Source organism: Yaniella soli (genome assembly GCF_054782375.1).
Genome location: NZ_BAAGSP010000001.1, coordinates 57,312 through 172,654, shown reverse-complemented (window position 1 = coordinate 172,654; position 115,343 = coordinate 57,312). Strand labels below are relative to the sequence as shown.

At 55.2% G+C, this 115,343-nt stretch carries 105 protein-coding genes, 8 tRNA genes and 1 pseudogene (2 of these 114 cut by a window edge); 31 read left to right on the top strand and 83 right to left on the bottom strand.

Going from position 1 to position 115,343, the window contains the following annotated elements:
• The 4 genes from ACYVJT_RS00855 to ACYVJT_RS00840 all read left to right on the top strand — a co-directional run.
• Positions 1–885, top strand: partial view of a DEAD/DEAH box helicase gene (locus ACYVJT_RS00855; RefSeq protein ID WP_343958988.1) — the 3' portion only. 1,758 nt of this gene lie to the left of the window's left edge; the window shows 885 of its 2,643 coding nt (coding positions 1,759–2,643); its start codon lies off the left edge, out of view; it ends in the stop codon at positions 883–885.
• A 47-nt stretch (positions 886–932) separates the two neighbouring features.
• A complete protein-coding gene (locus ACYVJT_RS00850; protein WP_425579892.1) occupies positions 933–1,421 on the top strand; it encodes a GNAT family N-acetyltransferase in 489 nt (162 codons plus the stop codon).
• 18 nt (positions 1,422–1,439) lie between these two features.
• A complete protein-coding gene (locus tag ACYVJT_RS00845) occupies positions 1,440–2,738 on the top strand; it encodes an alpha/beta fold hydrolase (RefSeq protein WP_343958993.1) in 1,299 nt (432 codons plus the stop codon).
• Between the two features lie 142 nt (positions 2,739–2,880).
• Positions 2,881–4,833 carry an HNH endonuclease signature motif containing protein gene (locus ACYVJT_RS00840; RefSeq protein WP_343958996.1) on the top strand — a complete coding sequence of 651 codons (1,953 nt, stop codon included), beginning with the start codon at positions 2,881–2,883 and terminating at the stop codon, positions 4,831–4,833.
• A 2-nt stretch (positions 4,834–4,835) separates the two neighbouring features.
• Here the strand turns inward: ACYVJT_RS00840 and ACYVJT_RS00835 are convergent, their stop codons facing one another.
• The 3 genes from ACYVJT_RS00835 to coaE form a co-directional block, all read right to left on the bottom strand.
• Positions 4,836–6,152 carry a TerC family protein gene (locus tag ACYVJT_RS00835; RefSeq protein WP_343958998.1) on the bottom strand — a complete coding sequence of 439 codons (1,317 nt, stop codon included), beginning with the start codon at positions 6,150–6,152 and terminating at the stop codon, positions 4,836–4,838.
• Between the two features lie 213 nt (positions 6,153–6,365).
• The gene (gene uvrB / locus ACYVJT_RS00830; RefSeq protein WP_343959000.1) at positions 6,366–8,510 is read right to left on the bottom strand and encodes an excinuclease ABC subunit UvrB; all 2,145 of its coding nucleotides are present in this window, start codon (positions 8,508–8,510) and stop codon (positions 6,366–6,368) included.
• A 59-nt stretch (positions 8,511–8,569) separates the two neighbouring features.
• On the bottom strand, positions 8,570–9,172 hold the full coding sequence (gene coaE / locus ACYVJT_RS00825; RefSeq protein WP_343959002.1) for a dephospho-CoA kinase: 603 nt from the start codon (positions 9,170–9,172) through the stop codon (positions 8,570–8,572).
• Between the two features lie 26 nt (positions 9,173–9,198).
• On the opposite strand from coaE, the gene ACYVJT_RS00820 reads away from it, so the two are divergent.
• The 3 genes from ACYVJT_RS00820 to trpF are packed head-to-tail and all read left to right on the top strand — an operon-like array spanning position 9,199 to position 11,532.
• Entirely contained in the window at positions 9,199–9,897 is a 699-nt protein-coding gene (locus ACYVJT_RS00820; RefSeq protein WP_343959004.1) for an IMPACT family protein, read from the top strand.
• Positions 9,894–10,979, top strand: a complete 1,086-nt coding sequence (locus tag ACYVJT_RS00815; RefSeq protein WP_343959006.1) for a class I SAM-dependent methyltransferase — start codon at positions 9,894–9,896, stop codon at positions 10,977–10,979. Before ACYVJT_RS00820 ends, ACYVJT_RS00815 begins: the two co-directional genes overlap by 4 nt.
• A 4-nt stretch (positions 10,980–10,983) precedes the next feature.
• Positions 10,984–11,532 carry a phosphoribosylanthranilate isomerase gene (gene trpF / locus ACYVJT_RS00810; protein ID WP_343959008.1) on the top strand — a complete coding sequence of 183 codons (549 nt, stop codon included), beginning with the start codon at positions 10,984–10,986 and terminating at the stop codon, positions 11,530–11,532.
• A 72-nt stretch (positions 11,533–11,604) separates the two neighbouring features.
• On the opposite strand, the gene rpsA is transcribed toward trpF, so the two are convergent.
• From rpsA to ACYVJT_RS00765, 9 genes are all read right to left on the bottom strand, one after another.
• A complete protein-coding gene (rpsA, locus tag ACYVJT_RS00805; protein WP_343959010.1) occupies positions 11,605–13,074 on the bottom strand; it encodes a 30S ribosomal protein S1 in 1,470 nt (489 codons plus the stop codon).
• A gap of 240 nt (positions 13,075–13,314) precedes the next feature.
• Positions 13,315–16,071 carry a DNA polymerase I gene (gene polA, locus ACYVJT_RS00800; protein WP_425579893.1) on the bottom strand — a complete coding sequence of 919 codons (2,757 nt, stop codon included), beginning with the start codon at positions 16,069–16,071 and terminating at the stop codon, positions 13,315–13,317.
• 50 nt (positions 16,072–16,121) lie between these two features.
• Positions 16,122–16,553: a cation:proton antiporter gene (locus ACYVJT_RS00795; protein ID WP_343959014.1), complete on the bottom strand. Its 432-nt coding sequence runs from the start codon at positions 16,551–16,553 to the stop codon at positions 16,122–16,124.
• Positions 16,553–16,822, bottom strand: coding sequence for an MrpF/PhaF family protein (locus ACYVJT_RS00790; protein WP_343959016.1), 270 nt, complete (start codon positions 16,820–16,822; stop codon positions 16,553–16,555). Before ACYVJT_RS00790 ends, ACYVJT_RS00795 begins: the two co-directional genes overlap by 1 nt.
• Complete coding sequence (locus ACYVJT_RS00785; protein WP_343959018.1) at positions 16,819–17,226, bottom strand: Na+/H+ antiporter subunit E; 408 nt, start codon at positions 17,224–17,226, stop codon at positions 16,819–16,821. Before ACYVJT_RS00785 ends, ACYVJT_RS00790 begins: the two co-directional genes overlap by 4 nt.
• Entirely contained in the window at positions 17,223–18,872 is a 1,650-nt protein-coding gene (locus ACYVJT_RS00780) for a monovalent cation/H+ antiporter subunit D family protein (RefSeq protein WP_343959020.1), read from the bottom strand. Before ACYVJT_RS00780 ends, ACYVJT_RS00785 begins: the two co-directional genes overlap by 4 nt.
• Positions 18,869–19,264 (bottom strand): sodium:proton antiporter, encoded by a 396-nt coding sequence (locus ACYVJT_RS00775; RefSeq protein ID WP_343959022.1) that lies wholly within the window; start codon positions 19,262–19,264, stop codon positions 18,869–18,871. The genes ACYVJT_RS00780 and ACYVJT_RS00775 overlap by 4 nt, the downstream gene beginning before the upstream one ends.
• Positions 19,261–22,119: a DUF4040 family protein gene (locus ACYVJT_RS00770; RefSeq protein ID WP_343959024.1), complete on the bottom strand. Its 2,859-nt coding sequence runs from the start codon at positions 22,117–22,119 to the stop codon at positions 19,261–19,263. Before ACYVJT_RS00770 ends, ACYVJT_RS00775 begins: the two co-directional genes overlap by 4 nt.
• Before the next feature lie 210 nt (positions 22,120–22,329).
• A tRNA-Leu gene (locus ACYVJT_RS00765) sits at positions 22,330–22,411 on the bottom strand.
• A 115-nt stretch (positions 22,412–22,526) separates the two neighbouring features.
• Between ACYVJT_RS00765 and ACYVJT_RS00760 the strand changes: the two genes are divergently transcribed.
• Positions 22,527–23,126, top strand: coding sequence for an ANTAR domain-containing response regulator (locus tag ACYVJT_RS00760; protein ID WP_343959026.1), 600 nt, complete (start codon positions 22,527–22,529; stop codon positions 23,124–23,126).
• A 4-nt stretch (positions 23,127–23,130) separates the two neighbouring features.
• Here ACYVJT_RS00760 and pyk read toward each other — a convergent pair whose 3' ends face one another.
• The 9 genes from pyk to hisI all read right to left on the bottom strand — a co-directional run bounded on the left by pyk (position 23,131) and on the right by hisI (position 31,693).
• A complete protein-coding gene (gene pyk, locus ACYVJT_RS00755; protein ID WP_343959028.1) occupies positions 23,131–24,630 on the bottom strand; it encodes a pyruvate kinase in 1,500 nt (499 codons plus the stop codon).
• A 68-nt stretch (positions 24,631–24,698) separates the two neighbouring features.
• Positions 24,699–25,691, bottom strand: coding sequence for a prolipoprotein diacylglyceryl transferase (gene lgt, locus ACYVJT_RS00750; protein ID WP_343959030.1), 993 nt, complete (start codon positions 25,689–25,691; stop codon positions 24,699–24,701).
• 26 nt (positions 25,692–25,717) lie between these two features.
• Positions 25,718–26,518, bottom strand: coding sequence for a tryptophan synthase subunit alpha (trpA, locus tag ACYVJT_RS00745; RefSeq protein WP_343959032.1), 801 nt, complete (start codon positions 26,516–26,518; stop codon positions 25,718–25,720).
• Between the two features lie 4 nt (positions 26,519–26,522).
• Positions 26,523–27,824: a tryptophan synthase subunit beta gene (gene trpB / locus ACYVJT_RS00740; protein WP_343959035.1), complete on the bottom strand. Its 1,302-nt coding sequence runs from the start codon at positions 27,822–27,824 to the stop codon at positions 26,523–26,525.
• Positions 27,825–27,887: 63 nt separating this feature from the next.
• Positions 27,888–28,712, bottom strand: a complete 825-nt coding sequence (trpC, locus tag ACYVJT_RS00735) for an indole-3-glycerol phosphate synthase TrpC (RefSeq protein ID WP_343959037.1) — start codon at positions 28,710–28,712, stop codon at positions 27,888–27,890.
• A gap of 3 nt (positions 28,713–28,715) precedes the next feature.
• A complete protein-coding gene (locus tag ACYVJT_RS00730) occupies positions 28,716–28,982 on the bottom strand; it encodes an HGxxPAAW family protein (RefSeq protein WP_343959039.1) in 267 nt (88 codons plus the stop codon).
• 123 nt (positions 28,983–29,105) lie between these two features.
• Positions 29,106–29,720 carry a Trp biosynthesis-associated membrane protein gene (locus tag ACYVJT_RS00725; RefSeq protein WP_343959041.1) on the bottom strand — a complete coding sequence of 205 codons (615 nt, stop codon included), beginning with the start codon at positions 29,718–29,720 and terminating at the stop codon, positions 29,106–29,108.
• Positions 29,717–31,288, bottom strand: a complete 1,572-nt coding sequence (locus tag ACYVJT_RS00720; protein ID WP_343959043.1) for a chorismate-binding protein — start codon at positions 31,286–31,288, stop codon at positions 29,717–29,719. The genes ACYVJT_RS00725 and ACYVJT_RS00720 overlap by 4 nt, the downstream gene beginning before the upstream one ends.
• A gap of 24 nt (positions 31,289–31,312) precedes the next feature.
• Positions 31,313–31,693 (bottom strand): phosphoribosyl-AMP cyclohydrolase, encoded by a 381-nt coding sequence (gene hisI, locus ACYVJT_RS00715; RefSeq protein ID WP_343959046.1) that lies wholly within the window; start codon positions 31,691–31,693, stop codon positions 31,313–31,315.
• A gap of 66 nt (positions 31,694–31,759) precedes the next feature.
• Between hisI and ACYVJT_RS00710 the strand changes: the two genes are divergently transcribed.
• On the top strand, positions 31,760–32,437 hold the full coding sequence (locus ACYVJT_RS00710; RefSeq protein ID WP_343959048.1) for a maleylpyruvate isomerase family mycothiol-dependent enzyme: 678 nt from the start codon (positions 31,760–31,762) through the stop codon (positions 32,435–32,437).
• 6 nt (positions 32,438–32,443) lie between these two features.
• Here the strand turns inward: ACYVJT_RS00710 and hisF are convergent, their stop codons facing one another.
• From hisF to ACYVJT_RS00665, 9 genes are all read right to left on the bottom strand, one after another.
• Entirely contained in the window at positions 32,444–33,211 is a 768-nt protein-coding gene (hisF, locus tag ACYVJT_RS00705; protein ID WP_343959050.1) for an imidazole glycerol phosphate synthase subunit HisF, read from the bottom strand.
• 27 nt (positions 33,212–33,238) lie between these two features.
• Positions 33,239–34,090, bottom strand: a complete 852-nt coding sequence (gene hisG / locus ACYVJT_RS00700) for an ATP phosphoribosyltransferase (protein WP_343959052.1) — start codon at positions 34,088–34,090, stop codon at positions 33,239–33,241.
• Between the two features lie 20 nt (positions 34,091–34,110).
• Positions 34,111–34,374 (bottom strand): phosphoribosyl-ATP diphosphatase, encoded by a 264-nt coding sequence (locus ACYVJT_RS00695; RefSeq protein WP_343959316.1) that lies wholly within the window; start codon positions 34,372–34,374, stop codon positions 34,111–34,113.
• Between the two features lie 63 nt (positions 34,375–34,437).
• Positions 34,438–35,163 (bottom strand): nicotinamide riboside transporter PnuC, encoded by a 726-nt coding sequence (pnuC, locus tag ACYVJT_RS00690; RefSeq protein WP_343959054.1) that lies wholly within the window; start codon positions 35,161–35,163, stop codon positions 34,438–34,440.
• A gap of 11 nt (positions 35,164–35,174) precedes the next feature.
• Complete coding sequence (gene rpe / locus ACYVJT_RS00685) at positions 35,175–35,840, bottom strand: ribulose-phosphate 3-epimerase (RefSeq protein WP_343959056.1); 666 nt, start codon at positions 35,838–35,840, stop codon at positions 35,175–35,177.
• 40 nt (positions 35,841–35,880) lie between these two features.
• Positions 35,881–37,395, bottom strand: coding sequence for an RsmB/NOP family class I SAM-dependent RNA methyltransferase (locus ACYVJT_RS00680; protein WP_343959058.1), 1,515 nt, complete (start codon positions 37,393–37,395; stop codon positions 35,881–35,883).
• 11 nt (positions 37,396–37,406) lie between these two features.
• Positions 37,407–38,390, bottom strand: a complete 984-nt coding sequence (gene fmt / locus ACYVJT_RS00675; RefSeq protein WP_343959060.1) for a methionyl-tRNA formyltransferase — start codon at positions 38,388–38,390, stop codon at positions 37,407–37,409.
• Positions 38,387–38,986, bottom strand: coding sequence for a peptide deformylase (gene def / locus ACYVJT_RS00670; RefSeq protein WP_343959062.1), 600 nt, complete (start codon positions 38,984–38,986; stop codon positions 38,387–38,389). Before def ends, fmt begins: the two co-directional genes overlap by 4 nt.
• 54 nt (positions 38,987–39,040) lie before the next feature.
• A complete protein-coding gene (locus ACYVJT_RS00665) occupies positions 39,041–39,898 on the bottom strand; it encodes a PD-(D/E)XK nuclease family protein (RefSeq protein ID WP_343959064.1) in 858 nt (285 codons plus the stop codon).
• A 157-nt stretch (positions 39,899–40,055) separates the two neighbouring features.
• Here ACYVJT_RS00665 and ACYVJT_RS00660 point away from each other — a divergent pair.
• From ACYVJT_RS00660 to ACYVJT_RS00645, 4 genes are all read left to right on the top strand, one after another.
• Positions 40,056–40,129 (top strand) — tRNA-Gly (locus tag ACYVJT_RS00660).
• A 14-nt stretch (positions 40,130–40,143) separates the two neighbouring features.
• Positions 40,144–40,214 (top strand) — tRNA-Cys (locus ACYVJT_RS00655).
• A gap of 78 nt (positions 40,215–40,292) precedes the next feature.
• A tRNA-Val gene (locus ACYVJT_RS00650) sits at positions 40,293–40,366 on the top strand.
• Between the two features lie 22 nt (positions 40,367–40,388).
• A tRNA-Gly gene (locus ACYVJT_RS00645) sits at positions 40,389–40,462 on the top strand.
• Positions 40,463–40,551: 89 nt separating this feature from the next.
• Here the strand turns inward: ACYVJT_RS00645 and zapE are convergent.
• On the bottom strand, positions 40,552–41,613 hold the full coding sequence (zapE, locus tag ACYVJT_RS00640; protein ID WP_343959066.1) for a cell division protein ZapE: 1,062 nt from the start codon (positions 41,611–41,613) through the stop codon (positions 40,552–40,554).
• A 231-nt stretch (positions 41,614–41,844) separates the two neighbouring features.
• On the opposite strand from zapE, the gene ACYVJT_RS00635 reads away from it, so the two are divergent.
• The 3 genes from ACYVJT_RS00635 to ACYVJT_RS00625 all read left to right on the top strand — a co-directional run bounded on the left by ACYVJT_RS00635 (position 41,845) and on the right by ACYVJT_RS00625 (position 43,774).
• The gene (locus ACYVJT_RS00635) at positions 41,845–42,738 is read left to right on the top strand and encodes a sulfurtransferase (RefSeq protein WP_343959068.1); all 894 of its coding nucleotides are present in this window, start codon (positions 41,845–41,847) and stop codon (positions 42,736–42,738) included.
• A 110-nt stretch (positions 42,739–42,848) separates the two neighbouring features.
• Positions 42,849–43,289, top strand: coding sequence for a SufE family protein (locus tag ACYVJT_RS00630; RefSeq protein WP_343959071.1), 441 nt, complete (start codon positions 42,849–42,851; stop codon positions 43,287–43,289).
• A complete protein-coding gene (locus tag ACYVJT_RS00625) occupies positions 43,286–43,774 on the top strand; it encodes an aminoacyl-tRNA deacylase (protein ID WP_343959073.1) in 489 nt (162 codons plus the stop codon). Before ACYVJT_RS00630 ends, ACYVJT_RS00625 begins: the two co-directional genes overlap by 4 nt.
• A 3-nt stretch (positions 43,775–43,777) precedes the next feature.
• On the opposite strand, the gene ACYVJT_RS00620 is transcribed toward ACYVJT_RS00625, so the two are convergent.
• The 7 genes from ACYVJT_RS00620 to ACYVJT_RS00590 form a co-directional block, all read right to left on the bottom strand.
• A complete protein-coding gene (locus tag ACYVJT_RS00620; protein WP_343959075.1) occupies positions 43,778–44,482 on the bottom strand; it encodes a GOLPH3/VPS74 family protein in 705 nt (234 codons plus the stop codon).
• A gap of 64 nt (positions 44,483–44,546) precedes the next feature.
• The gene (locus tag ACYVJT_RS00615) at positions 44,547–45,158 is read right to left on the bottom strand and encodes an HIT family protein (RefSeq protein WP_343959078.1); all 612 of its coding nucleotides are present in this window, start codon (positions 45,156–45,158) and stop codon (positions 44,547–44,549) included.
• Between the two features lie 6 nt (positions 45,159–45,164).
• Positions 45,165–47,177 (bottom strand): threonine--tRNA ligase, encoded by a 2,013-nt coding sequence (gene thrS / locus ACYVJT_RS00610; protein WP_343959080.1) that lies wholly within the window; start codon positions 47,175–47,177, stop codon positions 45,165–45,167.
• A 108-nt stretch (positions 47,178–47,285) separates the two neighbouring features.
• Positions 47,286–47,999 carry an AMIN-like domain-containing (lipo)protein gene (locus ACYVJT_RS00605; protein WP_343959083.1) on the bottom strand — a complete coding sequence of 238 codons (714 nt, stop codon included), beginning with the start codon at positions 47,997–47,999 and terminating at the stop codon, positions 47,286–47,288.
• Positions 48,000–48,094: 95 nt separating this feature from the next.
• Entirely contained in the window at positions 48,095–51,568 is a 3,474-nt protein-coding gene (locus ACYVJT_RS00600; protein ID WP_343959085.1) for a DNA polymerase III subunit alpha, read from the bottom strand.
• A 2-nt stretch (positions 51,569–51,570) separates the two neighbouring features.
• The gene (locus ACYVJT_RS00595) at positions 51,571–51,894 is read right to left on the bottom strand and encodes a DUF6504 family protein (RefSeq protein ID WP_343959087.1); all 324 of its coding nucleotides are present in this window, start codon (positions 51,892–51,894) and stop codon (positions 51,571–51,573) included.
• A gap of 98 nt (positions 51,895–51,992) precedes the next feature.
• Positions 51,993–52,784, bottom strand: coding sequence for an SOS response-associated peptidase (locus ACYVJT_RS00590; protein WP_343959089.1), 792 nt, complete (start codon positions 52,782–52,784; stop codon positions 51,993–51,995).
• 148 nt (positions 52,785–52,932) lie between these two features.
• Between ACYVJT_RS00590 and ACYVJT_RS00585 the strand changes: the two genes are divergently transcribed.
• Positions 52,933–54,027, top strand: a complete 1,095-nt coding sequence (locus tag ACYVJT_RS00585) for an S-(hydroxymethyl)mycothiol dehydrogenase (RefSeq protein ID WP_343959091.1) — start codon at positions 52,933–52,935, stop codon at positions 54,025–54,027.
• Positions 54,028–54,134: 107 nt separating this feature from the next.
• Here the strand turns inward: ACYVJT_RS00585 and ACYVJT_RS00580 are convergent, their stop codons facing one another.
• Complete coding sequence (locus tag ACYVJT_RS00580) at positions 54,135–54,569, bottom strand: hypothetical protein (RefSeq protein ID WP_343959093.1); 435 nt, start codon at positions 54,567–54,569, stop codon at positions 54,135–54,137.
• Between the two features lie 268 nt (positions 54,570–54,837).
• Here ACYVJT_RS00580 and ACYVJT_RS00575 point away from each other — a divergent pair, with 268 nt between their 5' ends.
• On the top strand, positions 54,838–55,470 hold the full coding sequence (locus ACYVJT_RS00575; RefSeq protein WP_343959095.1) for an MBL fold metallo-hydrolase: 633 nt from the start codon (positions 54,838–54,840) through the stop codon (positions 55,468–55,470).
• A 68-nt stretch (positions 55,471–55,538) separates the two neighbouring features.
• On the opposite strand, the gene ACYVJT_RS00570 is transcribed toward ACYVJT_RS00575, so the two are convergent.
• From ACYVJT_RS00570 to ACYVJT_RS00560, 3 genes are all read right to left on the bottom strand, one after another.
• Positions 55,539–56,378, bottom strand: coding sequence for a thioesterase family protein (locus ACYVJT_RS00570; RefSeq protein ID WP_343959097.1), 840 nt, complete (start codon positions 56,376–56,378; stop codon positions 55,539–55,541).
• A gap of 102 nt (positions 56,379–56,480) precedes the next feature.
• A complete protein-coding gene (locus ACYVJT_RS00565; protein ID WP_343959099.1) occupies positions 56,481–57,902 on the bottom strand; it encodes an MBL fold metallo-hydrolase in 1,422 nt (473 codons plus the stop codon).
• Positions 57,903–57,938: 36 nt separating this feature from the next.
• A complete protein-coding gene (locus tag ACYVJT_RS00560; RefSeq protein WP_343959101.1) occupies positions 57,939–58,124 on the bottom strand; it encodes a DUF8730 family Cys-rich protein in 186 nt (61 codons plus the stop codon).
• A gap of 115 nt (positions 58,125–58,239) precedes the next feature.
• Here ACYVJT_RS00560 and ACYVJT_RS00555 point away from each other — a divergent pair, with 115 nt between their 5' ends.
• Entirely contained in the window at positions 58,240–58,518 is a 279-nt protein-coding gene (locus ACYVJT_RS00555; RefSeq protein ID WP_343959103.1) for a metal-sensitive transcriptional regulator, read from the top strand.
• Positions 58,519–58,694: 176 nt separating this feature from the next.
• On the opposite strand, the gene nrdF is transcribed toward ACYVJT_RS00555, so the two are convergent.
• The 4 genes from nrdF to nrdH form a co-directional block, all read right to left on the bottom strand.
• Positions 58,695–59,675: a class 1b ribonucleoside-diphosphate reductase subunit beta gene (gene nrdF / locus ACYVJT_RS00550; protein WP_343959105.1), complete on the bottom strand. Its 981-nt coding sequence runs from the start codon at positions 59,673–59,675 to the stop codon at positions 58,695–58,697.
• 97 nt (positions 59,676–59,772) lie between these two features.
• Positions 59,773–61,917 carry a class 1b ribonucleoside-diphosphate reductase subunit alpha gene (gene nrdE, locus ACYVJT_RS00545; protein WP_343959318.1) on the bottom strand — a complete coding sequence of 715 codons (2,145 nt, stop codon included), beginning with the start codon at positions 61,915–61,917 and terminating at the stop codon, positions 59,773–59,775.
• On the bottom strand, positions 61,917–62,408 hold the full coding sequence (gene nrdI, locus ACYVJT_RS00540) for a class Ib ribonucleoside-diphosphate reductase assembly flavoprotein NrdI (protein WP_343959107.1): 492 nt from the start codon (positions 62,406–62,408) through the stop codon (positions 61,917–61,919). Before nrdI ends, nrdE begins: the two co-directional genes overlap by 1 nt.
• Positions 62,409–62,448: 40 nt before the next feature.
• Positions 62,449–62,700 carry a glutaredoxin-like protein NrdH gene (gene nrdH, locus ACYVJT_RS00535; RefSeq protein ID WP_343959109.1) on the bottom strand — a complete coding sequence of 84 codons (252 nt, stop codon included), beginning with the start codon at positions 62,698–62,700 and terminating at the stop codon, positions 62,449–62,451.
• Between the two features lie 623 nt (positions 62,701–63,323).
• Here nrdH and ACYVJT_RS00530 point away from each other — a divergent pair.
• From ACYVJT_RS00530 to ACYVJT_RS00515, 4 genes are all read left to right on the top strand, one after another.
• Complete coding sequence (locus tag ACYVJT_RS00530) at positions 63,324–64,853, top strand: DUF1846 domain-containing protein (protein WP_343959111.1); 1,530 nt, start codon at positions 63,324–63,326, stop codon at positions 64,851–64,853.
• A gap of 170 nt (positions 64,854–65,023) precedes the next feature.
• Positions 65,024–66,796: an ABC transporter ATP-binding protein gene (locus tag ACYVJT_RS00525; protein ID WP_343959113.1), complete on the top strand. Its 1,773-nt coding sequence runs from the start codon at positions 65,024–65,026 to the stop codon at positions 66,794–66,796.
• A gap of 44 nt (positions 66,797–66,840) precedes the next feature.
• On the top strand, positions 66,841–68,607 hold the full coding sequence (locus ACYVJT_RS00520; RefSeq protein WP_343959115.1) for an ABC transporter ATP-binding protein: 1,767 nt from the start codon (positions 66,841–66,843) through the stop codon (positions 68,605–68,607).
• Positions 68,608–68,636: 29 nt separating this feature from the next.
• The gene (locus ACYVJT_RS00515) at positions 68,637–68,879 is read left to right on the top strand and encodes a hypothetical protein (RefSeq protein WP_343959117.1); all 243 of its coding nucleotides are present in this window, start codon (positions 68,637–68,639) and stop codon (positions 68,877–68,879) included.
• 7 nt (positions 68,880–68,886) lie between these two features.
• Here ACYVJT_RS00515 and ACYVJT_RS00510 read toward each other — a convergent pair whose 3' ends face one another.
• From ACYVJT_RS00510 to ACYVJT_RS00495, 4 genes are all read right to left on the bottom strand, one after another.
• Positions 68,887–70,455, bottom strand: coding sequence for a PH domain-containing protein (locus tag ACYVJT_RS00510; RefSeq protein WP_343959119.1), 1,569 nt, complete (start codon positions 70,453–70,455; stop codon positions 68,887–68,889).
• Complete coding sequence (locus ACYVJT_RS00505; RefSeq protein ID WP_343959121.1) at positions 70,452–70,964, bottom strand: PH domain-containing protein; 513 nt, start codon at positions 70,962–70,964, stop codon at positions 70,452–70,454. Before ACYVJT_RS00505 ends, ACYVJT_RS00510 begins: the two co-directional genes overlap by 4 nt.
• A complete protein-coding gene (locus ACYVJT_RS00500; RefSeq protein WP_343959123.1) occupies positions 70,961–71,587 on the bottom strand; it encodes a TetR/AcrR family transcriptional regulator in 627 nt (208 codons plus the stop codon). Before ACYVJT_RS00500 ends, ACYVJT_RS00505 begins: the two co-directional genes overlap by 4 nt.
• A 68-nt stretch (positions 71,588–71,655) precedes the next feature.
• Positions 71,656–75,198, bottom strand: coding sequence for a proline dehydrogenase family protein (locus ACYVJT_RS00495; protein WP_343959125.1), 3,543 nt, complete (start codon positions 75,196–75,198; stop codon positions 71,656–71,658).
• Between the two features lie 210 nt (positions 75,199–75,408).
• Here ACYVJT_RS00495 and putP point away from each other — a divergent pair, with 210 nt between their 5' ends.
• Positions 75,409–76,917, top strand: a complete 1,509-nt coding sequence (gene putP, locus ACYVJT_RS00490; RefSeq protein WP_343959127.1) for a sodium/proline symporter PutP — start codon at positions 75,409–75,411, stop codon at positions 76,915–76,917.
• A gap of 41 nt (positions 76,918–76,958) precedes the next feature.
• A complete protein-coding gene (locus tag ACYVJT_RS00485; protein WP_343959129.1) occupies positions 76,959–78,332 on the top strand; it encodes an SRPBCC family protein in 1,374 nt (457 codons plus the stop codon).
• Here ACYVJT_RS00485 and ACYVJT_RS00480 read toward each other — a convergent pair.
• The 18 genes and pseudogenes from ACYVJT_RS00480 to ACYVJT_RS00395 form a co-directional block, all read right to left on the bottom strand.
• A complete protein-coding gene (locus ACYVJT_RS00480) occupies positions 78,322–78,861 on the bottom strand; it encodes a dihydrofolate reductase family protein (RefSeq protein ID WP_343959131.1) in 540 nt (179 codons plus the stop codon). The genes ACYVJT_RS00485 and ACYVJT_RS00480 overlap by 11 nt on opposite strands.
• An 87-nt stretch (positions 78,862–78,948) precedes the next feature.
• Positions 78,949–80,025 (bottom strand): NADH:flavin oxidoreductase/NADH oxidase, encoded by a 1,077-nt coding sequence (locus tag ACYVJT_RS00475; protein WP_343959133.1) that lies wholly within the window; start codon positions 80,023–80,025, stop codon positions 78,949–78,951.
• Positions 80,026–80,115: 90 nt separating this feature from the next.
• A complete protein-coding gene (locus ACYVJT_RS00470) occupies positions 80,116–81,264 on the bottom strand; it encodes a calcium:cation antiporter (RefSeq protein WP_343959135.1) in 1,149 nt (382 codons plus the stop codon).
• Between the two features lie 116 nt (positions 81,265–81,380).
• Positions 81,381–81,776: a hypothetical protein gene (locus tag ACYVJT_RS00465; protein ID WP_343959137.1), complete on the bottom strand. Its 396-nt coding sequence runs from the start codon at positions 81,774–81,776 to the stop codon at positions 81,381–81,383.
• Positions 81,777–81,811: 35 nt separating this feature from the next.
• On the bottom strand, positions 81,812–82,387 hold the full coding sequence (locus ACYVJT_RS00460; RefSeq protein ID WP_343959140.1) for a hemerythrin domain-containing protein: 576 nt from the start codon (positions 82,385–82,387) through the stop codon (positions 81,812–81,814).
• 139 nt (positions 82,388–82,526) lie between these two features.
• Positions 82,527–82,667, bottom strand: coding sequence for a hypothetical protein (locus ACYVJT_RS00455; RefSeq protein WP_343959142.1), 141 nt, complete (start codon positions 82,665–82,667; stop codon positions 82,527–82,529).
• Between the two features lie 223 nt (positions 82,668–82,890).
• A tRNA-Ala gene (locus tag ACYVJT_RS00450) sits at positions 82,891–82,963 on the bottom strand.
• A gap of 94 nt (positions 82,964–83,057) precedes the next feature.
• The gene (locus tag ACYVJT_RS00445) at positions 83,058–83,654 is read right to left on the bottom strand and encodes a histidine phosphatase family protein (RefSeq protein WP_343959144.1); all 597 of its coding nucleotides are present in this window, start codon (positions 83,652–83,654) and stop codon (positions 83,058–83,060) included.
• A gap of 36 nt (positions 83,655–83,690) precedes the next feature.
• Positions 83,691–84,056: a ribosome silencing factor gene (rsfS, locus tag ACYVJT_RS00440; protein ID WP_343959147.1), complete on the bottom strand. Its 366-nt coding sequence runs from the start codon at positions 84,054–84,056 to the stop codon at positions 83,691–83,693.
• Between the two features lie 15 nt (positions 84,057–84,071).
• The gene (locus ACYVJT_RS00435) at positions 84,072–85,460 is read right to left on the bottom strand and encodes a hypothetical protein (protein ID WP_343959149.1); all 1,389 of its coding nucleotides are present in this window, start codon (positions 85,458–85,460) and stop codon (positions 84,072–84,074) included.
• A complete protein-coding gene (nadD, locus tag ACYVJT_RS00430) occupies positions 85,453–86,094 on the bottom strand; it encodes a nicotinate-nucleotide adenylyltransferase (protein ID WP_425579894.1) in 642 nt (213 codons plus the stop codon). The genes ACYVJT_RS00435 and nadD overlap by 8 nt, the downstream gene beginning before the upstream one ends.
• 58 nt (positions 86,095–86,152) lie before the next feature.
• Entirely contained in the window at positions 86,153–86,359 is a 207-nt protein-coding gene (locus tag ACYVJT_RS00425; protein WP_343959153.1) for a hypothetical protein, read from the bottom strand.
• Between the two features lie 82 nt (positions 86,360–86,441).
• Positions 86,442–87,710 (bottom strand): glutamate-5-semialdehyde dehydrogenase, encoded by a 1,269-nt coding sequence (locus ACYVJT_RS00420; protein ID WP_343959155.1) that lies wholly within the window; start codon positions 87,708–87,710, stop codon positions 86,442–86,444.
• 9 nt (positions 87,711–87,719) lie between these two features.
• Positions 87,720–88,898, bottom strand: coding sequence for a glutamate 5-kinase (gene proB, locus ACYVJT_RS00415; protein WP_343959157.1), 1,179 nt, complete (start codon positions 88,896–88,898; stop codon positions 87,720–87,722).
• Between the two features lie 11 nt (positions 88,899–88,909).
• Entirely contained in the window at positions 88,910–90,475 is a 1,566-nt protein-coding gene (gene obgE, locus ACYVJT_RS00410; protein ID WP_343959159.1) for a GTPase ObgE, read from the bottom strand.
• A 90-nt stretch (positions 90,476–90,565) separates the two neighbouring features.
• Entirely contained in the window at positions 90,566–90,826 is a 261-nt protein-coding gene (rpmA, locus tag ACYVJT_RS00405; protein ID WP_343959161.1) for a 50S ribosomal protein L27, read from the bottom strand.
• A 35-nt stretch (positions 90,827–90,861) separates the two neighbouring features.
• Positions 90,862–91,170, bottom strand: coding sequence for a 50S ribosomal protein L21 (rplU, locus tag ACYVJT_RS00400; protein ID WP_343959163.1), 309 nt, complete (start codon positions 91,168–91,170; stop codon positions 90,862–90,864).
• Between the two features lie 806 nt (positions 91,171–91,976).
• Positions 91,977–93,830: pseudogene (locus ACYVJT_RS00395) on the bottom strand (Rne/Rng family ribonuclease); the annotation flags it as partial.
• A gap of 361 nt (positions 93,831–94,191) precedes the next feature.
• On the opposite strand from ACYVJT_RS00395, the gene ACYVJT_RS00390 reads away from it, so the two are divergent.
• Positions 94,192–94,809 (top strand): vitamin K epoxide reductase family protein, encoded by a 618-nt coding sequence (locus ACYVJT_RS00390; RefSeq protein WP_343959167.1) that lies wholly within the window; start codon positions 94,192–94,194, stop codon positions 94,807–94,809.
• Between the two features lie 31 nt (positions 94,810–94,840).
• Entirely contained in the window at positions 94,841–95,479 is a 639-nt protein-coding gene (locus tag ACYVJT_RS00385) for an NUDIX hydrolase (protein ID WP_343959169.1), read from the top strand.
• Between the two features lie 14 nt (positions 95,480–95,493).
• On the opposite strand, the gene ACYVJT_RS00380 is transcribed toward ACYVJT_RS00385, so the two are convergent.
• The gene (locus tag ACYVJT_RS00380) at positions 95,494–96,414 is read right to left on the bottom strand and encodes an AraC family transcriptional regulator (protein ID WP_343959171.1); all 921 of its coding nucleotides are present in this window, start codon (positions 96,412–96,414) and stop codon (positions 95,494–95,496) included.
• 157 nt (positions 96,415–96,571) lie between these two features.
• On the opposite strand from ACYVJT_RS00380, the gene ACYVJT_RS00375 reads away from it, so the two are divergent.
• Positions 96,572–97,600, top strand: coding sequence for a carbon-nitrogen hydrolase family protein (locus ACYVJT_RS00375; RefSeq protein ID WP_343959173.1), 1,029 nt, complete (start codon positions 96,572–96,574; stop codon positions 97,598–97,600).
• 63 nt (positions 97,601–97,663) lie between these two features.
• Here ACYVJT_RS00375 and ndk read toward each other — a convergent pair whose 3' ends face one another.
• The 5 genes from ndk to ACYVJT_RS00350 all read right to left on the bottom strand — a co-directional run bounded on the left by ndk (position 97,664) and on the right by ACYVJT_RS00350 (position 104,474).
• Positions 97,664–98,083: a nucleoside-diphosphate kinase gene (gene ndk, locus ACYVJT_RS00370; RefSeq protein ID WP_343959175.1), complete on the bottom strand. Its 420-nt coding sequence runs from the start codon at positions 98,081–98,083 to the stop codon at positions 97,664–97,666.
• A 61-nt stretch (positions 98,084–98,144) separates the two neighbouring features.
• A complete protein-coding gene (locus tag ACYVJT_RS00365; RefSeq protein ID WP_343959177.1) occupies positions 98,145–98,633 on the bottom strand; it encodes a DUF4233 domain-containing protein in 489 nt (162 codons plus the stop codon).
• Positions 98,623–100,101: a bifunctional folylpolyglutamate synthase/dihydrofolate synthase gene (locus tag ACYVJT_RS00360; protein ID WP_343959179.1), complete on the bottom strand. Its 1,479-nt coding sequence runs from the start codon at positions 100,099–100,101 to the stop codon at positions 98,623–98,625. The genes ACYVJT_RS00365 and ACYVJT_RS00360 overlap by 11 nt, the downstream gene beginning before the upstream one ends.
• On the bottom strand, positions 100,101–103,481 hold the full coding sequence (gene ileS / locus ACYVJT_RS00355; protein ID WP_425579889.1) for an isoleucine--tRNA ligase: 3,381 nt from the start codon (positions 103,479–103,481) through the stop codon (positions 100,101–100,103). Before ileS ends, ACYVJT_RS00360 begins: the two co-directional genes overlap by 1 nt.
• Positions 103,482–103,700: 219 nt before the next feature.
• Complete coding sequence (locus ACYVJT_RS00350) at positions 103,701–104,474, bottom strand: SDR family oxidoreductase (RefSeq protein ID WP_343959181.1); 774 nt, start codon at positions 104,472–104,474, stop codon at positions 103,701–103,703.
• A 93-nt stretch (positions 104,475–104,567) separates the two neighbouring features.
• Between ACYVJT_RS00350 and valS the strand changes: the two genes are divergently transcribed.
• A complete protein-coding gene (valS, locus tag ACYVJT_RS00345) occupies positions 104,568–107,225 on the top strand; it encodes a valine--tRNA ligase (protein ID WP_343959183.1) in 2,658 nt (885 codons plus the stop codon).
• Positions 107,226–107,297: 72 nt separating this feature from the next.
• On the opposite strand, the gene ACYVJT_RS00340 is transcribed toward valS, so the two are convergent.
• From ACYVJT_RS00340 to ACYVJT_RS00310, 7 genes are all read right to left on the bottom strand, one after another.
• Positions 107,298–107,906 (bottom strand): mycothiol-dependent nitroreductase Rv2466c family protein, encoded by a 609-nt coding sequence (locus tag ACYVJT_RS00340; protein ID WP_343959185.1) that lies wholly within the window; start codon positions 107,904–107,906, stop codon positions 107,298–107,300.
• A 9-nt stretch (positions 107,907–107,915) separates the two neighbouring features.
• A complete protein-coding gene (clpX, locus tag ACYVJT_RS00335) occupies positions 107,916–109,226 on the bottom strand; it encodes an ATP-dependent Clp protease ATP-binding subunit ClpX (RefSeq protein ID WP_343959188.1) in 1,311 nt (436 codons plus the stop codon).
• A gap of 173 nt (positions 109,227–109,399) precedes the next feature.
• Positions 109,400–110,050 carry an ATP-dependent Clp protease proteolytic subunit gene (locus tag ACYVJT_RS00330; protein WP_343959190.1) on the bottom strand — a complete coding sequence of 217 codons (651 nt, stop codon included), beginning with the start codon at positions 110,048–110,050 and terminating at the stop codon, positions 109,400–109,402.
• A gap of 53 nt (positions 110,051–110,103) precedes the next feature.
• A complete protein-coding gene (locus ACYVJT_RS00325; RefSeq protein WP_343959322.1) occupies positions 110,104–110,697 on the bottom strand; it encodes an ATP-dependent Clp protease proteolytic subunit in 594 nt (197 codons plus the stop codon).
• A 212-nt stretch (positions 110,698–110,909) separates the two neighbouring features.
• Positions 110,910–112,256, bottom strand: a complete 1,347-nt coding sequence (gene tig / locus ACYVJT_RS00320) for a trigger factor (protein WP_343959192.1) — start codon at positions 112,254–112,256, stop codon at positions 110,910–110,912.
• An 85-nt stretch (positions 112,257–112,341) separates the two neighbouring features.
• Positions 112,342–112,415 (bottom strand) — tRNA-Pro (locus ACYVJT_RS00315).
• Positions 112,416–112,760: 345 nt separating this feature from the next.
• Positions 112,761–112,831, bottom strand: a tRNA-Gly gene (locus ACYVJT_RS00310).
• Between the two features lie 289 nt (positions 112,832–113,120).
• On the opposite strand from ACYVJT_RS00310, the gene ACYVJT_RS00305 reads away from it, so the two are divergent.
• Positions 113,121–113,426: a hypothetical protein gene (locus tag ACYVJT_RS00305; protein WP_343959195.1), complete on the top strand. Its 306-nt coding sequence runs from the start codon at positions 113,121–113,123 to the stop codon at positions 113,424–113,426.
• On the opposite strand, the gene ACYVJT_RS00300 is transcribed toward ACYVJT_RS00305, so the two are convergent.
• Both ACYVJT_RS00300 and ACYVJT_RS00295 read right to left on the bottom strand, forming a co-directional pair.
• The gene (locus ACYVJT_RS00300; RefSeq protein WP_343959197.1) at positions 113,423–113,920 is read right to left on the bottom strand and encodes a M23 family metallopeptidase; all 498 of its coding nucleotides are present in this window, start codon (positions 113,918–113,920) and stop codon (positions 113,423–113,425) included. The genes ACYVJT_RS00305 and ACYVJT_RS00300 overlap by 4 nt on opposite strands.
• A 134-nt stretch (positions 113,921–114,054) precedes the next feature.
• Positions 114,055–114,741, bottom strand: coding sequence for a response regulator (locus ACYVJT_RS00295; RefSeq protein WP_343959199.1), 687 nt, complete (start codon positions 114,739–114,741; stop codon positions 114,055–114,057).
• Between the two features lie 95 nt (positions 114,742–114,836).
• Here ACYVJT_RS00295 and ACYVJT_RS00290 point away from each other — a divergent pair, with 95 nt between their 5' ends.
• Positions 114,837–115,343 carry the 5' portion of a sensor histidine kinase gene (locus tag ACYVJT_RS00290; protein ID WP_343959201.1) on the top strand. Its footprint extends 1,395 nt past the window's final position, so the window shows 507 of its 1,902 coding nt (coding positions 1–507); the start codon lies at positions 114,837–114,839; its stop codon lies off the right edge, out of view.

The following is a 115,343-nucleotide window of genomic DNA, read 5'->3' as shown; positions in this document are numbered from 1 at the left end:
CGTATGCGCGCCGATGGTGCGGAGTACAACGAGCGTATGAACGTGCTGGACAACCTCACCTACCCTCAGCCGCTCGGTGAGCTCCTCGCCCAACAGTTCGAGCTCTACCGGCAAGGTGCGCCATGGCTGGCCGAATTTGATATTGAACCAAAATCTGTGGTCCGGGACATGTACGAACGGGCCATGGGCTTTGGTGATTACGTAAACTACTATGGCATCGCCCGTTCCGAAGGGGTGTTGCTGCGCTACCTCACCGACGCCGCAAAAGCGCTGCGCCAAACGATTCCTCAAGAACTGCGGACAGAGGAACTCGAGCTGCTACAGCAGTGGCTGGAAACTATCATCGTCACCACCGACTCGTCACTGTTGGAAGAGTGGGAAAACATGATGACCGATGATGTCGATCAGTTGATCGCCGATCACGAGTCGATCGCACCTCCAGAACCGCCCAAGCTCACGGACACGAAGGGTGTGTTCGAGGTGATGGTCCGTAACGCAATGTTCCATCGAGTCCAGCTCTTCGGTGACGAGCAGGATGCCCGACTCGAATCTCTCGACTACCTCCCCGACGGTGCGATCCCGTTCACCTCGGATAACTGGGGTGACGCTCTGGACGAGTTCTTCAATCAGTATGAAGATCTCGATGACTCACCGGCGGCGCGTGCCCCCGAGTTTTTCCGTGTCAATACCGCCCCGCAACTCGCAGCAGGTGAGATGGCCGACGTGGGTGCCACCGCCGGCGATTTCTGGGTCGTCTCCCAGGTGCTCGTCGATCCCGACGGCAATCACGACTTCGCGCTCAACGCCGTCGTCCACCTTGATGCCTCCAATGAACAAGGCTCCCCCGCCGTGACCACACTGTCCGTGGGTACACCCGTCCTGTAACCGAAAGCAGTCCTTCCATGAAATCACAGTCCACTCCTGACGACGCCCTGGGCCAGGTTCGGTCAGCCGCTCCCGCAGATGTGCCGGCCATCCTGGATCTCATACATCAGCTCGCGGTGTATGAAAAAGAACCCGATGCCGTGCGCAATACCGAATCCATGCTGCACGAGCACCTTTTCGGTGACCATCCACGCGTGTTCTGCCACGTCATTGATGACGTTGTCGACGGTGTGGTGCAGGTGGTCGGTATCGCCATCTGGTTCGAGACGTATTCGACATGGGAAGGCGTCCACGGCATCTGGCTGGAGGACCTCTTCGTGATCCCGCAGATGCGTGGGACCGGGTACGGCAAGAAGCTCCTATTGCATCTCGCCCAGTTGGCCGTGGAGCGGGGCTACAGTCGCTATGAATGGACCGTGTTGGACTGGAACACCCCGTCCATCGAATTTTATGAATCGCTCGGTGCAGTCGCAAAGACAGGGTGGACCAACTACCGGCTCGATGGTGACGCACTACGCCACGCCGCCCAACGATAGTCAATAAAGGAGCTTCCCATGGGGACAACAGCCCATAGGTCCGGTGCGGTGGCGTGGATGCACGATGGAACCGGGATCAAAGATCACTACTTCGTCGTTCCGCTCGATCACGGGGCACCCCGAGGTGAAAAGATTACCGTGTATGCCCGCGAGTACTTTGCCGCTGGCGGTGAAGACAAGCCGTGGTTGTTGTACCTGCAAGGCGGTCCGGGCGGGAAGGGGTCTCGGCCTGCGCGCGTGAGCGGTTGGCTTGGCGAGGCTCTCAAGCAATACCGCGTGTTGATGCTGGATCAGCGCGGCACTGGGCTTTCCACGCCGGTGAACCGGCATACCCTGGTCGAGCGGGGCGCACCTGCCGCCCAAACGCGATATCTGAGACATTTCAGAGCCCCAGACATCGTGGCCGACGCCGAGATGATCCGGCATCTCTTGGGATCGGGCCCCTGGATCACCCTTGGCCAATCGTTCGGTGGGTTCTGCACACTCACCTACTTATCGTTTGCGCCAGAAGGTCTCTCAAAAGCAATGATCACCGGTGGTATCCCACCCCTCGAAGGTCCTGCTGATCAGGTTTATCACGCGACCTATCAGCGCATGCGGGCGCGCAACCGAGAATACTTCGAACGCTACCCACGGGACCTCGAAACCCTGTCGGCCATTTATCGAATCGTCCGTCGCGACGACATCCTCCTGCCCGATGGCTCGCCACTCACGGTCGGCAGAGTTCAATCGCTCGGGATGTATCTTGGCGGCAACACTCGGATTGACGCGCTGCACTATATCTTCGAAGAAGCATTCCTGCCCGGCACCGATATATTGTCCGATGCGTTCCTTGGCGCCGTCTACAACCAAGTCTCCCGGGCTGCGAATCCTTTGTATCTCGTGTTGCACGAGTCGATTTATGCCCAACCTGGGGCACAGCCGACCGCCTGGGCAGCACAACGCGTGTTAGAAGATTATCCGGACTTCAACCCGACGAAGTCAGACACGCCCATGCTGATCGGTGAGATGTGCTTTGACTGGTATACCGAGCTGGACCCAGCCTTGATACCGATGGCCGAAGCAACCGAGATGATCGCCTCCTATGACAATTGGGGCAAACTGTATGACCTCGAACAGTTGGCCAACAACACGGTTCCGGTCGCGGCTCTGGTCTATACCGATGACGTCTTCGTGGAACGCAACCTGTCACTGGCTTCAGCTGCGAAGATCGCAAACTTGCATGTCTGGGAATCCGATGCATGGCACCACGATGGCATCGGCGAGGCCGGCGCTGAAATCTTTGAGCGTTTACACCGGATGCTACGAACCGACTGAACTGTTCTCCACAGACACGCCAGAAGCTGTAGTCATCTGCCGCGTTTTCCACATTTTCATATGCTCCCCAGTACCCCCTGCTTGGTAAATTTATAGGCTGGTAGTCACGCAAGCAGGTCAATCTGTGGGGAGGTGAAATACCGTGGTGACCACTATTCCGAGTACCGACCATCTCATTGCTGACGAGCAACTCGACGCGCTGACAACAGGACAGCTGCAGGCATTGGAACTGCGTCTGGCGCAGAAACAGGCCGAGAGAATCCTCGATCCACGAGCGTATTTCACCTTCGCGCGGCACTCGGTGGCCACAGGCGCTGACTGGGCGACGACATGGGCAGCCCAAGATCCTGCTGGCGAGACAAAAGTGTCCCAGGGCAAACATGCGGGTCCCACACCGGAGGCGCCGAAAGACTTCTATAATACGTTACCGGGCATGGTGGACAACCTAGTGAAGTCCCGGCGGATCCAAGATGCGATGATTGCCAACCTGACGAAACTTGCAGACCGTGCGTATAACCACGATCGAGACACCATGTTAGGAATTCCACACGGTGTGAACCTTTATAAATCGGGCAAGCGTTGGTTGGCTGACCGCTTTCAGCTTGATAGCCGTCAGGCCTCAAAATTCTACAAGCGTGCCGAACTCGTGGCCGCCGAGCCCGAAACCCTCGAACGGACGGCTCAGAGCGCACTGCTACCGAAACTCGCTGCTGAATACACCGTTGGCAATGTCCCATCGGAGAATATGGACCGAGTCACACAGGTTGCCAAACAGTTCTACGATTTCTACCAGTCTGTGGGGCTCTCAAAAGAAAACGCCCACGATGTGTTGCAGACGATGGATGCTGTGTTTACCGACGCCGCTGCAAACATGAAGCCTGCCATGTTAGCTGAAGAATCAACCAAGTGGCTCAATCAGGTAGCTCATATCATCGACCCAGATGGGCCACCACCAGAAGAGCGCTTGCACAAATTGAAGAACTCCCTGAAGACCGCCGTCGTGAATGGCAAGCTCCACATCAATATTGTGACCGATCTCGTCAACACGGAACTGATCGAAGCACTCATCCTTGCTGGCCTCAACTTCCGGGCGAATCAAGATAAATTCCGCCAGGACCCCGAAGAAGCCATCGATCCCTCTGATGAAGACACAATCGCGGAACCGCCACACCCGACATCAGAAACATCCACAGCACAGGATGATGATTCCACCGCAGCCGAAGCACGGTTGGCGTCATTTCACCAGCAAGTGGATGATGCTGTCGATGATCCAGAAACGTATGTAGAGACTCAAGACGGTCACAAGGTTTCGCGTGAACACATGCGGAAGCTCGATCCGCGTGATCGCGCTGAGAAAGCCCACGACGTTTTCATCACCATGCTCAAAGCGCAAGGCAAACGCTCTCCTGGTGCAGACGGTATGGCCGAATATAAACGTGCTCCCGCGATTCTGTGGACCGTACTGGATTACGAGACGTTATTGAACTTGCACCGGGATAAATTGCCGGAACAGTACACCTTGGAGCCCGAGTTCAAACGATCACCTGGTCTCGCAGGTTTCGACACCGGCCCACCGGCCACGATCGAACCGATCCAACAGGTTGCGGAGCGTCACATACCTTCGAACGCACCGCCGGATAGTTGTCACGAGGAGCACCACACCACGCAAGGGCACCCGTATATAGCGCGTGGCTTTCAAAGTGGTGCGATCTCACCCAGCGCGGTGCTCGCTGATCTGTGTGATGCCAAAGTGATACCGGCCGTTTTCAACCAAGCAGGCGTGCCGTTGTTCCTGGGCCGTGGCAAACGTCTGTTCAGCGATGACCAGATTTTGGCAGCCGCGATGTTGGGTGGGTGCCGAGGCCCTGTTTGTCGCGTTCCACCCGTCTGGACACAGGGCCACCACGAGACATACTGGTTTCATGGCGGTGAGACAGACACTACAAACTTGATCTTGTTGTGCAACGCCTGTCACACGCATGTCCATCAAGGTGTGTGGACTCCGACGTGGAATGATGACGGTGTCCTCTACTGGACCCCGGCCCCCTGGCTTGACCCAACACAAACGCCCATCAGGAATACCTGCTGGGACTGAACCTAGTCCCGGGCATTCGATTCTTCTGATGCATCTGCTGATTTACCGTTGGTATCTGGTGCCAGCACGGGGCCTTCGGTGGTCACGATCTTTTGTGAGGTCTGTGCAGGTAGACCACGATTGTTCGCATCTTCGAGGCGCGTTTCGTGTGCAGTACGGATGATCGCTGACCACTGGTCTTTGTGCTTGATGAGCTCATCGAGATAACGGTGTTCGGTCTGCTCCGCTTGCTGTGTCCAGTAGTCCATTTTTTCTGCGGCTGCTTTACGCTCCTCCGCGGCAGCGTTATCTGGCAGCTGCGAGTAGCGGTGCGCAAACTTCTCAGCATTTTGCAATGCACGTAGTGCCTTCCCACGTGGACTAGCCAGCGACCACACGATGGTGACGATGAGGATCCCGATAATGACCACGAGTGACATCCCTGTGGATGGTTCACCAACGGGCACGTCTTGACCGTCATAGATAAAGGGCAGGTTGTTTTGGCTCAACGCGTGCAACATGAGTTTCACCCCGATAAAGCCAAGAATCGCGGCCAGACCGTAACCGAGGTACACCAAACGGTCCAAGAGCCCATCAATCAAGAAGTACAGCTGACGGAGCCCTAACAGGGCAAAAGCGTTCGCCGTGAAGACGATGTATGGTTCTTGCGTCAGACCATAAATTGCCGGGATAGAGTCGATCGCGAAGATAATATCGGTTGCCCCGATGGCCACCATGACCAACAGCATCGGTGTCACAAGTCGTTTACCGTCGACCTTGGTAGTGAGTTTGTCTTCGTCATAGTGCTCTGTAACGGGCAGGACCTTACGGGCGAAACGCACCATAAAGTTGTCGGCTTCAGACCCTGCTTCATCAGCGGAGGAAAATTCTGATTTCAGCTGCTGTCCGGCAAGAATCAACAGGAATATACCGAAGATGTAAAAGGCATCGGTCCAGACTTCAAGGATCGCGGCGCCCGCTAAAATAAAGACTGTGCGGCTTATGAGCGCAAACGCGATACCAAATAGCAGCACTTTTTGCTGGTACTGACGCGGCACGTTAAAGCTCGTCAATATGATCATGAACACGAAAAGGTTATCGACAGATAAGGCCTTTTCGGTGATGAAACCAGCATAGTATTCCACGGCATGATCGGTATCCCCGAACGCAAAGAACACCAGACCAAACGCCAGGGCAATGCCTACATAGATAGCAGACCAGATTGCCGCTTCTTTGAGCGTGGGAATATGGGATTTTCTGACGTGAAAGAAATAATCAAAGAGGATGAGGCCAACGATCACAGCGATCGTGATACCCCAAGTCAACCCGGTGATTTCCATAGAAGGGAGTCCTTCCTAATTATTAGGTAACAAAAAGCCCACAAGTCTCTCCCCCGGCGTTCGACACGGGGTCCGCATCCGGCCGGACAACGGTGTCCGACGTGCTGACGTCTGCGGAACTTTTGGGATACTCCCTTGTTCGGCATTGACTATATCACCTCACCGGCATTGAGCGCGTTCACATGAGGGCAAGAGTCCGAAAGGTGACGAAGGTTATGCGTGCCCTTCACGCTGCATATCGCGTAACTCTTTTTTGAGCTCCGAGACCTCGTCACGCAACCGTGCAGCGAGCTCGAAGTTTAAGTCCACGGCAGCCTGGTGCATTTGATCTGACATTTGCTGGATCAGATCCGTGAGATCTTTGGCTGGCACGGCGGCGAGCTTGGCAACCTTACCGTCTTGTGTTGTCATACTCGCGTGTTGTTGTTCTTCGGTGATGGTAGCGGTGTAACCCCGGTTGCCCATCCCGTAGTCGAAGCCAGTTTTAATGCCAGCCATGCCGGACATCAGATCCGCGGTGTCGGCATCTTCACGTGCCAACTGATCGGTAATATCAGCGATGCGTTTTCGCAGGGGTTGTGGATCGATACCGTGTTTTGTGTTGTGAGCAATCTGAATCTCTCGACGGCGGTTGGTCTCATCAATCGCGTAACGCATGGAATCGGTGATCTTGTCCGCATACATGTGCACTTCACCAGAGACGTTACGTGCCGCACGGCCGATGGTCTGGATCAGGGATCGGTTCGAACGTAAGAATCCTTCTTTATCAGCGTCAAGTATGGAAACAAGCGACACCTCGGGCAGATCAAGGCCTTCACGCAGCAAGTTAATACCTACCAGGACATCGAAGACCCCCTTGCGAAGTTCGGTCATCAGCTCGACGCGTCGCAGTGTGTCGACATCTGAGTGGAGATATTGAACTTTAACGCCGTGTTCCACAAGATACTCGGTCAGGTCTTCAGCCATGCGTTTGGTCAGGGTGGTGACCAGGATGCGTTCGTTCCGGTCGACGCGCAGATTAATCTCGTCCATGAGATCATCAATTTGTCCCTTGGTTTCTTTGACCACGATTTGTGGATCGATCAGGCCAGTTGGACGAATAATTTGCTCGACGACCCCGTCGGCTTGAGACAGTTCATAGGGGCCCGGGGTGGCAGACATATACACGGTCTGTCCGATGCGCTCTAAGAACTCATCCCACGTCAATGGTCGGTTATCCATGGCAGACGGCAACCGGAACCCGTGATCGACCAGAGTACGCTTGCGAGAGGCATCGCCCTCGTACATGCCGCCAACCTGAGGGACGGTCACGTGCGATTCGTCGATGACCAACAGAAAATCCTCGGGGAAGTAATCGAGCAACGTGTGCGGCGCAGAACCCTGCGAACGACCGTCGATGTGACGTGAATAGTTTTCAATGCCATTGCAGTATCCCATTTGCTGCATCATTTCGAGGTCATAGGTGGTGCGCATGCGCAGTCGCTGTGCTTCGAGCAGTTTGTCTTGAGACTCCAACTCTTCGAGCCGGACGCGCAGTTCGTCTTCGATGTCCTTAATCGCTCGTGACATCCGTTCGTCACCGGCGACGTAGTGAGAGGCGGGGAAGATGTACATTTCGTCTTCCTCACGTAAGACATCACCGGTCAGTGGGTGCAATGTTTGGATCGCATCGATCTCGTCGCCGAAGAACTCGATACGCACCGCGAGCTCCTCATACATCGGGATAATCTCGACGGTGTCGCCGCGTACTCGGAACGTGCCACGGTGAAAATCTGCGTCGTTGCGGGCATACTGCATGTTCACGAATTGTCGCAGCAGATCATCGCGATCCATCATGTCACCTCTTTTGAGGGTAACCATTTGGGCGATGTATTCTTCGGGCGTACCCAGACCGAAGATTGATGACACAGTAGCGACCACGATCGTATCGCGACGGGTTAACAGCGCGTTGGTGGCCGAGTGGCGCAACCGTTCGACCTCTTCGTTGACGGACGAGTCCTTTTCGATAAACGTATCGGATTGCGGCACATAGGCTTCGGGCTGGTAGTAGTCGTAGTAGGAGACGAAGTACTCGACAGCATTGTGCGGTAGTAAGTCGCGAAACTCATTCGCCAGCTGGGCGGCAAGTGTCTTGTTTTGCACGAGTACCAGCGTGGGGCGCTGCAAACGTTCAACGAGCCACGCAGCTGTCGCAGATTTACCGGTACCGGTGGCACCCATGAGTACGACATCTTTTTCGCCGCCCTCGACGCGTTGGGCGAGTTCAGCGATAGCTTCTGGCTGGTCGCCGGCCGGTTCATAGGGTGCTTCTACTTTGAACGGCGCGACAACACGGTTAATCTCTTGGGCCATACTCATGCCCAACATGTTACGCCCCTCGTGGAGGCCTGACCAACGGTTCGCCCCGGGGCTAAGGCTTAGTTGGTGGTGAGCTGTGTCCAGACGGCTTCGACCTGGGTGCGAGTGTCCTCGAGGCTTCCGGAGTTGTGAATAATCCAGTCGGCGATCGCGTGGCGTTGCGCATCGGTGGCCTGGGCTGCGATGCGAGCGTTCGCGTCGTCGGGTTCCATCCCCCGCGTTTCTACGAGTCGTTGCAACCGGGTCGCATGATCAGTATCCACGACGATGACGCCGTCGTAGGCATTTGCTTGCCCGGTCTCGACCAATAGCGGGATGTCTTGGATGATGATGGCGTTTTCTGGATCTGCCGCGACGGCTTCTTCGCGCTGCCGTTTGGATTCGGTACGCACCGCAGGATGCACAATATCGTTGAGCCGTTCGCGTGCGGCGACGTCATTGAACACAATATTGGCCAGGGCCTGTCGGTCCAGGACCCCTGAATCATCCAGCAAGTGTTCACCAAATTCGGTGACGACATCGGCCAGAACACGTTGCCCTGGCTCCATGAGCGACCGCGAAATAGCATCTGCATCGATAATCGTGGCACCCTGTTCGGCAAAAAACTGGGCCACAGTGGATTTCCCGGATCCGATACCGCCTGTCAGCGCGAGATGACGCATGAACTCTCCTGGGTAGACTTGTGGGCATGCAACATGCCGATACTGCTCGTAATAGACGTTATACCGTGGTGGCTCACCGAGATCCAGTGACCGTCACCTTAGATATTCGCCGCTCCGAGTTTATCGGCATCATCCGTCGCGTCGACTCCGAAGACGAAGCTCGAGCATGGATTGATGAGGTGCGGCGCACGCACCACGGGGCGACGCATGTGGTGCCCGCGTTTGTACTCGGCGCTGACCGGGACATTCAGCGTTCCTCAGATGATGGTGAACCTGCCGGAACAGCCGGTATGCCTATGTTGCAGGCGCTGACAAATTATCGTGCCATCCACTCGGGGACGGAGTTTGCGGATCTGTCGGATGTCTGTGCGATTGCGGTGCGCTATTTCGGCGGTATCAAATTGGGTGCGGGCGGGTTGGTTCGTGCGTATTCAGATACGGTCGTGACAGCCTTGGAACAGACCCCATTGATTGTGCGCAAGCGCATGGTCATCGTGAGTCTTGATGCTCCACATGCTGAGGTCGGCCGAGTAGAAAATGACCTGCGTTCGGTCGATTACACTGTTTTGGGCACCGACTACGCCGGGCCTCAAGCCACCATCACCGTGGGCCTGGACGATGTCGACGACGCGTTGGAACAGTTTAATGCTCGACTGGCTGCAATGACCGCCGGCGAACTTGCGGGCAATATTGTTGGCACCCGCTGGCAGGATGTGTCTGCATGACCAACCCACCTTTTGTTCCAGATAACGTGGACCGAATGCTGTTTCGGGTGCTTGAAGAAACGTTTGACGCCGAACCATGGCGAAAAACGGCACCGGTCGTGGTGGTGAACGATGCGACAGGTGCACTGAGCGAATGGGTTCAAAGCCAAGGACTGCATGCACGATTTGTGCAAGATTCGGCGGCGCGGGCAACACAGCATGCTCATGTCACCGGTCCGCTGGAGACGTTGCCCAATGCCGAAGTGCTCGCGGGGGCGACGACGGTTATTTACCGTTTGGCTCGGCCGCTTGAAGCACTCGAAGAGTTCTCCTGGCAGGTGGCGCGGTGGGCTGATCCGCAGGTCATGTTGTTGGCAGGGCAATTGCAACGGCACCTTAATTTTTCGATGAACACGACCCTTGAGTCACATTTTGCACGAGTTTCTGCATCGAGGGGATACTATAAGGCGCGTGCGTTGCGAGCCCAGTCACCGAAGGCCGTGCTGGGCACCTGTCCCCCGCGGATGCCACGGGCAAACTCCGTGAGGGTCGCCGATGTGGATCTTGAGTTACGCGCCTATGGGCTAACCTTCGGTGCGGCCAGGTTGGACCCGGGAACCGCGTTGCTCTTAGAAACCATTGAGACCGCACGGGCGGAGCTTTTTCACCCAGAAACTGTTGCGGTGGATCTGGGGTGCGGAAATGGAACCATTGCGGCCGTGCTGGCCAAGAAGTTCAACTGTGACGGGCTGATTGCCACCGATGATTCGGCATCTGCGGTGCGGTCAACAACGGACACCCTGGCCGTCAATGATGTTGACAACGTGCAAGTAATACATCAATCTGGCCTGGAACAGCTGGCGGCGGACTCTGTGGATGTTGTGGTGCTGAACCCGCCGTTTCATGACGGCACCGAGTTGACCAGTGATATCGCGCATTACTTGTTCGGTGAGGCATCTCGGACGCTGAAGCCCGGGGGTGTCTTGCTCACGGTCTTTAATGCATCTCGACGGTACGGCACCCAGTTGGAACAGCAGGTTGGACCAACGGAACAATTAGGCCGAGATACACGTTTTATAGTTACTGAATCACAGAAGGTTTGATCAAATGTCTGAGCTCTTTGTTAAAGTTTGTGGGATTACGACGACGGAACAGCTGGAGTGGGCCATCGACCTGGGGTATGACGCTGTGGGATTGATGCGTGCCGCAAAATCGGTGCGGTTGATGGAGCCTGATCGTGCTCGTGAGCTCGTTGAACATGCTGCAGGTCGTATTGACACGTTTGCGGTGGGCTTGACTCTTGCTGATGTTGAGCCGATCATCGATGTCGTGGATACGGTGCAGCTGTATGAGTATGCGGATGTACCGTCGTTGGCGTTGGCATCGGATACTCCCCCGGAGTCGACAAAGGGGCTGGAGTATTGGTTTTATGATGCATCACACGGCACTGGAACGTTTGCCGAGATTCCGGCTTGGGTGACGTCTGTGGAGGCAGATTTTGTGCTTGCCGGTGGGTTGAATCCTGACAATGTTGCCGAGGTTGTTGCGCGGTTTCGTCCGGCTGGTGTTGATGTTTCGTCGGGGGTGGAGTCCTCTTCTGGTGTCAAGGACTATGATCGAATGAAGGCGTTCATTGAGGCTGCTCGAGGTGCATAGGAAAGACTCAGGCCGTCACTCATGTTCGAGTGACGGCCTGAGTCGTAATATGCCCGGGGTGGGGCTGACAGGTTAGTTTCCGGTCAGCTTCTCACGGAGTGCGGCGAGTGCTTCATCGGAAGCAAGCGTGCCGGCATCTTCAACCGGGGTTTCTTCGTCTGCTGAGGAGTACGAGGCTGGCCCGGCTTCGGTTGGGCTAGCGGTCGTTGCGGCTTCTGCTGCTTCGGCCATGTGGCGGGAAACTTGTTCCTTGTGTGCTTCCCAACGAGCCTGAGCGTCAGCGTACTGCTGCTCCCATGTGGCGCGTGCTTCCTCGTAGCCTTCCATCCATTCGTTGGTTTCAGGATCGAAGCCTTCTGGGTACTTGTAGTTGCCGTCTTCGTCGTAGTCGGCAGCCATACCGTAGAGGGCTGGGTCGAAGTCGGTGCCTTCTGGGTCCACACCTTCGTTGGCCTGCTTGAGTGACAGGGAGATACGACGACGTTCCAGGTCGATATCGATGACCTTGACGTACAGTACCTCGTTGACAGAGACAACCTGCTCGGCAGTGTCGATGTGGCGGTTGGCCAGTTCGGAAATGTGCACCAGACCTTCGATGCCGTCTTCGACGCGAACGAATGCACCGAATGGCACAAGTTTGGTGACCTTGCCAGGTACGATCTGTCCCAGAGCGTGGGTGCGGGCGAAGACCTGCCATGGGTCTTCCTGAGTCGCTTTCAACGAGAGAGAGACGCGTTCGCGGTCCATATCGACGTCGAGTACCTCGACGGTAACTTCCTGACCAACCTCGACGACCTCTGATGGGTGATCGATGTGCTTCCAGGACAGTTCGGATACGTGAACCAGGCCGTCTACGCCGCCCAAGTCCACGAATGCACCGAAGTTGACGATCGAGGAGACCGTACCTGTGCGAACCTGGCTCTTCTGCAGAGCCTGCAGGAAGTTCGAGCGAGTTTCGGACTGGGTCTGCTCCAACCATGCACGGCGGGAGAGCACAACGTTGTTGCGGTTCTTATCCAGTTCGATGATCTTGGCTTCAAGTTCCTGGCCGACGTATGGTGCGAGATCACGCACCCGACGCATTTCGACCAGCGAGGCGGGCAGGAAGCCACGCAGACCGATGTCTAAGATGAGACCACCCTTGACGACTTCGATCACGGTACCGGTGACAACACCGTCTTCTTCCTTGACCTTCTCGATGTCGCCCCATGCGCGCTCGTACTGTGCGCGTTTCTTGGACAGGATGAGGCGGCCTTCTTTATCCTCTTTGGTAAGAACCAGTGCTTCAACTGAATCGCCAACTTCCACAACGTCATCTGGGTCGACGTCGTTTTTGATTGACAATTCGCGTGAAGGAATGACACCTTCGGTCTTATAGCCGATATCGAGAAGTACTTCGTCTCGATCGACTTTGACGACGGTGCCTGCCACCAGGTCGCCATCGTTGAAGTATTTGATGGTCTCATCGACGGCAGCCATGAATTCTTCAGCTGAGCCGATGTCGTTTACAGCGACCTGCGGGGCGTTGCTAGTAGTGGTCATGTAGTAGGGACTCCGATATGGATTAATATGGTTGATAAACTTACTGGGTTTTTGCGGCAGCCAGAAGGGCCACCAAAAAACATTTTCGTGCCACATTAGGCGACTTTAAATATACTACGTTATTCTTCCTGTCAAAATCAACGTAAGACCGGCGCGGTTATTGATGTGTACGCACGCGACACAACCGGTCACTGGCCGTCGTAGCTGATATCAAATTTGTAAGCCTCTTGAAACGCTGAGTTAGTGAGCCGCTTCGTGCCAGGAATAGCCTTTGCCGACCTGAACATCCAGTGGGACCAACAGGTTCGCGGCGGCAGACATCTCTTCAACGAGGATCTGTTCGGCGGTCTCAATCTCAGTGTCGATGACTTCGAGGATCAACTCGTCATGAACTTGCAAAATCATCCTGGACTTCAGGCCGTCTGCTTCGAGTCGTTCCTGAACGCCGAGCATGGCTTTTTTGATCAGATCAGCGGCTGAACCTTGAATTGGCGCGTTGAGGGCAGCACGTTCCGCCATTTCGCGAAGTTGACGGTTGTCGGATTGCAGATCCGGTAGATAGCGACGACGTCCGAGCATCGTTTGTGTGTAGCCATCCTTACGCGCCTGACGCACGACGTTGCGCAGGTACCGCTGTACGGCACCGAAACGATCAAAGTAGCTGGACATCAGTTCGCGGGCTTCATCCACGGAGATGCGCAGCTGTCGTGACAAACCAAACGAGCTCAGCCCATACGCGAGCCCATAGGACATGGCTTTCACCTTGTCACGCATCGAGGTGGTGACCTCGTCTGGTTCTACATCAAAAACTTGTGAGCCCACGAAACGGTGCAGGTCTTCCCCATCTTTATAGGCCTGGATGAGCCCGTCGTCTTCGGACATGTGCGCCATGATGCGCATCTCAATCTGAGAGTAATCGGCGGTCAACAACGTCGTGGGTTCATCGACGCACGGGTTGGTTCCGGCGACGAAGATATCACGGATTTGGCGACCTGCCGGGGTTCGGACAGGAATGTTTTGCAGATTCGGGTTCAGTGACGATAACCGACCGGTCGCAGCAGCAGTTTGCGAGAAGCGGGTGTGCACGCGTTCATCGTCGGCAATGGAATCCAAGAGTCCCTGGACCGTTTGGCGCAACTTCGTCGCATCCCGATATGCCATGAGATTGTGTAGGAACGGGTGATCGGTTTTTTCCAACAGGTCTGCGAGTGAATCTGCATCGGTGGAAAACCCTGTTTTGGTTTTCCGTGTTTTCGGCATATCGAGTGTCTCGAACAGTACAATTTGTAATTGCTTGGGCGAGGCGAGGTTGACCTGGTCTCCCCCAATCGATGCGTAGGCCGATTCTTGGGCCTTGTCTACCTCGCTGGTGAATCCTGCCAGCAAGTTATCGAGGCGTTGGCGATCAATAGCAATTCCGATGAGCTCGATCTTCGCTAAAACCACCGAGAGAGGGATCTCTAAATCGTGCAACAGCTCGACGGAGCCGCGTTCCTCGAGTGTGCTCCCCATGATGTCGTTGAGTTGGTGGATCATCCACGCATTACGAGCGTACTGTGCTAGTTGGGCTGCGTTGTCATCGTTGACTCCCTCGAGTACCAATTGCCCTTGGTTCTGCGAGGTGGGCACGGTGTTAAGACGCGCGTTGAGATACGTTTGCACCAGATCAGCGAGTTCATAACCGCGACGATCCGGTTGTAAAATATAGGCCGACAACAGCACATCATCTGCAACCCCAATGATTGAAGTGTTTACATCCCGTTGAGCTGGCAGTACTGAGTGGCTCGGCGCCGTGGCAAGAGCCTTCAATGCCGTTTTGAGGTCATAGACGACTTTTGTGTAGCGTTCGTCAGCCAGAAATGCCGCGACGGTTAGTCCGAGTTCCGCCGAGGCCTGATCTATGTCGATGACGGCGGTGGCATCTGATGTGGAGAATCCTAGTGCATGGATTTCTCCGTAGTCGCCTGGTGCAGGTATTTTCCGACGGGTGATGGTGGCCGGCGGGTTGATGTGGAAGTACACAGAGATGGGTTCGTTGACTCCGACAAGGAACGCTTGCCAATCGTCGAGGTTGTCGATCAAGGCGGTTTCGGGCATGTCGACGTCGGGCTCAGACTCTTCGGCGCCACCGAGATGCTGATCAAATGTGGTGAAGACGCGGTCGCGAATGGTGTTGAATTCCAATGCATCGAAGAGTTCGGACACTTTATTACGGTCCGGGCTGACCAACACGGCTTCTTCAAGGCTCAGGGGAAGTTCAAGAGTCGTCACGAGTGCATTGAGTTCACGGTTGCGTTTGACAGCGTCTAGGTGCTCGCGCAGTGCGTCGCCCTTTTTCCCACCGATCTCGTCGATATGGTCGAGGACACCTTTGAGACTGCCATATTTTTTCAACCAGCGGGCAGCGAAGCCGGGTCCAACGCCCGGAACACCGGGCAAGTTGTCAGCGCTCTCACCCACGAGGGCAGCCAGTTCCGGATATTGCGCTGGTGTGACTCCGTAACGCTCCACGATGGTGTCTGCGTCGAAGGGCGGGAGCTCTGAAACTCCCCGCATCGGGTAGAGCACTGTAACGTTGTCGTTGATCAGTTGGAAGGTGTCACGATCACCGGAGACGATGCGCGCGTCCCAACCAGCCGCGGCGGCATTGGTGGACATGGTGGCGACGATGTCGTCTGCTTCGTAACCGTCGACTTCGATGGATGGTATTTGCAGGGCATCCATGACCTTTTTGATGAGGTCAATTTGTCCCGAGAATTCTTCTGGAGTTTTGTCTCGTCCCGCCTTATATTCAGAGTACCGTTCCGAGCGGAAGGTCGGTGTATCCAAGTCGAAGGCCACGGCTACGTGGGTGGGTTTTTGTTCCCGAATCATCGCGAGCAGCATGCTCAAGAACCCATAGACGGCATTGGTGTGCTGGCCCGTAGCGGTCTGGAAGTTCTCGGCCGGCAGTGCGAAGAAGGCACGATAGGCCATGGAGTGGCCATCGATGACCATCAGGGTTTTGGAAATATCTGAGGCAGTATCTTTAGAAGCAGTCACGAGCTCTAGTCTAACGAGCGTGGGGCTTCATCGGAGCTTTTATCCACAGTGGCGTCATCCACGTCCTCTTCGTCATCGGATGCGTCAAAATTTTCAGGTTCGCTTTGATCCTCAGCGAGGTGATCGAAGTAGCCGGGCTGCATTGGGGTGCCGGTCAGGTAGGTAGATCTAGCGATGGCCATGGTGCCGACGGACGAAGTCGCCAGCTGAAGGAACAAAATGACGACCAGCCTTACGAGGTTTGGCCACGATGGCGTCAAGAGGAAAGCGCCGATCACGATCAACGAGATACCGAGTCCCGCGGCAGTTCCGACGGAGGAAATCCGCTGGTAGGTATCGGTGAATTTGAACAGCCCGAGAGCGGCCAGGGCGAAGATAACGACGCCGATCAGGATGAAGACGTTCCCGATCACGTCGAGCAACATGGTGATATTCATTAGCGGCGCCCCCTCGTGAGTGCTCGAGCCAATGAGACGGCAGAAAGGAATCCGACTACCGAGGCGACCAAAATAATGTCGAAGAAAAAATCGCCCGCGAGCAGTACGCCGATAATGGCCAACATCCCGGTAAATACGAACATGAGTAGGTCACCCGAGACTGCTCGATCAGCATCAACCGGTGCGGTAATAAGCCGAAAAGCCACCGCAATCATACATATTGCAAGGATGCCAAGCCCGATAACGAGTCCGAAGTTGAGGGCGGTCATGGTGTGGCCCTCCTGGAAACATGTCGGTCGGTTTGATTAAGATCTTTGCTGCTAAAACCTTTTCGTCGCATTGCGGCCAAGATGTGATTTTGCATGTCGATGGAGCCGTCGGCCACGCTCGCTGGATCAGCATCGTAGAGTGAATGGACGTAGATCCAACGGGTTCCGTCATCATCAATCTGAGTGCCGAGGGTCAGTGTGCCGGGAGTGATGGTGATCAGTGCAGACAGCATGGTGACTTCAGCGTCGGTACGGCAGTCGGTGCGCACTCGGGCGATACCGGGATGGGCGTCGAGTCCGGGGCTGGCGAGGTCTTTGAGGACGGCCCAGGAGGATGTGATGAGTTGACCGATGAACCAGATGATCAACCATATCCATCGTGGTAACCATGTGAGGGTTTTCACGGATTCATCACCGCCTGAACATATTCCGTGGTGTCATATAAGCCTTCTGCAGCGATCCCGGAGAGGGACAATAAGAACTGTCCTCCTATACCCAAGACTACGGTGATGATGGCAAGTGTCACTGCTGGAGCAGCGAGTGCGAAGTTAATGCGACGGGCTGGCACCGTTGACTCGTCGGTTTCAATAATTGTCTGTGTCCCGGACAGTGTGCTGACCTGGGCTCGTGTTGCTTCTGTTGCGAGTTCAGGTGTGTAGGACACTTCTTGGGCATACGGATCTCGCGTCTGAGATGTAATGACGGTACCGGATTTTGTGGCCTGGCTGCCGGAACCTTTCTCCCAGAACATCCCCGTCCATATTTTGAGCATGGAGAGCAGCGTGATCAGGGAGACAAACAACATGACCACTACGGCGGCGATTTCTCCGGCTTCAACTGCGCCCACAATGAGCATAAATTTCGCGACGAATCCTGAGAATGGAGGAATACCTGCCAGCGAGAGTGCGGCGATCATAAAGGCTACGCCAATAACCGGTTCGGTACGTGATATACCTCCGAGCGCGCCGATCACGCCACTGCCGTAGCGGACCTCGACCGCACCGGTGGACATGAACAGGGAGGCCTTGACGATCATGTGGTGCAGCAGATAGAAGATGCCAGCAGTCAGGCCGAGTTCGGTAAAGAGTGCGACACCCAGCAGGATATAGCCGATCTGCGAAACCATGTGGAAAGCCAGAATGGTACGCGTGGTTTTCTCACCAACGGCTCCGAATACACCAATCAGCATCGTGAGACTGAATAGCACCACTCCAATCCAGAGGAATCTGGTGTCACCACCGTAAACGACCGCGTAGATCCGATAGATAGCGTAAATAGCCACTTTGGTATGTAGACCGGAGAATAGTGCAGTGATGGCCGGTGAAGTACCCGGGTATGCTCGTGCCAGCCACCCGTGGACCGGTACAACTGACGCTTTGATAGCCAGCGCAAAGATAGTCACGGCGCCAGCAATGGCAACAGCACTATCGTGTTGTGCTTGTTCTGCCAGGATGGCGATGTTGACGGAACCTGCTGTTCCGTAGAGGAAGCCAACACCGACCATGTAGAGCGTCGATGTGAAAAGATTGAGCGTGACGTATAAGCGTGCACCGTGAATCCGGCGTACTGGCAGTTTTCGGTTGGCGCTTAGGACATATAACCCGTAGCTGGGAAGCAGCATGACTTCGAGAAATACGAATAAGTTGAATAAGTCAGCGGTCAGGAGCGCCCCATTGACCCCGGTACTGAGTAGCAGGACGAGTGGTGCGAAATATTGTGAATTTGCGGCCCGGGACGCATGAGCAAACCACATGCTCACAACTGTGAGCAGGAGCGTTACAGACAGCATGAGGGCTGTGAACATGTCTGCTACAAATGGAATGGCGACACCAACGGGCCAGTTGCCAACCTGGTGTGCGATCGCACCACCATCGGTCGACGAAAAGTGGTAAACCAACCCGAAAGCCCCGAGCAGCATGATGAGCATTGTTGAGATGCTGATGACTGCGTGGAGGCGGAGACGATGGCCTGTCATGACTAAAATTCCAGCAACAATCAGTGGTAGGCCAACAAACAACGGCAGGGCCGCTCCTACGATGTCGGGGCTCATGTGTTCTCCTGATTGTTGTGGCTCCGACGTGGTGTGCGCCGAACCCCGTCGGAGACGGATTCCGCTGCTACGTCGAGCTCTTCAATTTTCTTAGCGGTCTTGTCGCTTCGCTCCCCCGTTACAGCTAAGACAAGCATGAATACCGTGATAGAAAACGCGATCACAATCGCGGTCAGAACAAAAGCTTGAGGTAACGGGTCAGCCATAGCGGAGGGATCCGTTGAGGGGTGGAACGGTGCGGTCCGGCGATCTGAACCACCAGCAGAGAACAGGATGAGGTTGCCCGCATGTCCGAGGAGTATGAAGCCTAAAATGACCCGCAACATTTCTCGTTTGGTAAACAGATAGACAGCTCCGGCGGTGAGCAACCCGACGGTAATGGCCAGTGTCATAGTGTGGCCTCCCGGCGTGTCGTTGTGGTGCTAGCTTCGTCGTTGGCAGCCGTAGTGTTTCGTTCGTTGACGGGGCCGATGACCTCGATCACTTCCTCTAATCCGCGTTGTGTCCCGAGCATATTGAGGGCGCCGAGAATCACTCCAAGAACAGCGAAGTAGACCCCGAAGTCGAATATGAGTGAACTGTATATGGTGTAACCGAAGACTTCCCATTGAAGGGGTGCAAAGAAGGACCCTTCAAAGAATCCGATAAACCCGATTGCCGTACCAAGGACGATACCAACGCCGATGAGCAACATATAAGGCACCCGTATGGGTGCGGTTTCGTTATTTGGGGCCGCAAGGTAGAGCAGTGCGAAGGCAGCCCCAGCCACCAGTGCTGAGACGAATCCTCCGCCAGGATCGTTGTGACCACGGAATAACAGCAGGATACTCAAGGCAATTAGCACGGGCAGGGCAATTTTGGAGAACGCGCGAAGATAGACCGAGTTGTCGTGTGGATCGGAGATTGGCGAAGTGGAAAGTACCGGCGTCGTTCGAACCGCGTTCGGACGACGGGAGGATAGCAACGCTGCCATGGCAATACCAGCAACACCGAGTACGGTCAGTTCACCGAGCGTATCCAGTGCGCGGAACTCAACTAATATGACGTTGACCAGGTTGCTGCCACCGGTCACCTCAGTGCCATACTCCGTAAAGTACTGCGAAGGTTCTGACATACCGCGACGTCCGGTCAGGGCGTATGCTCCTGCAAACGCTGCAATACCTGCCCCGATCGCGGCGATGATCGCAGTCTTGGAGATCTGTTCTTTACGGCCGAAGGTCTTGGGCAAACGATGCAGCAACAACACCATCACGACCACGGTCAAGATCTCGACCATCAACTGCGTCAAGGCAACGTCCACGGACCCTAACGCGAAGAACCACAGGGTGACCGAGAAACCGACAGTGCCGACTACCACGATGGCCGCCACACGTGTTCTCGCGCGTATCGTGGTGATTACACCGACCGCGACAACAGCAACCAGCAGCCAATCCGTCCAACGGGTGAGGTTATCTCGTTGAGCGGGGAGATCATCAATCGTCATCCAACCGACCAGGGCCAGGACCACTAACAGCGCGGAGGGGACTACGAGGTGGCGGCCGGGGTTGAGCCCGGAGGTCCACGAGCTGACAACGGCTCCGCCGTCGATCGTGGCCTGACGGAGTTTTTCGACGGCGCCGAGGCCGGAAAAGGACAACGGCCGGGGCACCAGGAATGCTTCAAGGCGAGGTAGACTCCAGACAGCAATCGACCCAATAATGATGACGATCAGTGACAGCATAAGTGCCGGATTAATACCGTGCCACAACGCCAGCTCGACATTGTGCTGCGTGCCAATGGCTGCGGTTGCAGCGGCAGAGACAAGACCCGACAAGACAAACGGAACGACCCCAAGAACCAAAGACAAAGACGCGTTAACCGCCGGATAGCCCCAAAAGCTTATCGGTGCTTCATGGACTGCTTGCAGGTTCGCGCCACTACCACGCGGGGTATTGATCCAGTTTTGTGGCGAGCGATATTTTCCCATCGCGCCGAGCACGAAGCGCCCAGAGTAGGCAAACGTGGCAACGGCGGTCAGCACGGCTATACCGGTCAGTACCCACGGTAGTATGCCCGGAAGCGGTGCCTCCAGAAATGCTGCGAACAGCGACTCCTTCGACACAAAGCCCAGCAACGGCGGGAGCCCTGCCATAGAGGCTGCGCCTAGGATGATCACTGTTGTAGTAGCGGGCATGGCCATCTTGCGCACGGTTAGCATGCGCATATCTCGAGTCCCGGCTTCATGGTCGATCACACCGATCGAAAGGAAGAGCGCGGACTTGAACAGGGCATGTGCGATGGTGTGCAGTATGGCCGCGGTGATGGCAACTGGTGTGCCGATACCGATCAGCGCAACGAGGTAACCAAGCTGGGACATCGTCGAATAGGCCAGGAGTTCTTTGAGGTCATAGCGACGCAGCGCCGCAACGGCACCCATCAACGCGGTAATAAGCCCCGAACCGACCAACAACACGAGCCATAAAGTGTTCCCGGCCAAGACTGGTGAGAAGAGCAATAGTAGATAGATGCCGGCTTTGACCATGGCAGCGGCGTGTAGGTACGCCGAAACTGGTGAGATCGCCACCATAGAGTCTGGCAGCCAAGATTGAAACGGAAATTGCGCCGATTTAGTAAAGGCGGCAAGTACCACCGTGATGACCAGCCAGGTGACGATGGTTGGGTCTTCCCAGATGTCCGATCCAAGCACCTCAGTCACGACCGTTGTTCCAGCCGAGGCGATCATCACGGCCACTGCAGCTAACAGTGCGAGACCACCAAGAACCGTGACGAGCAGAGTCCTAACCGCAGGCTTCCTTGCATGTGAGCCCGAACGAGCAATCAGAAAGAACGATGCCAGCGTGGTAGCTTCCCACGCAACATACAGCACCATGAGGTCATTTGCCAAGACGAGAATTAGCATGGCCAAAGCGAACGACGACATCGACAGGTAAAAACTCGTGATCTTTGTCTTACCCAAGTACTTTGCTGAGTAGAACAGCACTCCGGCGCCGATAATCAATACCAGCAGACCAAAGACCAATGACAACCCGTTGAGACGCAGGTGGAACCCTACGTTGAAGAAATCTGGGATCCAAGGATAGTACTCAACGACTTCCCCACCCGATCCGATGAACGCCTGGATGAGCGTCCACGCTGCTGCCGCTAAGGGGAGCCATAGTAACCATCCGGCGTTTCTCCCAAACCAATGCGAAAGCGGAGCAGCGAGCACCACTGCGAGCAGTGTTAATACAACCGCCGTTAGGAGCACGGTGCTTCACCTCTTCGCAAGTATCTACACCAACTGACTTGGTTGCCTACTTGCGCGACATCGTTCGGCTAAAATGGCAAGAAATTGGTGCGCGGTTCCTTTGGCGCACCACACAATATTTACACAGTACACGCTACAGTTTCAAACTTGTGACAAGTGCAGACATGCGAGTTTTAACGCAAAAAACCGCGACGATATCGCGGTGAGAAGTACCCGAAGTGGGACTCGAACCCACACATCTTTCGATATTGCATTTTGAGTGCAACGCGTCTACCAATTCCGCCATTCGGGCTAGGCACCTGACCTATTTTACACGAGTTTTAAGAATTACCAAACGTAGGGTTTCTTCGTTCTGACGTAGTATAAAAGACTGAATCAACCGACTCCAACGACGACGCGAGGTCACGATGACTGCACCCGAAACCACTCAAGCGATGCGTATTGTGGTGGCAGAGGATGAAACGATTATCCGTTTGGATATCGTAGAAACGCTCACAGCACAAGGTTATGAGGTTGTAGGAGTAGCTGATAATGGTCAGCGTGCTGTTGAGATGGTGCACGAGCTCGCACCAGATGTAGTGCTGATGGATATTTCTATGCCGGTCATGGATGGAATTTCTGCGACACGTCAGATTTCTGAGCAGTCGTTGGCACCGGTTGTAATTCTGACCGCATTTTCACAACGGGATTTAATCGATCAGGCCACTCAAGCCGGCGCCATGAGCTATATCGTGAAGCCTTTTAGTGAAACAGATTTGGTCCCGGCTATCGAGCTGGCGAAGGCTCGTTATGAGCAGCTGGTTGCTCTGGAGGCCGAAGTATCGGATCTTTCAACCAGATTCGAAACTCGGAAAATGGTCGATCAGGCCAAAACTTTGTTGATGCACAAGTTGGAGATTACTGAGCCCGAAGCGTTTCGTTGGATTCAGAAAACGTCGATGGATCGGCGTTTAACTATGAAAGATGTTGCCCAGACTGTTCTTGAACAGTTGGGCAACCCTTCCTAAGTGACTACATCGGTGACCAGCCGGATACTTTGTCCCAGCGGTGCGCCGGTGGGGCTACAGCGGAGTCGGCCAAGGCGGGATCAATTTCAGCCGTGGTGGAGCCCATCCGGTGGACTTTGAGCATATTCGTGGATCCTGGTACTCCCGGCGGTGAGCCGGCAACCATAACCACGAGGTCATCGATCTCAGCCAGTCCTGCTTTGACGAGTTCGTGATCGATTTGCTCCGTCATCTGGTCCGTCGAATCTTTGAACGGCACCAAATTCGGTGTGACACCCCACGACAGACACAACATATTATTTGTCGTGTATGAATGCGTGAACGCGTAAATCGGCTGCGGAGCGCGCAGCCGTGAAAGTCGGCGGGCCGAGTCGCCAGACTGGGTGAACGTCACTAAGAATGGAATATGTAATGTTGCTGCAATATCGACTGCAGCTCGCGTGATCGCTCCCCCACGGGTACCTGGGCGGGTTCCCAAAGGTGGCATCCGTTCCAGTCCGTGCTCTTCAGTGGATTCAATGATGCTCGACATGGTCTGCACTGTGCGTACGGGGTATTTACCTACCGACGTCTCACCAGAGAGCATGACTGCGTCGGCTCCATCAAGGACAGCGTTGGCACAGTCGGAAGCTTCAGCACGTGTTGGGCGTGGGCTTTCGATCATAGATTCGAGCACTTGGGTTGCAACAATGACAGGCTTAGCCCAGCGACGTGCAAGATCGATGGCGTTCTTTTGTACCACCGGCACTTGCTCTAAGGGTAGTTCCACCCCGAGGTCACCGCGGGCGACCATGATGGCGTCAAAGGCGTCAATGATCTCTTGGAGGTTGTCGACGGCCTGTGGTTTCTCGAGTTTGGCGATCACGGGGATGCGGCGACCTTCTTCCTCCATGATCTTGTGCACCGGTTCAATATCAGCGCCACTGCGAACAAACGATAGCGCAACCATGTCGACGCCGAGTTTCAGCGCGAATCGTAGGTCTTCTTCGTCTTTTTCGGTCAGGGCAGGAATATTCACAGCAACACCCGGGAGGTTGATGCCCTTGTTATTCGATACTGTGCCGCCGATGACGACGTTGGTCACGACATCCGTGTCTGTGACCTCAATGGCCTGCAGCGCGATTTTGCCGTCGTCGATGAGTAGCTGGTCGCCTACTTCTACGTCGCCGGGCAGTCCCTTGAATGTGGTCGAGCAGATATCTTGGGTACCTTCAATGTCACGTGTCGTGATGGTGAAGGTGTCGCCGTCTTCTAGGAGATGGGGGCCGTCGGCGAATCGGCCAAGACGAATTTTGGGGCCCTGGAGGTCTGCAAACACGGCCACGGATTCATCTAGATCCGAAGCAGCCTGACGGATCGTTTTGAATGTGTTGGTGTGGACGGCATGGTCACCGTGACTGAAGTTGAGCCGAGCGACGTTGACGCCGGCTTTGAGGAGCTCACTAGTAGTTTTATATCCCTGAGTAGCAGGGCCAAAGGTTGCGACAATCTTCGCGTGTCTCATGCTCACCAGTCTATGGTTCCTCGTTTTGAATGTTAATGATTCGACGTTGACGTCCGGGATGACTTAGCTCATGGTGACGGTTTGTTCGTCTGGTCGTCATCGTTTGAGTTCTCGTTGTGCCCGGCAGTCTCCTCGTCATCATCCGCTGCCGCGGCCGTACCAGTGGCTGCGTGTCCTTCCCGATAGATCTTATCGGCTTCTGCTTTCTCTTCCGCCGTCTTGGGGCGCGTGATAATCGAATAGATCAACAGTGCGACGGCAATCAGGAACATGAGCACCGAGGTCCACGTGTTCGTGCGGGCCTCGATCCCAAGTATGTTCCAGATTTGTGCGTCATCCATACGGATGGACTCGATGGGGATACGTCCCAGGGTATACCAGACGATATAGGACCACAGCATCATGCCGTTACGCAGTTTGAAGCGTCGGTCGATGAGTAGTAGGACGGCAACGCCCAGGAGGTTCCAGACCGATTCGTAGAGGAATGTTGGGTGGAACAGCGTGTCTGCGGGCAGGTCTGCGGGGAAGTTGTAGTGGTCTGCTTCGACTTCGAGACCCCACGGCAGCGTGGTGGGTTCGCCGAAGAGTTCCTGGTTGAAGTAGTTCCCCCAACGCCCTACGGCTTGGGCTAAGAGAATACCGGGGGCGATCGCGTCGGCCATTGCTGGCATGCGGAGTCCATAGCGCCGGCACGCGAACCAGACGCCTAGCGCTCCACCGCCGATGGCGCCCCAAATGGCGATGCCACCTTCCCAGATGGCAAAGATTTTGGAGAGGTCACCGGTCCCGTCGTAGTTCGGGCCGAAGTACTGGTCTGGCACGGTGACCACGTGATACAGGCGCGCGCCGATGATGCCGAAGACGACGGCCCAGAGTCCGACGTCATACATCTGTTCTGATTTGCCACCCCGGGCTGCCCAGCGTTTCCCACCCAACCAGAAGGCCAGGACACCACCGAGAATGATGCACAACGCGTAGATGTGTATCTTGATGGGCCCGATCTCAAAACCATCTGTTGGTGGCGGTGGGATCGACGCGATCAGGGTGGCTGCATCGTACATAAGGTGATTGTCCTCGTGTTCTGGCGTTAGTTCTTGGGTGCCCCGGTAACGAGGTGACGGGTCAGCTCGCCTACTGCCTGTGGGCCGCCGTCACGGAGGGCTGCTACGAGTGCGGTACCTACGATAGCACCGTCGGCATATGTTCCGATTTCCGCAACGTGTTCGGGTTCTGAGATACCTAAACCGACGCAGACACGTGGTGCGCCAGCGTCGTGCGCACGTTGGACGACCCGTGCTGCGGCGTTGGAGACTTCACCTCGAGCGCCTGTGACGCCCATGACGGACACGGCGTAGACAAACCCGCGGGAGGAATCGACGGTCAATTTCACGCGCTCTTCCGAGGAGGACGGTGCGGTCAAAAAGATTCGGTCGAGACCGTATTTATCAGAGGCTTCGAACCATTCACTGGCTTCTTCTGGAACCAGGTCCGGGGTGACGAGCCCTGCTCCCCCGGATTCGGCGAAGCGGCGTGAGAATTCGTCGACGCCCATGCGGTCAACCAGATTCCAGTAGGTCATGATGACAACCGCCGCGTCAGTCCGGGCGGTGACTTCATTGACGATGTGGAATACGTCGGCGACGCGAAAACCGTTCTGTAAGGCTTGGCTGGTGGCTTGTTGGATTACTTCGCCGTCCATGACGGGATCTGAGTACGGCAAGCCGATCTCGATGATGTCGGCTCCGTTATTGCCAAGTTCAACGGCGGCTTCGATGGAGTCTTCGATGCTCGGATAACCGGCCGGTAGGTACCCGATAAATGCGGTGCGACCCTCGGATCGTGCCTGTTCGATCTTGTCGGAAGTGAGGGAACGAATCTGTTCAGTCATGCGGTTATTCTCCTAGCTCGGTGAGATCTTCGGGGACCATACCGAACCAGGTGGCGGCGGTACTGACGTCTTTATCGCCACGACCAGACAGCGATACGATGATGACTTTCTGGTTCTCAGCGGGGGTCTGCGCATCCACGACGCCTTCGGCTACCCACTCTGCTGCCAGCTGCTGTGCGCCTGCAACAGCGTGTGCTGATTCAATGGCTGGCATAATACCTTCGGTGCGTGTGAGCTGTTCGAACGCCTTCATGGCGTCGGCATCACTGACGGGACGGTAGCTCGCCCGTGCAGTGTCATGCAGAAACGCATGCTGTGGCCCGACACCTGGATAGTCCAGTCCGGCAGAAACTGAATGTGAATCAATGGTTTGGCCATCTTCGTCCTGCATCAGGTAGGTGCGTGCGCCGTGCAGTACCCCGACCCTACCCAGCGCAATGGGTGCGGCGTGTTTCCCGGTATCGAGTCCGGCTCCCCCGGCTTCCATACCGTAGAGACCAACTTCGGCATCGTCGAGAAAGCCGTGGAAGATACCGATGGCGTTGGAACCGCCGCCAACACAGGCAACAACGGCATCTGGGAGCTTACCGGCCTGGTCGATGGATTGTTGACGGGCTTCTTCACCGATGACCTGATGAAAGTAGCGCACCATTTCTGGGAATGGTGCCGGTCCAGTCACCGTCCCTAACAGGTAGTGCGTGGTATCGACGGAGGCCACCCAGTCGCGTAGAGCTTCATTGATGGCATCTTTGAGGGTACGTGCCCCGATGTTGACCGCTTTGACTTCGGCACCGAGCAGTTCCATACGGGCTACGTTGAGCGCTTGACGTTCGGTGTCTGCTTCTCCCATGTAGACGGTGCATTCCATACCGAACAGTGCTGCGGCCGTGGCGGTGGCCACGCCGTGTTGGCCTGCTCCGGTTTCTGCGATAAGTCGGGTTTTGCCCATGCGCTTTGCCAGCAGTGCTTGACCGATCACGTTATTAATTTTGTGGGACCCGGTGTGGTTGAGATCTTCCCGTTTGAGGAAGATGCGAACACCCGGGTAGTCCTTGGCAAAACGTGTGGCTTCGGTGAGCAGTGATGGCCTGTTGATGTAATTGGTATACAGGTCATTGAGTTCGTCGACGAACTCCGGGTCTTCGATTGCCTCACGGAAGGTTTCTTCGACTTCGCCTAAAGCAGCCATGAGCGATTCTGGCATCCATTGGCCACCATATGGACCGAAGTAAGGGCCGGGCAGTTGTTGGAAGTCACCCTCGTGTTCGTATGAACCGGGCGCTGGTCTATCCATTGGGGTGCTCATATGTGTCTTTCCAAATACGACAACCGCCCCGGCTTCTGTTCCGGGGCAGCATGATGTCTGGTGTTATGGGCGGCTAGCTTGACGAAAGTCGGTGATCGCTTGGGACGGTTCACCGTGACGAACGAGTGCTTCACCAACGAGTACTGCATCTGCACCTTGTGCAGCGTACATGGCAACATCTTGTGCTTCTTTGACACCCGATTCGGCAACCCGGATGACGGCATCCGGTAGTTGATCCGCGAGCGTTCCGTAGTGCGAAGTATCGACTTCTAGCGTTTTCAGGTTGCGCACATTGATACCAACGATCGGTGCTTCAACGGCGGCTGCTCGTTCGATTTCCTCGACAGTATGGGTTTCGACGAGCGCGTTCATGCCCAGTTCGTGAGTCAAAGCCAGATAGTCCCGTAATTGGGCATCATCAAGGGCTGCAACAATGAGCAGTACGATATCGGCGTCGTGAGCACGTGCTTCGTAAATCTGGTATTCGTCTACCGTGAAGTCTTTGCGCAGCAGTGGGACATCAACTCGTGCTCGGACGGCATCAAAATCAGCTAACGACCCATTGAAGCGGCGCTGTTCGGTCAACACCGAAATCGCAGCCGCACCTCCGGCGGCGTACTGTGCAGCCAATTCTGCCGGAGATTCTATATTGGAAAGCGGCCCGACTGAAGGTGACGCCCGCTTCACTTCAGCAATGATGCCGACGCCAGCTGGATTATCTCGTCCGCCTACCAGGGCAGCATGTGCGTCTCGGGCTGGTGACACTTCAGCGGCCAGCTGTTGCATTCGAGACGGTGACGTCGTCGCTTTGCGGGCACCCATGTCTTCGATGACGCCCTCAATAATGCTGTCGAGGACCGTACCGGTTGAGGAATGTGCTGGAATCATGACTTAGTAGTCTCCGTTAGAGCCTTTACCTGCCAGGCGCATGAAGAAACCCACCGGTAGGCCTACCACTGCGATGGCGACACCGACCCACATGACGATCCAGAGTGCGGCCAACGAACCGATGGCAGCGACCATGAGACCAACCAAGACGAATAACACGAGGGCCCAGGCAGCTGGCGAGTTGCCGTGGCTCGGCGATTCGTTATGCGTTGGGTCGTTGAGAATTCGACCGTATTCGTCGACTTCCATTTCGTAAGTGGTGTTAGCCATGAGCGTGTTGCCTTTCTATCAGCCAGAACGTTTCCGGCAGCTTCAAGTTGCTAGCAATGATATGTTCTCTATTCTGCCATTTATTCTGGGCGATCAGTCTAGAACACGAACTACTACGCGATTCTACGTCGGGTCTTCGCCACGAGATAATTCGTCCCAGGTGTCGATCTCATCGAGTGGTCCATCTTTTTGGGCGGGTTTTTGAGCCCCGACATCGTACTTTTTGGTTTTCCCAATGGGCCATCGTGAACCAACGGTCACTGCCAGCACTCCCCCAAGGAACACGACGGCTGACCCAATGACGGTGAGCCATGGGAATACAGAGACCTCAATGTTTGCTGCAACGTCGGCCATGCCTGTGGTGCCGGTGGTTTCCGCAATCTTCTGCGAGGCGGCAGTGAGAGGGTTGATCAGCACATTGATACTTGCCCAGCCCATAGCAAACGATCCAAGCACCGCGACAACACCGACGATCCAGCGACCTACTTTTCGGGTGATGGACAGTGCCGCAGCAGCAGCTATGGTGACCAACGACATGGCGGTAATGACCGGGGAGGCTTCTTGGCCCGAGAGCTGGATATTGGCAATATGGGCGGCCTCAAAACCGGTCGCAGTAACCCAGGTTTGGGTTGAACCAATGAGCGCGAGTGTACCGCCGAGCAACATGATCAATACGGTCATACTGCGAGTTAAGCCCTTGGGCGGCTTGGGCGCTTCGGTGGGTTGCGGAGTGGTCATCGAGTGTTGTTTTCAGCCTTGATATTTTGGAGTTCTTGAGCAGCGAGTACGGCACGGATCGCTGCGGTGGCTTTGGTAAGTGTTTCTTCGGCCTCAGACTCGGGGACGGATTCTGCCACGATGCCAGCGCCTGCTTGTAGATAGGCTACCTGGTCTTTGAATACGGCGGTGCGAATCGTGATCGCCATGTCCATGTTGCCAGCGAGATCAAAGTACCCAACGGTGCCGCCAAAAGGTCCCCGTGCGTGTGGCTCCCACTCGTCTAAGAGTTCGAGGGCCCGGTTTTTCGGTGATCCTGAGAGTGTGCCGGCCGGGAAGTTTGCTCGCAGCACGTCGAGGGCACTCTGGTCGGCGGCGATATCCCCTTCGACGGTTGAGACAAGGTGCAGAATATGTGAAAACTGTTGGACGATCATGAAGTCAGACACTTCGACGCTGCCGGGCGCACAGACGCTGGAGATCTCTGACTTCGCCAGCTCTACGAGTTGCATATGCTCTTCGCGTTCTTTCGGGTCAGCTAAGAGCTCTTCACCGATTGAACGAACTGAGCGTGACGGATCTTTAGGTTTCGAACCACCAATCGGGTGGGTCAAAACCCGATTGTCTTTGACCGATACCAACGTTTCAGGTGAGGCACCGACCAGGTGGTAGACCCCTTCACGGTCCGGGTATTCGAACGTGTAGAGGAACATGTAGGGACTGGGATTGATGGCTCGCAGCACGCGGTAGGTGTCAAAAGCGGTCGCCGTAGTCGGCGTTGTGAAGCGTCGCGATATCACCAATTGCGAGACTTCACCATCGCGAATCGATTGCTGAGTTTTGCGCACGGCCGCCAGAAAGTCCTGCTCGTGCCACGAATGATCGATCTGGGGTGAGAAGTCTTGATTCAGCCAGCCTGCAGGTGCATATGACACCGGATCGGCTACTGGTTCAGCAAGCCGCCGGGTCATGTCGTCGAGCCGAGCCACAGCACGATCATAAGCACCATCGACACCCGTGGATTGACCATCAAAGTTAATGGCATTGGCGACCAGGGTGACGGTGCCATCCCAGGCATCATAAATCGCAAGATCGGTCACCAGGTTCATAGCCATAGATGGCAGGTTCAGGTCATCCTGAGGACCGTCGCCAAGTTCAACCCATGCGCGGACAGTATCCCAGCCAAGAAAGCCGACAAATCCTGAAACTAAGTGCGGCAGGGTGTCGGAGATATCAGCCCGTGCATCGGTGACGAGAAACGCTAGAGATGCTTCGAGGACCTCTAACGGGTTGCCGGTAGCTGGGACTCCCTCGGGGACATTTCCTTGCCACACGGCTTGGCCATTGTGTTCGGTGAGGGTAGCTGCAGTACCGGCTCCGATGAACGAGTAGCGCGACCAAGTGCCGTCCTGCCCGGCCGATTCCAAGAGGAAGGTGCCGGGTGCATCATTTGCTAGACGCCGATAGATCCCCACCGGAGTGAGACCATCGGGCAGCAGCGTGGTGGTCACGGGGATGACCTTGTGGTCGGCTGTTGCTAGTTCATGAAATGTTTCCCGAGTGGGAAATACTGGACCAATATCACGCATTATGTTCTTTCATCGGGGCAAATATTATTCGGCGCTGGTGACGTTCAACTGCCGGTCGGTAAAGCAGGAGACTGTACCAGTGTGACATGCCGGACCGTGTTGATTGACTTTCACTAGAAGGGTGTCGCTATCGCAATCTAACGCCACGGATACCACGTGTTGAGTATGTCCGGAAGTATCACCTTTACGCCAGAACTCGGAGCGTGAGCGGGACCAGTACCAAGCTCGACCTGAAGTTAACGTCAGGTGGAGTGCGTGATCGTTCATCCACCCCAGCATTAAGACCTGGTGGGATTCGGCGTCTTGCACGATAGCGGGGATCAACCCATCAGGATTCCGCTTCAACTGTGCCGCGATCGTCGGATCGAGATCGGAGTCGGGTAGTGAAACTTCAGAATTGTTCATGATGGATCTAGTCTAGGACGGCTTGTCTCCTGTTGCCACTGATCAACACGTGATAATTTCACATATGTGACAAAAATTTCTGCGGGATCCAACAGTTATGACGGCGACGACTTCGTTGCTGCCTCCCGTGCTGCCCTCGTAGCTGCACTGTACGCTGCGGGGCCAAATGAGCCCACCCTAGTCGAACAGTGGCAAACTCAGCATCTGGCAGCATCGGTGTATCTTCGCGAAAATCCGCATCAGGTCACGACGCGGGCATCCGGTCCGACTGCCACTGCAACGAAAACGGCCATCGCGCAGCTTGGTGAGGAATCGACGTCTCGCAAAGCATTTTATAATTTAGTTCGCAAAATTGGTGACGGTCCTGAGGGTCCGCCTGCAGAAGCTCGCGGCTCGGTGTTTTCCCGGCTACGTCGCGCGGTGTTTGACCGTCGTGAAGAGGTTGAGTCGCTTTTGCTCGAGTTCTTTGTACATACCGAAGACGTCCGTCGCGCCCAAGCTCGTTGGGCACCACGCAAGCTCACTGACGCCTATGCTGATGCACTATTTGAGCAATTGCGTGAACAGGCTAGAAAGCATTATGCCCAGGCAAAAACCGGGTACGTGCTGGTGCGCACCAATGGAGAACGAATTGTTGCAAAACGTGGCACGACGCTTACGTATGTGACCGGACCGGCCGGCGAGCTGGTACTCCATGCTCTTGGCCGACCCGATCACGCACTCGTGTTAATTGATCGTCCGTAGGCTCGCTTAGCGGCGGACCGGGAAGCCTGCCGCTTCAATGGCCTGTTTGACCTGGTCGATCATATCGTCGGGACCATAGTGGAAGAGCGATGCGGCCAGGACCGCCGTGGCACCAGCCTCGATTGCCGGCGGGAAGTGTGCTGGTTCGCCTGCGCCGCCCGAAGCGATGAGTGGTACGGACACTGCTGCACGAATGGCGCGAATCATGTCGAGATCGAAACCATCGCGGGTGCCGTCTGCATCAATCGAGTTGATCAGAATCTCGCCAACACCGCGTTCTTCGGCCTCTTTAACCCAGGCAATGGCATCTAAACCGGTGCCTTCCATGCCACCTTTAACCATGACTTCATAGCCAGATGACATGTCCGGGTTGGCTTTGGCATCCAGCGACAGCACAAGTACTTGCGCGCCCCAGGTGGTCGAGATTTCATTGAGCAGATCTGGATTTGAGACCGCAGCGGAGCTGACCGAGACTTTATCGGCACCGTTGCGCAGCAGTTGATCGACATGCTCTACGCTGCGGATGCCACCGCCGACGGTCAACGGAATAAAGACCTCTTTGGCTGTGGTGTTGACCAATTCGTAGGTGGTCTCTCGGTTTTCGGTCGTTGCAGTGACATCCAGGAAAGTGATCTCATCGGCGCCTGCGGCATTGTAACGATGTGCGAGCTCTGATGGGTCTCCAGCATCCTGGAGATTCTCGAAATTGACGCCTTTGACGACGCGGCCGTTGTTGACATCCAGGCATGGGATGACGCGAATTGCAGTACTCATTGTATTCCTCGCGGTTGATGTTATGGGTTAAATGCGTATGGCGTGAATTGCCGAAGCCAGAATGGCCTTGGCGCCCATTTCGTAAAGCTCGTCCATGATGCGGTTCATATCTTTTTTCTTCGCCATCGATCGAACTGCGACCCAGTTTTCGTCGGCCAAAGAGGAGATCGTTGGTGATTCGATTCCCGGTGTGACTTTTAAGGCAGCTTCCATGTGCTCTTTTGGCACGTCGTAGTCGACCATCACGTATTCACGGGCGACCAGTACACCTTGCAGACGCTGAATAAGCTTATCGAGAGCCGCCGGATGTTTGCCCTTCTGACCGATCAAAACTGCTTCGGAGCGTAGGATCGGATCGCCCAGGATTTCCATCCCCGCAGCTTTGAGCGTGGACCCTGTCTCCACGACATCAGCGATAGCATCTGCCACGCCAAGGGTCACAGAGGATTCCACGGCACCGTCCAGGTGGACAATACGGTCTGGTTGAATCTCGGAAGATTGCAGGTAGTCAGCAAGGAGACCATCGTAGGAGGTCGCGATACGTTTTCCGGCTAACTCCTCAACGGCACGAAACGCACCGGTTGGGGTAGCGAAACGAAACGTAGAGCGAGCAAAGCCAAGGCCCATAAGCTCCTCGGCAGCGTCACCGACCTGGGCATCAAGAAATAGGTCTCGTCCGGTCAGCCCGGCATCCAGGGTGCCTTTTGCCACGTAGATAGCGATATCTCGCGGCCTCAGGTAGAAGAACTCCACACCATTGTCCGGGTCTACGAGCACCAGTTCTTTAGAGTCACGACGTTGCCGATAGCCAGCTTCGACGAGCGTTTCACGAGCTGCATCGGACAACGAGCCCTTGTTGGGCACAGCAATGCGCAACATATTGCGTTCGATTCTCCTAGTTAGAGGTATTTGTAGACGTCTTCCAAGGAGATGCCTTTCGCCAGCATCATGACTTGGAGATGATAGAGCAACTGAGAGATTTCCTCAGCGGCCTCATCATTGGTTTCGTAACGTGCAGCCATCCAGACCTCGGCGGCCTCTTCGACAACTTTCTTGCCGATCGCATGCACCCCAGCATCGAGTTGCTTTACCGTCCCGGAGCCTTCCGGACGGGTGCGCGCTTTTTCATTCAGTTCAGCAAAAAGTTCTTCGAAGGTTTTCACAGTACTATCGTAATTGCTCATCATGGGGTTCTTAGACATCGCGGTACTTCATGACGCAGCTGTTTAGGAATCTGTCGACGTCGTTGGTGCTTGGCGCAGCCTTGGGTCTGGCATAAGCGTTTCGACCGCGGGTTTTTCTCGTGCCCGTGCTCGCGCCCACACGAAGAATCCGATCAGCGTAAACACACCGTAAAACAAGTACATGAAGGCTGAGGCGTAGTATCCGGCAGAAAACAGCAGCGGCACTCCAACAATGTCGACGATGACCCAGATGAGCCAGAATTCAACCCAGCCTTTGGCCATGCCGTAGGTCGCCAACAGGGAACCAATAAACGTCCATGCATCGGCCCAGACGGGTTCGAAGGAACCGAGCACTCTGAATAGCGGTGTCAGTGCGATGGTGCCACCAATGAGTATGACCATCAACCAGATGCGTACTGGCCAGGAGGCCCACTCGGGGACTATCGCGCTATCTTCTCCAGACGAAGTCCGGGCAGTTTTGGATTGCCGCCACTGCACCCAACCGTAGACCGAGACCACGATAAACATGATTTGTCGTCCGGCCTGTCCGAGCAAATTTGCGGAATCTGCATCACCAAACAGACTGCTCAAAAACACTGTGAGCAGTGTGGCGTTACCAATGATGCCAACAGGCCAGGCCCACACTTTTCGCCGCATGCCACCGAGAGCGGACGCGAGCCCAAAAACGTTGCCAAAAACTTCGCGCATCAATAGCCCACCGCCACCAACCGGGATGGTCCAGTTGAATAGATCAATGAGCCACTGCATTGTAAGTCCCCTTAGCGTTGGGCGGTGCGCGCTAACTCGCGTAATTCGTCGATAGCTTTTGCCGGATCGGCTGCAGAATACACGGCAGAGCCTGCAACGAACACATCGGCCCCTGCTTCTGCGGCCCGTTCAATAGTATCGGCAGATACTCCCCCGTCAACTTGGAGCGCAATAGGCACGCCAGAATCTTCAATAGCTTTGCGGGCGCGTTGAATTTTGGGCAGCACAACGTCCAAGAACGACTGCCCTCCAAAACCTGGTTCAACGGTCATTAACAACACCATGTCGAGTTCAGTGAGCATATCCATATACGGTTCAATCGGCGTGGCCGGCTTCAGCGCCATAGAGGCTTCAGCGCCACGGGCCCGGAGCTCTCGTGCGAGACGGATTGGTGCGCCAGAGGCTTCCACATGGAAGGTGACCGATTCGGCACCGAGATCTGCATAGTCCGGTGCCCAACGATCTGCGTCTTCGATCATGAGATGGATATCGAGTGGTTTGTCGGTTGCTGCCCGAATGGCTTTCACTACCGGAGCGCCCATTGTGAGGTTCGGCACGAAATGATTGTCCATAACATCGACGTGGATCGCGTCGGACGTGTCAATGCGGGCAATTTCTTCGGCCAGCCGGGAGAAATCAGCTGACAGAATGGACGGATTGATGGCAATACCGGTCACGAGCGGGCTCCTTGAAAAAACAGTACAGATTTCTTGGTGGTTAGCGGGTCAGCAGGGCAAAAAACATGGCATCAGTGCGATGTTGATCGGGCCATAACTGCACCATATTGGAATCATCCTCACCCGAGGTGATAGTGTCACGCCGCAACATTGACTCTGCATCATGATGTTTGGCAACGCTCTGGATGGCCGTGGCGGAATCGAGTAGCTGCACTTCGGGGTGACGCTTCATAACATCGCTGACCTGCAGTGTGGTTTCGGCAATTTGTGGCGAACATGTGACATATGCGAGGAGGCCGCCGGGTTTTAGCATCGCGACTGCGGCGTCCAACAGTTGCGATTGAAGTTGTGTGAGGGTTGCCAGGTCCTGCGGAGTGCGCCGCCAACGTGATTCTGGACGACGGCGCAGCGCACCGAGCCCAGTACATGGGGCATCCAGCAATATACGGTCGAATCGTTGCGCATTTGCTGGATCGTCGCCGAGTGCTTGACCTTCGGCCACTGACGTCGTCCACACATTCTCATCTACAACGCGCAGGGCTTGTTGTACGAGCTTGGTGCGGTGTTCTGAGACATCGTTGGCTTGCAGTGTGGCACCCTGGATTTGAGCTAGTGAGGCAAGCACGGCTGCCTTACCGCCCGGACCGGCAGACATATCCAACCACACTTCGCCCTGTCTCACATCGCGAGCACCGGCCAGCGCCCGAGCGGTCAGCTGCGAACCGATGTCTTGAACACGCACGCTCCCGTCGGCAACTCCTGGGATGCGTCCAGCGTCACCACCAGAAAATACAGCGGCATCGGGCGCAAGTGTTGAGGACTCGGCCCCGTATTCAAGTACAGGTTCCAGATCACCTATGCCAGGCAGTGCGATGAGGTTTAGCTCCGGTGCAATGTTATTGGCCTCCAAAACTCGGTGAAAGTCGTCGGGATTGCGACCGTGTGTCACCAGTGATTGCTTGATGGCACGCAAGATCCAGGTCGGGTGGGCATATCGGATCGACAGGTCGGTGTCTGATGTACCCGGTGCCAGTTGCTCGAGCCATTCGTCCATAGTGTGCTGGGTGACTTTGCGTAACACAGCATTGACCAGGCCCGAGGGGCCTGCCCCAACTTGGGCACGCACGAGTGCAACGGTCGTGTCGAGTGCCGCATGGTCCGGAACGCGCATATTGAGCAGCTGGTGGACGCCGAGCCGCAGAGCATCAAGGACTGGCTTGTCGAGTTTTTTGATGGGACGGTCAACACATTTGCCCAGTATTGCGTCGTAGGTTCCGAGCGAACGCAGGGTGCCATACGTTAATTCGGTGGCAAATGCAGCATCTTGGCGGTCGAGTTTATTGCGACGAATTCTTGTGGGCAGTATGAGGTTGGCGTAGGCATCTTCGGTAGTGACAGCCTGCAAAATTTGAAATGCGGTCAACCGTGCCGGATCGGCACTGCGCTTACGCTGTGATGGCGCATTAGCGGAGTATTGCCGCTGACCTGACGACTGACCGCGGTTGCGCTGACGGCCTTTCGTATTCCGGCGGTCTCGTGAAGTATCGTCTGCCAAACTATTCGTCCTTAATGCGTTTCAAACTCAGTTGGATGCGTGTTGGAGGTATGGATCCAGATGGATTCATCTACCCCGCGTGCCCAGTCGGTGGCCCGCATCATTTTTTTGCCCGCTGGTTGAACTTGCGTCAGCTCAATGGCACCATCTTGGCATACCAGCAGCACTCGTTTGGGTTCCAGAATGAACTGGCCGGGTTCCTTATCGTGCACTGGTGCATCCGTCACACCAACGGCGCTTCCAACTTTAAACCGCTGCGCTGTGATAGCTTCGCCTTCCAACATGCCCCATGCTCCGGGGTCCGGGGACGCCCCATTGATCAGGCCACGAACGGCTTCGGCGGGTTGGGCAGGATCAATATGTACTTGGTTGCTGGAGATTTTCGGTGCCCAACTCACGTCGCCTTGTTGTGGCGTTGCCACCGCGGTCCCAGACGAAATGTCTGTCAGCGTCGTCGAGAGTAGCTCCGCCCCGGTCACTGCAAGGTCAGCGAGTACCTCGCCGGCAGTTTCTGCTGGTTGTAGTGGCCGTTCCACGGTAGAGAAGACCGGACCGGTATCGAGCCCGGCTTCCAGCTGGAATACCGCAGCCCCTGTTTGTGGTTGCTGGTCAATAATTGCCCATTGGACAGGTGCAGCACCCCGATAGGCCGGGAGCAACGAAAAGTGCAGGTTCACCCAGCCTTGAGGCAACAGGTCGAGTACGTGTTGTGGCAAGAGCCCACCATAAGCCACAACCGCACCGAGATCGGGTTGAAGATACTGAATTGCAGCAATCGCTTCGGCACCATCTTCGGTGTTGAAAGCATCCGTTTTGATGATCGGTAGTTTCAGTTCTGCTGCGCGTATAGCAACGGGTGATGGGGTGAGGACGCGTTTGCGTCCTACTTTCGCGTCGGTTCGGGTCAGCACGCCGACAACATCATGGCCGGCATCCATCAGAGCGTTCAGTGATGCGACGGCGGGTTGTGGCGTTCCAGCAAAAAGAATTCTCATGAACGTCCCCGGGTCGCGGGAGAACCGAAGGCAGCGCCTGTGCCAAATGTGGAGCTGATCTCGGCGGAACGTTCTGCGTTGACCCGTGTGGTGGCTTCAGTGAAGTCTTTGGAAGCCATTGCTCGGCGGGCCTGCCGGAATTCGTCGCCGATGAGACGGTCAACGAACAGGTAGCCATCCAAATGGTCGGCCTCATGCTGGAGCATACGCGCAAAGAGCCCTTCACCCTCGTAGTCGACGGTGTTGCCGTCAACATCGACGCCGGAGACCTTCGCGTACTGGGCCCGTGGAGGAGTGTAGTACAGCTCGGGTACCGACAGGCAGCCTTCTCTGGGCTCATCGGTGATCTCACCCCAGGTTTCCAGAACAGGGTTGAGTACATGACCTCGACGATCGTCAAGGTGAAACACGAAGATCGCTTGTCCGATGCCAACCTGTGGACCGGCAAGACCAACACCTGAGACAGCATCCATGGTTTCATGCATGGAATCAATGAGACGTTTCAGTCCCGCTGTGCCAAACCGACTGGCTGGCACCGGGGATGTCTGACTACGCAGTACTGGATCAGGAACGGTCCGTATAGATAAAACACTCACGGGATAAGACTACCCAAACCATGGAGGCTTAGAACCATCGTGTGAACGAGTCCTTCACGATTGTTGCGGTACCCCGACCGGCGGGCCGATTGGTTGCAGCGGGTTTGGCGCCGCATCGACGGCCTGCTGATATTCCCATACTTGGCGCAGTGCCCAGAACTTTTGCCAATGCTGCGGCAGTGTTTGGGGGTTGGCCTGATAGGCGGCGACTTCCGTTTCTCCGATGGCTACACCAAGCAGCATGGCGTCTTGACCGTATGCCCATGGTTCCCATGCCCCCGTCTGAGCATCAACCAGTGATTCTTCGGCTTTGAAACCTGCAGCCAACTGCATGACCACATTAGGACTGAGACTTTTCACACGACCAGCACGGTCTGTCCCGCGAGTCTTATAGTCGATCAGACACACGCGCCCGCCGATTTCGGCGACTAAGTCCAGCGTGCCGGCGTAACCGACCGTGGAATTCCACACGGTAATTTCTGCAGCGAGCGGTTTGACCTCAAAGTTGTGCCACCATTCGTCAAACCTATCCGCGAAACCACTCTCATTGTGCTGGGCCAGTACATCGCGGGTCTCCGCCATCGTATGTGGCATACCCAGGGCGCGCAGGGCCACCTGTTCAGCATAGTTGTGCACCCGGTCTCCGCGTGCCGCAGCACCATCACGAAAACGGTCCGCGGCGTCATTCGATTGGCGCGCCAACGTCTTCAATTTCGCATGTGATCCGACGGCCTCGGCCAATCGCGCATCAGAAATGAGATGTGAGGTGGCCATATGACTTGCCCAGCCGGTCAGGTCCATGTGTTGTTGCCCAATCACCGTGGTGATGGACGGGACTTCGGGAAGCCCTGTCGTGGATCTGGAATACATTCTTCCGGCATTGGTTTGGTGGGCAAGTTGAGGTTGTGTCATGTCCTCCATTATGAGTCATTGCGTGGACACGCTAAGCGTTTCTGTCGTCGATGAAACACACTGGTGAGTCTGATTTGCGCTTTTGAATTTTGATTGGGTATAGTTTCAATCTGTTGGACGCACGGTGAACACTAGATACGTTGATCACAAGCGTTCTGCGGATGTAGCTCAGCTGGCTAGAGCACCACCTTGCCAAGGTGGGGGTCGCGGGTTCGAATCCCGTCATCCGCTCGCAACACCCTCAGGGTGGGGTGGCCGAGTGGTGAGGCAGCGGCCTGCAAAGCCGCGTACGCGGGTTCGATTCCCGTCCCCACCTCGATCGGATTTCCGACATTGCAGCAAGGCTGCTAGTGTAGGAATCTGCAAGACTTGCGTTTCATATGATGAGACTCAAGCGCGATTGGCGCAGTTGGTTAGCGCGCTTCCCCGACACGGAAGAGGTCACTGGTTCGAATCCAGTATCGCGCACAGAATTACTCGAGTAATTCACGCGGATGTAGCTCAGCTGGCTAGAGCACCACCTTGCCAAGGTGGGGGTCGCGGGTTCGAATCCCGTCATCCGCTCTGATGTTGCTATGAGGCCTCGATTCTTGAGAATCGGGGCCTCAGTTGCGTTTCAGGTACCCAGGCCGAAGGCATGGGTACCTTTTAGGTTAGGGAGCTTTTTCGCCCAGCTGACCTTCACGGGCAAGCGCGGTCATACGTGAGACCGTGCGAAAGTACTTTTTCATATACCCGCCGGCCATCATGTCTTCGGTAAAGAGCTGTTCAAAAGGCACACCCGAGGCGACCACCGGAACGTCTTTGTCGTAGAGCCGGTCAGCCAGCACGACGAAACGCAATGCCATCGCTTGTTCGGTAATAGTCGTGACGTTACTCAGAACTAATACGTCAACATCTTTTACTAGTTCACGGTAACGCGAAGGATGCACCCGCGACAGGTTGTTTGTCAGCGCAGTCCAATCATCGAATGCAAAGATTTGCTCTTCTGGGAAATGCTGCTGTGCGGTGTCTAGTTCCGCGCCGGCTGTAACCGGCTCCGGTGCTGCTTCGAGTCCGCGGTGCCGATAGTCTTCACCATCCACCCGTATCGTTTCGAACTGATCAGACAGCACTTGAATTTCGCGTTTAAAGTCCTGCGCAGCGAAACGCCCCTCCCCCAATGCTCCGGGGAGGGTATTTGACGTGGCAGCGAGTTTCACGCCGGCATCGGAGAGTTCGCGCATCAGCCGCGACATCAACACCGTATCGCCAGGATCGTCGAGTTCGAATTCGTCAATGCACACCAACGAGTACTCTTTGAGAACCTCCACAGTGGTGGTAAAGCTGAGAGCTCCCACCAAGTTCGTGTACTCGACGAAGGTTCCGAAGGCTTTTTTCTCGCCGGGAGCTGCATGCCATAGCGACGCGAGTAAGTGCGTTTTGCCGACGCCGAATCCGCCATCCAAATAAACGCCGTTTGGCGCGCCGGGCGAATTCTTCTTCGCTTTGCGAGCGAACCAGGACAAAATGCCACCGGATGTACTACGTCGATCCATCGATGCAGCAAATTCACGAAGACGCTCTACTGCCTCGGCCTGAGACGGATGGGCAGGATCAGGAATATATGTGTCGAACGAGACCTCGCCAAAGCGGTACGACGGGTGAAATCCCGCCAAGAGTTCTTCGGGGGAAACCTTCGGGTCCCTCTCCGAAAGAGCTACGATTTCAGTCACGTGATATCCAATCCATATTGCTTCGCGGCGTGATGAGGACCGTCCCTTGAGGTGGCCAACCACTACATCCTAGAACGCACGCCTACATCGGGTTCACTATTACTTTTTAATATGCGCTAAGAAGTAGTAGTGTGACGCACCCCCGTGGCAATTAACACACATCCTTGTATCCTTAATACTCGAATATGCCACTTCTTGAACGGCAAACCTCTACTGAAAGGGAACCCCCTTATGAGTGCACAAGTCCCCGTAGAACCTTCAGACTATGCCCACCCGGAAAAGCTCGTTTCCACCGCGTGGGTTGCGGAGCATAAAGACAACCCAAACGTCGTTGTGCTCGAATCCAATGAAGATACGTTGCTGTATTCGACTGGCCACATCCCCGGTGCCCTAAAGATTGATTGGCACACAGAACTCAACGATCCGGTCACCCGTGATTTCATCGGCCCCGAGGCCTTCGCAAAAATGGCTGCTTCCAAGGGGATCAGTCGCGACTCCACCGTCATCTTCTACGGCGACAAGTCAAACTGGTGGGCAGCCTACGCCCTCTGGGTTTTCACACTGTACGGTCACGAAGATATTCGTCTCATGAACGGCGGTCGCGATAAGTGGATTGCTGAAGGACGCGAAGTCACACGCGACACACCAACAGTCACTGAAACCGATTACCCGGTCGTCTCCCGTGATGACGAAACCGAACGCGCCAATAAAGCCCAGGTACTCGACAGTGTTGGTACGCTGCCGCTCATTGATGTGCGTTCCACCGCCGAGTACACCGGCGAAACGACCCATATGGCTGGTTACCCACAGGAAGGCACCCTGCGTGGCGGCCATATCCCCACAGCGGAATCAGTTCCATGGGCAACAGCAGCCAATGAAGATGGCACATTCAGGTCCCGTGATGAGCTGACCAAGCTCTATGCCGACGACGCTGGCTTAGGCAAATCTGACCAGGTCATCGCTTACTGCCGTATCGGTGAACGTTCCGCCCATACCTGGTTCGTGCTGCGTCACCTGCTCGGGTATGAATCGGTCCGCAACTATGACGGTTCATGGACCGAATGGGGCAATAGCGTTGGTGTCCCAATCGTTGTTGGTGAAGAACCCGGACAGGCACCAAACTAAGCTTTACTTCACCGCCAAGCCGGTGCCGGGGTATAGCCCGGCACCGGCTTGGCGTCTTAACCACGCAACGCGTTAGAATAAGTGTCGGATCAACCAGAGAAAGGAGCCCATTGGCTGTTCACACCCCTGATGTTCTGCAAGAGATCATCGATGATTTCCATGACTTAGCTGAGGAACAACGCCTCGAACTCCTCCTGGAATTCTCCGATAATCTCCCGGAACCACCGCAGCGCTACGCCGGCCATGAAGCCGAGATGGAACAGGTCGTCGAGTGCCAGACCCCGTTATTTTTGGCGTTAGAGTACTCTGACGACGATGATCCTGAAGTAACAGTGATCATTTCAGCACCACCAGAAGCGCCGACGACCCGCGGCTTCGCGGGAGTGCTCATCGAAGGGCTCTCCGGTAAGCACGCTTCAACGATCTTGTCGGTCCCAGACGACATCCCCAATAAGCTTGGACTGACCAACGCCTTGACGCCGCTGCGTCTGCGCGGTATGACGGCGCTCCTGGGACGCATCAAACGCAACATCTCAGAACATCTCTCATGAGTACAACCCCATCTGGCGCTACACCAGCACTGCGTACTGTCCTCGAGGCAGGGCTCTGGCATCGAGTCTATGAATATGATCACGATGACGCAGTCAAGGGCTTCGGTGCTGAGGCCGCTGACAAACTCGGGTTCGACCCCCGCAGTATTTTTAAAACCCTGGTAGTCACGACACCAACCGGTCAATGTGTGAGTGCCGTGTTGGCCGTGGCAGATATGCTGCACCCAAAAAGAGTGGCAAAAGCGCTCAAGGTAAAAAGCGTGCACATGGCTGACCCAGGTCGGGCTCAGCAGAAGACCGGCTACGTACTCGGTGGCATTTCACCACTTGGGCAAAGGACAGGCATCCCCATGCTGGTAGACACTACGGTTGAACAGTTGGATACGATCATTGTCTCCGGCGGACAGCGAGGCCTGTCGCTCGAGCTGCGTGTCACTGATTTCCTAGAGCTGACAGCCGCCCGAGTCGCACATATCCGCCGATAGAGCTCATCGACCGAGCCCGGTTGCTTGCCCACGTGTTGCAGTGAGTGCTTCCGCGATCGAATTTTCTACCGCTTGCAACGCTTCAGCAATCGCTGGTTGTGATTCCCTCGCTTGCTCGTGAAATTCATTGAGCCGTGCTCTCATCGTCCTGTTTTGCTCGCCAGGAAAGACCGCGGCAAGTACGTTCGTTGAGTACAGCAACTGCACGACGGGCCACGCTGTCGCATCCAGAGCTGTGTCGCGCCCCATGAGCGTGCCACGAAGCCGGACGTAGATATCCATGCGCGCATACGACTCTTGAGGAATATAGCGTGTTCGCGGTATCAGGCCTAAGAAACGTTTTTTGCTGACGATGACTTCGCCACGCTGTTCCAAGTTTCTCATGAGGGCATCCATCAGTGCCGGACGCGAGAACCTGTTGATCCACTGCTCGGCATCTTGAGGTTCTGGAGCATCGGCAATGATGCGCAGTACCGCGTCAAGCGGTTCCTCCAGATCAACCTCGGCGGACTCATGAACCGTCACCAAGTCTTGGGTCACGTTGATACTTCCACGGCGCGCCAAATCGGTTAACACGGCCCCTGCCACCCCGACTCGAATGGTGTGCGATTGGGCGAGGAGTCTGCCAGCATCATCGAGACAGGTCAGCAGATAGTATTCCGGGAGATTTAACGACCGGCCTGGAACTTCCTGGGGAGTTGACATCATGATCCTATTGTCTCTGCTTTTGTACCCGGTATAGCGAATTAGCCAGTGCTCCGGTGTGTCTGACCTAACAACCAGGTGTGTTATCTTGTTGTTTGGTCAGAAAACGTTCGGTTCCTGTCGCCCATCCATCAGCGATCATGGTGCGCATTTCACCAATGGTTGCGGTGACGTTTTTTGTTTCAGCGATGATGGGGAGAAAATTGCCGTCTCCACCCCAGCGCGGCACAATGTGCTGATGAAGATGGGCTGCGATGCCCGCTCCCCCAGCTTTGCCCTGATTCATTCCCAAGTTGAATCCAGCGGCTCGTGAGACGTCGCGGAGTACTTCCATCCCTATTTGCGTAAGTTGAGCAAACTCTGCTGTTTCGTCGATCGTCAGATCTGGATAGTCGGGCAAGTGCCGGTACGGGCACACCAACATATGACCGGGATTATATGGGTAAAGATTCATCACCACGTAACACGTCGTACCCCGTGCCACGATCAGTGAGGTTTCGTCGTCTCGTTGCGGGGCAGCACAGAACGGACAGGAGGCCTCATCGGTCACTTGACTTTGTCCTTTGGCCACATAAGCCATCCGATGAGGCGTCCATAGTCGGTCAAAAGCATCGGGCACACCAGGTAATGCAAAATTATCGGTGACTGCTGCATCGTGATTTGCACTGTGGTCTGCCATGATGTCTTACACCTGCTGACGTTGTTCTATTGCGGTGACAATCCGCTCGATAGCCTCATCGACTGGAATGCCGTTGTCCTGAGATCCATCCCGGTAACGGAAGGATACCGCATTGGCCTCAGCATCCTCTCCCCCTGCAATGAGCACAAACGGCACTTTTTGCTTGGATGCAGTACGAATCTTCTTGGGGAACCGATCGCTAGAGTCATCCACCTGGGCGCGAATGCCGTGTGCTTTCAGCTTGTCAACGACGTCGTACATGTAGTCGTTGAATGCATCAGCTACGGGAATCGCGACGACCTGTTCTGGGGCTAACCATGCTGGGAAGGCACCGGCATAGTGTTCCGTAAGCACCGCCATAAACCGTTCGATGGATCCAAAGAGCGCGCGGTGAATCATGACCGGACGCTGACGGTTGCCATCGGCGGCCTGATACTGCAGATCAAAACGTTCTGGCAGGTTAAAGTCCAACTGCATGGTGGACATCTGCCAGGTACGACCGAGTGCATCGCGTGCCTGAACTGAAATTTTCGGGCCGTAGAATGCCGCACCGCCCTCGTCATCAACGAGCTCGAGGCCTGAAGCCGCGGCGACATCCGCTAATACTTGGGTGGCGTTGTCCCAAACCTCGTCACTGCCCACATACTTTTCTGGGTTCTTAGTGGACAGCTCCAGATAGAAATCATCTAGCCCGTAGTCTTTGAGTAGATCGAGCACGAAGTTGAGCGTGGTGGTCAGCTCATCTTTCATCTGGTCTTCTGTACAATAAATGTGGGCGTCGTCCTGGGTCATACCGCGCACACGAGTCAGCCCGTGGACCACACCGGACTTCTCGTAGCGATAGACCGAACCGAACTCGAACAGTCGCAAAGGCAGTTCGCGATAGGAGCGACCACGCGATGCAAAGATGAGGTTGTGCATCGGGCAGTTCATGGGTTTCAGGTAGTAATCCACACCGGCTCGGGTTACCTCACCGGTGGTCTCATCAACGACCTCATCGACGTGCATCGGAGGAAACATGCCGTCTGCATACCATTCCAGGTGACCTGAGGTTTCATACAGGTTTTGTTTGGTGATGTGTGGAGTGTAGACGAACTCGTACCCGGCTTGTTCGTGGCGTTTGCGCGAGTAATCTTCCATCTCTTTGCGGATGATCCCGCCCTTGGGGTGGAATACCGGCAGACCGGAGCCCAGTTCATCAGGGAACGAGAACAGATCGAGCTCGGCACCAAGTTTGCGGTGATCGCGACGCTCAGCTTCGGCGATGCGCTCTTGGTAGGCCACCAGGTCGTCCTTGGAGGCCCAGGCGGTACCGTAAATGCGTTGCAGCTGTGGGTTGGATTCCGATCCGAGCCAGTAGGCGCCTGCGGCACGGGTCAGCGCAAAGCCGTTCGCGATAAGTTTGGTTGATGGGATGTGTGGACCACGGCACAGGTCTTTCCAGACCACCGCGCCTTTGCGGTCCAGATTGTCATAGATAGTGATTTCGCCGGCACCAATTTCTACGGCGGCGCCATCCGCGTCAGCTTCGTCGTCGTGTTGACGGTCCATGAGATGCAATTTATAAGGCTCATCGGCCAGTTCTTCTCGGGCGACTGCTTCTGCTACGGCGCGGCGGTCGAAGGTCTGGTTGGCTTTGACGATACGCATCATCCGCTTCTGGATCTGTTTGAGATCATCCGGGGTGAATGGTTCATCAACGTCAAAGTCGTAGTAGAAACCTTCTTGGACGTAGGGGCCAATACCAAGCTTGGCTTCGGGATACATCTCTTGGACGGCTTGGGCAAGCACGTGTGCGGTTGAGTGACGCAGCACTTCGAGTCCTGCTTGGTCCGTGATGTCGACGCGCTCGATGGTTGAGCCTTCGGGGATGACACGAAAGAGGTCTTGTAGATTGCCATCTACCCTCATCACTACCGTAGTTTTTTCGTCACCGAACAGGTCATTTCCTGTTGTACCTTCAGCTACCTGGATGGCTTCTTGGTCTACGGTAATGGATATTTCTTTAGGTTCGGCCACGTGCCAATTCCTCCTTGGGTTAAGCTTTGTATCCGATGGCATACTGGACCACCGATAAGCCACCCGCCATTGTATCTGCTTGGCTCACGGTTTGCAGGTTGACGGTGGCTACTGTTGACCATCGAGTTGGATATCAATGACGACGCGAACCGGGTCATCAAGCATTGTCACAGCATAGGGACGTTGTTCATCGAGCCCGATGATGTAGTTACTGGTGGCTTCCCAAGGCGCAAAACTCACAACCGTACCGGCTGCTTCGGTATCCAGGTCTGTGATGTGTGTGCCGTGTTCGAGCATTTCTGCGTCGTCGGGACTGACCAGCTCGTCTTCCTCTAACAGTTCCGGTGGTGTGGTCCCTGATACAACCACTTCGAGGTAAGCTGCGTCGTCGGTCTCAACGGGTAGGCCCCGGCCAGGTTCCACCGGCTCGTCGGTATATTGCGCCATGTAACTTGGGGCGCCACTGCCACTATGTTGAATGACGATGCGTTCAAAATCGCCCTGGACCGCGGAGCGGACTTCGGTGGGATAAATACCGTGAGTATCCCCATAACTTGGCCATTCGTCGGATTCATAGGGCTCGGTAGAAAATTCACCAACCGGGTCGGTGGAGACTTCTGCGGTTTCCTCGTCAGCAGTTTCGGTTTCGTCCTGAATATCTCCACCTGGACTGAGGGTGACTTCTTCGCCTGCGGTTGGAGCTGGTGGAGGCTCTTGGTCTGCTGTCTCGTCTTGGGCCCCGCATCCGGCGAGGAAAAGTCCTGCGGTGATGATGGTAGCCAGTGTGAGTCGTGTCTGGCGAGTTTTCGAGGGGGTGCGCATACGGTATCCATATTCAGTGGACGTTTTATGTCGTGCATTGCATTATGGAGTTAACGGTACCGCACAGGGGTTCGCTTGTCTTGACGTTGGGACCTCTACCGCGGGGTACCTTTACGTAATTGACTTTGGTGCAGCACGGTCGGTGCGACGGGAAGCTCAGCCATGCCAGCAAACCATTGCGACCAGTGGGTGCGTTGCGTATCCCAATAGTCTGGATCCGGTAGTGAGCTTGGCTCGTGCATATCCCAAGCATGGGTTGCCTGCACCGTGATGCCACGGGCGCCGGTGCGTCGGGTGGTGCCTTCGATCAGCAGTAATCGGGACGAGAACAGGCTATCTCCGGTGGCATGTTGTGCTTGGGCGAAAAAGGAAGTGTCGATAACGCCGGTGCTGTCGTCTACGGAAATGAAGACCACACGTTCTCCGGAACGCATAGGTGGGGTCTGGGTGGCAACGCGTACCCCCGCTATAAGTACCCGGGTGTGGTTGCGCAAGGTCAAGAGCTTGTCTGCCGTGGTGACACCGAGCGCATCTAAATACGGTTGGTGGGACTGCATCAGGTGTCCGGTAGCATCGATGGCCGTGAGATCTAGTTCGGTGCGAATGTTTTGTTCGGCGGTTGGTTGTGGGAAAAGCGCCGGAAGTGTTTCCAGTTCGGTGTCCCCCAGTGGCAGAGCTTGTTGACCGTCAACCTGTGTCCTGCCGGTGCGTAGGGTACGACCGGTACGGTCACGTTTGGTGGTGGAGTGCAGCAGCTCGAGGTGGTGGACGACATCTGTCCGGCTGAGACCGGTGGGCGGCAGCATACTGTCGAGTGCTCCGAGTTGGGCCAGGTTCTCAAAACTCTTTTTGCTCAACCGTGCCCGATCCCGGATATCTGCCAGACTGTCAAAAGGTTGGCCACGTATGATGCGTTGCATTTCTTTCTGAGTCAGCCCCAGCACGGTGTTGAGGGATAATCTGATGCCCCAGCCAAGTTGTTGCTTCTGTGTTGTGCCGGAGAGTCGTTCCAATCGCATTTCGGTCGTGGAGGTGTTGATGTCTACCGGCAGGATTTCAATCCCCATGCGACGAGCTTCGGCAACCATGAGACGTTGTGGGTACATGCCCGGATCATGTTCTAAGACTGCAGCCATAAATGCAGCGGGATGGTGGGTTTTTAGCCAGGCGGATTCAAAAGTGGGGATGGCAAATGCTGCACCGTGTGCTTTACAGAAGCCAAAGGAGCCAAACGCTGCCATGGTCTCCCAGACTTCGTCAATGACGGTAATGTCCCAATTGCGTTCCATGGCTTTGGCCCGAAAGATTGTTTCGACTTCTTCTTGAGCGGGTGACCCGAGACGTCGACGAAATTCATCTGCGGCAGCTAGCCCGCAACCGGTCATCTTATCGATGGTGCGCAACAGCTGTTCATGGAAAACGGTGACGCCGTGGGTTTCCTGAAGGAAGGGTTTTAGATCCGAGTGAGGGTAATGGGCCGGTGCCATGTGGTCGCGGACTTCTAAAAATGGGCGGACCATGTCGGATTTCATCGGGCCGGGCCGAAATAGTGAAATATCGATGATCAGGTCAGTAATGGATTCGGGTGCCAGTTTGCCAATGAGTTCCCGCTGGCCCGGTGATTCGATCTGGAAACAGCCTAGTGTGTGGGTCGTTTTGATCATCTCATAGGTTTGCGGATCGTCATGTGGCACATGCTCGAGATTAATGGTTTCACCGGTGGTCCGTTGTACCTCCTCAAGGGCATAGGCGATCGTGGATTGCATACGCACACCGAGAACATCCAGTTTTAGCATACCCATCGGGTCCATATCGTGTTTATCGAATTGGCTCATGGCCAGCCCCATACCGGAGGCTTCTACGGGGGTTCGGTCCAGCAGGGTCTGGTCTCCCAGAATGACACCGCAGGGGTGCATCGAAATGTGGCGTGGTAGCCGATCGAGTCGTTCAGTGAGATCCACTAAGAGGTCAAGTTGTTGGTCTCCGGATTTTCGGCTGTTTTGTACCTGCGCGGCGAAATTTTGCAGCTCCGGCATGTGGTCCATAGCTTGACGAAAATCGGCTGCTGAGAACCGCCATAATTTTTTGGCTAGCTGATCGACTTGTTGGCGTTCCAAACCGAGCGCGCGACCGGCATCGCGGACAGCTCCGCGTACCCGGTATCCGTTTTGCATACTCATCAGGGTGGTACGTTCAGCACCAAAACGGTCAAAAATCGCATGGTAGATCTCATGCCGACGAGCGGATTCCACGTCAATATCTATATCGGGCAGGGTGGAGCGGTCCTGCGATAAGAACCGCTCAAAGATGAGCTCGTGTTCGATTGGGTCAACATGTGAGATCCGGAGCGCATAGTTGACCAGTGAGGAGGCCCCCGATCCCCTGGCGGAGACTCGAACCTTACGGTCTTCGATCATCTGGACTACTTCTGAAACCGTCAAAAAGTAGCTAGAGAACCCAAGGTTCTCAATGATATTGAGCTCATGATCTAACCGGTTTAAAACCTCGTCGTACTGCGCCCCGTCGGGGTCCAGGTGAGCAAAACGTTGAGCCAATCCGCTGCGTGCTCGTTGAGATAAGACGGTATTGGGGTCGCCGTCGATGCCGATGACGTCGAACTCTGGGACGCGAGGTTGACCCCAACCAACGTCCTGGGCTGGATCCAGAGCGCAGGTTTCGGCCAATCGTTGGGTATGGTCTAAGAGTTTGTGAGCCGTAGACGTTCCGACTCCTGCTTCGCGCACAATTTCATGGGCCAGCGCATACATGGCACGACTGGGTTTTAACCAGCCCTGACCATTGGGCTGAATATCTGTCAGTGTATCAAGACTGCTGAGCGCACGGGCAGCATCAACCACATCTGCGGTTGCCGCTCCATCGGCGGTGGCATACCGGACTGCATTGGTCAGCACTGCAGGCAATTGGATTTCCGTGCTGGCTCGCAACATACGTACTGCCTGCGAGGTGGAGAGGCGTTCTGTTGGCAGCGACATATGTGACACGATTTCAACGTGCGCACTGCCTTTGGGTAAGGCTTTTTTCCAGAGTCGTAACCGTGTGCGGCCCAGCGTATATTTCCGCTGAACCATAAATGATCCCACGTCAGATTCTGGGCCCACCAGGACATGCAGGTTTTGACCCTGTGCGGCTTGAGCGAGCTGAGAAATAAGAATATAGGGTTTCTGGTCGGGACCTATCTGCCGGTGTGCTAACGAAATTAACCGCACTAATGCCTGATAGCCTGCACCCAGGTTTTCTGCTTGGCCGTACCCGACCGATGCCGCACTGGCAGCAAATATGGTGACCCTACCCGCGGATAAAGGTTGGCCATCGATGGTGGTTTGAGCGTCCCAAGCAACCGCGAGGTTGACCCCAACTACCGGAGCAATATTATGCGCCATGCATGCTTGAAGGTGCTTGGCCATACCGTAGAGCCCATCCCGATCGGTATACCCCAGTATTTGGGCACCATCGGCTGCCGCAACCGCAACCAGCTCTTCTGGCCAAGAAACACCGTAGTGAGCTGAGTATGCGGTTGTGACATGGAGATGGGCAAAAGGGCGTGCCATGGTTAGGCGGTTTCTTCCAACCGCATTGCATCATGCACCTGGACAAGCCGCCAACGGCCAGACTCGATGTGATGCGAAATATCGAGCGTCAGTATTGGAGCGTTTTGTGCTCTCGTGAGGCTAACTTGGACCCGCCAGACCTGATAATCGACCAGGCCGGGACCGTGCCCGAGTTCGGCACGATGTTCTTCAGCCCACCAGCGTCGACGAACATACCAGCGCTGGGGTTCAGCTTTGACCGTATAGGAACGTCCGCCGTAGAGCATGCGCAGTGGAATGCCTGCGGTAGTGCAGGTGACATGGATGGATTGTGTCAGTGTGCCCATTGAAAACTCCTTTGCTACGCCGAAAGAACTTTGCGTTTCTTTCGCCTTCAAAGCTTAGGAATCCGGATGGACATGATAAGCCCAACCAGTGCGCGTTATTATACCAGGGTGCCCTGTCCGCCGTTGGGGTCAAGGGGGTCGATGAGCTGCGAACCATTATTGTGCACGGAACCGACCATCGGATCTACCGGGTACATTTCCCACTCAGCAGCGACGTCATAGGCGCCAGCAACTACGGCATCAACCAGATGTGCCGCCTCATCTTTGGTGACTTCCCCTGCCGATAACCATTCCCGCATCATTGCGGTACTCATGGGCAACGGCAACCGATCATGCAAACCGGCAAGCTCATCCAAAATTTTTGGTTCCGAACCGGTCTCTGGCGAGGCCCCGGTCAGTATGGTGGTGGACAGTACCCACGGTGCGTCATTGTCGGCTGACGGATCTTTCCACCACTCATAGAGTCCGGCGAAGAAGATGGGGGAACCATCTTTTGGGGAGACGTAGTAGGGCTGTTTGCGTTCACCTTTGGTTTGTGGAGCTAACCATTCGTAGTACCCGTCCACGGGAATCGCGGCACGCCGAGACTTTACCGCGGCACGAAACGATGGTTTTTCTATCACGGTTTCCGCGCGTGCGTTAAATGTGCGCTGTCCAAAGGAAAGATCTTTGGCCCAGGCCGGGACGAGCCCCCACCGGGCCATGTACAGGTTACGTTGCCACTCGGTGCTGGCGTCTCGTGGGTTTTGAAAATGCTCGACAACCACGGGAATGTCTTTCGTCGGAGCAACATTGTAGTCGGGATGCAAGTCTTCAAAGTGCGCATTGTCCACTCCGGCGGCCGCCATGAGGTCGCCGATTGCCCGTGCCATTACAAATCGTCCACACATATCTCCAGTATGCCAGCACAGCGCCGCGTCGAGCGAGGGAACTTCAGCATGCAACCAACCATGGTCAACGAGGCTGAAAATATGGTCAGATAGTCTGTAACAGCCCACAGCTCCTGTGGGCTGACCTATGTATTTTGAAGGAGAAACTATGGCACATAAGGTTCAAGCCGCTGTTGTGCGGTCAAAAGACGCTCCAGTCACCATTGAGACGATCATCGTACCGAATCCTGGCCCCGGCGAAGTTGTTGTAGATGTTTCTACCTGCGGTGTCTGCCATACCGATTATTCATATGTTGAAGGTGGCGTCGGAGATAACTACCCGTATCTACTCGGCCATGAATCAACCGCTGTAGTTTCCGAAATCGGTGAAGGTGTGACCAATGTTGCCGTGGGTGACAAAGTCATTTTGAATTGGCGCGCTGTGTGTGGCGAATGCCGTGCGTGCAAGAAAGGCCAGCTGCAGTACTGTTTTGACACTCATAATGCCAAACAAAAAATGACGCTCGAGGACGGCACCGAACTAGAGGCAGCTCTAGGCATAGGGTCTTTTGCAGAAAAGACTCTGGTGGCAGCCGGACAGTGCACGAAAATTGACGCCGATCTTGAAGCACACCAGGATGCTGCGGTTGGGCTACTAGGTTGTGGCATTGTCGCCGGTATTGGTGCTGCTATTAACACCGGTGAACTCAAGCGTGGTGAATCCATGGCCGTCATCGGTTGCGGTGGTGTCGGAATGGCCGCCGTGCAGGGCGCCAAACTGGCCGGGGCAACGACGATTATCGCCGTTGACATCGACGATGCCAAGCTGGAACAGGCCAAAACCCTGGGGGCAACCCACACGATTAACTCGAAAAACCAAGACGCAGTCGACACTATTCGTGACTACACCGATGGTTTCGGTGCCGATCTCGTCGTAGAAGCTGTGGGCCATCCCGAAACCTATAAACAGGCTTTCTACGCCCGCGACCTTGCGGGACGTGTCGTGTTGGTCGGTGTACCGCATCCCGATATGAAACTGGAACTGCCATTCCAGGATGTCTTTAGCCGTGGCGGTTCTCTGAAGTCTGCTTGGTACGGTGACACGTTGCCATCCCGCGACTTCCCAATGTTGGTGGACCAGTACCTGATGGGTCGACTCGACCTCGATGCATTCGTCAGTGAACGCATCAGCTTGGACAACATTAACGAGGCCTTCGACAAAATGAACGCCGGCAAAGTTCTGCGTTCGGTCATCGAGCTGTAATTCGTCTCGATAATTCTATATCCACTGGGGCGTACTCCAACGAAGTGCACCCCAGTGGATTCCTTTAATGGGCCCAACTATGAGCCCAGATGCATGTCGAAGCTTGGTTAGCTAGGAAGGATGAGGTGTGGGCGGGGACCTTCCAAGCGTGCGACCGCAATCTTCACATCGTTGAGCTCTGTTTGAATGCCCCGCATCTGGGTGCCCATTTTCTGAAGCTGTTCACCCATGTTTTCGAATCGGTCATCGACCTTATTAAACCGAGTGTTTATACTGGCATCAACTTGGACAAACCGTTCATCAACCTTGTTAAATCGATCATCAACTTGGACAAACCGCGCATCCACTCTGTCGAACCGCGCATTCACATTCGCTTCAGTCTGGACAAACCACTCATCAACCTGGACAAATCGGTCATCCATCTGAGCGAACCGAGCATCCATCCGCCGAAGCATCCAGGCAAACCCAGCAAAAAGCCCACCGCCGATAGTGACCAATAAACTCGCGGCGGCAATGATGATCGCAAAAACTTCAACCGACATGTACATACCCTCCATTGTGCCCCATGGGTCATTGCGTATACCAGCGAATTTATGACACAAAGGCTCCATCACGGAAGGTCGTCACCGTTATATGTGGATAAATCCGCTTATGCCCAATGAAGGCTCAGAGGCTCTTCCGGATAAAAACGGCGATGAGCTAGGGTTGTTGTGGATGCTGTCATGATTGAACGCATGACGCTGAATGATACGAACATAGTCTTGGACAAGATGAACGCTGGCAAATGCATGCGTTCAGGTGGAGATGTAAATGGCTCAGATTGAAAACATTGTAACCTCGGGAACTTTCTCCCTCGATGGCGAAACCCACGACGTGGATAACAATGTCTACCTTGTTGGTGACGCTCAAAATGTCATCGTCATTGACCCGGCCCACGATGTGGAAAAAGTTCGTGAAGCAATTGGTGGCCGCAACGTGTCGGCTATATTGCTGACACACGGCCACGATGACCACATTTCCGAGGTCATCAAATTACGTGAAATGGTCGATGCACCGGTACTCATCCATAAGGAAGATCAGATGCTGTGGGACGCGACCCATCCAAATGAGCAGCCAGATGGCAACATCAATGATGGTGACACCTTCACCATCGGCAATGTTGAGTTGACCGCGATCCACACTCCAGGGCACTCCCCGGGGTGTGTGGTATTTCACGCACCGGAACTTGAGGGTGGGGTACTGTTCTCCGGCGACACGCTGTTCAATGGTGGCCCAGGGGCAACAGGTCGTTCCTATTCAAACTTTGATGTCATCATTGAGTCGATTCAGAACAAGCTCTTCACTCTGCCCGAACACACCAGAGTGCTCACGGGTCACGGTGATTCCACTGTCATCGGTGACGAAAAACCACACCTGGATGAATGGATCGAACGCGGCCACTAAAATGCCATAACCACATTGGGCTTCGCCACCTTCAAGATGGCGAAGCCCAATGTGGTTTAAGGAGCGTCTCAGTCGGCCAACCGTACGGTTTGCGACTGCTCGCAACGGCCGACGACCCCATCAGCGTCATACAGAATAGCTGAGGTAATGCCACCACCGGTTTCACCAATATTCGCTGAGATTGCAAAACCAAGCCACGCCCCAACAGGTTCGCGCAGGAAATGAATGGTCAGATCCACATTGGCGAAAAATACGTCGCCTCTGGAGGGTTCAGCAATTGGAGACAACCCATTGGCCGTGTCTGCGAGCCCCACAAGTTTTACGAACGGCGAGGGTGTTTCTCCCTCGATCATGTCAATATCAGTGGTAATCCATACTCGACCATGCCCCGGTGCATGATCGGAGAATGTGCGCGCTTGAATGGATCGGATGAATCCACCGGGCCAACGTCCGGTCATCTCGTCCCACGGTTCTGCATCTTCTACAGGCGGGAGTTCTGGATCATGGATATTGGCGATCCGAGTTGTATCTGACGCGATGACCTTCCAAGTTCGACCAACAAGTACCGCCCGCCCCTGAGCGTAGACAGTCGATTGGATGAGCTCGATTGTACGGCCAGGGCGCACAGTCTCGGTCACAACCTTGACTTCACCGGCGTGCAGTTTGCCGAGAATATCGAAACTGATGCGCGTGGTGATAAAATCTTCTCGCGGTTGGTATGCTTCCAATTCTGCGGCAACCAGCCCGGAGACCGGGGCCATGTGTAATTCGTCTTCTTGCCAGGCGCCTTGGGCGTGGATCGTCGATACGAAAAACGAGGTGCGCACATCTTCGGTCATTTCGATGGGTTTGGTCCGACGAAAATACGCAGTGTCTTCTGTTTGTGTTGCTTCCTGTGATGAGGTCATGAGCCTATCTTGCCAGATACTTACTCGAGTTGTGAGTTGTGGCACGGCTGTGTTTCACAGCATAAAACTGCAACGATCGATCATACCCCCGATGCTCACGGGTTAGGGGGCACTTGGATACGCCGGAGCGTTTCCGTCAGCCATCGCCCACGTGCCGAAGTCGCCGTCCAGTTCAGCGACGTTGAAACCCTGCCGACGCAGTGCCGAAGCTCCGACGGCTGCACGTCGTCCCGAAGCACAGTAGGCTACGATCGGTTGGTCCGCGGGCAGTTGATCGCTATGCCAGACGAGCCGACTCGCGGCAAGCTGGTGGGCACCCGGAATGTACCCTTCGTTGAGTTCGCTGATATTACGTACATCAAGCAAAAAGTAGTCCGACGAGGCATCCAGATCCTCGACGGTGATTGTCGCTACCCCGTCACCTAAGAGCCCGTCGAGAGTAGTCGTAAAACCTGTCATGGCATCGACGCCAACTCGAATGAAGTGGTCCCGGTATTTGCTCGCTTGTTCAGCATCAGAGGCTAAGACGATCAATTCACGGTGTTCTTGCTGCGGATTATAGGCCCATGCCATGTGGGTCGCGGCTTTACCTGCGTCTGGGATGGACAGCGCACCGGGCACTGAAGCCTCGTAGCGATCTTTATGTGGCCGGGTATCCACCAGGATCTTCTCGTCCTGTTCCAGCAACGGTGCTAATGTCTCTGGCGCGTACTCCACAAGATCAGGCAGCGGTCCCAAGATCGCGGGGCCGTCACGGTTTTCGATCTTCATACGACCAAAGTATGCATGCGCTTCAGGTTGGCCAGACAGCAGTTCAGCAATGAAGCCGTCCATGTCGTTGTCGCGCACGTACTTAGCCCACCAGGAGAAGTTTCGCTCATATCCAACAGTGGTTGTTGGTACGGCGCCAAGTGCACGACCACAGGCGGAACCCGCACCGTGGGCCGGAAGCACCTGAACGTAGTCCGGCAACGTCAAGAAATGTTCCTGGAGTGACGTAAAGAGCTGTTGTGCTCCCACAAAACGGGTATCTTCTCCCCCGGCAGCTGCATCGAGCAGATCTGGACGGCCAAGATCGCCAACGAAGACAAAGTCCCCACTGAGCATAAAGCCGGTTTCGGTGCTTTGGGCGCCATCAGTGACAAGAAAGACCATGTGTTCCGGGGTGTGCCCGGGCGTGTGGACTGCTTCAAGCGTGATATTTCCCAAGGAAATTTTATGGCCGTGTTTCATGCCGACAGCTTGCTGAAAACCGTCGCCGTAGCGCCAATCGGTTCCGCCTTCATCAGATACATACACATCGGCTTTGGTCGCGTTCGCTAATTCGAGGGTCCCGGATAGGTAATCCGCGTGGATGTGGGTTTCAGCGACGGCAACAATCTCCATCCCGTGCTGTGCGGCAAGATCAAGATACACCTGTATATCTCGACGCGGATCGACCACGATGGCGGTGTTTTCAGCCTGGCAGCCGATGAAATAACTGCCCTGAGCTAGGTCGGTGTCATAAACGTGTTCAAGTAGCATAGATTGTTCTGCTCCTACTTCTTTTCTTACCCAGTGTTAGCGCGAGAAGAGCCGTGCAAGAAAGCCCGGTTTTGCGGCACGCGCGGCTGCGATTTCTTGTTCGGTGTGCTGCCCGTTGCACCATTGGCCTGCCGGGACGGAGGCTTTGACCGTACTGACATGCTGGCCACAGCCCGCCCACGTCGTCATTTCACAGACATCACATTTCACTGGTCGACACATCGTTCTTCCCTCACTGGTATTACCTTGCATTACATATTATACCCCTTGGGGTATGCAAGAACTATACCCATGGGGGTATACTGAAGTCAATCGTATTTAAGAGATGGAGAACTTTATGGTGCAAATAACTGGGTTAGAGAGCGATCCTGAAGCCAAAAAGAAAATTATAAATCGGCTGCGTCGTGCTCACGGACAGTTGGCCGCGGTGATCGGTGCAGTCGAAGACGATGCTCATTGCGCAGAGATTGTTCAGCAGCTGTCTGCAGTATCGAAGGCCGTGGACCGCGCCGGATTCCTGGTCATTTCGTCAGCGCTACAGGAATGCATGGCAGAAGATGAGATTGATGACGACAATGTCGCACAATTGGAGAAGCTATTCTTATCCTTCGCCTAAGTTCCACCAACATATGCTTAGAAAGTTGCACGCATGTCGGCCCAACCGTGCAATGGTCTTCTTGCCTGTGCTCATCTGTTGTATGAGAAAGAAGGACGCAAAAGCCCCGGAACTGCAGAAATTCGCAATTCCGGGGCTTCCCTCAGTCCCGACGGGTGTTGAGTTACTTCAGCAACTTAGAAATCCCAATCGCTGTCTTCGGTTTCTTCTTTTGCACCGATGACGTATGAGGATCCCGAGCCGGAGAAGAAGTCGTGGTTCTCATCGGAGTTCGGGCTCAAGGCCGACAGGATAGCTGGGTTCACATCAGTGAGCGAATCCGGGAACATGGCTTCATAGCCCATGTTCATCAGCGCCTTATTCGCGTTATAGTGCAGGAACTTTTTGACATCTTCAGACAGTCCGAGTGGATCGTAGATGTCGTGGGTGTAGGCCACTTCGTTATCGTAGAGATCTTGGAGCATGTCGTAGGCGAACTCTTTGAGTTCTGCCGCACGTTCCGGGGTCTCGTTTTCCATGTTCCGCTGGTATTTGTAACCGATGTAATAGCCGTGAATTGCTTCGTCACGAATAATCAAGCGGATCAGGTCAGCGGTGTTGGTCAAGCGTGCCTGCGAAGACAGGTACATTGGCCAATAGAAACCGGAGTAAAACAGGAATGATTCCAGCATGACCGAAGCGATCTTGCGCTTCTGTGGGTCATCGCCCTCGTAGTGTTTGATGATCTCGTGCGCTTTGTACTGCAGTGTGGGCTCTTCGCGGGTCCAACGGAAGATACTATCGATCGCTTCGGTCGAAGCAAGTGTCGAGAAGATCGACGAGTAGGACTTGGCGTGGACGGCTTCCATGAACACGATGTTGGAGTACACTGCCTCTTCGTGCTGGGTCAACGAGTCCGGGATCAATGAGAGTGCACCCATGGTGCCCTGAATGGTGTCCAGTAGGGTGAGTCCGGCAAAGACCTTCATCGAGACTTCGCGTTCGTCATCGGTCAGGTTGCCCCAGGACTGGATGTCGTTCGACAGCGGCACCTTCTCTGGTAACCAGAAATTCGAGGTGAGACGATTCCAGACTTCAAGGTCCTTGTCATCTTCGATGTGGTTCCAGTTAATGGCGCTATAGGTGGGGATGCGCTGCGCTACTTCTTCAGGAGTCATGCAACTTCTTTCTACGGTTAAAACTTCGGCGCTGGTGGTCACATGAGAAAGTGTGCCGTCTGATTGGTATTCATACGGCACACCTCATGTTATTGCATTACAGCATGCAGGAGACGCAGCCTTCGATTTCGGTTCCTTCAAGTGCTAGCTGACGAACACGGACGTAGTAGAGGGTCTTGATGCCCTGGGTCCACGCGTAAATCTGGGCCTTGTTGACGTCACGAGTCGTGGCGGTGTCTTTGAAAAACAGCGTCAGGGACAGCCCCTGATCTACGTGCTGCGTAGCCGCGGCATAGGTGTCGACGATCTTCTTGTACCCAATTTCGTAGGCGTCTTCGAAGTATTCGAGGTTTTCGTTGTTCAAGTAGGGCGCTGGGTAGTAGACACGACCCAGGCGGCCTTCTTTACGAATCTCGACTTTGGAAGCAACCGGGTGGATCGACGAGGTCGAGTTGTTGATGTAGGAGATCGAACCGGTTGGCGGCACTGCCTGCAGGTTTTGGTTGTAGATACCGTGCTCCATGACAGAGGCTTTGAGTTCTTTCCAATCCTGCTGCGTTGGAATGTGGACATCAGCGTCGATGAAGAGCTTGGCTACCTTATCGGTGGCTGGCTTCCATGTTTGATCGGTGTACTTGTCGAAGAATTCACCGGATGCATATTTGGAGTCTTCAAATCCACCAAAGACTTGGTTACGTTCGATGGCGATCTTATTCGATGCCTTCAGCGCATGATAGACCACGGTGTAGAAGTACATGTTGGTAAAGTCGAGACCTTCTTCAGAACCGTAGTGGACCTGTTCACGTGCCAGGTAGCCGTGCAGGTTCATCTGGCCCAGGCCGATTGCGTGTGACTGGGAGTTGCCTTTTGCAATCGATGGAACAGAGGAAATATCTGATAGGTCAGAGACGGCGGTCAAAGCGCGTACTGCTGTTTCAATGGAGCCACCGAAGTCCGCGGAGTCCATAGTCTTAGCAATGTTCATCGAGCCCAGGTTGCACGAGATGTCTTTACCGGTGTGGTTATATGACAGGTCTGCATTGAACGTGGACGGTTCTGAAACCTGCAGGATCTCCGAGCAGAGGTTCGACATCGAAATGCGGCCTTTGATCGGGTTGGCTGCATTGACGTGATCTTCGAAGACCATGTACGGGTAACCGGATTCGAACTGGAGTTCGGCAACGGTCTGGAAGAAGTCACGCGGCTGCATCTTGGTCTTTTTGATCCGTGGATCATCGACCATCTCGTAGTACTTCTCAGTAACCGAGATTTCGCTGAACGGTACGCCGTAGACAGCCTCAACATCGTAGGGGCTGAACAGGTACATTGGCTCGTTTTTCTTGGCCAGTTCAAAGGTGATATCTGGAACGACGACACCGAGCGACAGCGTCTTAATACGGATCTTTTCGTCGGCGTTTTCGCGTTTGGTGTCCAAGAATGTAGAGATGTCTGGGTGGTGTGCGTTCAGGTAGACGGCACCGGCACCTTGACGTGCACCAAGCTGGTTGGCATACGAGAAGGAGTCTTCTAGCAGCTTCATAACAGGTACAACGCCGGAAGACTGGTTTTCAATCTTCTTAATTGGCGCGCCCTGTTCACGCAAGTTGGTGAGGTTCAGTGCGACACCACCACCGCGCTTGGAGAGCTGCAGTGAAGAGTTGATACCACGTGCAATGGATTCCATGTTGTCTTCCACACGTAGCAGGAAGCAGGAGACCAATTCCCCACGCTGGCTTTTGCCCGCATTAAGGAACGTTGGTGTAGCTGGCTGGAAGCGACCCAGGATGATTTCATCAACGAGCCGTGTTGCCATGTCCTGGTCACCACGGGCCAGGTAGAGAGCGTTCATGACCACACGGTCTTCGTAGCGTTCTAGGTAGCGTTCACCGTCGAAAGTTTTGAGCGCATAGGAAGTGTAGAACTTGAAGGCGCCTAAGAATGATGGGAAACGGAATTTGTGCGCATAGGCCTGATCGTAGAGATCGAAAACGAACTGGTCTGGGTATTGTTCGAACGTTGCTGGTTCGTAGTAGTCGTTATCAATGAGGTAGTCGATCTGTTCTTTCTTGCTGTGAAAGAACACAGTGTTCTTGTTGACGTGTTGCAAGAAGTATTGCCGTGCGGCAGCATGGTCAGCTTCGAACTGGATCTCGCCATCAGGACCGTAGAGATTCAAAATGGCGTTCAGTTCGTGGTATCCGAGGTTTTGCCATGCCTCAGGAAGCTTCTTAGCTGACTGAATCAGTTCTTCTTCAGTGAGTGTTGTTGCCAAAATGCATCCAATCCTTCACGAACTTTGGTCACATCGGTTGGTGTGCCCATCAGTTCGAATCTATACATAACCGGTACGTTGGTCTTTGCCGAGATAATGTCACCGGCAAGACAGTAGGCGTCATAAAAATTTGTATTGCCAGAAGCGACGACGCCTTGAATCAGCTCTCTGTTGTTTTGTACGTTCAGGAATTTAATAACCTGCTTAGGAACAACCCCTGGGCCCTTGCCCGCGCCATATGTCGGCAGCATTAAAACGAATGGCTCCAACGCATACAGTGTGGGCTCACGGGTGACTAATGGCAGTCGAGCCATGTATCCGTCTTCAAAACCCAACTTCTCTGCAAAACGGTGAGTATAACCAGATACCGAGGAAAAATAGATCAATTTCGCACTGGTCTGGAGCATATCCTGCGACTCCGGCGATTTTACATATGATCTATCCCGAACCTGGGTAGTCATTTTACCCCTGCCCTCTCAATACCTCTGTCGAAAATGCGTCCTATGCAACGGTCGACGCTGCAGAACCGGCTTCCTCCAAGTCCGAAATTTTATCCGGACGGAAACCTGACCAGTGGTCAGAGTCAGTCATGACAACCGGCGCCTGCATGTAACCAAGCGCGCGAACGCGCTCAAGAGCATCCATGTCCTGTGACATATCAATCACGTTGTACTCGATGCCTTTTTTATCCAGGGCACGCACGGTCGCGTTGCACTGAACACATGCTGGTTTGCTGTAAACGGTCACGGTCATGATCTATCTCCCTTTTGATCGGTACAGTAGTGCCGGTCTTTGCCGCACACTTCATAAACCAAGTTCATACGGCGTTGTTTTAAGTAAATTCTTGGTGAACACCTCATCGGCCTCAACCACAAAGCCAATACTACATCTAGGGATAGCCGGCGCCAAGCATAACTAGATGTAGTGCTTACAATCATGTGATTCACCCACAGGGTTCTCCACAAGATATCCCCTAGCAGTCCACAGGAGACAAAATTGATGCTTCGGCGTGCTGGTGCGGGTTTAATACAACAACTCGAAAGTTCTCCACATTCCCGTCGCATCAAGAAAAGCGGGCAATCCACAGAAAAATATTTTTCAACCCGGCGTGTTGCGCTCGGAAAACACCACTGATTGTGGCGTAAGTCAACAACTCCCACTACACGTTGTGGTGACCACCCCGTCCTCCACCTCATGATGCGCACACATGGCCTGCTCAGAGGAGCGTTTTGGACCGAGGGCATGATCAGCCTAACGGTGCTTCGTAGCCTGCATGCGGAACCAGGACTGCGCCTGATGCTCTCCGTGGCGTTGTTGAGAGGGCTAGGCTGCCAAGAACTAGGATCCATCAAGAGTCCGTGGAACAATGGTGTCTTGTGGAAGCTGAGTATTTGACCCAAGAAGCATCGTTTCGTCCCCATATTGGTTTTGACTCGCAAAAGTACATTCAGTTGCAGTCCCAATTTATTTCTCAGCGTCGCCAAGAGATTGGCAACAAGCTCTATTTGGAGATGGGCGGCAAACTCTTCGACGATCTTCACGCTTCTCGGGTCCTGCCCGGGTTCACCCCGAATAATAAGATCTCCATGCTGCAACAGCTCAAAGACGAGCTCGAGATCATGATGGTACTGAACGCCAAAGACTTGGAACACGAAAAGATCCGTGCCGACCTCGGCATCACATATCAAGATGAGGCGCTACGTCTCATTGATATTTTCCGTGACGAAGGATTCATGGTCGAACATCTCGTCATCACACAACTCTCCGCAGACTATTCCAACGCTCTAGCTTTCAGTGAGCGGATGCGGCGAGCTGGGTTGAAAGTGACGCACCACTATCCCACTAACGGGTATCCGACCGATACCGAAAAAATCATCTCTGCAGAGGGTTTTGGTCAAAACCAGTATGCCGAGACGACTCGCTCCCTTGTCGTGGTGACCGGTCCGGGGCCTGGTTCTGGCAAACTGTCGACGGCGTTATCGCAGATCTACCATGACTTTCAGCACGACATCCGGTCCGGCTACGCAAAATTTGAGACTTTCCCTATCTGGAATCTGCCGCTCCAGCATCCGGTCAATCAGGCCTATGAGGCCGCCACGGCAGATCTCGATGATAACAACATCATTGATCCGTATCATTTGGCGGCCTATCAGCGCCAAGCGGTCAGTTATAACCGCGATGTGGAAGCCTTCCCGTTACTCAAAGCAATGCTGGAAAAACTGTATGGGGAGTCCCCCTATAAGTCACCCACCGATATGGGTGTCAATATGGTGGGCCACTGCATTAGCGACGATGCGGTATGTGCCGAAGCAGCCAAACAAGAAATCATCCGCCGTTGGTATAAGGCCCGTGTCGAAGAACGTCGCATGGACACCACGGATCACACCGTGTCCTCACGTCTCGAAGTGATCATGACGCGTGTGGGGATCTCCAAGGATGACCGCGCAGTGGTGGCTCCTGCAGCCGAGGTTGCTGAACGCACGAACCAACCCGCCAGTGCAGTGCAATTGCCCGATGGCACCATCATTACCGGCAAGACGTCTCAACTGCTTGGATGTTCAGCCGCCATGCTCCTCAACGCGCTGAAACACATGGCTGGTCTCGACGACGACGTCCATCTGTTACGTCCACAAGCAATCGAGCCGATTCAGACGCTGAAAATCGATCACCTGGGTTCGATCAACCCGAGGCTGCACACAGATGAAGTGCTCATTGCTCTGTCTGTGTCTGCCGCTGAATCGGAAGATGCGCGCAAGGCCATCGCGAAGCTACAGCATCTTCGTGGTTGCGATGTGCACACCACGACCATTCTGGGCTCCGTCGACGAATCGATATTCCGCCAGCTGGGCATGCTCATCACAGCGGAACCGGAATACTGGCGGAAATCGCTGTATCACCGCTACTAAACACGCACTGCCTGGTGCCTACCACCTCATCGTTCATACCAGTAGCTGAAAAGCACGCTTCGCGGCGTAAAACCAGGGTGATAGCTTCAGACTGCTCAGCGCGAGCAGTACGATGACCGGGTAAAAGCTGTTCTACATTCAATCGGTCAGGCCGGTAGGAGGCATCGACCATGCAACAAGCCATGGCGCGCTTATGGCGAATCATCGAGCCCATTCGTCCACGGTTGTATCTAGGACTCGTCGTCACGATTGCGGCGTCAGTCGTGGGTTTGATGATCCCCCAGGTATTAGAAGTCCTGGTCAATAATCTCAATGCATCGCCGACCGCGGCAACAGTGTGGATCGCCGGCGGTGTAGTTATAGCGCTCGGACTGATCGAAGCCGTATTACTATTTCTTCGCCGGGTCTTCGCTATCGGGCCCTCGACGAACACCGAACGCCAAATGCGAGTGCGGTTTTACCAGCGGATTATCGATATGCCGGTGGCGTTCCACAACGACTGGGGTTCAGGACAATTATTGTCACGCGCCCAGCAAGACGTCACCCAGATCCGCCGTTGGATAGCTTTTGGCATGATCATGATGGTCTCCTCCGCGGCGACCGTGGTGGTCGGCATCGTCATGATGTCCAGCTCCTCCTGGACATTGGCGTTGGTGTTTATGACCGTCATCATTCCGATTGTGGTGTTGACCTACCGGTTCCAACAGGACTTCTCCGTACTGACGCGGCGCTCGCAGGATCTCAACGGCGAAATCTCCACTCGGGTCGAACAATCGGTACAGGGCATCCGTGTGCTGAAGGCCTTTGGTCGCAGCGAACACGCGCTGGAAAATTTCGAACTTGAAGCCGGCGCCCTGAGAGATAACGAAATTCGCAAAGCCAGGACGACCGCGCGCTTTGATATGTTCATGTTTGCTCTGCCCGAAATCATGTTGGGCATTTGTCTGTTGCTCGGGTTATTCCAGGTCAATGCGGGCAGTATGAACGTCGGTGAGTTAGCCAGTTATTTCGCCACCGCTACCCTGGTGGTCGGCCCTACTCGCATGTTGGGCATGCTTTTTGGTCAGGCAGTAAATACCACCACTGCCCTCGAGCGGTACTTCGAAGTCATGGATTCCGAAAACACCATCGTTTCGCCCGAACAGCCCGTACCTGCCGAAATCGAACGTGCCACGGGCGAACTCATCATGGAGGATGTACGGTTCCGCTTTCACGATGCCCCCGGCGACCAGCCGGACTTATTTCAAGGTGTGAACTTGCACATCCGTCCCGGGGAGACAATGGCACTGGTTGGTGTCACGGGCAATGGGAAATCCACGCTGCTGCAGCTCATCCCCCGTCTGTTTGATATCACCGGCGGCCGGATCACCATCGACGGTGTATCGGTGCACGATATGGACCTGGACGATCTTCGGAAGCTGACCGCATTCGCATTCGAGGACACCACGCTGTTTTCGTCCTCGGTGCGCGACAATGTGCTGCTTGGAGTCGACACAGCACTCCCGAGGAGCGAGCAAGACAACATCGCGTGGGAAGCGCTTGAGACGGCTGATGCCGGTTTTGTCGCGGATCTTCCAGACGGAATCAACACGCGTATCGGTGAAGAGGGTTTCTCCCTCTCGGGCGGGCAGCGTCAACGGCTCGCCTTGGCTCGGGCGATCGCTGCGAGGCCGTCACTGTTATTACTGGATGACCCGCTCTCGGCTTTAGACACGAAGACTGAAGAACGCGTGACCGCGCAACTGCACGAAGTCCTCAATAACACCACGACGTTCATTATCGCCCACCGCTCCTCCACGGTCGCACTTGCCGACCGGGTTGCGCTGTTGGATGATGGAAAAATCACCGCGGTAGGCACACACCAGGAATTGCTGCGCACCTCGCAGCGGTACCGGTATATTATGGCCAGCAAGCCCGCGCGAAGTGCTGAGGTGCAGGCATGAGCGCACCGGGGAGAACACGTGGTAGCTCCACTCGCTACCAACAAATGACCAAGGCCGAACGGCGGGCCTCACTGCGGTTACTCGGCACCTTGTTGAAGCCGTACACCTGGCAGTTAGTGGGACTGTCGACCATAGTGGTCTTGGCCCAGCTCGCATCGGTAGCAGGCCCTGCCATTATTGCCTGGGGTATTGATAACGGTATACCTGCCCTATTGGAGGGGCGTGCGACGCCGGCAATTGCAGCTTCGGTGGCACATATTGTGGCAGCGCTGGTGGCTGGCGGGCTGATGTATGTGTTTACCCGATGGAACATGACTATCGGTCAGAACATGCTATTTGGCCTTCGCAAACGCCTGTTTTTACACAGTCAACGCCTCGACATGAAATTCCATGAAACCTACGCTTCGGGGCGTACGGTCGCTCGGCAAACTTCCGATATGGACGCCCTGGCACAACTGCTGAACTCGGGACTCGACATTATGGTCGGCTCGGTGCTGCAGATGGTCTTCACTCTGACCCTCATTGTGACGATGGATGTGCCCTCCGGTGTTGTCATGGCGGGACTCTTGGTGCCTGCGACCATGCTCACGGTGTGGTTTCAGAAACGCTCGTCGGTGATCTATCGGCAGATTCAGACCAATTCTGCCCGGCTGATCTCACACTTTGTCGAAACCGTATCCGGTATTCGCGCGGTAAAATCCTATCGTCGACAGCAAGCCAACGGTGAACAGTATGAGCAGCTGGCCGAAGACCACCGTCAATCCGCGCTGCGTTCTATCCACCTGTTCGGTATTTATCAGCCCACCCTGCGCTGGCTTTCCTCCATCACAGTGGCCGCAGTACTCATGGTCGGTGGCTTCCGTGTTCTGGGTGAGGAGCTGCAAGTTGGTGTGTTGATCGCACTGGTGTTGTATGCTCGTCGGTTTTTCCAACCGATTGATGAAATTGCGAACTTCTACAACACGTTCCAATCTGCCGTTGCTGCACTCGAGAAAATCTCGGGGCTGATGGCAGAGAAATCATCGGTGACCGACCCCGAAGACCCGGTCGAGTTAGAAAATGTGCAAGGCGAGATCGTATTCGATCGTGCTGCATTCCGCTACGACGAAGACCTGCCGCTGGCATTGCGGCCAACCTCAATGCACGTGGCTGCGGGACAAACCGTTGCTATCGTCGGTTCCACCGGCGCAGGGAAGTCGACGATCGCCAAACTCATGGCACGTTTCTATGACGTAACCGATGGTTCCATCACCCTAGATGGAGTGGATCTGCAAGACATGAGCTTAGATACGCTGACCAACAATATTGTGATGGTCACGCAGGAGTCCTATCTGTTTTCCGGCTCGGTGGCCAACAACATTGCGATTGGCAACCCAGCAGCGACCCGCGAACAAATCGAGGCTGCTGCGGCCATCATTGGCGCGGATACGTTCATCAATGAATTGCCCGACGGATTTGATACGGATGTGCGGGCCCGCGGAGGACGGATGTCCGCAGGTCAACGCCAGCTCGTCTCCTTTGCTCGCGCCTTTCTTGCGGATCCTAACGTGTTGATTTTGGACGAAGCAACCTCGTCCTTAGATGCTCCGACGGAAGCCATGGTTCAAGAGGGCCTTGAAGAACTGTTGGGCAACCGAACGGCTTTTATTATTGCCCACCGGTTATCGACGGTGATGATTGCCGATAGAGTATTTGTAGTCGACGACGGCCAGATCGTAGAAGATGGCACGCCGGATGAACTCATCGCCGCCGGTGGCCAGTTTTCACAACTGCATCAGGCATGGCAAGATTCACTCAGCGACACCCAATAGTCCACACACCAACGCAGGAGCTCAACCATATGCCAGGCAAAGTCAAAGCGGCCGTGCTCGGGGCCGTCGTCGGTGTGGTCATTGTGGTGCTCATCGAGCTGATGGCGGTTGTGCTCAACGACGAGGTCTTTTTTGGCACTGATCGCTCATGGATCACCCTTGCCGTGGCCGTCGTGGCGCTGATGTGGGTACAAATGCGTGCCTATGACCAGAAAAAGGGTATCTGGGCGGATAAAGATGCACCCTCGGAACAAGCTGGCCGCAACACCTAAAAATTGCTTAAGTGTTGGACCGAGCCTCATCTTCGAGGAATTCGTCGAGGAATCCAGGTGCAGCTTGGGTCGCAAATTCCAAGCTGTCTTGCCTCGCGAGATCCGGAGCATCGTATCCTCCGTATCCAGCAGCAGTCATAGCGGAGACTGTTTGCAACCCGAGACGACGTTGGAACAAGGATTCGCAAATGACGATCGTCGACGTCGCTTCTGTCTTTAAGGCCACGGTCGAACGATTCAACAGTCCGGAACGGACCACCAGGTACTTGCCGGTAATCGTATGGCCCAATGCGCGGTAAGCGACGAAAGCACCTGCTAGCGCGAACAACCAGAATCCTAGGATGGCCCACAGCATCTCAAGTGCTATGACCTCTTGGATGATCAGCACGACAAGAATTGCCCCGACGATCAGCGTGATAACGGTGGCCCACCACAGTCGTCGTCGTAGAGCTGCCGATGGATGTTTGGTCAGCGGTGCATCAAAGGGGCTCGCCTCAGGCGCCATGATGTCAGCAGTCACCTCCCGTGCCAAGGCGAGTGGCACTCTGGGCAGGATGGCTGCGGGTTGTGTCATCGACCAAAGGCTCAGCCCGGTGGTGATGACCAAAGTGTCTGTGACGCCCATCCATCGCCAGAAGAGCGGTTGAGAAATATGGAAACCGCGGATTCGTGTTTCATCCCTATTGACCTCACGTGTGGTGAAGAGCCCCTGAGATGTCCGAAGTTCAGTACTTTCGGGGCCTCGAACGCGTGACAGTTCGAACTTCCAAAAATCGGTGAAGAAGTCCACGGTCATGCCCAGCATGCCGACCAGGCCCACGGCAATCACTACGATGACCGTGGTACCAATCCAACCGATGCTCGCCCAATCGAAGGAAGCCATGAGCAAACCGGCGACATCAATATTCAGCGTGGACAGTATCCACCACCCACCACCCACGAGGCCCAAGGCCACGAGATAGGCCCAGATATTGAAGATGTTGTATACAACCCAGCCTGGGCGGAAACGGGCAAAGACCTGCAGCGGTACTTCTCGGTCTGTGGCTGCCTGTGCTTCGGGCGTTTCCTCGTCTTCGAGTAGTACATCACTGTTGGGACTGTGCCCTTGCTCTGTGGAGAGTAGGCGTTGGCGCAGCGCTCCAGCATCGGCAGCAATTAAGGCATCGAGTTCCAGAGCTGCTTCATCGGCGGTTGCTTGCTGGCCGGCACCAATCGTCACCACCCGCAGTCCGGCAATGCGGTGCCGGAGTTTGGCTTCGGTGTCGATACTGCGAATCCGATCACGCTGTATCGAGCGATGGCGGCGGAATAGCACACCGGTTTTGAGCTCAACGTAGGTAGGCGTAACGCGATACCGCGTCACCAACCAGCGAATCGCATCGCCAACCGCACCAATCAGCCCCACTGCGGCCAACCCGACCAGCGGCCAGAGTTGCCCGGCTCCCAGCGAGACACCCATCACCCAAATGGCGATCACCAGGGGCAACTGTGTGATGACGATTTGTGCCAGGTCAACCCAAATAATTCGACCGCTGAGACGTTGCCAGTCTGCTGCGGAGCTATGCTGTGTGCTCATGTGGCATCACCGGGGATTGCCTCGGTCAACTGCGTCAGCTCATCAGCGACGCGATCTGCGGTCGCTTTATCTAAACGGCCAATATCGATGGCACCATATGATGACGCAGTGGTCACTCGCAGTGTCGACAGGCCCAGAAGTTGCTCTACCGGTCCTTGCAACGCGTCAACGGTCTGAATGCGGGATAACGGGCTGGCGCGCCATTCTTTTACGAGCCACCCACTCCGGGCATACACCGCAGTGCCGGTGGTTTCCCATCGGTGCACACGATAACGCCACAGCGGTTCGACCATGACGCCGAGCACCAAAACTATGGCCGCTGCCACCACGATGAGGATTATCCACCAGCTGTCACTGCCCCAGAGCACATAGGCCACGATGGCACCGACCATCAGCGGCACGGTTATGAGTGCAGATTGAATGGCCCACCAGCCGATCGCCCGACGCTCAACTCGGTGCTTTGGTGGACGGAGAGCAACGTGTAGACGTTCACTCACGATATCGTTCATGATGACTCCGCTCGAATCGCGTGGACGATGAAATCTAGTAACACGGGCGTTTGTTCGGCTAAATCACACGTGGGGTCAGTCGCCCATGACATCAACAAACCGTCCACCGTGCGCAAAATAATCTGGGCAACACTCCGGGCGTCGAAGGCCCGGAGCTCACCATCTTGTTGACCCCCCAACAGAATGTCCGTCAGCCCTTGGATTTCTTCTGCAAACTCATCTCCAAAAGCGTGCGACCCGTCTGTGCCGCGATGGTTGGCGACAATATCACTCATCGCCAGAAACCCCGTGCGGTGTGCAGCGAAGAATTCCAGCTCAGCGCCGATCCACGCGAGCAGCTGTCCAAGCGCTGTATCCTGGGTCAGAATTCGACCTTCCATAAACTCCCAGCCCTGCTCGAAGAACTGTGTCACCACCAATCGCAGGATCTCGTCCTTGGTGGCGAAGTGGTAGGTAATCACGCCCTTGCTGATCTGTGCGCGGTCGGCAATCCGAGCCAAGGATGTCTGAGCATAGCCGAGCTCAGCGACGGTTGCCGCGGCTGCGTCCACGATTTGTCCCCGTCGAGCTTCTTCAATAAACGACAGTTTTTTCTGCGCGACTGGTTCACGATCATTCTGCATGGTTTAAAAATAGACCAGTTGGACGAATTTTTGCAAACATCCGGTGACACTCGGGGGCCCGGGCTCTTCTACCAGGAGCGTATCGTGCCCAACGCGCGTTGCGGCAGATCGTTGAGCGTGCCAAATCGGTGTGCTGTCATCGTCACTGCCTGTTCGCGAATAAAGGGCAACATTTCTAATCGCCCGGCAGATGTGACCGGTCGGGTATACACTGCAGTCTCCGGACTGTGCGCGGTGGCGCGCATGGTCATGCCCGTTTCGGCAGAGCCAATAAGCCGGATACGCTCGGGACCCACCGCAGGGTCAACGTCAACCAGTGAGGCGACGCGCTGCAACCATGTCTCGGTGTCTTCAAAAAAGACCTCCACATTGGTATCGGCAAAGACCGCTGTCAGCTCAGGTGGAGCCCCTTCGGGTACTGAAACCGTGTTGCGCGGCAGACTTCCGGTGCCTTCGCCGGTTGCTATGGCGGCCTGGACACGGATGCCAGCAAAAGCCACACGTAACAGGTGAGCAATCGCCGGTGACGTGGTGTCGGCCAGACGCAGTGTCACGGCCACGGGACGGTAGCGCAACGCATTGACTTCGACCTGCAGATCCGAAATGTCGTGCTGGCCCTTATACACGTGCACCACTTGGGCATCGTGGGCAACTGCGGTGGCTAGCCACCGAGCATCTGTCTCCTCGAGACATTGCCCCGCGGATGCAAGGAGCCGCCTTGCCATCTCATCGTGGGTTTGGGGCAGCGTTAGCGGCTCATCGTGCCAGTCTGTCAGGCCGATGAGATAGTTAGGCCCACCCGCTTTGGACCCCGGGCCCATGGCAGAACGTTTCCAACCACCGAACGGCTGACGACGCACAATCGCACCGGTAATTCCACGGTTGATATAGAGATTGCCGGCGGTAATGTGTTCAGACCAGGTCGCAATTTCTGCTGGATCCAACGAGTGAATGCCCGAAGTCAGACCGTACGGTACGGCATTGACATAGTCGATAGCTTCTTTCAGGGTATCTGCGGCCATCACACCAAGGATCGGCCCGAAATACTCGGTCATATGATATTCAGATCCTGGTTGCACCCCAGACCGAACACCGGGCGAATAGAGACGACCCGAATTGTCTAACTGTTGTGGGGTGAGATTCCAACGTTGCCCTGCTTCGAGTTTCGTCAGACCGCGCGCCAACTTTTCACCCGGTTCGTCGACTACCGGGCCCATTTGTGCCTGCGGGTTTGTCGGATAATCCACGACCAATGAATTGACCGCGTCGATCAGCTGACGATGGAAGCGTCGACTCACCGCGGTGCGACCGACCATGATGACCAGCGACGCGGCCGAACATTTTTGACCGGCGTGGCCGAACGCCGAATCCACCACATCCGCGACGGCGAGGTCCAAATCGCCCGATGGGGTGACGATGATGGCATTCTTTCCGGAGGTCTCCCCCAGCAGTGGCATGTCTGCACGAAGTCTTCTAAACAATCGTGCGGTCTCATAGCCGCCGGTCAAGATCACGCGTTGTACGCGAGGATCCGAGACCAGTTTGGTACCGATTGTGGATTCCTCAGCGATGACGAACCTGACGATGTCATGCGGGAGACCAAACTCATCAAGCGCTTCCCAGATTGCTTGGACGATGACAGCACCGGTGCGTTGCGCTTGCGGTGCGGGCTTGAAGATGACCGGTGAGCCCGCAGCTAAAGCGGAGGTGACCGAACCGGTTGGGATGGCCGTGGGAAAATTCCATGGAGGGGTTGCTACCGTCAGCTCCACAGGACGTGCCGTTGCCCCCGGGATATTGTCCAACTCGAGGCACTGTTGACCGTAATACCGAGCAAAATCGATGCCTTCGGAGACTTCTGGGTCAGCTTGATCGATGGTCTTGCCCGTTTCGGACCCCATCACTTCGATTAGCTGAGAACGGGCGGCTGCCAGACGGTCGCCGATACGAATCAGCACTTGGGACCTGGTGGTCACAGAAAGATCCTGCCAGACTTTTCCCGCATCGATGGCAGCGCTGATCGCAGTTTCCAGCTGTGCCACTGTCTCAACGTGATGGTCTGCCACCACGGCATCACCCAGCGAGGATTTGGCCATGCGCTCGATGATATTGAGCCCCCACGCGCGGTTGGCTGGCAGATGTGGATCTGTGTCTGGCGCATTGGCAAAAGCCGGTGACGAAGCTTCGGTGAAGTCTTCGGTCTTTCGGTTCTGAGTGCGCCGCCGCTGCGGTACAAGATCGCTTTCGTATTCTAGTTGTGCCAGCGAGGAGAGGAAGCGTTCTGCCTCACGGTCGAAGAACGACTCGTCTTCGAGTTGAAAGACCGCTGACATGAAGTTCTCATCAGAGGCACCTTCTTCCAGGCGTCGCACCAAATACGAGATCGCCACATCAAATTCATCCGGGTGTACCACCGGCGTGTAGAGCAAGAGTCGACCAACGTCGGCACGAACGGCTTCGGCTTGGGACGTGGCCATCCCCAGCAGCATTTCAAAATCGACTGGCCCGTGGGTGGCGATGCCACGATGCTGCATTACAAGATAGGCCAAGGCGATATCGAAAAGGTTCTGTCCGGCAACACCGATGCGTACATTGGTCAGGTGCTCTGGTGTCAGCGCATAGTTGAGGATGCGTTTGTAATTGGTGTCGGTGTCTTGTTTGTTGGGCCACACGGTTTGTTCCCAGTGCCGCATGGCTGCCTGAACCCGTTCCATGGGCAGGTTAGCGCCTTTGACCACGCGCACTTTGATGGGGGCTCCACCCGCAGCGACCCGCTGCGCTCCAAATTCCTGCAGGTCAACCATGGCCTGATAGGCGTCCGGCAGATATGCCTGCAAGACGATACCGGACGCATACTGAGCAAATTCTGGCTCGGACATGAGCATGCGATACACGTCCAGCGTGAGCTCGAGGTCCTTATACTCTTCCATGTCGAGGTTGATAAAGGTCACCGGATCCGCTTGCATTGCTGCCCGATAGAGCGGACGGAGTTGTTCGACGATGTCATCAACCGCCGCGTCGTGTGCCCAAGCGTTGTGTGGTGCCACGGTGGCCGAAACTTTCACTGAGACGTAGTCCACGTCCTGGCGTTCGATGAGCGCCAGAGTAGCCGCAATCCGATTATCGGCTTCGTGTTGGCCGAGGATGGCTTCACAAAGCAGGTTGATGTTGAGCTGGATACCGTTGCTGCGAAGCCTGTGGATTGCTTTGCCCAGGCGCTGATCGCGCGCATCAATCACCAAGTGGCTGACCATTGATCGCAGTGCAGCCCGTGCGGCCGGCACCACAACACCCGGCGCGAGTTTCCCCAACTTGCCGCCGGCGCGCACTGCGGTTTGAAGATACCAGGGCAGAAACTCCGGGACATCATCAGCGATATCTGCCAGGGCTTCGGCTGCAGCCCCAGCATCTTCCGGCCGTACAACACGATCCACAAACCTAACCGTGAAATCTAATCCGGCAGGATCTTTCAACACGCCAGCCAACTGTTGGGCGGAAGCATCCGGTTCGATACGTGCGGCCGCCGCCAACCATGTTCGAACTTGCTCGATGGCAGCATCTCCAAGTTGCCATGGAGCAATATCAGCCGGACGATGATCTGCAGTAGCCATAATGCTTCCGATCCCAAGTTGCATCTCTTGTGACACGTATCATACGGCTTCGGCCGGAGAAGACAGAAGATGACGGCCAACACATTTTGCACAAATCAAGCCTACGACCAGCGAATATACAGGCAACAACCAGCATCATGATTACTCGACGCCTATCAGCGGTGATTGAGATTTGGAAATTGCGCTGTCAGTGACGAATAATTGTTTGCTATGAATGAAGAACATGCCTATCAACTGGCCGCCATCGTCGCCTATTTACTTCTGATGGTTGGCATTGGATTGTACGCGTACCGCCGGACAAAAACAGGTCGAGATTTTCTGCTAGCAGGACGTGACCTGTCGCCGCGGGTAGCTGCTCTTTCTGCAGGAGCCTCCGATATGTCGGGTTGGCTCATGATGGGTCTGCCCGGTGCGCTGTACGCCACCGGTTTACTTGAAGCCTGGATTGCAATTGGTCTCACGATAGGCACCTGGTTCAACTGGAAAATTGTGGCACCGCGTCTGCGGGTCTATTCGGAGATCACGTCCGATGCGATCACTATGCCGGCGTTCTTTGAACAACGTTTCCGGGATCGCACCCGTTTGCTGCGCTCCGTGTCAGCCGTCATTATTTTACTGTTCTTCATTTTCTATGTTGCCTCGATGATGGTCGCATCCGGGGCGTTCTTTGAATCCGCGTTCGGTTGGCCCTACATGACCGGCCTCCTCGTGGTCGCCGCTGTCACGCTGCTCTATACTGCCTTCGGTGGTTTCCTCGGTGTATCACTCACCGACGTTGCCCAGGGCTTGCTTATGTTGGCTGCTCTGGTTGCCGTACCGATTATCGCTACGGTCCAACTTGGGGGTCCTGGTGAAGTGGTCAGTCTTATCAGCGAATCTGATCTCCAAGAGGGCCTGAGCCACCTGTCCTTCACCGGCGGTGAATTCAGCATGACCTCCGCGCTCGTGATTATTTCCGGTCTCGCATGGGGCCTGGGCTATTTCGGCCAGCCACACATCCTGGCACGTCACTTCGCGATCCGTGACCCCCGAGAAATCAAGACGGCTCGTCGCATCGGCACCGGCTGGGTTGCCATCTCTATGACCGGCGCCGTGCTGACCGGTCTGATCGGGGTGGCCTGGTTCCAACGCGAAGGCCAACCACTCGAAAACTCCGAAACCGTGTTCCTTGCCCTGTCACAAATTCTGTTTCACCCGTTCATAGCCGGTTTGGTACTGGCTGCGGTCTTGGCAGCGATCATGTCGACAATGTCGTCCCAACTCATCGTGTCGTCCTCCGCTTTGGTTGAAGACGTCTACGGTCTGTTCAAACGGAACCCGAATGAACGCACTCAGCTCTGGTTGGGGCGCGGGTCCGTCGTCCTGGTCACCATCATCGCCGTCCTCATCGCCCGCGACCCGGAAGCAACCGTTTTAGATCTCGTTGGTTTCGCCTGGGCTGGCTTTGGCGCCGCATTCGGTCCGATGGTTCTACTGGCCCTCTACTGGCGACGCATTACTGCCATGGGCGCGCTTGCTGGGATGGTTGCCGGTGCCGCGGTGACCTATATTTGGGGCAGCGTTCCTGCGATCAAAGAAGCCCTCAACCTCTACGAAATCGTCCCCGGGGTTCTTGCTAACCTCGTGGTTGCCGTAGCGGTCTCATTGCTGACCAAGAAGCCTCAGCCAGAAATTGATGAGGAATTCACGCGTATGAAAGCAACAGTAGCCGGAAAATAGTTTCAGACAGATCTGACGTTGCAGCGGCGTACGATGGAACCATGGGTTTTTCTCGTCGACAAACGATATACGTGGCACTACAGCCTGACCAGGTATGGGATATCCTGACTGATCCTGGAGCGTGGCTGCAATTCGATGACCAGCTCCAGCAGTTCTCCCCGGTCCACATGACCGGGAATCGACTGCAGGTCGCAGACAGGGTCAAGGTCGTACCGAAAGCACTGGTTCGTGGTTTCGTGCACGCCGCAACCGCTCCGCCGGCAACCATCACGACCGTTGCTGCACGGCGAGAAATCGCTTGGCGCCAGACTCAGCCCGGGGGCTTTACCCAACAACGCTGGCAACTTCGTGCCACCGTTGATGGCGGTACCGAGCTGACCCGTCACACCGAAGTGGTTGGCCCTCTTGCCGCTCCCCTGGGCGCCGCCCTGGCTGCTCCCTTGGCGGGTGATGTGGGTGCCGTCGGTGCGCGCATGGTTCACATGGCTTCAACCGGACCGGACGTCGCCCAACCGCTCACGATTATCGCCGGCGGCTCGGGCTACCTCGGTCAACGATTAGCCACCCGCATGATCGCCGCTGGACAACGTGCAACCGTACTGACGCGCCAACCCACATCAGGGGCCACCTATCCTCAAGCTCGCTGGGGCCAAGACGATCTTGGACCACTACATGAACTCCTGATGGATCCCGCCGGCGTCAACATCGTCAACCTGGCTGGTAAACGTCTCGGGCCTCGCTTCACGCCAGAAGAACTGCGCCTCCAAAGAGCATCACGCATTGTGCCCACCGAGACTTTACGCGCCGCAGTAACTGCCGCTCAGGAAGAAGGCGCAGTGGTTCACCGGTGGATTCAAGGTAGTGCAGTGCCCCTGTGGGGCTCGGAATCCACGACGGAGTTCACCGAGGCTACCTCGCCGATGGCGGACACGGATGGCCCAGATGGTATGGGCCGTCTGGTAACTGAATGGGAGGCCGCTGCTCCAGATAATGCCGTGTTCGTACGTACTGGTATCGTGCTCGGTCAACACACAGAAATCACCAAAGGATTGACAGCCATGGCGCGGTCCACAACCCGGCCTAGCGTTGATGGCTTCCTACCCTGGATTCACGAGGATGACTGGGTCGGTTTGGTCCAACATCTGTTAGCTATGCACAATGCGCCGACAAAAGTGGTGGCAGTGGCTCCACAACAGACGCGACTGTCCGAAGTCATTCACGCGCTCGTCCCCGGACAAGGACCGCGCAGCATCCCGGTGCCCGCCGCCCTGCTGCGTACCGGTATGAACAGCATTGGTATGGAACCTGGACTCCTGATGGGGAGCACCCGGGCTCGCTCAATTGTGATTGATACGATGGGATACGAATTCTTATTCCCCACGATCTCTTCTGCCGGCGAAGCGGTCAGTGTCTGAGAAGATCGTAGCTCAGGTAAACCACACCGCCGCGAAAGCTGCGCATCTGCCGCAGTTCAAGGTTCAAGCGCTGCTTCGGCCAGAAAGCTAAACCGAAGCCTACAGTGACAGGACACACTAAGACCATGATCTGGTCGATAAGATCGTGACGAAATGCTTCGGCGGCAAGCGTGGACCCATCGACCGTAAGATCATGTTCCCGAGTATCTTTTAATGCTGTCACTTCCGCGGGATCGAATTCGCGGACGAGTTCAGTGCGAGCTGTGTGCGTCGATTCCAATTGTCGAGAATAGACGATCTTGTCGGTAGCGCACCACGTTTCAGCAAACCGAGCGGATTCAGGTGACTGTGCTGCCACCTCAGGATCAGTTTCCCAAACAGCCATCATCTCGTACATGCGTCGACCATAAAGAAATGTGCCAACGTTGGACATCTCGTCATTAGTGACGGTCAGAGCATCTTCGGTTGGTTGTGCCCAATCAAAATTGCCGTTGGCATCGGCCACATACCCGTCGAGCGAGATGATCATAGAATACAGTAATTTTCCCATTAACATCCCCGATTCGTAGAACGGTAGATTCAATCTATCAAATTCAGACGATACCGATCAGCCCGATTAGCGATAGGCGCGATGATACTGGGCCGGGGTTGGGGGATTCTTATGCCGTAGCGTTTGCGCGGCATGAATTGGGAAGTCGGGATTGCGTAATGATTCTCGTCCGAGTAATACGGCATCGGCTTGTTCGGTTACCAGAATGTGTTCGGCTTGGAATGGTTCAGTGATGAGTCCGACTGCAGCCGTGGGAACGCCGGTGCGACGGCGAATCGTTTCTGCAAAACGAACCTGATAACCCGGGCCGGTTGGGATCTCAGCAGGCATATTCGAACCGCTGGACACATCGATCATATCCACACCATGATCTCGCAACCACTCCACAACCTGCACCGTATCGTCGATCGTTAGGCCGCCTTCCACCCAGTCGACAGCTGAAAGACGGACCAACAGTGGCACGCCCTGGTCGATTTCGGCCCGTATGGCGTCGACTACGTCCAGAAGGAGACGAGCACGATTCGCTAAGGAGCCACCATAGGCATCGCTTCGTTCATTGCTCAGCGGTGACAGGAATTCGTGGAGTAAGTAGCCATGGGCTCCGTGGATCTCGAGGACATCGAAACCCGCTTCGATGGCGCGTCGCGCAGATGCCACAAATGCCGCAACGATGTGATCAATACCAGTTTGATCCAGCGCCTGTGGCGTCGCGAGTCCGGGAAATTCCACGGCGGAAGGTGCCACGGTGTCCCACCCGCCATCGGCCAGCGGCACACTGCCAGAGTGTTCATAGTCAAAAGGACGATACGTGCTGGCTTTTCGTCCCGCGTGGGCAAGCTGTATACCAGCGACAGCACCCTGGGAGTGCATGAACCGCACAATGGGTGCCAGGGCATCGCGCTGTTCATCATTCCACAGGCCCAAGTCCTGCGCTGAGATGCGGCCCTGAGGGGTCACCGCGGTGGCCTCCACGATGATCGCACCTGCTCCCCCACGGGCGAGCCCGCCCAGGTGCACCATATGCCAATCTGTTGCCACGCCATCATTGTTCTCAGCGCTATATTGACACATCGGAGGAACCCACGCTCTATTCCGTGCGGTGACACCACGAAGAGTAATGGGTTCAAAGAGCAAGCGAGACAAGCTGGGGATCCTCACGTTATCTAAAGTCAGGTCGGGGAAACATTTTCTATACCAGTCCGGATGTTATCAGGTCTCATAAGCATTCATTCATTAGGCGAAGATCACGAGCAGGTAGAGCATGAAGATCATAAGATGCGCTGCACCATGCAGCGGGGTGACGAATTTTCCGAGCATCGAAGCCATTGAGGTGAGCAGTGTGACGGCTAATAACATGAGGTTTCCAGGAGTTTCTGCCAGCACGACGGGCTGATCAGTGAGCAGGCCAATCGTCAAAACAGTGGGAATAGTGAGTCCTACCGTTGAGACCAACGCCCCGTGACACAGGTTGCTCATGCGCTGTATTTCACCCGAGGCTGCCGCGCGGATTACAGTGATCGTTTCGGGCAAGAACACAATTGCCGCAATGAGTAGGCCAGACAGTGACGTCGGTGCCCCGAGCCTGCCAAGACCCTCATCTAATAACGCCGCCATGTCGTGTGACAGCAACACGATCGGGATGACTGTCAGTACCAGCACGATGGCTCGGGCCAGTATTTCGCTTCGATGTTCTGCCAGCACGTGGGTGATGCTGGTGAGCGACTGCTGAGTGTCTGGAGTCACGGTCCGGGTTGAAGGGTGGCCACTGGTTACTTCTTGAAAGTCTCCGCGCTGTGCGCCCATTTGACGGTAAAGAAAGAACCCGTACATCACGAGGGTGCATGCCGCGACCAATAGGGCCTGTGTTGAACTGTATACCCGTTCATCACCAATGACATGAGGTAGGCCGAACGCGACGCATAACATGACCACTAAGACGGCTAGGTATGAGGAAGCACCCGTTCGATTCAGTTGTAGACGCACGTGCCTGGTACCGCCAATGATGAGTGCAACTCCAACGACGAGATTCAGAATGATCATCGCAACGGCCATGACCGAATCTCGAGCGATCGTCTGGTGGTCTCCTGGCCCCAGCATCACTGCCGAAATGAGGACCACTTCGATGACGACAATCGAAAGGGTCAACACCAATGTGCCGTAGGGATCACCCAACCGGTGAGCTAATCGTTCTGCTTGGGTCACGACACCAAACGCACACACTACGATGACAGCGATGATTGCAGCCAAGATGCCGAACAGCATCGGTGCGGCCAACGGGTCCGGCAAGATGGCGCTGGTGCTCTGCAGCGCGATCCATCCGACCCAGCCAAGCAGCAGGTGTCCCGCCACTCTGGGCGTCAGAACATTTCGGATCAATGGCATGGGAGTTGGCCTCTTCTGTGGGCCGTCCCAGCTCTGATTGATCACGTCCAGGTCGTCCTGAACGCTCTGTGGCTATCTATCGTAACGCCTGAACACATGGCGTCAGGCGCTCGATGCTAGGCATCAATGATATAACTTCGGATCTCTTTGATCTTCGCATTTTTGCCGTGCCCAGCAAATACGATGACGTGGTTAAAATGCGATTGCGACCCATCCGGATGCCTGATTGTCCCATCTGCTCCACAGTCCGTTCCGTGTGTGATGATCGTATGGAGCTTTAATTCATTGACCGGTTCTTCTGCACCCAGCCACTGGCGAACGTCTGCTGCCGTAGACAACGTGCGAGATCCGACGAGTTGCCACTGGATATCGTCTTGAAGTGTGGCGATGACCGCGTCGGCGGCTCGGCTGTAGAGCGCGATGAGAAAGTCTCGGATGACAATTTTTCGTGGCGCATTGCCGCAATTCTCCGGGATATCGACAACGGACAATTGTTCAGCATCGGCAGTCATACGCAGTTTATCCTTGTTGAAGTACGCGCGGTGGCTTACTCGCTGTTTCGACCAGTGAGTTTGTCTCTCAAACGGTCGACCATCCCGAGACCTGGCCCAACAGTTTTATGGAACAGTTCTGACTGCGGAATATTCGGATGTGGGCGTGTGGGCGCTACACGCTTAGCTTGCTCAACTTTTTCGCCTATCGCTCGACGTTGTTCAGCCGGGATGTGTTCTCGAAGTTTCGGGAATTGTTCATCTTCTTCATCACTAATGTGGTGCCGCAGCTGAGATTCTAGTTCATGCACGAGTTCCATGAACGATTGATCCTCTGCATTGACGTCTTCGAGACGTTTCATGACATCGACTAGCTCGGCATGCTCTTCTTTATCGTGCTCGACTTCTTCACTGCCATTTGGTACATGTGTTTCCATTGCCGGATAAACAAACATTTCTTCAGCAACGGAATGACGCATCACTTCAGCGATCACAGCATCTGCAGTCTCACGACGTGTTTGTGTATTCGTTGCCTGCTTGATGACATCTAATAAGTCGAGCATGGCCTGATGGTCGGCGGTGAGAATGTCGATGACATCATGTTCTGTTGAAGCGGAAGTATCGGAAGGCATGGCAAACCTTTCGTCGAGAACTTGCCACCTCCGGCCTCGAGTGACACCGAAGGTAACTCACTGCTTTCATAACGCTACTGTGTGTTCTCTGACACGTCCAGGGGCCCGCTAAATGAAAAGAGTGAACGGGGCGTATCGCTTAGTAGACCGCGACGGTTTCCTGCTGTTGCTCAAGGTGCACCGGACCAGCATGTGGGCCCGTCTGTTCTAAGCCGCAGGCTGTCATTGCCCAGAGTGAAATGCCTGCCGCTGCTGCGAGTTTCATGAGTCGTTTCTGCATGGTTGTCCTTCTCATATATGATGCTGACGCCAAGCATACAACTGATCAATCGCTTCGGCGAGACCTAGTGCGCCGCCCCTTCAGCGAGTAAGAGCTTCAAGAGTACGCTAGTGATGCGCTAGGAACCGTGTTACTTGTATAAGGCTGTGGACTCAAGCAACTAGCCGATGGAAGAGATTTTCCAAATCCTGGAGAAATACTATCCAGATCCCTGCAAATACTGTGGAGCTAAGGGGATTCGAACCCCTGACCTCTTCCGTGCCACGGAAGCGCGCTACCAACTGCGCCATAGCCCCTTATTAAATTTGGTTATCCGTTCGGACAACATCCACCAGTATACATAGCTTTTCGTTGAAAACAAATTTGAGATGTCGCGAATACGCAGTGATGTTAAACACTGGTTTGCGTCAGGGTAAAAGTCCGGAATTCGCCTGTATTTGATTGCAATACGTGTGCCCGACAATTCTCCAAACGAGGTACGCTCGCGTACTCGTCGTCCTTGTGTCCGGTGAGCAGGTGCGCTGCAGCTCGCAGCGTGTTTCCATGTGAAATCACGAGTAAAACATTGGCCTTGTCCAGTGCTTGCAGCACGGCGCTGGCGGTCCGAGTACCGGACTGACGCGGGGTCTCTCCCCCAACCGGACCGGAATCGAGTTCGGGGAGACGAAAGGCTGCGTGTTCTTCTGGCCACCGCTCTGCAATTTCGGTAAACAACAGACCTTCCCACTGCCCACCGTTGGTTTCTTTGACACCATCAACGGTGCCTAAATCCAGCTGCCGGGCGCCGAGCATGATGCGTCCGGTTTCGTTGGCGCGAGCCAATGGTGACACAATGGCTGCATCGAATTCAGTGTGACGCCAGCGTAGTGCAGCTTTCTTCGCCTGACGCCGGCCAGCGTCATTGAGCAATATATCTGTTTGGCCTTGATACCGGCCTTGGGCATTCCAAGCCGTTTCGCCATGACGCAGAAGGACGATCGTTTTCATCGTGTGCGGGTCACCTATCCGATTGAAACACTGCCATTAGTCAGCTTGCGACAAGTCAATTTGCGGTGCATCCGCCCACAGTCGTTCCAGCGCGTAGTTCTCACGTTCTTCTTCGTGTTGCACGTGAATGACGAAATGCCCGTAATCTAACAGGATCCAGCGTGCTTCGGTTTGGCCTTCGCGACGGGTGGGTTTCAACTCCAGTTGTTCGCGCAATTCGTCTTCAATCTCGTCGACGATCGATTTGACCTGACGCTCGGTCTCGGCCGAGGCAAAGAAAAAGGCATCGGTGATGCCGAGACGCTCGGCAACATCTACCGCCGAGATATTTTCGGCCTGACGATTTGAAGCTGCTTTTGCAGCGATGTTCAAGGCGTCGAGTGTGGGTTCAGGTACGGCCACGAAACTCCTCTATGTTCAACGAGTAAACAGAATAATAGCTACTATCAACGCAATGATGCCGATAGCAAAGACAATGGCGGATATGGTCAGTATTCGGCGTTCTGGTGCCTCAGACTCTTTCGGATCAAGAGTATCAAGACCGTGAGCAGAGCTTGCATCGAGTGGTTGATCTGGGCCCGTTGTCGGGAGGTTATCAGTCTCAGTTGCGGGTTCAAAATGCGTTGAAAAGTCTGGTTTCGACTCCGGCTCAAAGACGGTTTCGACTGCCTCGTCTTCCTCAGCGACTTCAAAAGGACCGGTAATCATGGGGCGACTGCCGGCACGTTTGGCTCGACGTAACAGTTCCGAATCGGTCGCGTCATGAGTCGCCGTGTCTTCATCAGGATCATCGGATTCGTCGTCCGATACATCCGAATGCTCTGGGACTCCTTGAGTCACATCAGCGTCAGCAACTGCGTCGCGTGGCGCATCGTCGAGTTCTGGTTCATCATCGGATGATTCGACAACTGAGACCGCTGCGGTTTCCAGTTCTTGCAGTTCCTGCGACTTTTCTGCGAGCTCTTTCTGGCGACGAAGGAGCAGTGGGTCGATCACGTTCGGGTTTTCCTGACCCAACCGAACAATTTCTTGGGTCAGTTCTTCGGTCTCCGCACGCAATGCTTCCCAACGAATCTCTATGGTGTCGAGACCACTCATATCCGTGATCTCAACTGCCGAGGCACCATACTGTTCCGATGTGGAGACGACGATGTCGTCCTCTTCGGACCCCACGGGTGTTTCCGTCACAGCAGGAATCGGAGGCGGTGGCGCTTGGGGTGACGTTGCCCGGCGGACCACTTTGGGCTCTGCGGTCTCTTCCAAGCTAGCTTGTTGTTGTTCTAACGCAGCTATTTCCGCGCGTCGTTGGGCATCTGCACGTGCTGCTTGTTGTCGGGCTTCGCGGCGAGACAGTGGCTTTGCATCGTCCTCGTCTTCGCTGCGTTTTGTGATGATTGGCAACATACCGGTAGATGTGACTTGGGAATCAGCTCGACGGCGGCGCGGTACCGGGACATCAGCAGATGGTTCTTCCACCTCAGCTGGCGCATCTATTGGAGAGGCAGCAGCGCGACGCCCCTGGGCGTTGGAGACGTCCGTGTCGTCATTTGCAGCAGGTTCATTTGGCTCGGCCAGTGTTGCGTCAACGGGGCTCTTATCGTTTGTTGCACCCGTGACTCGACTCGCCGGTACCGGTGTCACTTTGGCGACGGTTTCCGTGGCTTCGCGTTCGGCGTCTGCTGCGCGCTGTTCGCGCTGTTTAACTTCTTCAGCCCAGCGCTGGGCTTCTTCATCACGCAGTTTCGAGCGTTCTTCGCGTTCGCGTTGGAGCCGCAGGTCTCGGCGGGAAGGATAAGAGTTACTCATCGTCTTCCTCCGGTCTATTGTTCAGGGAGGCCGGAACATAGGGCGCAATATTATGGCGGGTTTTGTCACCGTTGTCGTCAACGTATAACCCATATTTCCCAATATATTGCACCACGCCGTCTGGCACGAGGTACCACACGGGTTTTCCGGCGGCTACGCGGTCACGACAGTCGGTCGACGAGATGGCCATCGCTGGAATTTGCATCAGCGAGACTTCATCCGCCAGCCCGAAGTCGGTGAGCTCGTGGCCTGGTCGGGAGACACCTACGAAGTGTGCTTTGCCCCAGAGTTGTTCCACATTTTTCCAGGTCATGATTTGTTCCATCGCATCTGCACCGGTGATGAAAAAAAGATCTGCATCGGGGCGCAGTTTCTGGATATCGTCCAGCGTATCGGCCGTATACGTTGGGCCTGGGCGGTCGATATCGACCCGGGAGACAGAAAAGCGTGGATTCGACGCCGTGGCGACCACGGTCATCAAATACCGGTGTTCTGCCGGTGAGACATCCTTGTCAGATTTCTGCCATGGTTGACCCGTAGGAACAAAGACTACTTCGTCGAGATCAAACTCTGCAGCGACTTCACTGGCAGCGACGAGGTGGCCGTGGTGAATGGGATCGAACGTTCCACCCATAATACCTAGGCGAGCTCGACGGGCCGGTGGGGTGTTGGGAGTTTGATTCACAGGCGTGTTAGCTATTAAAGGAGGTTGAGCCCTGGTTTGGCTTTGCAACGTCGCTCGGTGCAGGCGCCTCTGGACGCAATGCAACCGAACGTAGTGACATGATGGCTAACAGCAGGAACATCAACGCAGCAAAGAGCACCAGTCCATAGACGATTGGTGGCACCGGCAGTTGGTTGACGACAGCTTCTTCTGCTGCTGCTTGGAACATTTCCATTAGTTGTACTCCTGAATGAACGTGTGTTGCTAGTAGATGAGCTTACCGAATTTTTGACCGTCGAGGGTGACAGTGTCTGCGGCTAGTGTCGAATTTGACCGTCGCCACGCAGGATCCACTTTGTCGAGGTGAGCTCTTCAAGCCCCATGGGCCCACGTGCATGCAATTTTTGAGTTGAGATGCCGATTTCTGCCCCCAGCCCAAATTGACCGCCGTCGGTAAAGCGCGATGACGCGTTGATCATCACAACAGCTGCATCGACTTCTGCGATGTATCGCTCTGCGTTCGACAAGTTCTCTGTAAGGATGACTTCGGTGTGACCCGTAGAGTACATCTCGACGTGCTCGATGGCTTCGGCAATGTCGTCCACAATTTTGACGGACATTTCCATGTCTAAATATTCTGTAGCCCAGTCTTCTTCAGTTGCCGCGACTGCGTCCGTCACCCATGTGGCAGCTGTTGGATCCACGTGGAGCAAGACACCGGATGACTGCAATGTGTTCAGCACGTTCACGCCGGTTTCCTTGGCGTCTTTGTGGATCAACACGGTTTCTGCTGCATTGCACACCGAAGGGCGGTGCGTCTTGGAATTGAAAACGACGTCCACGGCTTTCTGTGGATCGGCCGAGGCATCAACGAACACGTGGCCAACACCAGCTCCGGTTTCAATCACGGGTACGGCGGCTTGCTCGACAACTGTACGGATCAGCCCGGGGCCGCCGCGTGGTATGAGGACGTCGACTCCCCCACGGTAGGTCATCAGCGCATTGGCACCGTCACGTCCAAGTTCATCAATGCCTTGGATGAGGTCTGCTGGCAGACCGTTGGCTTCTAGGGCGTCGCGGAGGACTGAGATGGTCACACCGTTGGTAGTTTCTGCGGCGGAGCCACCGCGCAATATGACCGCGTTGCCGGACTTGATGCCGATGCCAGCAATGTCGACGGTGACGTTCGGGCGGGCCTCATATATGGCACCCACTACGCCCAGTGGGACGCGAATCTGTTGCATGCGAATGCCGTTGGGCAGGTTGTTTCCGCGCAGCACATTGCCGATGGGGTCCGGGAGGCTGGCAAGCTCACCCAGCGCTGAAACAAGCCCGTCGATACGCTCGTCGGTCAGTTGTAGACGGTCCAAGAGGGCATCAGCGGTGTTGTTTTCCTGTCCACGCTGTAGGTCTTTGGCATTGGCCTCGAGAATAGCTGCCCGATTGGCATCGATGGCTTCTGCCATGACCGCCAGTGCGGCATCTTTCTCGGCACGAGATGCCCTGCCCAGAGTCTTCTGCGCGGTGCGTGCAGCCTTGGTGATCGTTGCGATCTGCTGTGTCACGGAATCAAGTTGAACAGTCATGGCGTCATTCTAGTCGTAATGGTCTCGGGAAAGTGATGTCTGCTTCACAATGACCGCATCGTCGGTGTGGATCACAACGCGATCATATTCTGGTCCGAGTTCGTTTCGCAGTTGGCGAGTGGACTTCCCCACCATTGTCGGTAGCTCGTTGGCGGAATAGTTGGTCAGCCCGCGTGCCACAACGATTCCTTCGGAGTTCACAACTTCTACCACGTCACCGGATTCGAATGTCCCTGCGACACCGATTAGTCCGGCGGGTAACAGTGAGCGGTGACGCACCGTAATGGCTTCCACAGCACCATCGTCGATCATGATGCGACCCCGCGAGACGGCCATGTGTTCCAACCACGCATTGCGGGCAGACTTGCGCTCACCCCGCGAGTCGAACCATGTGCCGACGTCTTCTCCATCAATCGCAGCCTGGGCGTTGTCTGCCGAGGTCAGAAACGTAGGGATGCCAGCATCAGTGGCGATCGACGCCGCCTGGAGTTTGGTGACCATTCCCCCGGTACCCACGGCGGACCCAGAGTCCCCGACTGAAACATGGTCCAGGTTGGCTTCTGCCGAGACGTTGGCAATGCGGCGCGCGCCTGATCGTGTTGGTGGGCCGTCATAAAGCGCATCAACGTCTGAGAGCAAGAGCAACGCGTCGGCTTTGACAACGGAGGCGGCCAGTGCGGCCAGCCGATCATTATCGCCGAACCGAATTTCATGGGTCGCCACCGCATCGTTTTCGTTGACGACAGGGATGACGCCGAGGTTGAGCAGCCGGTTCAGGGATCGAAAGGCATTGTTGTACTGCGTACGACGCATCAGGTCCTCTGCGGTGAGCAGGACCTGGGCGACACTAATGGAGTGTTTCCAGAAGGATTCTGAGTACTGTGCCATCAGACGGCTTTGGCCCACGGCTGCAGCCGCCTGTTGGGTGGCCAGATCTTTGGGACGTTTCGCGAGACCCAAGGGTTTGAATCCGGCTGCAATCGCGCCCGAGGAGACTAACACCACCTGCGCACCGCTGTGGTACAGCTGCCCCACGACGCGTGTCAGTGCATCGATCGCGGGGATTGAGACCCCGCCTTGTCCATCGGTGAGCGACGAGGAGCCGACTTTGACCACGATGCGACGAGCATCACGAAGGGTACTGCGATCCGTGACTGGATTGGGCGTAGACAGGTTGGGCGTGGACACTGCAGTTCTTTCTAGTCGTGCTCGGATTCGTCATTGGTCCACATCCCGGAAGACCGTTCGCGTTCCATTTGAGCTTGCGTTGTAGCACGAGCTGCTTTCCGCTCGGCATATTCTTGGCGTTTTTCTTCGCGGGTTGGACGGTGGCGCTCTGCTACCCGCGTATCGCCGCCGCGTGGCCCAGATAAGTGTTCTGCACCGGTGGTCATGGTTGGTTCCCAATCGAATACCACACCGGATTCGTCATCTCCTACGACGACGGCGTCACCGGGAAGTGCGCCTGCATTGAAGAGCGCTTTTTCGATTCCGAGTCGTTCTAACCGGTCGGCCAGGTATCCAACGGCTTCGTCATTGTCGAAATTGGTTTGGGCAACCCAGCGTTCTGGTTTGTCGCCACGGATCCGAAACATGGGTTTCATGCTGCGTTCTTCTTTATTGATGGTGAATTCGCGTGGGCGTGCCCTGCGTCGACGGTGCTGCGGCACAATGGTAATGGTCTCAGGTGTGTGTTCGTCACGCTCTGCGGCTTCGGCTTGTTCAAGGCGAGCTTGGGCGACGAGATCTGCCATCGCGTACTTCAATTGGTCCAGCCCTTTACGGCTCACCGCCGAAATTTCGAAGACACGCAGCCCACGGGATTCCAGTTCGGCACGAGTCATATCGGCCATCGCTTGACCGTCCGGGAGATCCGTTTTGTTGATCACCACGAGTTGCGGGCGCTCGTCTAGGGGAATGAGTTGTTCGCCGCCATCAGTGAGGATGGGTTCTACAGCGTAGGCCGCGAGCTCTTTTTCTAACACGTCGAAATCGGTGATCGGGTCACGGTCAGATTCCAGTGTTCCGGCGTCGAGAACGTGGACGAGTGCGTGGGTGCGTTCGACGTGGCGCAGAAATTCTAGCCCCAAGCCTTTGCCTTCGGATGCGCCAGGAATGAGCCCTGGAACGTCGGCCACGGTGAAACGTGTTCCCCCGGCATCCACGACGCCGAGATTTGGTACCAGTGTGGTGAACGGGTAGTCAGCAATTTTCGGTCGTGCCGCGGAAATGGCGGCAATCAGCGATGATTTGCCGGCTGACGGGAAACCGACCAGGGCAATGTCGGCGACGGTTTTGAGCTCCAGCACAACGCTGCGTTCTTCACCGGGGATCCCCAGCAAGGCAAAACCGGGGGCTTTACGTTTCGGGGACGCTAGCGAGGCGTTGCCCGCTCCGCCGGTGCCGCCGTGAGCGAGGGTGATTTCCTCATACGGGGTCACCAGGTCGTGGAGGATGTTGCCGTCGGGGTCTTTGATGACGGTGCCAACGGGAACAGGTAGGTACAGTATTTCACCATTTTTGCCGTGTCGTAGATCGCCCTTGCCGGGTTCGCCGTTGGTGGCTTTTCGGTGCGGCTGGTGATGGTAGTCCAGCAGGGTGGTGACTTGTGGGTCAGCTACGATCACGACATCGCCACCGTGGCCACCGTTGCCGCCGTCCGGTCCACCGAGTGGTTTGAATTTTTCGCGCAGCACGGAGGTCTCCCCGTGCCCACCGTTGCCCGCGGTGGCATGCACGGTTACATGATCTATGAATTGTGACATGAGGGTCCTCCAGGGTTTTATTGTGAAAACTCAAAGCGGGGACGGACCAGGGGTGGTCCGCCCCCGCTGGAGCGTGAGAAAAAACGAAAGCTACTGGGCTGCAGCTGGGACGATGTCCACAACTTTACGGCCGCGACGGCTGCCGAATTCGACTGCACCGGCTTCTAGCGCGAAGAGGGTGTGGTCCTTGCCGAGACCAACGTTGCGGCCCGGGTGGTATTTGGTTCCACGCTGGCGAATCAAGATTTCACCGGCGGAAACAGACTGACCGCCGAAACGCTTTACCCCAAGGAACTTGGGGTTGGAGTCACGACCGTTACGTGTGGAGCTAGCACCTTTTTTTGTTGCCATGAGTTAAATCCTTTGCGGGTTCTTCCGGGTCAAGCTTACTTGATGTCGGTGATCTTCACGCGGGTCTGGTCCTGACGGTGACCCTGGCGTTTCTTGTAACCGGTCTTGTTCTTGTATTTCTGGATGACAATTTTCTTGCCGCGCATGTGCTCGAGCACTTCGGCAGCAACCTTGACCTTATCCAGATCTTTTTTATCTGAGGTAACCTTGTCGCCATCAACCAGCATCAGGGCAGGTAGTTCAATAGAGCTACCTACTTCATCGGGTTGGCGATCTAGGACTACCAAGTCTCCTTCAGAGACTTTTTCCTGGCGTCCGCCAGCGCGTACAATCGCGTATGCCATTTGGACTCACTTCTCTCGACGTTAATCAAAAATCTTATCAGCTGTTTAAACACCTGAGGGTCTTGGCTCACGAGACAAGTCGCCGATTTTGGACACCAACTGCCAGGTTTCACAGCACCAAACAGGTAGTCTATCGCTTTTCGTCTCGTGATCCAAATTCTGTATCAGCGTGGCGTGCCCGGTGAGGAGATCTCATCGGCTGCGACACCGACCCCCAAAATGGCCGACGTTTTCACAGGTTTATCCTGCTGTTTCGTCTGATCGGTGACACTGGCAGCAAAGCTCTTGCCCTGCTGTTCGGGTTGGTCAGAGGCCTGCTGAATTTGTGTTGCCCCGGTTGGCGAAGACGCTGCACGACGACGCCGTTTGGGTGCTGGTTCTTTGGTGTGCTGCTGGGCAGCATCCGAAGTTTGAGATTGCCCCGCAGGCTGTGGTGATTCAACCTTAGGCTGCTGTGCAGGTTTCGAGTCGTGTTGCTGGTTCGAAGTCTGCTGTTCGCTGTTGGACTGTGACGCTTCACCACGGCGATTATTGCGACGGCGATCTCCGCGGCGTCGACGAGAGGATCCAGAGTGCTGATGCTCATCATCCTGGTCGTCCTGCTGATCTTGGTCTTTTCCGTTGTTGGCTGCAGCAATCGATGCCATTGCGTTGCGTGTCTGCTCGGCTTTGCCGTCGTCGTGACCATTGTATTGCTGGTCTTGTTCTGCGGGCTGGGACTGGTGCTGGTCTTTATTGCGACGGCCGCGACGTGTGCCGGCATCTCCGCCACGACGACGTTGACCGGATGAATCATGCGGTTTGCCACGCTCAACTGGCTCGTCGTGGACGATTATGCCACGACCAGCACAGTGTTCACAGTCGTGCGAGAACACTTCCACCAGACCCGTGCCCATACGTTTGCGGGTCATTTGGACCAACCCAAGAGAGGTGACCTCGGCGACTTGGTGTCGTGACCGGTCACGGCCCAGGCACTCTACGAGACGACGCACGACAAGATCACGATTGGATTCCAGCACCATGTCAATAAAGTCGACCACGATGATGCCACCGATATCGCGCAACCGCAGCTGACGGACAATCTCCTCCGCAGCTTCCAAGTTATTTTTGGTGACCGTTTCTTCCAGGTTGCCGCCTGAACCGGTAAATTTACCCGTGTTGACATCTACCACGGTCATGGCTTCTGTACGGTCAAAGACTAACGAACCACCAGAGGGTAGATTCACTTTCCGATCCAGTGCCTTATGCAGTTGTTCATCAATCCGGAAATGGCCAAACAGATCCATGCCGTTGAATGCTTTGGGATCCCATTTTTCTAATCGATCGACGAGATCGGGTGCCACATAGGTGACATAGGCTTGGATTTTGTCCCAAACCTCATCGCCTTCAACCAACATTTTGGTGAAGTCTTCATTAAATACATCACGAACCACTTTGATCGTCAGGTCAGGTTCGGAGTGCAACAGCTCGGGGGCCAAGACTTTATTCGAGTTGGACTGCTCTTCGATTTCTTCCCACTGCACGCGCAGCCGGTTGATGTCGTTGAGGAGTTCATCTTCGGCGATGCCTTCCGCGGCGGTCCGCACGATGACACCGGTCTTATTTGGCAAGTGTTCTTTGAGAATAGACTTCAAACGGTTGCGTTCAGTATCCGGCAGTTTCCGCGAGATACCGGTCATGCTACCGCCTGGCACATAGACCAAGTAACGTCCGGGCAAGGACACTTGTGCTGTCAGACGTGCACCTTTGTGACCCACCGGATCTTTGGTGACCTGCACCAGTACCGGGTCGCCGGATTTCAGCGCGTTCTCAATTTTCTTGGGTTTGCCATCCAGTTGTGCTGTGTCCCAGTTGACTTCACCGGCATAGAGGACAGCGTTGCGGCCGCGACCAATATCGACGAAGGCCGCTTCCATGGATGGCAGAACATTCTGAACTTTACCCAGGTACACGTTGCCGATTAATGAATCTTGTTGTGTATTCGACACAAAGTGTTCGGCAAAAATACCGTCTTCGAGTACAGCGATCTGGATGCGATCATCGTGTTGCCGCACCATCATTTTGCGCTCAACAGATTCCCTGCGAGCCAAAAACTCGGCTTCTGATACGACATCGTTGCGTTGGCGACCTCGGCGCGAACTGCGACGGCGCTGGCGCTTGGCTTCGAGTCGTGTCGAACCGCGCAGTGAGGTGACCTCGTCAGGTCCAGAAGTTGAAGCCTGGCGCGGGGCACGAACACGGGTCACGGTATCTTCTGGATCCCCGTCACCACCGCCGTCCATTTCTAAGTCAACATTGCCCCGGCGACGTCTGCGACGACGATGCGACACCGTATGTTCCTCATCGATCTCATCATCGCTGTGTTCGTCCTCGCGCGCACCGCGAGGTGAGCGCTTCGGCTGTTGACGCTGATCTTTATTGGCGTTAGCGTCGTCGCGATCGGTGTCATCGCGCTGTTGGTTTTTGTTCCGCTGCTTCTTGTTTTGATTATTTTTCTTCCGCCCGCGGTCCTCACGCGGCTCTTCTTTCGGAGCTTCGCGGCGGCGTACCGGCACCTGCGAGAAGTCTGGGGCTTGAAACAGTAGGCCCGTCGGATCATCTGGCATCGTGGTGCCTGCTGAATGCTGCGCATTATCCGTTTGTGCTTGCGTGTTATCGGCAGCTGTCATGCTGCGCCTCCCGGGCCTAAGCGTGATCCGCACTCATCACGGTTAGACCGAATCCGGTTGTGCGTACGCCGCATTGGCTTATACGCACTACGAAAAAGCCTAATATGAACCGGTCTGTGCCGGAGCCAGCAGAAGCGTCCAAGACAATTCAAAAACTTCAGGTGCTCGCAGTCGGGGGATTCAACATCCTTTTCACTATGATGGAATCTACCGTCGCAACCGCAAGCCATAAAGCTTCCGCAGGACCAAACGGGTGTGCGTGCCCGTAGAGGTCTCCACTATTGTGACATACTTTGCGCAAAAACTCGCCATTAGACTCTAATTCTCAGCTTCCGGCCTTATACTCGGCCCTGTGAATACCGCCATAAAAGATACGAGTGACGTTGAGTCGCGCCCCTGGTACGCCCACAGTTTTGGAACAGCAATTCTATTGCTGATCACCGGAGTGGTCGGCATGATTGCCACCTTGGTGTTGACCTATGAGCGTGTCCAACTTTGGATGGATCCCGCGTATGTCACCTCGTGTGATGTCAATGTATGGGTCTCATGTGGCACAGTCATGCAGTCCTGGCAGGCCTCCCTCTTTGGGTTCTCCAACCAATTTATTGGACTCATTGGATTCGCGATCGTCATCACGATCGGGATGGCGATTATGGGTGGTGCCCGTTTTTCAAACTGGTGGTGGCATGCCACATCCATCGGACTCACGCTGGCGATGATCTTCTGCTTATGGCTCTGGACCCAGGCTGTTTACAGTATCAACACGCTGTGTCTGTATTGCATGATCGTATGGGCCGTCACGATCCCGGCCGCGATTCTGATTTTTGCCCGCAATGTCTGCCACGACTTGATCAAAGTCACACCACGAACGAAGATGATAATAACGACGGCCGCCTGGCCGACGATCATCTTGTTATACGTGGTGATCGGCGCATCGATCTTGCTCCGCTTTGGCGAAGCAATGTTTTAGGACACCTTTGGACGCCAACACATTCAATGCCATGCCTCGACCAGAATTGACCCACCCATATGTCGAGGCCAGACATGCCGCATCGGTCATTATGCTGCGTCAAGCAGCAAACACCTTAGAAGTCTATGTACAGCATCGGGCAACCACGATGGACTTTGCTGCAGGTGCCGTAGTGTTTCCCGGAGGTCGCACCGATGCCGAAGATGCCGACTTTGATTTTGGTACAGCGGCTCGTCCGGTACTGAACACACATGTACATGGCTGGCAGAAGACCTCGCTAGCATCGCAGCACGCGAACCAAGCGTTTACCAATTCATCGATGATGTTACGCACGGGACTGCGTGAAGTGGAAGAAGAAACCGGCGCGAGGCTCCAACCAGATCTCATGCATCCGTGGGCGAACCTCACCACACCGGTGGGGTATCCGAAACGCTTCGATACGTTCTTCTATATAGCTACACCAGATGAGGATGTGCTGCCAGAAAATATCACCACTGAGGCCACACATGCCGAGTGGTGCAGTATCCAATCCATCCTCGACGATGCCGCAGCAGAACGGATCGCCCTCATGCGGCCCACCAAGTTTCTGCTGACAAACATTTTAGAACGTGGTTCGATTAAGGCGCTTTTCGTTGGCGACCAGGTGGTTGAACCGATCCATGGTCTTTAGGCAAACAGGACTTTTTATCCTTCCCAGTGGATAGGTGCACACCCGAACATCGTTCGGAAGCTCCTGCTAAAAGTTGCTGGACTCTCAAAACCCACCCGACGGGCAATTGACGCGACGCTGAGATTTGTGGTGCCTCGTTGCGCAAGCATCCGCGCAGCATGACCTAAGCGTACTTCCCGCAGATAACGTCCAGGCGTATCTTCAACGGCACGAAACGTGAGATGGAGTTTCCGAACAGAGATGTGATGAGCTGCTGCTAGGCGCTCAACTGATAATTTCGGGTTGCGAAAGTGCTCATGAATGTAGCTTTTCAGGATCTCCAACGTTGACGGGTCTGAGTCCCATGAAAACTCCCGTTGATACAGCGCAGTGCGCAAAACACTCCTGAGCAACGATGTGCTGGTGTGGACAAATGTAGAGCCGACTGTTGAGCTGGCTTGAGTGTGCTCTCGGGAAATGCCGTATAGGAGCCCTCCAAGTGCCGACACGCCTGGCACGGAAGGTTCAAATGCACGCGCACATAGCTGACTAACAAGATTTTCCGTAAGCTCAAGTGCATCTCGAGGGATCTTTAAGACAAGCAGCTCCTGATCCCGGGAGCGATGATCAAGCGTGTACGGGCGATTCGCTTCGTACAAGACGGCGCTGCCAGGTGCCACTACAGCGGTGCGGTGATGCTGATGAACATAACTCGTGGACCGAACTTGGACTGACAGCAACAGATCATTATGCTCACTGCGGCGTGCAAGCGACTCAGTCCGTTCCACATGGACTTGATTGGAACGAATATGCGACAGCGATACCTCGTTCGATAGCTTTGTGTTGTGTAACGAAGCGTGAAAACCAGGTCCTCCCTGAGTACATCGCAGCGGTACGAAGGCTTGACTCGACACGATCTCCCAGTCATGAATATCACTGACTGACAGTTCCGTCATCGCGTTTCCTTTCAGTGCGTGCCCCTCGGTCCGATAACCGAGCAATTGCAGAAATTGTTAGCTAGCGTGCAGAAAACGCTAACGACAGGAGGTGACTCTGATCATAGCATTGGAGATACTTACTTAGACGAAATATCCGTAGCACTGAGGAGTGACAATGAACGAGACAGTACGAGTCGCAGCAGTCCAAGCCGAGCCCGTTTGGTTGGATCTTGATGCCACAACCGATAAGACTATCGACCTAATGCGTGAAGCCTCCGAGAGTGGCGCGCAGTTAATTGCTTTTCCGGAAACGTGGATTCCAGGGTATCCAGTCTTTCTGTGGTCACATTCCGTATTCGAACAAATGGATTTTGTGGCGCGTTACCGTGCCAATTCGATGAGCATTGACAGCGACCAAATCCGAAAGATCCGTGAGGCAGCTAGCCAATACTCAATCAGCGTTGTATTAGGCTTCAGTGAGAAAGACGGTGGCTCACTCTACATGGCTCAAATTATCATCGACGAGACCGGCGAGATTGTACTGCATCGGCGTAAGCTTAAGCCGACCCATGTTGAACGGACCCTATTTGGAGAGTCAGATGGCAGTGGTATCAAAGTTGTCGACACGGCTCTTGGGAGAATAGGGGCTTTAAACTGTTTCGAACATCTGCAGCCCCTCACGAAGTATGCGATGTACACACAAAACCAGCAGATCCATGTGGCAGGTTGGCCATGTCTAGGCGTGATGGGAGATGTGCCCGCGCTCAGTCCGGAAACGATCATGGCATGTTCACAAACCTATGCGCTCGAAGGCGGCACGTTTGTAATTACGGCGACACAGATCATGTCTGATGAAGGAGCTATGGCATTCCCCACGGTTGGGGGAAAGCCTAGCCCGGTCTACACGGGTGGCGGTGGATACGCCCGTGCATATGGACCTGATTCGACGTTGCTAACTGAACCTTTAGACCCTGCAACAGAAGGCCTCGTCTTCGCGGACCTGGATTTCGGGGCCATAGAAGCCGCCAAACTCACTCTTGATCCCGCTGGACACTACTCGCGGCCGGATGTTACTGCCCTGTTATTTGATAACCGGCCACAGGCTCCAGTAGTACAAACGCAAAAACTGCCTCAAGCATCCTGGCATGAAGAGAATCTGTCTTCTAGTGCACTCGATACTGAACCGACACCGATAGATATGTAACCCCATAAAGGCAGCGCAGGCACCGATTTTGTACCGGTGCCTGCACTATAAAAGCTGTTGTTCTTAGCCGAACCAAATGTCCATCTCACGTTGAGCTGACAACGTGGAATCGGAGGCGTGAATGAGATTTTTTTGCACGCCTTCGCCCCAGTCGCGGCCAAGGTCACCGCGGATGGTCCCTGGTTCGGCCAGCGTTGGATCTGATATGCCGGCTAGTACTCGGATTCCTTCAATCACACGTTCGCCTTCGACAATTGCGGCGACAATCGGACCTGAGGCCATGAAGTTCACGAGCGGTTCAAAGAATTCTTTGCCCTCGTGTTCTTCGTAGTGCACGGCGAGCATCTGAGGGGTCGCATTGAGCATGTTCAGTTCGACGATCTGGTAACCCTTACGCTCAATACGCGACAGTATTTCGCCGGTAAGGCCACGTTCCACACCATCGGGCTTTACGAGTACAAGTGTGCGTTCGGGCTGGCTCATAACTACCTCATTCATCAGATGCTTCGGCGAACGCGGTGTGCGTTGCCGTACATGATCATACCTAATCGGTGTCTGTTTCCACACCATGTTCACGCTCCCAGGCTGCTTGCTCTGCGGCGCGTTTCTGATTGTCTATATCGATCTGTTTTCCTTTGACCACGGCATACCACCAGGCCAGTGCAAATGCGATGCCAACAAAGAATCCGAATGGTTCCAAAAACCCGGAAGCGATGAGCAGCACTTGGATGATCCACCCGATGGCGATACCCAGTGGTTTGGTCACCATCCGTGCGGTGGCGCCGGCGATCACGGCGAGCACGAGGCTACCGACCAGCATCCACACACCACCGTTGTCTTGGTGGAGCCCGAACAGCATCAGACCGAAAAACGCAATGACAAAGGCTTCACCCAATAAGACGGTGGCGGTAAAGAGCACGAAGATGGAGCGTTGCTTCTTCTGCTGGCCGGGCTGCCACTCGCGTTGGCTTTTCGTTTCACGATCAGGACGCCATGATTCTTTGCCTGGCGTCGTGTGTTCCTCAGGACTCATCGTCCTCCTCCTTATCATCGTCAAAGAAGGTGCTGAAGTCGTCGTGTTCGGCGACTTCTACTGAAGCGTCGGGACTTTCAGTCTCGGCCCCGAGCAGTTCGCGGACCTGGCCCACCAGCGTAATGGAACCGGTGACCAGTACCCCCGCTCCCCCGGTGCCTGCGGTCAGTGACCGGCCGGCTTCTTGCACGCGGGCGTCAATGTCACGCACACCGCGAACCGCCCAGGCCATAGCATCAACTACTGATTGGGTCGTGAACAGCTGGTCTTCGTCCCAGCCCGCGTCTAAGGCAATTTCGGTCAGTTGTTCGGGTTCGATAGCACGCGGTGAGTTCGACTTGGTGATCGCCAAGTGTTCAATCTCGTCACCGAAGTGGTCGAAAAGTGCGGTCAGGATCCCCAGCGCGTCCTTGTCGTCAAGAACACCAACCACAAGACCCAGTGCCGAGAAATTGAAGGTCTCACGCAACGTGGTAGCGGTGGCTTCAATCCCCTGCGGATTATGTGCGGCGTCAATGACCAGCGACGGGTTGGTGCGCAATAATTCAAGACGGCCTGGGCTGGTGACCTGCGCAAGACCGTCTTGGAGCACATCCTGGTCCAATGGCTGCTCTCCGGCGCCAAGAAATGCTTCCAGTCCAGCGATGGCCACGGCCAGATTTTGCACCTGGTGGGCACCGTGTAATGGCAGGAACAGGCCGTTATATTCAGCGGCGATGCCCTGTATCGACACCTGTTGTCCGCCCACCGCCACCGAACGGTGGGTGACCCCAAATTCAACGTTCTCAAATCGGAAGTTGACCTGCTTTTCCCGGGCTGCGTCCAAGAGCACCTGTGCTGCTTCTGGCTCTTGGGCTGCCGAGATAAGGTAACCGTCCTCTTTGATGATGCCGGCTTTTTCCACGGCAATGACACCCGGGGTGTCCCCAAGTAAATCGGCGTGATCAACCGCAATCGGTGTGACCACCGAGACTTGAGCGTCGGCGACATTGGTGGCATCGGTAATTCCACCCAGACCGACTTCCAGGACCATTACGTCCACGGGTGCATCGGCGAAAATCGCAAAGCCTAGTGCGGTGACCGTTTCGAAGTAGGTGAGTTTTTGTTCTCCGGCTTCCTCGAGTTGGGCATCAATGATGTCGATTAGCGGTGCGATCTCATTGTAGATACGAACAAACGTCTCGTCTTCAACGGGTTGGCCGTCCAGCGTGATGCGTTCTGTGACGTGCGACAAATGCGGCGAGGTGTAGCGCCCGGTTCGCAGACCGTGGGCAATGAGCACCTGTTCGATGATGCGAGCCGTCGTGGTTTTGCCGTTGGTTCCGGTCAAGTGAATGACCGGTGCGCTGTCCTGGGGGTCGCCCAGTAATGCCATGACATCGCGCATGGGTTGCATTCGGGGCTCCATTTTATTTTCGGGAGCCCGCGATAACAGGTGTTCATAGACCTGTTCGGCGGTTTCAAACATTAGGCGTCGACTTTCTGCACGGTGACTTCTACTGCTTTCGTGGCGTCTTCGGCCGCTGATTCGCGTGGGTCGGGCGTATCGGTCGCCTCAAACGTCACCTGGAGGGACAGCGTTTCATTGCTGATCAGCGCCTCGTGTGCGCTGATGGCTTCGATGACGGGTGTCGGACCGGTGATGACCGTGTGTATACGGTCCGAGACGTTCAGGGCTGCATCACGCCGGGCCGATTGTACGGCTCGGATGACGTCGCGGGCTGCACCTTCGGCGGCCAACGCATCGTCGACCGCGGTGTTGAGAATCACGAAGCCCGATGGAATGACGGCTACGGCTGTCTCCGGGTTGTCTGGATCATCTTCGACGACGGTGGACAGCGTGTATTCGGCTGCTTCTAGGTCGATACCGCCGGCGGTGACCGTGCCGTCATCGGCAATCGACCAGTCATCGGTCTTGGACGCCTTAATGACGGTCTGGACGCTCTTGCCCAGTCGTGGACCGGCGGCACGAGCGTTGACGGTCAACTGCTGGGAAATGCCGAAGTCCTCGGCAGAAGTTTTCGCCACATCGACCAGTTTGATGTGCTTGAGGTTCAGCTCATCGGAGAGGATGTCGGTAAATGCGTCGGTGAAGCGCTCGATGTGTGGCACCACCACGGTGAGTTCGGCCAGTGGCAGACGCACTCGACGGTTGGCGCCTTTGCGAAGCGACGATGCCGAGGAGGCGATGGTACGGACCAGTTCCATCGTTTCTTGCAGCTGTACTGCTGCATCACCCGATGGGAACAGGTCAGCGTCCGGGTAATCGGTCAGGTGCACCGAACGACCACCGGTCAGACCGCGCCAGATTTCTTCGGCCACCATGGGCATCAGCGGTGCTGCGGCGCGAATGAAGGATTCAAGCACGGTGTACAGCGTGTCCAGTGCTTGGGTGTCCTCGGCAAAGAAGCGCTGACGTGACCTGCGGATATACCAGTTGGTCATGGTGTCCATGTAGCTACGAATGGTGACGGTTGCACCCGAGACGTTGTAGTCGTCAAGGGCCGCTTTGACCTCGCGCAGCATCGTGCCGGAGGCGGCCAAAATGTACTGGTCCAGTGGATCCGTGGATTCATAGCGCAGTTGCGCTTCGTAGCCACCTGGGCGGTTGCCGCCATCGGTGGCCGAGTTGGCGTACAGGCTAAAGAAGTGCCACACGTTCCAGGCCGGCAAGATGGCCTGACGGGCTGCTTCACGAATGCCTTCCTCGTTCACGATGAGGTTGCCGCCACGCAGGATGGGTGAGGCCATGAGGAACCAACGCATCGCATCCGAGCCGTCGCGGTCAAGCACCTCGTTGACATCCGGGTAGTTCTGCAGAGACTTAGACATCTTGTTACCATCCGAGCCCAGCACAATGCCGTGGGAGATGACGTTGTTGAATGCGGGACGGTCAAATAAGGCGGTACCCAGCACGTGCATAGTGTAGAACCAGCCGCGGGTTTGGCCAATGTATTCCACGATGAAGTCAGCCGGGTTGTGGGTGTCGAACCACTCCTTGTTTTTCATCGGGTAGTGGACCTGGGCATAGGGCATCGAACCGGAGTCGAACCACACATCCAGCACGTCCTCAACACGGCGCATCATGGATTTGCCGCTCGGGTCATCTGGGTTGGGCCGGACGAGTTCGTCGATCCATGGACGGTGCAGATCAATCTCACCCTCGGCGTTGCGTGGCAGCGTGCCGAAGGCTTCTTGGATTTCGTCCAGCGAACCGTAGACCTCGAGCCGCGGGTAGTTGGGGTCATCTGATTCCCACACCGGGATGGGTGAGCCCCAGTAGCGGTTGCGCGAGATCGACCAGTCGCGAGCGTTTTCGAGCCATTTGCCGAACTGTCCGTGTTTGACGTTGCCCGGGATCCAGTTGATGTCCTCGTTGTGGGCCAGCATGTCGTCTTTGAAGTCGGTGACCTTGACGTACCAGGAGGTGATCGCCCGGTAAATCAACGGTGTGTGGCAGCGCCAGCAGTGTGGGTAGGAGTGGTCATAGGACTGTTCCCCCAAAAGTGAGCCTTGGGCGCGCAGTGCACGGATGATCGTGCGGTTGGCTTCGAACACCTGGACGCCGGCGATGTCTTTGAGTGCGCCGCCGCTGACCGATTCGTCTGCGAACAGTGGTAAGAATTTCGCGCCCTCATCGACCGATAGGATTACCGGGATGCCGTGGGCTTCGTTGACTCGCTGGTCTTCTTCACCATAGGCAGGAGCCTGGTGCACCAGCCCGGTGCCGTCCTCGGTTGAGACATAGTCGTCGGTGAGGATGCGGAAGGCATTTTCGGTGCCGTAAGTTTCGGCATCGGCAAAGTAGGTGAACAGTGGTTCATACACTAATCCAGCAAGTTGTGCTCCGCTGTAGGTTGCCGAGATGGCTTCGACTGCGGCGTCAGCGTCGTCGTAGCCGAGCACTTTGGCATGTGCACCGACCCGGTCGGTTGCCAACAGCACCTTTTGTGCGCTGAATGTGTCGACTTCAGCTGCTACGACCGGAACGATGGCGTATTCGATGTCCGGGCCGGCGGCGACCGAGGCGTTGGTTGGCAGCGTCCACGGGGTGGTCGTCCAGGCCAGAACCCCGACGCCGGTCAGCGCATCGGCAATGTCTTGGGTCGCTCCACCGGCGGGGACCAAGTCAGGATTGTCGGGCAGTCCGGTGATTTTGAACTGGATGGTAACCGACGGGTCTTGACGCATCTTATAGACGTCGTCATCCATACGCAGTTCGTGGTTGGACAGCGGTGTTTCGTCATTCCAGCAATACGGCAGCACACGGAAACCGCGATAGGTCAGGTCACGTTCATGCAGGGTCTTGAAGGCCCAGATGACCGATTCCATAAACGATGGGTTCAGGGTCTTGTAGTCGTTTTCGAAATCAACCCAGCGCCCCATGCGGTTGATGTATTCTTCCCATTCCTGGGTGTACTCCAGCACTGAGGCACGGCAGGCGTCGTTGAACTTGTCGATGCCCATCTCTTCGATTTCGGCCTTATCGGTCATGCCGAGTTGTTTCATGGCTTCGAGTTCGGCTGGCAGCCCGTGGGTGTCCCAACCGAAGCGACGTTCCACACGGCGTCCCTGTTGGGTTTGGTAGCGGGCCACGAGGTCTTTGACGTAGCTGGTCAGCAGGTGGCCGTAGTGGGGTAGCCCGTTGGCAAAGGGCGGGCCATCGTAGAAGACGAATTCGTTATTTTCGCCGTCAATTTCTGCCGGACGGTTGTCTATCGACGCTTTGAACGTGCCGTCCTCGTCCCAGTATTTGAGGATCGATTCTTCGATGGCGGGCAGATTTGGCGTTGATGGTGTGGAACCAGATTTGACCCACTGTGGGTGGGAACTTGCCAGAGGGTACACAGTGACCTTCCTTGCATCGACAGCATTGTGCGGTGTGCAAGGACGCCAGTTGGCGCGGTACCACCCTGCTTATCTTGGCATCCAAGATCGCTTATTGCAGCTGTATCGGGCTGACCCGTTCGGTTCTACTAGGCAGTGGGCCTGCTGTTCTTCCGAAGCACTCCCCGATGATGGTCGGATCACTGCGCAATCGCCACCATCCTACAACACTTTCAACGGCTACTCGGTGTCGCGAATCAGCTTGTGTTGAGCGGCTTGTTTGACCGGACGCATCACAATTTGATCCAGGTTAATGTGGTGGGGCAAGTTCACCGCGTAGGCACATACTTCGGCGACGTCTTCGGCCGTGAGAGGTTTGCTCACGCCCGCATAGACATTTTCGGCTTTAGACGCGTCGCCACGCATTCTGTTCAGCGCAAACTCTTCAGTTTTCACGAGACCGGGGAGTACTTCGACCACACGGATATTGTGCTCGGCTTCTTCCAACCGCAGCGCCCCGGTGAGCGCGTGCTGACCGAACTTCGCAGCGTTGTATCCCCCGCCCCCTTCGTAGGCCACGGTCCCCGCGGTCGAGGTTAGGTTCAAGATGGTTCCGGCACCGTGGTCTCGCAGCATCGGGAGAAACGTCTGGATGATGCGCAACGACCCCATGACGTTCGTTTCGATCATCCACTGCCAATCGGAGATCTGCGCGTCAGCGACGGATTCAGCACCCATCGCACCGCCGGCAATATTGAGGATGGTATCGATGCCGCCCTTCTCCTGCACCGTGGCAAAGAGTTCACTGATCGATGCGTCGTCGGTGACATCTGTGACGACCGGAATAAGCGACCCCGGGCCTTCGGCGCAGTCGCTGCTCAAGGACTCGAGGTTTTCCTTGCGTCGTCCGGCGGCAAACACCGTCCATCCAGCAGAAACCAGTTGCATTGCGGTCGCGCGGCCAATTCCTGAAGTTGCACCTGTGACAAGGGCTGAAGGCTGTGAATCTGTCATGCACACCACCCTAGAACAGCAGTAGGCAAATATCGATTCTTGAGGGCTTGTCAGCTGCCAGATAACGCACAGGAATATGAAACAATGGTGGCCATGGCTGAAAATACACTGGGCACCGACTCGCCCACAACGGTAAATGTTCCAGATCGTGTTGGTTTGGAAGGACTTGAAGAAAAATTTAGCACTCGGTGGGAAGAAGACCGGGTGTACGCATTTGATCCTGAGACCACTCGTGACGAGGTCTTTTCGATTGATACGCCTCCACCCACGGCGTCAGGTTCACTCCATGTTGGACACGTCTTTTCTTATACCCAAACAGATGTCATCGCGCGGTTTATGCGCATGTGCGGTAAGAACGTGTTCTATCCAATGGGCTGGGACGATAACGGTCTGCCAACCGAACGACGGGTACAGAACTTTTTCGGTGTTCGCACCGATACCAGTGTGCCGTATGATCCGACGTATCAGCCACCTGCACAACCGGCGAAGAACCGCCGCGATTGGGATGTGGTCTCACGGCAGAACTTCATCGAACTGTGCCTTGCTCAGTCCCGCGATGACGAAGAGGTCTACGAACAGTTATTTACCCAGCTGGGGCTCTCCGTTGACTGGGATCTGAGCTACCGCACCATTGATGCACACTCCCGTGAGATCTCACAGCGTGCCTTTCTACAAAATCTTGCTGATGGTAAGGCATATAATGCCGAAGCTCCGACCATGTGGGACGTCAGTTTCCAAACGGCCGTTGCCCAAGCCGAACTCGAAGATAAAGAAGTCCCGGGCGCGTATTACCGGTATGCGTTTTATGCTGATGACGGTTCCGAAATCTTTATTGAAACCACCCGTCCAGAGCTGTTGCCAGCCTGTTCGGCCCTGGTAGCTCACCCCGACGATGAGCGCTATCAGCACCTGTTTGGCAAAACCGTGACCTCGCCGCTGTTTGATGTGGCCGTCGAAGTGTACCCCCACCCACTGGCACAGCAGGATAAAGGTGCCGGTATCGCCATGGTCTGTACGTTCGGCGACCAGAACGATATCACCTGGTGGCGTGAGCTGCAGCTGCCCACCAGGACTCTGATCGGTCGCGATGGTCGTTTTGCGCGTGAGACTCCAGAATGGATCACCTCCGATCGTGGTGTACAGAACTATGCCGAAGTTGCTGGCAAGACCGTCTTCTCCGCGCAGAACGCCGTCGTTGAGATGCTCAAGGACGCTGCATTACTCGATGGCGAGCCAGAGAAAATCACCCACGCAGTCAATTTCTTTGAGAAAGGCGACAAGCCACTTGAAATCGTGACGTCGCGCCAGTGGTATTTGCGCAACGGTGGTCGGGACACCGACCTGCGGAACGCTTTGATCGAACGTGGCAATGAACTGGAATGGCACCCAAGTTTCATGCAGTCGCGTTACACGAACTGGGTAGAGAACCTCACCGGTGACTGGCTGGTGTCACGTCAGCGAGTCTTCGGTGTGGCAATCCCCCTGTGGTATCGCCTGGATGCTGACGGCAACACGGATTACGACAGCCCCATTGTGCCGGCTGACGCCCAACTGCCAGTCGACCCGGTCGAGGATGTGCCCGAAGGGTATACGGCAGCTCAACGAGACGTTCCCGGTGGTTTCACAGGAGATCCGGATGTCTTAGATACCTGGGCGACTTCGTCACTGTCACCGCAGATTATTGGCCGGTGGTCCAAAGATGACGACTACTTCGCAAACGTCTTCCCTTTCGATCTGCGCCCCCAGGGCCACGATATTATTCGGACCTGGCTCTTCTCCACGGTGGTTCGGGCAGATCAGCTGCAGAACTCCATTCCGTGGAAGCACACCGCACTTTCCGGGTGGGTGCTGGATCCCCATCGTCAAAAAATGTCCAAGTCCAAAGGCAATGTCGTGGTGCCATCGGATATTTTAGAACAGTTCGGCACGGATGCTGTCCGGTACTGGGCAGCTTCAGCCCGCTTGGGTGCCGACACGGCATACGAGGTCAACCAGATGAAGATTGGTCGTCGTTTGGCGATCAAACTGTTGAATGCTTCGAAGTTCGCGCTGAATCTTGGAGCAACAGAAGACAAGATCCTGCACAACGCCGACGACGCCGCCGTGGTTACTCACCCGTTGGATCAGTCGCTATTGGCCCAGTTGCATGAAGCAATTACCCAAGCCACCAAGGCGTTTGAAAAATACGATTATGCTCGTACGTTGAACCTCGTCGAGACATTCTTCTGGCACTTTACCGATGACTATATCGAGCTCATTAAGGACCGTGCATACGGTTCTCGTGGTGAAGCCGAGCAGGCATCCGTGGTGGCAACGCTTGCCACCGCATTGGATGCACTGTTGCGTTTGATGGCGCCATTCCAGCCGTTTGCCACCGATGAGGTGTGGTCTTGGTGGCGCAAGGGCTCGGTGCACGCAGCGGCTTGGCCCGGTCTTGAACCAGAATTGGCGGGTATTGCCGCCGCGTCGCAGGCCGGTGACGTTGATGTGCTGACCACGGTGACTCGTGCGATCTCGCGTATTCGCAAAGCCAAGTCCGATGCCAAGGTCAAACAGCGTACCCAGGTGCTCACTGCCACGATTACTGCCGTTGAAGATCGGGTCACTGAGCTTGAGGCCGGTCTTGATGATTTGCGAGCGGCCGGTAATGTGCGTGAGCTTACGCTTGAACAGGGCGAGGCTGTCACGACTGACGATGGCGAGACCATTGATCTCCAGCTGACTGCTATTACACTGGCTGACGCCGAGTAGTAGCTGCTTTGGATAGTAAATTTCCCTCGGTGGTCCAAGTGACCACCGAGGGAAATTTACTATGTGGCTAGATTAGCTGAAGTCTAAGTCGCTGTTGCGAGCACGTTTGAGTTCGTAGAAGTATGGGAACGTGACCAGGGCATCGAAACCGTCCCAGATTGCTCCGGCTTCTTCGCCTCGTGCGATGCGGGTCATGACCGGACCAAAGAATGCGGAGTCTCCAATGGCGATGATTGGAGTGCCAACATCGTTACCGACCAAGCTCAACGCGGCCTTAGTGGACTCGCGTAAACCGTCGTCGTAGGTGTCTTGTTTCGACGCTTCGAAGATCTCTGATGCATCTTCAACACCGATTTCTTCGAGTGCTTCGGTCAGGGCTTCATCGTAGCGGTCCAGACCGTAGCCTTGGTTATGGATGCGCGTACCGGCCGCAGTGTAGAACTCTGAAACTTTTTCGGCACCGTGACGTTCACGAACTGCCAGTGCAGTGCGAGCACCCTGCCACTTTTTGTGTGTTTCAGGATCGTCTGGGTCGTCTTTACCTTCGTTGAGGACACCGAGTGAAATGACGTTGAAGTCAACTTTCACGTCACGGACTTGTTCAACTTCTTTCATCCAGCGTGATGTGATCCAAGCGAATGGGCATGCCGGATCAAACCAAAATTTTACAGTCTTCGTCACTGTCTCTCCTTAAGCAGATTTGTTGCGACGTTTACGATCTACTTCACGTGAGACCATGACAGGTTCTCCCGTGCCATCAACGGTTGCTCCAGTGATCGTCACCTGCGCAACGTCGTCACGTGAGGGCAAATCGAACATGATCGGTTGCAGTACGTCTTCAATGATAGAACGTAAGCCACGGGCACCAGTCCCCCGGGCTTCTGCTTTCGCAACAATGGCTTGTAGCGCTTCATCTTCGAAGTGCAATTGCACGCCATCCAGAGCAAACATTTTTTCGTACTGTTTGCTCAGCGCATTCCGTGGTTCGGTAAGCACCTTGATCAGTGACGCTTCGTCGAGGTGATCTACTGCTGTGATGACCGGTAGGCGTCCGACGAATTCTGGAATAAGACCGAACTTGACCAGGTCATCAGGCTGGACATCGGCAAATGAAGGGGCATCGTCGGCACCAGCGACCTTGAGTGGTGCTCCAAAGCCGATGGCTTTTTGTCCGGCGCGTGAATCAATGATGTCCTCGAGACCTGCGAACGCGCCAGCAACGATGAACAATATATTGGAGGTGTCGAGCTGTAGAAATTCCTGGTGTGGATGTTTACGGCCGCCTTGCGGAGGCACAGAGGCCACAGTGCCTTCTAGGATCTTCAGCAGAGATTGCTGCACGCCCTCACCTGATACGTCTCGGGTGATCGAGGGGTTCTCGGACTTTCGTGAAATCTTGTCAATCTCGTCAACATAGATGATGCCTTGTTCAGCTTTCGAGACATCGTTATCTGCGGCTTGGATGAGTTTGAGCAGAATGTTTTCGACATCTTCACCGACATAGCCGGCTTCGGTCAGCGATGTCGCATCTGCCACGATGAATGGTACATCGAGTTTCCGCGCCAGGGTTTGTGCAAGATATGTTTTGCCGGAGCCAGTCGGCCCGACCAGCATAATATTGGACTTCCCGATTTCGACCTCATCGAGGTGAGAGAAGTCCATGTCGGTGCCGAAAGCTTCACGCATTGAAGATTTGATGTTGTCCTCAGCGTGAACACGTTTGTAGTGGTTATACACCGCGACAGACAACGCAGACTTGGCACGATGCTGACCGATCACGTATTCATCGAGGTGTGCATAAATTTCCTGCGGGGTTGGCAGGGTGAATTCGCTACTGTCGGTCACCTCGGCAAGTTCTTCTTCAATAATTTCGTTACACAGCTCGATGCACTCATCACAAATGTAGACCCCTGGGCCTGCGATGAGTTTTCGCACCTGCTTCTGTGTTTTCCCACAGAAAGAACACTTCAGCAGATCTGCCGATTCTCCGATTCGAGCCATTTCATCTCCTTATGCGCTGTACCAGTCCAGCATAATTGGTTGGGGGCCTATACCCGGGGAGGTTGCTCCAGGCGTGGATAACTTTATCTGGCGTTGTCACCCTGTGAATTCGCGTTTAAGCGAGCGATGGCGCCCCACACCATAGTGCAGGGCGCCATCATCACAATTCGCCGTTACTCGGCATCCTTTTTCCGGGATTCCAGCACTTCATCAACCAGGCCATAATCCTTGGCTTCAGCAGCCGAAAGGAACTTGTCGCGATCGATATCTTCGCGAATCTGATCGGCGGTCTTATTCGTGTGGTTGGCCAGCGTTTCTTCCATCCAGGTACGGATGCGCAGCAGTTCGTCGGCGTGAATCTGCAGATCCGTCGCTGTGCCGCGGTCACCACCCATCGATGGCTGGTGGATGAGCACGCGCGCATTCGGCAGGGCCAGGCGTTTGCCCGGGGTACCTGCAGCGAGGAGTACTGCAGCGGCCGAGGCAGCCTGCCCAAGAGCGACGGTCTGAATCTCTGGACGGATGAACTGCATGGTGTCATAGATCGCAGTCATTGCAGTAAATGATCCACCCGGTGAGTTGATGTAGAGCGTGATGTCACGATCTGAGTCCATTGCTTCCAGTACAAGCAACTGGGCCATCACGTCGTCTGCAGATGCATCGTCGACCTGAGTACCCAAGAAGATGATGCGATCTTCGAATAGACGAGCATACGGGTCCTGGCGTTTGAAGCCATACGGGGTGCGCTCTTCGAACTGGGGCAGAATGTAACGGTTGGAGGGCATCGGGGTTGCCGGTGTGCCCTGGGGCATATCGTGGTTCATTTAAGTCTCCTGAAGGAAAATCGTATTCGTATTGGCGACTGGGCTACCGGCTATTATTTGCTGATCCCGCCGCCACCGACCATGGAAGCCGTTCCGGACGCGATGTAATCAAAGAAGCCGTATTCCAATCCTTCTTCTGCGGTGAACCACTTGTCACGTGCGTTGTCTTCGAGGATTGTTTCAATGTCCTGACCGGTTTGTTCCGCGGTAATTTGGGACATGACCTGTTTCATGTGCATGATCAACTGCGCCTGGATACGAATATCCGATTCAGTACCGCCGATGCCGCCCGATGGCTGGTGCATCAATATACGTGCGTGTGGGGTCGCATAACGCTTGCCTTTGGTTCCTGCAGTCAGCAAGAACTGCCCCATGGATGCGGCTAGGCCGGTCGCTACGGTGACGACATCATTTGGAATCAGCTGCATGGTGTCATAAATTGCCATGCCCGCGGTGACTGAGCCACCCGGAGAGTTGATGTAGAGGAAGATATCTGCCTCTGGATCTTCCGCGCTCAATAACAGCATCTGCGATGCAATGGCGTTGGCATTGTCATCACGAACCTCTGATCCAAGCCAGATGATGCGCTCTTTAAGCAAACGGTTATAGATGTAGTCTTCACGGTTGGCCGGATCTACCGAAGCCATTCGTGGTGCGTTGGACGATTCAGTCACGACGTCCTACCTTCCTTCACTGGCGTGATTGGATTAGCAAACTTGTTTCTGTTCAAAGACATTACTTGTCAAAGTACAACTTGAGCAGGGTTGACTCACGGTTTTCGCTGAAAGCCACGAACTGCTTTTAAACAGCCAAGGTCCACTCCCTAGTATAGGAGCGGACCTTGGTGTGAGATCAGAACTTAGTTGTTGGTTTCGTCAACGTCTTCTTCTGATGCAGAGTCTTCTTCGCCTTCTGGGTTCGTGAAGAACGACAGATCAACTTCGTTCCCGTCGGTATCCACGACCTTGGCTTCTTCAAGTACAGCCGCAAGTGCCTTGCGACGACGAACTTCGCCCATAATCATCGGTACTTGACCCGCCTGGTCCAGCATTTGTGCGAACTGGTTTGGTTCCATACCGTATTGGGAAGCGGAGCTCAGAATGTACTCGATGAGTTCAGACTGATCGACCTGAACTTCTTCTTTCTCGGCAATAGTGTCCAACACGACTTCGTTGATGAACGCTTCGCGGAAGTTCTGCTCTACTTCTTCGCGGTGCTCTTCGGTGTCGTGTTCGTCACCTTCGGCGTGACCCTGCGAGGTAAAGTGCTGTTCAACTTGTTCGGTCAGCATGCTCTCTGGGACCGGAACCTCAACGAGCTTCAGCAGTTCCTCAAGAGCCTTTTCGCGTGCTTCCACGCCCTGATTGGTTTTGGACTCTTCTTCAGCTTGGTTCTTCAAGTCAGCTTTGAGCTCATCGATGGTATCGAACTCGGAAGCCAGCTGCGCAAAGTCATCATCGGCTTCTGGCAGTTCACGTTCTTTAACGGCTTCCAGGACGACTTTGACAGTTGCGGTCTCACCGGAGTGCTCGCCACCAGCAAGGGTACTTTCAAAGACTGCATCTTCGCCGGCTGAAAGCCCCTCGAGTGCTTCGTCCATTCCGTCAAGCATGGAGCCGGAGCCAACTTCGTAGGACAGACCTTCGGCGGTATCGACTTCTTCTTCGTCAATGGTGGCAGTCATGCCAATGGTGACGTTGTCACCTGTAGCTGCTGGACGATCGACGTCGACCAGAGTGGCGAAGCGTTCGCGCAATTCATCAAGAACTTTTTGTTCTTGCTCTGCAGTCACGGTGATTGGATCAACGGTGACGTTGAGGCCCTTGTAGTCAGGCAGTTCAATCGTGGGGCGAATATCGAACTCGGTATTGAACTTCAGCGGAGCTTCTGCTTCGCCATCATTGCCAGGAACAGAAGTGACATCGACTTCTGGACGAGTCAGTGGTGCAAGATCCTGCTCACGCAGTGCTTCTTGGAAGAATGAATCAAGGTTGTCATTGACTGCGTTTTCGATCACAAAACCACGGCCAACACGCTGGTCGATCAGTTGTGCTGGAACTTTGCCCTTACGGAAGCCAGGAACCTGGATCTGGTCAGCAAGTGATTTGTAAGTGGCATCGATACGCGGTTTAAGTTCTTCAAAAGGAACCTCAACCTCGAGTTTGACCCGTGTTGGGGCGAGGTTTTCAACGGTGGATTGGACCACGTAGGACTCCTGGGTTCTAATCGGAATATTTTATGGTTTCGGTACTGGCCGAATCACATACTATGCTTCCGACAGCACCATGCAGTCGGGACGACAGGATTTGAACCTGCGACCTCACGCTCCCAAAGCGCGCGCTCTACCAAGCTGAGCTACGTCCCGCGATCAGGTCTATGACCTGCTGGATTACCCGCCATTGAAGTCTTACCCCTGTAGCGGCTCGCACCATGGCGCCGAGAGATAACTATAGGACAAAGGTTTCCGAAAGTCCAAATCGAAGTAAGGCTTTTCTCGAAACTCCGCCAAAAGTGACGCGACCGCACCATTCTAGTCGATAAAAGTGACCTTGCACATACCCGAACTCGTGGACACTGAGGCCCCACACTCCGGCGGGCAGTGGATCGCCCATTGAACCCAGTGTGAACAATGCTGAGAAATGCATCATGTCGTTTTTACATCCGGGATGAAAAAAGCTCCGATTCTACATGCGCAAGAATCAGAGCTTCGAGCGGATGACGAGAATCGAACTCGCACTATCTGCTTGGAAGGCAGAGGCTCTACCATTGAGCTACATCCGCGTGCCGGTGGGCAACGAAAACAACGATATCCCAAATCTGTCTTGCGTGCAAAATTGGCACATAGATTTCGACCGGGCGAACCACCGGTGAACTTAGTCAAGGAATTTTCCAAGAAATAAACAGGTTCACATGTTGCGAGCGTTCATTTTCGCTGCGCAATCCTCTAGTATGAGAGGGCACAAAACATGCGCTACGTGAACTGCATTGCAGACATCTTTGGGACAGCGCGGGTGCAAATTCACGAACACTCAAATGACACTGAACAATTAAATTCAAGGACATTAAATACATGTTTGAAGCAAAGACTCTAGACCACCGAAATGTAGGTCAGACGTTAATCTACCGTGGTGGCCAGTCGGTAGCGGTTATCCAGGCCATCCACCATTATCCAGAAAAAGGCAGCGTCGACGTTGTCACTCCTGAAGAAGTCGTGACGTATCAGCAGACAGACTGGGTCAATACGACGTTGTCACCAGAACTCAATATGATTCGTGTGGTCTATAAATCCTGGATTGAACGCGATGCAACACTGACCGAATCTGATCTCAACGACCTCTTCACGAAGTTTACGCGCGATAATGGCACAAGCTTCTAGTTCGAGTCGCGTTCGGTCGTCATGACCTGCCCGTTGCGCGGCAGCGTATCGAGCACTTCTGGTTGGTTATCGAGTGTGATCGAGGCAAATGCCAGGGGCATGCCGATGGCGGTCAATATCGAAGCGCGGTCCATGAGCTGAGCGTGGACGTGTGGTTCACTGCTGTTGCCTGAATTTCCGCATCGGCCAATGAGCTGTCCTGCCATTACAGTGTCACCATTTTGCACCTGCAGGGATCCTTGCTGCAGATGTGCCAGCACCGCGTAGACACCGTTGTCCCCACGAAGTACCACGTGATTGCCCAGAATAAATCCTGGGCCGCCCAATTCCCAAAAGGCCCCTTCAAACATCTGCGGCTCGTCGCATCCCTGGACCATCACCAAATTGCGGACACTGCTGGTCGGTCGGTTCGTAGACCAAATCGATGGCATAGGTTTGCCCGTAGGCTCGCACACCGTGGCTCGGAATTTTTGACGCTGGACTAATGGGCGCAAGCCACCACCTGTGGCAGCACTGGATCAAATAATGCGAATCCCACAAGAATCACCCCGGCTACGGCAAGCATGATACTCCGCATGCGATAGACAAAGCGGAATACATGTTTCATAGACGATCTCTCCGCGGATTTTTAGGAACTGGCCTCGCCGGGTGTGACAAGTCCGGATTCATAGGCGGTGACGACAATTTGCACACGATCACGCAACTCAAGTTTGCTCAGTATTCGAGAGACGTGGGTTTTGACGGTCTGCTCGGCAAGAAACAGTTGCGTTGCAATCTCGGCGTTGGAATGACCGCGCGCCACCAAACGTGCCACATCGAGCTCGCGCTGAGTTAACACTGCCTGAAGCGCTGCGGAGGTTTGTGGTGCTGCTGGCCGGGATACGTAATCGGAGATGAGCGTTCGAGTGATTTGGGGCGACAGTAGCGCTTCGCCTGCTGCCACTACCCGAACCGCATGGACGAGCTCTTCCGGGGCGGCGTCCTTTAAGAGAAACCCACTGGCACCGGCACGGAGCGCAGAGAACACATACTCATCGGCGTCGAACGTCGTCAACATGAGAATTTTTGGCACATCACCCGGGGTATCTAACACCAGCCGAGTTGCTTCCAGCCCGTTGACTTTCGGCATCCGAATGTCCATCAGCACCACATCCGGCGCGGTACGTTCCACGACCTCGACTATGCCGGCTCCATCTTCCGCGGTGCCAACCACCGAAAGACCTTCCTGGGCATCCAGGAGGGCGGCGAAGCCCGCTCGGATCATCGACTGGTCATCAACGATGAGGATGCGCACATCAGATTGTATTTCGGACACGTCTCAAACCTACCCCAAAAGTATCGGCTAAATCATCGCAGGTTCACCCCGCAGTTCGATGCTTCCTGGAGATGATTGGCTCTAGACTTGCCAGCATGCACAGCACCGCAACCCATCATGCAGCACAGCCGAGTGGTCGACATTTCTTCCGCCAGCTCGGCCGAAACTTTCTGTATGTGCTCACTGGCATGCCTATCGCACTGTTCAGTTTTTCCCTGCTGCTGAGTCTGACGGTCGCCTCGCTCGCCACCATGGTGATCTGGGTGGGCATTTTGTTACTCCCCTTGACCCTGCTCATCGCCTCAGCATTCGCGGCACTGTCCAGGGCTCGGTTGAAGTGGTGGGGCGGCACGACCGAACTTGTCTCCTACCGTCCACTGGGCCCAGGGGTGCTTGGCAAACTGCCGGTCATTACTGAACCGCGGCGCTGGTTGGATCTGTTTTTTGAAACGCTCATTACCTTCCCGTTACGCGTCACCAATGTTGTCCTCGCGGTAACGTGGACGATTGCTGGCCTCGGCGGTATGACGTACTTCTTCTGGTCGGTTTTCATCCCCGGTGAGCGCGCTTTTATTCAGCTGTTGCAGACCCTCGTTCCTGCC

Bases quoted from the DNA above. Each gene is read 5' to 3' on its own strand.
- ACYVJT_RS00845 (WP_343958993.1), top strand. From the start codon at position 1,440: ATGGGGACAACAGCCCATAGGTCCGGTGCGGTGGCGTGGATGCACGAT.
- ACYVJT_RS00835 (WP_343958998.1), bottom strand. From the start codon at position 6,152: ATGGAAATCACCGGGTTGACTTGGGGTATCACGATCGCTGTGATCGTT.
- uvrB (WP_343959000.1), bottom strand. From the start codon at position 8,510: ATGAGTATGGCCCAAGAGATTAACCGTGTTGTCGCGCCGTTCAAAGTA.
- coaE (WP_343959002.1), bottom strand. From the start codon at position 9,172: ATGCGTCATCTCGCGCTGACAGGCGGTATCGGATCCGGGAAATCCACT.
- ACYVJT_RS00820 (WP_343959004.1), top strand. From the start codon at position 9,199: ATGCAACATGCCGATACTGCTCGTAATAGACGTTATACCGTGGTGGCT.
- ACYVJT_RS00815 (WP_343959006.1), top strand. From the start codon at position 9,894: ATGACCAACCCACCTTTTGTTCCAGATAACGTGGACCGAATGCTGTTT.
- trpF (WP_343959008.1), top strand. From the start codon at position 10,984: ATGTCTGAGCTCTTTGTTAAAGTTTGTGGGATTACGACGACGGAACAG.
- rpsA (WP_343959010.1), bottom strand. From the start codon at position 13,074: ATGACCACTACTAGCAACGCCCCGCAGGTCGCTGTAAACGACATCGGC.
- polA (WP_425579893.1), bottom strand. From the start codon at position 16,071: ATGGTCATCGATGGCCACTCCATGGCCTATCGTGCCTTCTTCGCACTG.
- ACYVJT_RS00795 (WP_343959014.1), bottom strand. From the start codon at position 16,553: ATGAATATCACCATGTTGCTCGACGTGATCGGGAACGTCTTCATCCTG.
- ACYVJT_RS00790 (WP_343959016.1), bottom strand. From the start codon at position 16,822: ATGACCGCCCTCAACTTCGGACTCGTTATCGGGCTTGGCATCCTTGCA.
- ACYVJT_RS00780 (WP_343959020.1), bottom strand. From the start codon at position 18,872: ATGAGCCCCGACATCGTAGGAGCGGCCCTGCCGTTGTTTGTTGGCCTA.
- ACYVJT_RS00775 (WP_343959022.1), bottom strand. From the start codon at position 19,264: ATGACACTGGCCATTACCGTCGGGTTGCTCACCGCCGGAGCTGTCTAT.
- ACYVJT_RS00760 (WP_343959026.1), top strand. From the start codon at position 22,527: ATGACTGCACCCGAAACCACTCAAGCGATGCGTATTGTGGTGGCAGAG.
- pyk (WP_343959028.1), bottom strand. From the start codon at position 24,630: ATGAGACACGCGAAGATTGTCGCAACCTTTGGCCCTGCTACTCAGGGA.
- lgt (WP_343959030.1), bottom strand. From the start codon at position 25,691: ATGTACGATGCAGCCACCCTGATCGCGTCGATCCCACCGCCACCAACA.
- trpA (WP_343959032.1), bottom strand. From the start codon at position 26,518: ATGACTGAACAGATTCGTTCCCTCACTTCCGACAAGATCGAACAGGCA.
- trpB (WP_343959035.1), bottom strand. From the start codon at position 27,824: ATGAGCACCCCAATGGATAGACCAGCGCCCGGTTCATACGAACACGAG.
- trpC (WP_343959037.1), bottom strand. From the start codon at position 28,712: ATGATTCCAGCACATTCCTCAACCGGTACGGTCCTCGACAGCATTATT.
- ACYVJT_RS00730 (WP_343959039.1), bottom strand. From the start codon at position 28,982: ATGGCTAACACCACTTACGAAATGGAAGTCGACGAATACGGTCGAATT.
- ACYVJT_RS00725 (WP_343959041.1), bottom strand. From the start codon at position 29,720: ATGACCACTCCGCAACCCACCGAAGCGCCCAAGCCGCCCAAGGGCTTA.
- ACYVJT_RS00720 (WP_343959043.1), bottom strand. From the start codon at position 31,288: ATGCGTGATATTGGTCCAGTATTTCCCACTCGGGAAACATTTCATGAA.
- hisI (WP_343959046.1), bottom strand. From the start codon at position 31,693: ATGAACAATTCTGAAGTTTCACTACCCGACTCCGATCTCGATCCGACG.
- hisF (WP_343959050.1), bottom strand. From the start codon at position 33,211: ATGAGTACTGCAATTCGCGTCATCCCATGCCTGGATGTCAACAACGGC.
- hisG (WP_343959052.1), bottom strand. From the start codon at position 34,090: ATGTTGCGCATTGCTGTGCCCAACAAGGGCTCGTTGTCCGATGCAGCT.
- pnuC (WP_343959054.1), bottom strand. From the start codon at position 35,163: ATGCAGTGGCTCATTGATCTATTCAACTGGACCATCCCGGTTGGTGGC.
- fmt (WP_343959060.1), bottom strand. From the start codon at position 38,390: ATGAGAATTCTTTTTGCTGGAACGCCACAACCCGCCGTCGCATCACTG.
- ACYVJT_RS00665 (WP_343959064.1), bottom strand. From the start codon at position 39,898: ATGACACAACCTCAACTTGCCCACCAAACCAATGCCGGAAGAATGTAT.
- ACYVJT_RS00635 (WP_343959068.1), top strand. From the start codon at position 41,845: ATGAGTGCACAAGTCCCCGTAGAACCTTCAGACTATGCCCACCCGGAA.
- ACYVJT_RS00625 (WP_343959073.1), top strand. From the start codon at position 43,286: ATGAGTACAACCCCATCTGGCGCTACACCAGCACTGCGTACTGTCCTC.
- ACYVJT_RS00620 (WP_343959075.1), bottom strand. From the start codon at position 44,482: ATGATGTCAACTCCCCAGGAAGTTCCAGGCCGGTCGTTAAATCTCCCG.
- ACYVJT_RS00615 (WP_343959078.1), bottom strand. From the start codon at position 45,158: ATGGCAGACCACAGTGCAAATCACGATGCAGCAGTCACCGATAATTTT.
- ACYVJT_RS00605 (WP_343959083.1), bottom strand. From the start codon at position 47,999: ATGCGCACCCCCTCGAAAACTCGCCAGACACGACTCACACTGGCTACC.
- ACYVJT_RS00600 (WP_343959085.1), bottom strand. From the start codon at position 51,568: ATGGCACGCCCTTTTGCCCATCTCCATGTCACAACCGCATACTCAGCT.
- ACYVJT_RS00595 (WP_343959087.1), bottom strand. From the start codon at position 51,894: ATGGGCACACTGACACAATCCATCCATGTCACCTGCACTACCGCAGGC.
- ACYVJT_RS00590 (WP_343959089.1), bottom strand. From the start codon at position 52,784: ATGTGTGGACGATTTGTAATGGCACGGGCAATCGGCGACCTCATGGCG.
- ACYVJT_RS00585 (WP_343959091.1), top strand. From the start codon at position 52,933: ATGGCACATAAGGTTCAAGCCGCTGTTGTGCGGTCAAAAGACGCTCCA.
- ACYVJT_RS00580 (WP_343959093.1), bottom strand. From the start codon at position 54,569: ATGTCGGTTGAAGTTTTTGCGATCATCATTGCCGCCGCGAGTTTATTG.
- ACYVJT_RS00575 (WP_343959095.1), top strand. From the start codon at position 54,838: ATGGCTCAGATTGAAAACATTGTAACCTCGGGAACTTTCTCCCTCGAT.
- ACYVJT_RS00570 (WP_343959097.1), bottom strand. From the start codon at position 56,378: ATGACCTCATCACAGGAAGCAACACAAACAGAAGACACTGCGTATTTT.
- ACYVJT_RS00565 (WP_343959099.1), bottom strand. From the start codon at position 57,902: ATGCTACTTGAACACGTTTATGACACCGACCTAGCTCAGGGCAGTTAT.
- ACYVJT_RS00560 (WP_343959101.1), bottom strand. From the start codon at position 58,124: ATGTGTCGACCAGTGAAATGTGATGTCTGTGAAATGACGACGTGGGCG.
- ACYVJT_RS00555 (WP_343959103.1), top strand. From the start codon at position 58,240: ATGGTGCAAATAACTGGGTTAGAGAGCGATCCTGAAGCCAAAAAGAAA.
- nrdF (WP_343959105.1), bottom strand. From the start codon at position 59,675: ATGACTCCTGAAGAAGTAGCGCAGCGCATCCCCACCTATAGCGCCATT.
- nrdI (WP_343959107.1), bottom strand. From the start codon at position 62,408: ATGACTACCCAGGTTCGGGATAGATCATATGTAAAATCGCCGGAGTCG.
- nrdH (WP_343959109.1), bottom strand. From the start codon at position 62,700: ATGACCGTGACCGTTTACAGCAAACCAGCATGTGTTCAGTGCAACGCG.
- ACYVJT_RS00525 (WP_343959113.1), top strand. From the start codon at position 65,024: ATGCAACAAGCCATGGCGCGCTTATGGCGAATCATCGAGCCCATTCGT.
- ACYVJT_RS00520 (WP_343959115.1), top strand. From the start codon at position 66,841: ATGACCAAGGCCGAACGGCGGGCCTCACTGCGGTTACTCGGCACCTTG.
- ACYVJT_RS00515 (WP_343959117.1), top strand. From the start codon at position 68,637: ATGCCAGGCAAAGTCAAAGCGGCCGTGCTCGGGGCCGTCGTCGGTGTG.
- ACYVJT_RS00510 (WP_343959119.1), bottom strand. From the start codon at position 70,455: ATGAGCACACAGCATAGCTCCGCAGCAGACTGGCAACGTCTCAGCGGT.
- ACYVJT_RS00505 (WP_343959121.1), bottom strand. From the start codon at position 70,964: ATGAACGATATCGTGAGTGAACGTCTACACGTTGCTCTCCGTCCACCA.
- ACYVJT_RS00500 (WP_343959123.1), bottom strand. From the start codon at position 71,587: ATGCAGAATGATCGTGAACCAGTCGCGCAGAAAAAACTGTCGTTTATT.
- ACYVJT_RS00495 (WP_343959125.1), bottom strand. From the start codon at position 75,198: ATGGCTACTGCAGATCATCGTCCGGCTGATATTGCTCCATGGCAACTT.
- putP (WP_343959127.1), top strand. From the start codon at position 75,409: ATGAATGAAGAACATGCCTATCAACTGGCCGCCATCGTCGCCTATTTA.
- ACYVJT_RS00485 (WP_343959129.1), top strand. From the start codon at position 76,959: ATGGGTTTTTCTCGTCGACAAACGATATACGTGGCACTACAGCCTGAC.
- ACYVJT_RS00480 (WP_343959131.1), bottom strand. From the start codon at position 78,861: ATGATCATCTCGCTCGACGGGTATGTGGCCGATGCCAACGGCAATTTT.
- ACYVJT_RS00470 (WP_343959135.1), bottom strand. From the start codon at position 81,264: ATGCCATTGATCCGAAATGTTCTGACGCCCAGAGTGGCGGGACACCTG.
- ACYVJT_RS00465 (WP_343959137.1), bottom strand. From the start codon at position 81,776: ATGACTGCCGATGCTGAACAATTGTCCGTTGTCGATATCCCGGAGAAT.
- ACYVJT_RS00460 (WP_343959140.1), bottom strand. From the start codon at position 82,387: ATGCCTTCCGATACTTCCGCTTCAACAGAACATGATGTCATCGACATT.
- ACYVJT_RS00455 (WP_343959142.1), bottom strand. From the start codon at position 82,667: ATGCAGAAACGACTCATGAAACTCGCAGCAGCGGCAGGCATTTCACTC.
- ACYVJT_RS00445 (WP_343959144.1), bottom strand. From the start codon at position 83,654: ATGAAAACGATCGTCCTTCTGCGTCATGGCGAAACGGCTTGGAATGCC.
- ACYVJT_RS00435 (WP_343959149.1), bottom strand. From the start codon at position 85,460: ATGAGTAACTCTTATCCTTCCCGCCGAGACCTGCGGCTCCAACGCGAA.
- nadD (WP_425579894.1), bottom strand. From the start codon at position 86,094: ATGGGTGGAACGTTCGATCCCATTCACCACGGCCACCTCGTCGCTGCC.
- ACYVJT_RS00425 (WP_343959153.1), bottom strand. From the start codon at position 86,359: ATGGAAATGTTCCAAGCAGCAGCAGAAGAAGCTGTCGTCAACCAACTG.
- ACYVJT_RS00420 (WP_343959155.1), bottom strand. From the start codon at position 87,710: ATGACTGTTCAACTTGATTCCGTGACACAGCAGATCGCAACGATCACC.
- obgE (WP_343959159.1), bottom strand. From the start codon at position 90,475: ATGTCACAATTCATAGATCATGTAACCGTGCATGCCACCGCGGGCAAC.
- rpmA (WP_343959161.1), bottom strand. From the start codon at position 90,826: ATGGCAACAAAAAAAGGTGCTAGCTCCACACGTAACGGTCGTGACTCC.
- rplU (WP_343959163.1), bottom strand. From the start codon at position 91,170: ATGGCATACGCGATTGTACGCGCTGGCGGACGCCAGGAAAAAGTCTCT.
- ACYVJT_RS00385 (WP_343959169.1), top strand. From the start codon at position 94,841: ATGCCTCGACCAGAATTGACCCACCCATATGTCGAGGCCAGACATGCC.
- ACYVJT_RS00380 (WP_343959171.1), bottom strand. From the start codon at position 96,414: ATGACGGAACTGTCAGTCAGTGATATTCATGACTGGGAGATCGTGTCG.
- ACYVJT_RS00375 (WP_343959173.1), top strand. From the start codon at position 96,572: ATGAACGAGACAGTACGAGTCGCAGCAGTCCAAGCCGAGCCCGTTTGG.
- ndk (WP_343959175.1), bottom strand. From the start codon at position 98,083: ATGAGCCAGCCCGAACGCACACTTGTACTCGTAAAGCCCGATGGTGTG.
- ACYVJT_RS00365 (WP_343959177.1), bottom strand. From the start codon at position 98,633: ATGAGTCCTGAGGAACACACGACGCCAGGCAAAGAATCATGGCGTCCT.
- ACYVJT_RS00360 (WP_343959179.1), bottom strand. From the start codon at position 100,101: ATGTTTGAAACCGCCGAACAGGTCTATGAACACCTGTTATCGCGGGCT.
- ACYVJT_RS00350 (WP_343959181.1), bottom strand. From the start codon at position 104,474: ATGACAGATTCACAGCCTTCAGCCCTTGTCACAGGTGCAACTTCAGGA.
- valS (WP_343959183.1), top strand. From the start codon at position 104,568: ATGGCTGAAAATACACTGGGCACCGACTCGCCCACAACGGTAAATGTT.
- clpX (WP_343959188.1), bottom strand. From the start codon at position 109,226: ATGGCTCGAATCGGAGAATCGGCAGATCTGCTGAAGTGTTCTTTCTGT.
- ACYVJT_RS00330 (WP_343959190.1), bottom strand. From the start codon at position 110,050: ATGAACCACGATATGCCCCAGGGCACACCGGCAACCCCGATGCCCTCC.
- ACYVJT_RS00325 (WP_343959322.1), bottom strand. From the start codon at position 110,697: ATGGCTTCGGTAGATCCGGCCAACCGTGAAGACTACATCTATAACCGT.
- ACYVJT_RS00305 (WP_343959195.1), top strand. From the start codon at position 113,121: ATGTTTGAAGCAAAGACTCTAGACCACCGAAATGTAGGTCAGACGTTA.